The 112,141-nt window shown below is 66.4% G+C and carries 110 protein-coding genes, 1 tRNA gene and 1 pseudogene (2 of these 112 cut by a window edge); 42 read left to right on the forward strand and 70 right to left on the reverse strand.

The features are described 5' to 3' along the window. A protein-coding gene (locus BIU82_RS02400) for an aminopeptidase P family protein (RefSeq protein ID WP_070347829.1) crosses the window boundary here: on the forward strand, nt 1-941 show its 3' portion. It extends 631 nt beyond the left edge of the window; only the last 941 of its 1,572 coding nucleotides appear in the window; its start codon lies off the left edge, out of view; its stop codon occupies nt 939-941. Nucleotides 942-1,022: 81 nt separating this feature from the next. Here BIU82_RS02400 and BIU82_RS02405 read toward each other — a convergent pair whose 3' ends face one another. Beyond that, nucleotides 1,023-1,946: a general stress protein gene (locus BIU82_RS02405; protein ID WP_070347830.1), complete on the reverse strand. Its 924-nt coding sequence runs from the start codon at nt 1,944-1,946 to the stop codon at nt 1,023-1,025. 76 nt (nt 1,947-2,022) lie between these two features. On the opposite strand from BIU82_RS02405, the gene BIU82_RS02410 reads away from it, so the two are divergent. From BIU82_RS02410 to BIU82_RS02420, 3 genes are read left to right on the forward strand one after another with little or no spacing between them, the layout of a single operon-like run. Further along, nucleotides 2,023-3,306 carry a CBS domain-containing protein gene (locus tag BIU82_RS02410; RefSeq protein WP_070347831.1) on the forward strand — a complete coding sequence of 428 codons (1,284 nt, stop codon included), beginning with the start codon at nt 2,023-2,025 and terminating at the stop codon, nt 3,304-3,306. After that, complete coding sequence (locus BIU82_RS02415; RefSeq protein ID WP_070347832.1) at nt 3,287-3,988, forward strand: DUF1003 domain-containing protein; 702 nt, start codon at nt 3,287-3,289, stop codon at nt 3,986-3,988. Before BIU82_RS02410 ends, BIU82_RS02415 begins: the two co-directional genes overlap by 20 nt. A 4-nt stretch (nt 3,989-3,992) precedes the next feature. Next, complete coding sequence (locus BIU82_RS02420; protein ID WP_070347833.1) at nt 3,993-5,120, forward strand: Mrp/NBP35 family ATP-binding protein; 1,128 nt, start codon at nt 3,993-3,995, stop codon at nt 5,118-5,120. A gap of 31 nt (nt 5,121-5,151) precedes the next feature. Here BIU82_RS02420 and BIU82_RS02425 read toward each other — a convergent pair whose 3' ends face one another. Genes BIU82_RS02425 through sigE form a run of 3 tightly spaced genes read right to left on the reverse strand, consistent with a single transcriptional unit; the run spans nt 5,152 to nt 7,121 of the window. Next, the gene (locus BIU82_RS02425) at nt 5,152-5,541 is read right to left on the reverse strand and encodes a Sec-independent protein translocase TatB (protein WP_070347834.1); all 390 of its coding nucleotides are present in this window, start codon (nt 5,539-5,541) and stop codon (nt 5,152-5,154) included. Nucleotides 5,542-5,596: 55 nt separating this feature from the next. After that, complete coding sequence (locus BIU82_RS02430; RefSeq protein WP_070347835.1) at nt 5,597-6,475, reverse strand: hypothetical protein; 879 nt, start codon at nt 6,473-6,475, stop codon at nt 5,597-5,599. 7 nt (nt 6,476-6,482) lie between these two features. Continuing rightward, on the reverse strand, nt 6,483-7,121 hold the full coding sequence (gene sigE / locus BIU82_RS02435; RefSeq protein WP_070347836.1) for an RNA polymerase sigma factor SigE: 639 nt from the start codon (nt 7,119-7,121) through the stop codon (nt 6,483-6,485). Between the two features lie 165 nt (nt 7,122-7,286). Here sigE and BIU82_RS02440 point away from each other — a divergent pair, with 165 nt between their 5' ends. Continuing rightward, nucleotides 7,287-7,919, forward strand: coding sequence for an O-methyltransferase (locus BIU82_RS02440; protein WP_070347837.1), 633 nt, complete (start codon nt 7,287-7,289; stop codon nt 7,917-7,919). Between the two features lie 71 nt (nt 7,920-7,990). Here the strand turns inward: BIU82_RS02440 and BIU82_RS02445 are convergent, their stop codons facing one another. From BIU82_RS02445 to BIU82_RS02460, 4 genes are all read right to left on the reverse strand, one after another. Next, on the reverse strand, nt 7,991-8,158 hold the full coding sequence (locus BIU82_RS02445; RefSeq protein WP_009357720.1) for a DUF3117 domain-containing protein: 168 nt from the start codon (nt 8,156-8,158) through the stop codon (nt 7,991-7,993). A 228-nt stretch (nt 8,159-8,386) separates the two neighbouring features. Then, nucleotides 8,387-9,595, reverse strand: coding sequence for a hypothetical protein (locus BIU82_RS02450; RefSeq protein WP_070348003.1), 1,209 nt, complete (start codon nt 9,593-9,595; stop codon nt 8,387-8,389). 41 nt (nt 9,596-9,636) lie between these two features. Beyond that, nucleotides 9,637-9,972: a DivIVA domain-containing protein gene (locus BIU82_RS02455; protein WP_070347838.1), complete on the reverse strand. Its 336-nt coding sequence runs from the start codon at nt 9,970-9,972 to the stop codon at nt 9,637-9,639. Nucleotides 9,973-9,983: 11 nt separating this feature from the next. Further along, entirely contained in the window at nt 9,984-10,838 is an 855-nt protein-coding gene (locus tag BIU82_RS02460) for a TIGR00730 family Rossman fold protein (RefSeq protein ID WP_083292145.1), read from the reverse strand. A gap of 153 nt (nt 10,839-10,991) precedes the next feature. Here BIU82_RS02460 and BIU82_RS02465 point away from each other — a divergent pair, with 153 nt between their 5' ends. The 4 genes from BIU82_RS02465 to BIU82_RS02480 all read left to right on the forward strand — a co-directional run bounded on the left by BIU82_RS02465 (nt 10,992) and on the right by BIU82_RS02480 (nt 14,307). After that, nucleotides 10,992-11,747 carry an amino acid ABC transporter ATP-binding protein gene (locus BIU82_RS02465; protein ID WP_070347839.1) on the forward strand — a complete coding sequence of 252 codons (756 nt, stop codon included), beginning with the start codon at nt 10,992-10,994 and terminating at the stop codon, nt 11,745-11,747. A gap of 57 nt (nt 11,748-11,804) precedes the next feature. Continuing rightward, nucleotides 11,805-12,683: a glutamate ABC transporter substrate-binding protein gene (locus BIU82_RS02470; RefSeq protein WP_070347840.1), complete on the forward strand. Its 879-nt coding sequence runs from the start codon at nt 11,805-11,807 to the stop codon at nt 12,681-12,683. Between the two features lie 92 nt (nt 12,684-12,775). Continuing rightward, nucleotides 12,776-13,426, forward strand: coding sequence for an amino acid ABC transporter permease (locus BIU82_RS02475; protein WP_070347841.1), 651 nt, complete (start codon nt 12,776-12,778; stop codon nt 13,424-13,426). Continuing rightward, nucleotides 13,423-14,307 (forward strand): amino acid ABC transporter permease, encoded by an 885-nt coding sequence (locus tag BIU82_RS02480; protein WP_070347842.1) that lies wholly within the window; start codon nt 13,423-13,425, stop codon nt 14,305-14,307. The genes BIU82_RS02475 and BIU82_RS02480 overlap by 4 nt, the downstream gene beginning before the upstream one ends. 66 nt (nt 14,308-14,373) lie before the next feature. On the opposite strand, the gene dapE is transcribed toward BIU82_RS02480, so the two are convergent. After that, on the reverse strand, nt 14,374-15,495 hold the full coding sequence (gene dapE, locus BIU82_RS02485) for a succinyl-diaminopimelate desuccinylase (RefSeq protein WP_070347843.1): 1,122 nt from the start codon (nt 15,493-15,495) through the stop codon (nt 14,374-14,376). Nucleotides 15,496-15,580: 85 nt separating this feature from the next. Between dapE and dapD the strand changes: the two genes are divergently transcribed. Then, nucleotides 15,581-16,606, forward strand: coding sequence for a 2,3,4,5-tetrahydropyridine-2,6-dicarboxylate N-succinyltransferase (dapD, locus tag BIU82_RS02490; RefSeq protein ID WP_070347844.1), 1,026 nt, complete (start codon nt 15,581-15,583; stop codon nt 16,604-16,606). A gap of 9 nt (nt 16,607-16,615) precedes the next feature. Then, on the forward strand, nt 16,616-17,470 hold the full coding sequence (locus BIU82_RS02495) for a hypothetical protein (protein WP_070347845.1): 855 nt from the start codon (nt 16,616-16,618) through the stop codon (nt 17,468-17,470). Between the two features lie 30 nt (nt 17,471-17,500). Here the strand turns inward: BIU82_RS02495 and BIU82_RS02500 are convergent, their stop codons facing one another. The 5 genes from BIU82_RS02500 to fdxA all read right to left on the reverse strand — a co-directional run bounded on the left by BIU82_RS02500 (nt 17,501) and on the right by fdxA (nt 21,983). After that, nucleotides 17,501-18,112: a hypothetical protein gene (locus tag BIU82_RS02500; protein ID WP_070347846.1), complete on the reverse strand. Its 612-nt coding sequence runs from the start codon at nt 18,110-18,112 to the stop codon at nt 17,501-17,503. Nucleotides 18,113-18,193: 81 nt separating this feature from the next. Continuing rightward, complete coding sequence (locus tag BIU82_RS02505; RefSeq protein ID WP_070347847.1) at nt 18,194-18,802, reverse strand: TetR family transcriptional regulator C-terminal domain-containing protein; 609 nt, start codon at nt 18,800-18,802, stop codon at nt 18,194-18,196. 165 nt (nt 18,803-18,967) lie between these two features. Continuing rightward, the gene (locus BIU82_RS02510) at nt 18,968-20,251 is read right to left on the reverse strand and encodes a citrate synthase (RefSeq protein ID WP_070347848.1); all 1,284 of its coding nucleotides are present in this window, start codon (nt 20,249-20,251) and stop codon (nt 18,968-18,970) included. Between the two features lie 242 nt (nt 20,252-20,493). Then, the gene (gene dapC, locus BIU82_RS02515; protein ID WP_070347849.1) at nt 20,494-21,642 is read right to left on the reverse strand and encodes a succinyldiaminopimelate transaminase; all 1,149 of its coding nucleotides are present in this window, start codon (nt 21,640-21,642) and stop codon (nt 20,494-20,496) included. Between the two features lie 14 nt (nt 21,643-21,656). Further along, a complete protein-coding gene (fdxA, locus tag BIU82_RS02520) occupies nt 21,657-21,983 on the reverse strand; it encodes a ferredoxin (protein ID WP_018776555.1) in 327 nt (108 codons plus the stop codon). Nucleotides 21,984-22,180: 197 nt separating this feature from the next. Between fdxA and BIU82_RS02525 the strand changes: the two genes are divergently transcribed. Further along, entirely contained in the window at nt 22,181-22,363 is a 183-nt protein-coding gene (locus BIU82_RS02525; protein ID WP_253182647.1) for a hypothetical protein, read from the forward strand. Nucleotides 22,364-22,540: 177 nt separating this feature from the next. Here the strand turns inward: BIU82_RS02525 and BIU82_RS02530 are convergent, their stop codons facing one another. The 3 genes from BIU82_RS02530 to typA all read right to left on the reverse strand — a co-directional run bounded on the left by BIU82_RS02530 (nt 22,541) and on the right by typA (nt 25,896). Then, nucleotides 22,541-23,350, reverse strand: coding sequence for a type IV toxin-antitoxin system AbiEi family antitoxin domain-containing protein (locus BIU82_RS02530; protein WP_070347851.1), 810 nt, complete (start codon nt 23,348-23,350; stop codon nt 22,541-22,543). A 221-nt stretch (nt 23,351-23,571) separates the two neighbouring features. Next, nucleotides 23,572-23,907, reverse strand: coding sequence for a hypothetical protein (locus BIU82_RS02535; RefSeq protein ID WP_253182648.1), 336 nt, complete (start codon nt 23,905-23,907; stop codon nt 23,572-23,574). 72 nt (nt 23,908-23,979) lie between these two features. Beyond that, complete coding sequence (gene typA / locus BIU82_RS02540) at nt 23,980-25,896, reverse strand: translational GTPase TypA (RefSeq protein ID WP_070347853.1); 1,917 nt, start codon at nt 25,894-25,896, stop codon at nt 23,980-23,982. A gap of 339 nt (nt 25,897-26,235) precedes the next feature. Here typA and BIU82_RS02545 point away from each other — a divergent pair, with 339 nt between their 5' ends. Then, nucleotides 26,236-27,090 (forward strand): SGNH/GDSL hydrolase family protein, encoded by an 855-nt coding sequence (locus BIU82_RS02545; RefSeq protein WP_070347854.1) that lies wholly within the window; start codon nt 26,236-26,238, stop codon nt 27,088-27,090. Nucleotides 27,091-27,161: 71 nt separating this feature from the next. Here the strand turns inward: BIU82_RS02545 and BIU82_RS02550 are convergent, their stop codons facing one another. The 5 genes from BIU82_RS02550 to BIU82_RS02570 form a co-directional block, all read right to left on the reverse strand. After that, entirely contained in the window at nt 27,162-28,862 is a 1,701-nt protein-coding gene (locus BIU82_RS02550) for an ABC transporter ATP-binding protein (RefSeq protein ID WP_070347855.1), read from the reverse strand. 10 nt (nt 28,863-28,872) lie between these two features. After that, a complete protein-coding gene (locus tag BIU82_RS02555; RefSeq protein WP_070347856.1) occupies nt 28,873-29,811 on the reverse strand; it encodes an ABC transporter permease in 939 nt (312 codons plus the stop codon). After that, nucleotides 29,804-30,730, reverse strand: a complete 927-nt coding sequence (locus tag BIU82_RS02560) for an ABC transporter permease (protein ID WP_070347857.1) — start codon at nt 30,728-30,730, stop codon at nt 29,804-29,806. Before BIU82_RS02560 ends, BIU82_RS02555 begins: the two co-directional genes overlap by 8 nt. Before the next feature lie 121 nt (nt 30,731-30,851). Next, nucleotides 30,852-32,531, reverse strand: coding sequence for an ABC transporter substrate-binding protein (locus tag BIU82_RS02565; protein WP_070347858.1), 1,680 nt, complete (start codon nt 32,529-32,531; stop codon nt 30,852-30,854). Nucleotides 32,532-32,761: 230 nt separating this feature from the next. Further along, entirely contained in the window at nt 32,762-34,597 is a 1,836-nt protein-coding gene (locus BIU82_RS02570) for an ABC transporter ATP-binding protein (RefSeq protein WP_070347859.1), read from the reverse strand. Nucleotides 34,598-34,680: 83 nt separating this feature from the next. On the opposite strand from BIU82_RS02570, the gene BIU82_RS02575 reads away from it, so the two are divergent. Then, complete coding sequence (locus tag BIU82_RS02575; RefSeq protein WP_070347860.1) at nt 34,681-35,310, forward strand: PH domain-containing protein; 630 nt, start codon at nt 34,681-34,683, stop codon at nt 35,308-35,310. Between the two features lie 20 nt (nt 35,311-35,330). On the opposite strand, the gene BIU82_RS02580 is transcribed toward BIU82_RS02575, so the two are convergent. The 3 genes from BIU82_RS02580 to BIU82_RS02590 form a co-directional block, all read right to left on the reverse strand. Continuing rightward, nucleotides 35,331-36,395, reverse strand: a complete 1,065-nt coding sequence (locus BIU82_RS02580) for an ABC transporter permease (protein ID WP_070347861.1) — start codon at nt 36,393-36,395, stop codon at nt 35,331-35,333. Continuing rightward, complete coding sequence (locus BIU82_RS02585) at nt 36,392-37,933, reverse strand: ABC transporter permease (protein ID WP_070347862.1); 1,542 nt, start codon at nt 37,931-37,933, stop codon at nt 36,392-36,394. The genes BIU82_RS02580 and BIU82_RS02585 overlap by 4 nt, the downstream gene beginning before the upstream one ends. A 169-nt stretch (nt 37,934-38,102) precedes the next feature. Continuing rightward, nucleotides 38,103-39,881 carry an ABC transporter family substrate-binding protein gene (locus tag BIU82_RS02590; protein WP_070347863.1) on the reverse strand — a complete coding sequence of 593 codons (1,779 nt, stop codon included), beginning with the start codon at nt 39,879-39,881 and terminating at the stop codon, nt 38,103-38,105. A gap of 320 nt (nt 39,882-40,201) precedes the next feature. On the opposite strand from BIU82_RS02590, the gene BIU82_RS02595 reads away from it, so the two are divergent. Continuing rightward, the gene (locus tag BIU82_RS02595; protein WP_070347864.1) at nt 40,202-41,233 is read left to right on the forward strand and encodes a siderophore-interacting protein; all 1,032 of its coding nucleotides are present in this window, start codon (nt 40,202-40,204) and stop codon (nt 41,231-41,233) included. Nucleotides 41,234-41,240: 7 nt separating this feature from the next. Here BIU82_RS02595 and BIU82_RS02600 read toward each other — a convergent pair whose 3' ends face one another. Then, nucleotides 41,241-42,095 (reverse strand): carbohydrate kinase family protein, encoded by an 855-nt coding sequence (locus BIU82_RS02600; protein ID WP_070347865.1) that lies wholly within the window; start codon nt 42,093-42,095, stop codon nt 41,241-41,243. Between the two features lie 94 nt (nt 42,096-42,189). On the opposite strand from BIU82_RS02600, the gene BIU82_RS02605 reads away from it, so the two are divergent. Further along, complete coding sequence (locus tag BIU82_RS02605) at nt 42,190-43,371, forward strand: hypothetical protein (RefSeq protein ID WP_070347866.1); 1,182 nt, start codon at nt 42,190-42,192, stop codon at nt 43,369-43,371. 7 nt (nt 43,372-43,378) lie between these two features. Here BIU82_RS02605 and BIU82_RS02610 read toward each other — a convergent pair whose 3' ends face one another. Then, on the reverse strand, nt 43,379-45,148 hold the full coding sequence (locus tag BIU82_RS02610) for a GNAT family N-acetyltransferase (RefSeq protein ID WP_070347867.1): 1,770 nt from the start codon (nt 45,146-45,148) through the stop codon (nt 43,379-43,381). 79 nt (nt 45,149-45,227) lie between these two features. Here BIU82_RS02610 and BIU82_RS02615 point away from each other — a divergent pair, with 79 nt between their 5' ends. Together BIU82_RS02615 and arr are read left to right on the forward strand one after the other, a co-directional pair. Next, entirely contained in the window at nt 45,228-46,007 is a 780-nt protein-coding gene (locus tag BIU82_RS02615; protein ID WP_070347868.1) for an alpha/beta hydrolase, read from the forward strand. A 26-nt stretch (nt 46,008-46,033) separates the two neighbouring features. Continuing rightward, complete coding sequence (gene arr / locus BIU82_RS02620) at nt 46,034-46,444, forward strand: NAD(+)--rifampin ADP-ribosyltransferase (protein WP_070347869.1); 411 nt, start codon at nt 46,034-46,036, stop codon at nt 46,442-46,444. 90 nt (nt 46,445-46,534) lie between these two features. Here the strand turns inward: arr and ychF are convergent, their stop codons facing one another. Beyond that, nucleotides 46,535-47,620 (reverse strand): redox-regulated ATPase YchF, encoded by a 1,086-nt coding sequence (gene ychF / locus BIU82_RS02625; RefSeq protein WP_070348005.1) that lies wholly within the window; start codon nt 47,618-47,620, stop codon nt 46,535-46,537. A gap of 103 nt (nt 47,621-47,723) precedes the next feature. Here ychF and BIU82_RS02630 point away from each other — a divergent pair, with 103 nt between their 5' ends. Next, complete coding sequence (locus tag BIU82_RS02630) at nt 47,724-48,902, forward strand: DNA recombination protein RmuC (RefSeq protein WP_070348006.1); 1,179 nt, start codon at nt 47,724-47,726, stop codon at nt 48,900-48,902. 43 nt (nt 48,903-48,945) lie between these two features. On the opposite strand, the gene BIU82_RS02635 is transcribed toward BIU82_RS02630, so the two are convergent. Continuing rightward, a complete protein-coding gene (locus tag BIU82_RS02635; protein ID WP_070347870.1) occupies nt 48,946-50,031 on the reverse strand; it encodes a 4-hydroxy-3-methylbut-2-enyl diphosphate reductase in 1,086 nt (361 codons plus the stop codon). Further along, entirely contained in the window at nt 50,028-50,981 is a 954-nt protein-coding gene (locus BIU82_RS02640; RefSeq protein WP_070347871.1) for a hypothetical protein, read from the reverse strand. Before BIU82_RS02640 ends, BIU82_RS02635 begins: the two co-directional genes overlap by 4 nt. 177 nt (nt 50,982-51,158) lie before the next feature. Here BIU82_RS02640 and xseA point away from each other — a divergent pair, with 177 nt between their 5' ends. Further along, a complete protein-coding gene (gene xseA / locus BIU82_RS02645; RefSeq protein ID WP_070348007.1) occupies nt 51,159-52,523 on the forward strand; it encodes an exodeoxyribonuclease VII large subunit in 1,365 nt (454 codons plus the stop codon). A gap of 7 nt (nt 52,524-52,530) precedes the next feature. After that, nucleotides 52,531-52,803, forward strand: a complete 273-nt coding sequence (locus tag BIU82_RS02650; protein ID WP_070347872.1) for an exodeoxyribonuclease VII small subunit — start codon at nt 52,531-52,533, stop codon at nt 52,801-52,803. Between the two features lie 30 nt (nt 52,804-52,833). Here BIU82_RS02650 and BIU82_RS02655 read toward each other — a convergent pair whose 3' ends face one another. The 9 genes from BIU82_RS02655 to BIU82_RS02695 all read right to left on the reverse strand — a co-directional run bounded on the left by BIU82_RS02655 (nt 52,834) and on the right by BIU82_RS02695 (nt 62,416). After that, entirely contained in the window at nt 52,834-53,688 is an 855-nt protein-coding gene (locus BIU82_RS02655; RefSeq protein ID WP_070348008.1) for a polyphosphate kinase 2 family protein, read from the reverse strand. Nucleotides 53,689-53,754: 66 nt separating this feature from the next. Further along, on the reverse strand, nt 53,755-54,975 hold the full coding sequence (locus BIU82_RS02660) for a pyridoxal phosphate-dependent aminotransferase (RefSeq protein ID WP_070347873.1): 1,221 nt from the start codon (nt 54,973-54,975) through the stop codon (nt 53,755-53,757). A 72-nt stretch (nt 54,976-55,047) separates the two neighbouring features. Then, a complete protein-coding gene (locus tag BIU82_RS02665; protein ID WP_070347874.1) occupies nt 55,048-56,016 on the reverse strand; it encodes an ABC transporter substrate-binding protein in 969 nt (322 codons plus the stop codon). Then, a complete protein-coding gene (locus BIU82_RS02670) occupies nt 56,013-56,756 on the reverse strand; it encodes an ABC transporter permease (RefSeq protein WP_070347875.1) in 744 nt (247 codons plus the stop codon). Before BIU82_RS02670 ends, BIU82_RS02665 begins: the two co-directional genes overlap by 4 nt. Beyond that, entirely contained in the window at nt 56,756-57,457 is a 702-nt protein-coding gene (locus BIU82_RS02675) for an ABC transporter permease subunit (RefSeq protein ID WP_070347876.1), read from the reverse strand. The genes BIU82_RS02670 and BIU82_RS02675 overlap by 1 nt, the downstream gene beginning before the upstream one ends. Continuing rightward, nucleotides 57,457-58,542, reverse strand: coding sequence for an ATP-binding cassette domain-containing protein (locus BIU82_RS02680; protein ID WP_070347877.1), 1,086 nt, complete (start codon nt 58,540-58,542; stop codon nt 57,457-57,459). Before BIU82_RS02680 ends, BIU82_RS02675 begins: the two co-directional genes overlap by 1 nt. Nucleotides 58,543-58,665: 123 nt before the next feature. Further along, nucleotides 58,666-59,805, reverse strand: a complete 1,140-nt coding sequence (gene rsgA, locus BIU82_RS02685) for a ribosome small subunit-dependent GTPase A (RefSeq protein ID WP_253182649.1) — start codon at nt 59,803-59,805, stop codon at nt 58,666-58,668. A gap of 343 nt (nt 59,806-60,148) precedes the next feature. Then, entirely contained in the window at nt 60,149-60,601 is a 453-nt protein-coding gene (locus BIU82_RS02690; RefSeq protein WP_070347879.1) for an NUDIX hydrolase, read from the reverse strand. A gap of 21 nt (nt 60,602-60,622) precedes the next feature. Beyond that, a complete protein-coding gene (locus tag BIU82_RS02695) occupies nt 60,623-62,416 on the reverse strand; it encodes a beta-galactosidase family protein (RefSeq protein ID WP_070347880.1) in 1,794 nt (597 codons plus the stop codon). Nucleotides 62,417-62,466: 50 nt separating this feature from the next. Between BIU82_RS02695 and BIU82_RS02700 the strand changes: the two genes are divergently transcribed. Further along, a complete protein-coding gene (locus BIU82_RS02700) occupies nt 62,467-63,498 on the forward strand; it encodes a pirin family protein (RefSeq protein ID WP_070347881.1) in 1,032 nt (343 codons plus the stop codon). 70 nt (nt 63,499-63,568) lie between these two features. On the opposite strand, the gene BIU82_RS02705 is transcribed toward BIU82_RS02700, so the two are convergent. Next, nucleotides 63,569-64,483 carry a BadF/BadG/BcrA/BcrD ATPase family protein gene (locus tag BIU82_RS02705; protein ID WP_070347882.1) on the reverse strand — a complete coding sequence of 305 codons (915 nt, stop codon included), beginning with the start codon at nt 64,481-64,483 and terminating at the stop codon, nt 63,569-63,571. Nucleotides 64,484-64,522: 39 nt separating this feature from the next. Further along, nucleotides 64,523-65,686, reverse strand: coding sequence for a PLP-dependent aspartate aminotransferase family protein (locus BIU82_RS02710; protein WP_216098984.1), 1,164 nt, complete (start codon nt 65,684-65,686; stop codon nt 64,523-64,525). A gap of 147 nt (nt 65,687-65,833) precedes the next feature. Here BIU82_RS02710 and BIU82_RS02715 point away from each other — a divergent pair, with 147 nt between their 5' ends. Next, a complete protein-coding gene (locus tag BIU82_RS02715) occupies nt 65,834-66,337 on the forward strand; it encodes an Lrp/AsnC family transcriptional regulator (protein WP_070347883.1) in 504 nt (167 codons plus the stop codon). A 246-nt stretch (nt 66,338-66,583) separates the two neighbouring features. Here BIU82_RS02715 and BIU82_RS02725 read toward each other — a convergent pair whose 3' ends face one another. Further along, nucleotides 66,584-67,258 carry an ArsR family transcriptional regulator gene (locus BIU82_RS02725; protein WP_070347885.1) on the reverse strand — a complete coding sequence of 225 codons (675 nt, stop codon included), beginning with the start codon at nt 67,256-67,258 and terminating at the stop codon, nt 66,584-66,586. Between the two features lie 170 nt (nt 67,259-67,428). Further along, complete coding sequence (locus tag BIU82_RS02730) at nt 67,429-68,664, reverse strand: MFS transporter (RefSeq protein WP_070348010.1); 1,236 nt, start codon at nt 68,662-68,664, stop codon at nt 67,429-67,431. 173 nt (nt 68,665-68,837) lie between these two features. Here BIU82_RS02730 and BIU82_RS02735 point away from each other — a divergent pair, with 173 nt between their 5' ends. The 4 genes from BIU82_RS02735 to zapE are packed head-to-tail and all read left to right on the forward strand — an operon-like array spanning nt 68,838 to nt 71,997. Continuing rightward, nucleotides 68,838-69,362: an Lrp/AsnC family transcriptional regulator gene (locus BIU82_RS02735; protein WP_070347886.1), complete on the forward strand. Its 525-nt coding sequence runs from the start codon at nt 68,838-68,840 to the stop codon at nt 69,360-69,362. A gap of 10 nt (nt 69,363-69,372) precedes the next feature. Next, complete coding sequence (locus BIU82_RS02740; protein WP_070347887.1) at nt 69,373-69,798, forward strand: DUF1761 domain-containing protein; 426 nt, start codon at nt 69,373-69,375, stop codon at nt 69,796-69,798. A gap of 16 nt (nt 69,799-69,814) precedes the next feature. After that, the gene (gene corA, locus BIU82_RS02745; protein WP_070347888.1) at nt 69,815-70,810 is read left to right on the forward strand and encodes a magnesium/cobalt transporter CorA; all 996 of its coding nucleotides are present in this window, start codon (nt 69,815-69,817) and stop codon (nt 70,808-70,810) included. Then, nucleotides 70,807-71,997, forward strand: a complete 1,191-nt coding sequence (gene zapE / locus BIU82_RS02750) for a cell division protein ZapE (RefSeq protein ID WP_070347889.1) — start codon at nt 70,807-70,809, stop codon at nt 71,995-71,997. Before corA ends, zapE begins: the two co-directional genes overlap by 4 nt. A gap of 21 nt (nt 71,998-72,018) precedes the next feature. Here zapE and BIU82_RS02755 read toward each other — a convergent pair whose 3' ends face one another. From BIU82_RS02755 to galU, 8 genes are all read right to left on the reverse strand, one after another. Further along, the gene (locus tag BIU82_RS02755) at nt 72,019-72,546 is read right to left on the reverse strand and encodes a ferritin (protein WP_070347890.1); all 528 of its coding nucleotides are present in this window, start codon (nt 72,544-72,546) and stop codon (nt 72,019-72,021) included. A gap of 45 nt (nt 72,547-72,591) precedes the next feature. Then, on the reverse strand, nt 72,592-72,960 hold the full coding sequence (crcB, locus tag BIU82_RS02760; protein WP_070347891.1) for a fluoride efflux transporter CrcB: 369 nt from the start codon (nt 72,958-72,960) through the stop codon (nt 72,592-72,594). Continuing rightward, nucleotides 72,957-73,403, reverse strand: a complete 447-nt coding sequence (locus tag BIU82_RS02765; protein ID WP_070347892.1) for a CrcB family protein — start codon at nt 73,401-73,403, stop codon at nt 72,957-72,959. The genes crcB and BIU82_RS02765 overlap by 4 nt, the downstream gene beginning before the upstream one ends. Then, nucleotides 73,400-73,879: a universal stress protein gene (locus tag BIU82_RS02770; protein WP_070347893.1), complete on the reverse strand. Its 480-nt coding sequence runs from the start codon at nt 73,877-73,879 to the stop codon at nt 73,400-73,402. Before BIU82_RS02770 ends, BIU82_RS02765 begins: the two co-directional genes overlap by 4 nt. 93 nt (nt 73,880-73,972) lie before the next feature. Next, nucleotides 73,973-74,045: transfer RNA gene (locus BIU82_RS02775), tRNA-Ala, on the reverse strand. Between the two features lie 90 nt (nt 74,046-74,135). Further along, nucleotides 74,136-75,059: a hypothetical protein gene (locus BIU82_RS02780; protein ID WP_253182650.1), complete on the reverse strand. Its 924-nt coding sequence runs from the start codon at nt 75,057-75,059 to the stop codon at nt 74,136-74,138. Nucleotides 75,060-75,153: 94 nt separating this feature from the next. Continuing rightward, nucleotides 75,154-75,774 carry a GNAT family protein gene (locus BIU82_RS02785; protein ID WP_070347894.1) on the reverse strand — a complete coding sequence of 207 codons (621 nt, stop codon included), beginning with the start codon at nt 75,772-75,774 and terminating at the stop codon, nt 75,154-75,156. A gap of 6 nt (nt 75,775-75,780) precedes the next feature. Beyond that, nucleotides 75,781-76,686, reverse strand: coding sequence for a UTP--glucose-1-phosphate uridylyltransferase GalU (gene galU, locus BIU82_RS02790; RefSeq protein ID WP_070347895.1), 906 nt, complete (start codon nt 76,684-76,686; stop codon nt 75,781-75,783). A gap of 111 nt (nt 76,687-76,797) precedes the next feature. Between galU and BIU82_RS02795 the strand changes: the two genes are divergently transcribed. The 3 genes from BIU82_RS02795 (at nt 76,798) to BIU82_RS02805 (ending at nt 78,697) form a co-directional block, all read left to right on the forward strand. Then, nucleotides 76,798-77,436, forward strand: coding sequence for a 5-formyltetrahydrofolate cyclo-ligase (locus tag BIU82_RS02795; protein ID WP_070348012.1), 639 nt, complete (start codon nt 76,798-76,800; stop codon nt 77,434-77,436). Nucleotides 77,437-77,529: 93 nt separating this feature from the next. Then, the gene (locus BIU82_RS02800) at nt 77,530-77,805 is read left to right on the forward strand and encodes an FmdB family zinc ribbon protein (RefSeq protein ID WP_070347896.1); all 276 of its coding nucleotides are present in this window, start codon (nt 77,530-77,532) and stop codon (nt 77,803-77,805) included. A gap of 196 nt (nt 77,806-78,001) precedes the next feature. Continuing rightward, entirely contained in the window at nt 78,002-78,697 is a 696-nt protein-coding gene (locus BIU82_RS02805) for an RcpC/CpaB family pilus assembly protein (RefSeq protein ID WP_253182667.1), read from the forward strand. Nucleotides 78,698-78,744: 47 nt separating this feature from the next. Here the strand turns inward: BIU82_RS02805 and BIU82_RS02810 are convergent. The 7 genes and pseudogenes from BIU82_RS02810 to BIU82_RS02840 all read right to left on the reverse strand — a co-directional run bounded on the left by BIU82_RS02810 (nt 78,745) and on the right by BIU82_RS02840 (nt 89,842). Next, a pseudogene (locus tag BIU82_RS02810) lies at nt 78,745-83,055 on the reverse strand (DUF4011 domain-containing protein). Between the two features lie 141 nt (nt 83,056-83,196). Then, entirely contained in the window at nt 83,197-84,786 is a 1,590-nt protein-coding gene (gene guaA, locus BIU82_RS02815; protein WP_070347897.1) for a glutamine-hydrolyzing GMP synthase, read from the reverse strand. Between the two features lie 98 nt (nt 84,787-84,884). After that, nucleotides 84,885-85,394 (reverse strand): DUF3817 domain-containing protein, encoded by a 510-nt coding sequence (locus BIU82_RS02820; RefSeq protein ID WP_070347898.1) that lies wholly within the window; start codon nt 85,392-85,394, stop codon nt 84,885-84,887. Then, nucleotides 85,391-86,242, reverse strand: a complete 852-nt coding sequence (locus BIU82_RS02825; protein WP_070347899.1) for an SURF1 family protein — start codon at nt 86,240-86,242, stop codon at nt 85,391-85,393. The genes BIU82_RS02820 and BIU82_RS02825 overlap by 4 nt, the downstream gene beginning before the upstream one ends. 68 nt (nt 86,243-86,310) lie before the next feature. Next, nucleotides 86,311-86,799: a PTS sugar transporter subunit IIA gene (locus BIU82_RS02830; protein ID WP_070347900.1), complete on the reverse strand. Its 489-nt coding sequence runs from the start codon at nt 86,797-86,799 to the stop codon at nt 86,311-86,313. Between the two features lie 53 nt (nt 86,800-86,852). Beyond that, nucleotides 86,853-88,613: a glycerol-3-phosphate dehydrogenase/oxidase gene (locus BIU82_RS02835; protein WP_070347901.1), complete on the reverse strand. Its 1,761-nt coding sequence runs from the start codon at nt 88,611-88,613 to the stop codon at nt 86,853-86,855. A gap of 95 nt (nt 88,614-88,708) precedes the next feature. Beyond that, nucleotides 88,709-89,842 (reverse strand): GuaB3 family IMP dehydrogenase-related protein, encoded by a 1,134-nt coding sequence (locus BIU82_RS02840; RefSeq protein ID WP_070347902.1) that lies wholly within the window; start codon nt 89,840-89,842, stop codon nt 88,709-88,711. Between the two features lie 208 nt (nt 89,843-90,050). On the opposite strand from BIU82_RS02840, the gene BIU82_RS02845 reads away from it, so the two are divergent. After that, on the forward strand, nt 90,051-91,964 hold the full coding sequence (locus BIU82_RS02845; protein ID WP_070347903.1) for a S8 family serine peptidase: 1,914 nt from the start codon (nt 90,051-90,053) through the stop codon (nt 91,962-91,964). Between the two features lie 176 nt (nt 91,965-92,140). On the opposite strand, the gene guaB is transcribed toward BIU82_RS02845, so the two are convergent. After that, a complete protein-coding gene (gene guaB, locus BIU82_RS02850; protein WP_070347904.1) occupies nt 92,141-93,652 on the reverse strand; it encodes an IMP dehydrogenase in 1,512 nt (503 codons plus the stop codon). 192 nt (nt 93,653-93,844) lie between these two features. After that, nucleotides 93,845-95,947 (reverse strand): acyltransferase family protein, encoded by a 2,103-nt coding sequence (locus BIU82_RS02855; RefSeq protein ID WP_253182651.1) that lies wholly within the window; start codon nt 95,945-95,947, stop codon nt 93,845-93,847. A gap of 177 nt (nt 95,948-96,124) precedes the next feature. Here BIU82_RS02855 and BIU82_RS20290 point away from each other — a divergent pair, with 177 nt between their 5' ends. The 4 genes from BIU82_RS20290 (at nt 96,125) to BIU82_RS02870 (ending at nt 98,607) form a co-directional block, all read left to right on the forward strand. Further along, entirely contained in the window at nt 96,125-96,685 is a 561-nt protein-coding gene (locus BIU82_RS20290) for a hypothetical protein (protein WP_363968061.1), read from the forward strand. Continuing rightward, nucleotides 96,628-97,113 (forward strand): DUF389 domain-containing protein, encoded by a 486-nt coding sequence (locus BIU82_RS20295; RefSeq protein WP_363968064.1) that lies wholly within the window; start codon nt 96,628-96,630, stop codon nt 97,111-97,113. Before BIU82_RS20290 ends, BIU82_RS20295 begins: the two co-directional genes overlap by 58 nt. Nucleotides 97,114-97,222: 109 nt before the next feature. Then, complete coding sequence (locus tag BIU82_RS02865) at nt 97,223-97,603, forward strand: PadR family transcriptional regulator (protein WP_070347905.1); 381 nt, start codon at nt 97,223-97,225, stop codon at nt 97,601-97,603. Beyond that, nucleotides 97,600-98,607 (forward strand): hypothetical protein, encoded by a 1,008-nt coding sequence (locus BIU82_RS02870; protein ID WP_070347906.1) that lies wholly within the window; start codon nt 97,600-97,602, stop codon nt 98,605-98,607. Before BIU82_RS02865 ends, BIU82_RS02870 begins: the two co-directional genes overlap by 4 nt. A 54-nt stretch (nt 98,608-98,661) precedes the next feature. Here the strand turns inward: BIU82_RS02870 and groL are convergent, their stop codons facing one another. The 3 genes from groL to BIU82_RS02885 form a co-directional block, all read right to left on the reverse strand. Next, nucleotides 98,662-100,275: a chaperonin GroEL gene (gene groL / locus BIU82_RS02875; RefSeq protein WP_070347907.1), complete on the reverse strand. Its 1,614-nt coding sequence runs from the start codon at nt 100,273-100,275 to the stop codon at nt 98,662-98,664. A gap of 82 nt (nt 100,276-100,357) precedes the next feature. Continuing rightward, nucleotides 100,358-100,654 carry a co-chaperone GroES gene (gene groES, locus BIU82_RS02880; protein WP_070347908.1) on the reverse strand — a complete coding sequence of 99 codons (297 nt, stop codon included), beginning with the start codon at nt 100,652-100,654 and terminating at the stop codon, nt 100,358-100,360. Between the two features lie 188 nt (nt 100,655-100,842). After that, nucleotides 100,843-101,262: a hypothetical protein gene (locus tag BIU82_RS02885; RefSeq protein WP_253182652.1), complete on the reverse strand. Its 420-nt coding sequence runs from the start codon at nt 101,260-101,262 to the stop codon at nt 100,843-100,845. Between the two features lie 65 nt (nt 101,263-101,327). On the opposite strand from BIU82_RS02885, the gene BIU82_RS02890 reads away from it, so the two are divergent. Continuing rightward, complete coding sequence (locus tag BIU82_RS02890) at nt 101,328-102,566, forward strand: class I SAM-dependent methyltransferase (RefSeq protein ID WP_070347909.1); 1,239 nt, start codon at nt 101,328-101,330, stop codon at nt 102,564-102,566. Between the two features lie 18 nt (nt 102,567-102,584). On the opposite strand, the gene BIU82_RS02895 is transcribed toward BIU82_RS02890, so the two are convergent. The 3 genes from BIU82_RS02895 to BIU82_RS02905 all read right to left on the reverse strand — a co-directional run bounded on the left by BIU82_RS02895 (nt 102,585) and on the right by BIU82_RS02905 (nt 104,805). Next, nucleotides 102,585-103,403 (reverse strand): shikimate 5-dehydrogenase, encoded by an 819-nt coding sequence (locus tag BIU82_RS02895; RefSeq protein ID WP_074466395.1) that lies wholly within the window; start codon nt 103,401-103,403, stop codon nt 102,585-102,587. Between the two features lie 105 nt (nt 103,404-103,508). Then, complete coding sequence (gene ykgO / locus BIU82_RS02900; RefSeq protein WP_066211414.1) at nt 103,509-103,631, reverse strand: type B 50S ribosomal protein L36; 123 nt, start codon at nt 103,629-103,631, stop codon at nt 103,509-103,511. Nucleotides 103,632-103,671: 40 nt separating this feature from the next. Continuing rightward, a complete protein-coding gene (locus BIU82_RS02905) occupies nt 103,672-104,805 on the reverse strand; it encodes a GTP-binding protein (protein ID WP_070347910.1) in 1,134 nt (377 codons plus the stop codon). A gap of 182 nt (nt 104,806-104,987) precedes the next feature. Here BIU82_RS02905 and BIU82_RS02910 point away from each other — a divergent pair, with 182 nt between their 5' ends. The 6 genes from BIU82_RS02910 to BIU82_RS02935 all read left to right on the forward strand — a co-directional run bounded on the left by BIU82_RS02910 (nt 104,988) and on the right by BIU82_RS02935 (nt 109,464). Continuing rightward, on the forward strand, nt 104,988-106,130 hold the full coding sequence (locus BIU82_RS02910) for a glutamate--cysteine ligase (protein ID WP_070347911.1): 1,143 nt from the start codon (nt 104,988-104,990) through the stop codon (nt 106,128-106,130). Nucleotides 106,131-106,174: 44 nt separating this feature from the next. Continuing rightward, complete coding sequence (locus BIU82_RS02915) at nt 106,175-107,023, forward strand: VanW family protein (protein WP_070347912.1); 849 nt, start codon at nt 106,175-106,177, stop codon at nt 107,021-107,023. Nucleotides 107,024-107,199: 176 nt separating this feature from the next. Continuing rightward, on the forward strand, nt 107,200-107,550 hold the full coding sequence (locus BIU82_RS02920) for a PadR family transcriptional regulator (protein ID WP_070347913.1): 351 nt from the start codon (nt 107,200-107,202) through the stop codon (nt 107,548-107,550). Then, nucleotides 107,547-107,915: a DUF1048 domain-containing protein gene (locus BIU82_RS02925; RefSeq protein ID WP_070347914.1), complete on the forward strand. Its 369-nt coding sequence runs from the start codon at nt 107,547-107,549 to the stop codon at nt 107,913-107,915. Before BIU82_RS02920 ends, BIU82_RS02925 begins: the two co-directional genes overlap by 4 nt. Continuing rightward, complete coding sequence (locus BIU82_RS02930; RefSeq protein ID WP_070347915.1) at nt 107,912-108,703, forward strand: ATP-binding cassette domain-containing protein; 792 nt, start codon at nt 107,912-107,914, stop codon at nt 108,701-108,703. The genes BIU82_RS02925 and BIU82_RS02930 overlap by 4 nt, the downstream gene beginning before the upstream one ends. Beyond that, nucleotides 108,700-109,464: an ABC transporter permease gene (locus tag BIU82_RS02935; RefSeq protein WP_070347916.1), complete on the forward strand. Its 765-nt coding sequence runs from the start codon at nt 108,700-108,702 to the stop codon at nt 109,462-109,464. The genes BIU82_RS02930 and BIU82_RS02935 overlap by 4 nt, the downstream gene beginning before the upstream one ends. Nucleotides 109,465-109,467: 3 nt before the next feature. Here BIU82_RS02935 and tsaD read toward each other — a convergent pair whose 3' ends face one another. The 4 genes in view from tsaD to tsaE are tightly spaced (at most 59 nt apart) and all read right to left on the reverse strand, a layout consistent with a single transcriptional unit that may run on beyond the window. Next, complete coding sequence (gene tsaD, locus BIU82_RS02940) at nt 109,468-110,550, reverse strand: tRNA (adenosine(37)-N6)-threonylcarbamoyltransferase complex transferase subunit TsaD (RefSeq protein ID WP_070347917.1); 1,083 nt, start codon at nt 110,548-110,550, stop codon at nt 109,468-109,470. Next, a complete protein-coding gene (gene rimI, locus BIU82_RS02945) occupies nt 110,547-110,987 on the reverse strand; it encodes a ribosomal protein S18-alanine N-acetyltransferase (RefSeq protein ID WP_070348017.1) in 441 nt (146 codons plus the stop codon). Before rimI ends, tsaD begins: the two co-directional genes overlap by 4 nt. Nucleotides 110,988-111,046: 59 nt before the next feature. Further along, nucleotides 111,047-111,718, reverse strand: coding sequence for a tRNA (adenosine(37)-N6)-threonylcarbamoyltransferase complex dimerization subunit type 1 TsaB (gene tsaB / locus BIU82_RS02950; protein ID WP_070347918.1), 672 nt, complete (start codon nt 111,716-111,718; stop codon nt 111,047-111,049). Further along, nucleotides 111,718-112,141 carry the 3' portion of a tRNA (adenosine(37)-N6)-threonylcarbamoyltransferase complex ATPase subunit type 1 TsaE gene (gene tsaE / locus BIU82_RS02955; protein ID WP_253182653.1) on the reverse strand. It continues 203 nt past the right edge of the window, so only the last 424 of its 627 coding nucleotides appear in the window; its start codon lies beyond the right edge, outside the window; its stop codon occupies nt 111,718-111,720. Before tsaE ends, tsaB begins: the two co-directional genes overlap by 1 nt.

Genomic DNA, 112,141 nt, shown 5'->3' on the forward strand with positions numbered 1-112,141 from the left:
TGGACACCGCCCGCTACAACACGGCCAAGGACCCGGAAAACCTGGACCTCGCCGAACTCGATGCCCTGGACGAGCAGCTCAGCGAAGCCCTCTCCGAGCTGCGCCTGCTCAAGGACGAGTGGGAAATCGAACAAATGAAGATCGCGGTCGCCGCCACCGTGGAAGGTTTCGCCGACGTCGTCCGCGCCCTGCCGCGCGCCCTCACCCACGAGCGTGGCGAACGCGTCGTGGAGGGTGCCTTCTTTGCCCGTGCCCGCGAGGAAGGCAACGAACTCGGCTACGACACCATCGCCGCCGCCGGCAACAACGCCACCGTGCTGCACTGGACCCGCAACAACGGCAAGGTCAACGCCGGTGAGCTGCTGCTCCTGGACGCCGGCGTGGAGGCCGAGTCCCTCTACACCGCGGACGTCACCCGCACCATCCCGGCCAACGGCACGTTCTCGGACGTGCAGCGCGAGGTCTACGAGGCCGTGCTGGACGCCGCCGACGCCGGTTTCGCCGCTGCCCGGCCGGGCGCGAAGTTCCGCGACATCCACGCCGCCGCCACCAAGGTACTGGCCGAGCGCCTTGCCGAGTGGGGCCTGCTGCCGGTCTCGGTCGAGGAAGCCATCAGCCCCGAGGGCCAGCAGCACCGCCGCTGGATGCCGCACGGCACCAGCCACCACCTGGGCCTGGACGTCCACGACTGCGCCCAGGCCAAGCGCGAACTGTACCTGGACGGCATCCTCACCGAAGGCATGGTCTTCACCATCGAGCCCGGCCTCTACTTCAAGAACGAGGACCTCGCCATTCCGGCCGAATACCGCGGCATCGGTGTGCGGATCGAGGACGACATCCTCATGACCGCCGACGGCCCCGTCAACCTGAGCGCCGCCCTGCCGCGCAAGGCGGACGACGTCGAGGCCTGGATGGCCGGCATCTACCAGGACGCCGAGTAACCAGCGCACGCATAAAGGAGGCGGTCACCGGAATTCCGGTGACCGCCTCCTTGGCGTTTGGGCGTGAATGCCCGACGGCGGCTACTGCACCTTGGGTGCGCCGCCATCCTCTGCGTCGTGCCCGCCGTCGCCGTGGTCCGGTTTGTCCGTTTCGGCAGGGCCGGCCGGCTGTGCCGGGTTGATCGGCTGCGTCGGGCTGATCGGCTGCGCTGGGGCGGCCTGCGCCTGGTCCACGCGGATGCCGTACTGCGGACGGCCGTCCGGCAGGTCCGGATAATGGGATGGCGCGGGGGCCGGAGCCTGCTGGGAAGGAGCAGCCTGGGGCTGCTGGGAAGGAGCTACGCCCTGCTCAGCACCCTGCTGCGTGCGCTGGCCGTAGGGATCCTGCCAGCCGGCCGGGCGTTCCGGCCCCTGCTGGTAGGGAGGCTGGTACGGCTGCTGGTAAGGCGGCGTCGGCTGCTGCGGGTGCTGGCCCTGCTGGTTGTATGGCTGCGGCGCGCCGGCGGCCTGGGCCGGGTTCATCGGCAGTTGGTGCAGCAGGCGGCGGGCTTCCTGCGCGGCTTCGTAGGCCACGATCACGTCGTAGTTGCTGGCAACGACTTGGCTGGTGGAGGTGAAGTCCCGCTTGCCGCGCTGCATGGCGTAGGTGACGATTCCGAACAGCATGAAGAACGCCGCACCCATCAGCACCGAGGTGATGATGGAGAACGCTCCGCCGGTGGGCGAGAAGAAGGACAGCATGACACCCACGAACAGGCCGAACCACATGCCGCTCAAGGCCCCGGACAGTGCCACCCGCGGGTAGCTCAGGCGCCCGGTGACCCGCTCAACCATTTTCAGCTCGTTGCCCACGATCGAGACAAGCTGCACGGGGAACTGCTGGTCCGCCAGGTAGTCCACCGCCTTCTGGGCATCAAGATACGAGGTGTAGGAGCCCACGGTGTCGCCTTGGGGGACGCTGCGGGATTCCTCCGTTGCCTTGGGTGCGCCGAAAATGTTTGCCATAGCCCCATTCTGTCCCATGCACATGTGCGTCGGCTGAAATTCAGCTAAAAGAGAGCAGACTCGGTAGCCTGTAGAGATGAGCACACAACCTTCCCGCGTCTTTGTCGCGCGCCTGCTCGGCCTCGACGTTTTCGACCCCTTGGGCGATCGTCTTGGCCGGCTGCGCGACGTCGTCGTGCTCTCGCGCGGAACCCGCGGAGCCCCCCACGTGGTGGGCATCGTCGTCGAGGTTCCTGGGAAGAAGCGCGTCTTCGTCCCGATGACCCGCATCACCTCGATCGACCAGACCCAGATCATCTGCACGGGCCTCGTCAACCTGCGCCGCTTCGAACAGCGAGGCGCCGAAACCCTGGTGGTTGCCGAAATGTTCGACCGCCGCGTCACGCTAGCCGACGGCAGCGGCGACGCCACCATCGAGGACATCGCCATGGACCAGCACCGCTCCAAGGACTGGTTCGTCAGCAAGCTCTTCGTGCGCCGCGGGCACTCGCTCTCCCCGCTCAGCCGGCTGCGCCGCAACGAAACCATGATCATCGACTGGGCGGACGCCCAGCAGGGCGCACGCACCGAGCCGCAGGCCGCCACCCAGTTCGTGGCCACCCACGAAGACCTCAAGCCGGCCGACTTCGCCGAAGCCCTCCAGGAAATGAGCGACAAGCGCCGCCTCGAGGTGGCCAGCGAACTCCAGGATGAGCGCCTGGCCGATGTCCTCCAGGAGCTCCCGGAAGACGACCAGGTGGAAATCCTCTCCGCCCTCGACGTCGAACGCGCCGCCGACGTCCTGGAAGAGATGGACCCGGACGACGCCGCCGACCTCCTGGCCGAGCTCCCCTCCGCCCAGGCGGAAGAGCTGCTCCAGCTCATGGAACCTGACGAAGCCGAGGACGTCCGCCGCCTGCTCGAATACGACGAAGACACCGCCGGCGGCCTCATGACCCCCGTGCCGGTGATCCTTCCCCCGGAAGCCACCGTCGCCGAGGCACTGGCGCACGTACGCCGCGAGGAGCTCTCCCCCGCGCTGGCCTCCGCGATCTTCATTACCCGCCCGCCGCTGGAGACGCCCACGGGCCGCTTCCTCGGCGTCGTGCACATCCAGCAGTTGCTGCGCTTCCCGCCGCCGGAACCGCTCGGCAACCTGGTGGACAAGAACCTGGAGCCCCTGTCGGACCACGCGCACATCAGCGAAGTCGCCAGGACCCTGGCCACCTATGACCTCAATTCCCTTCCGGTCGTTGACGACGCCGGCCGCCTCGTGGGGGCGGTGACTGTTGATGACGTGCTGGATCACCTGTTGCCTGATGACTGGCGCGCCCATGAGGATGACGCCCCCGTAAAGAAGCTTGGAGGCCGGATTGGCTGACAACACACCGCCCAAGCCCGGCACGCGCAGCAGCAAGCTGCCCTCGTTCGGCGGACTCGACACTCCGCTGAGCGGCCGCAAACGGATCTTCCCCAAGCTCTCCCCCAACCCGGACGCCTTCGGCAACGCCACCGAAGGCTTCGCCCGGTTCATGGGCACGCCGCAGTTCCTGGTCTACATGACCATCTTCTGTGTGGCCTGGCTGGGCTGGAACAGCTTCGCGCCCAAGGAGTGGCAGTTCGACTCCCAGGACCTCGGCTTCACCCTGCTGACCCTGATGCTCTCCCTGCAGGCCTCCTACGCGGCTCCGCTGCTGCTGCTTGCCCAGAACCGGCAGGATGACCGGGACCGTGTCTCGCTGCAGCAGGACCGCCAGCAGGCGGCACGCAACCTTGCGGACACCGAATACCTGACCCGCGAGCTGGCGTCCCTGCGCATCACGCTGCGGGAAGTCGCCACCCGCGACTACGTCCGCGCCGAGCTGCGCTCCATGCTGGAAGACCTCCTCGAAGCGCAGGAGGAACTGCGCGCGAACGACGCCTCGGACAACGGCGACGGCGAAACCCCGCGTGAGAAGGTCAAGGAGAAACTCAAGGAAAAGCGGGACAAGCAGCGCAATCCGCGCACCCAGCAGATCCCCAAGGTCCGCCCTCCGCAGAACCAGCCCGAAAGCCGCAACTGAACGTATGAGCTCCCCATCACCAGAGGCGCTCGACGCCGCCCTGGCCACCGTCATCGACCCCGAACTGCGCCGCCCCATCACCGAACTCGGCATGGTCGATTCCGTCTCCGCGGACTCCGCGGGGACCGTCCACGTCGCGGTGCTGCTGACGATCGCAGGCTGCCCCTTGCGGGACACCATCACGGCCGACGCCACCGCTGCCCTCTCAAGGGTGCCCGGCGTCACCGGCGTCGAGGTTGAGCTCAAGGTCATGGACCAGGCCCAGCGCGACGCCCTCAAGGAACGGCTGCGCGGCCCTGGCGGCCAGCGCGGCATTCCGTTCAACCAGCCGGGTTCCCTCACCAAGGTCTATGCCGTGGCCAGCGGCAAGGGCGGGGTCGGCAAGTCCTCCGTCACCGTCAACCTCGCCTGTGCGCTGGCGGAGCGCGGCCTGCGCGTGGGCATCGTTGACGCGGACGTCCATGGCTTCTCCGTGCCCGCTCTCATGGGCATCACGCAGCCGCCCACCCGCGTTGACGACATGATCCTGCCCCCGGTGGCGTACGGCGTGAAGGTGATCTCGATCGGCATGTTCGTCGAGGGCAACAAGCCCGTGGCCTGGCGTGGCCCCATGCTGCACCGGGCCCTCGAACAGTTCCTCACGGACGTCTACTTCGGGGATCTCGATGTCCTCTTCCTCGACCTCCCGCCCGGCACCGGGGATATCGCGATCTCGGTCGCGCAGCTGTTGCCCGGCGCGGAGATCCTGGTGGTCACCACCCCGCAGGCAGCAGCAGCGGAAGTCGCCGAACGTGCCGGCACCATAGCCGCGCAAACGGGCCAGAAGGTGGCCGGCGTGGTGGAGAACATGTCGTTCCTGGAAATGCCCGACGGCGGCAGGATGGAACTGTTCGGAAGCGGCGGCGGCGAGCTGCTCGCCAAGCGGCTGGGCGCCGTCGTCAGCAGCGACGTTCCGTTGCTGGGACAGATCCCGCTGGACATCAGGCTCCGCGAAGGCGGGGACGCCGGCCGCCCGGTGGTGCTGGCGGCTCCGGAAACGGCAGCAGCACAGGCGCTGCAGGGCATCGCGGGCAGGATCCTCGCAAAGCCGCGCGGGCTGGCGGGCATGCCGCTGGGAATCCAGCCCCGCTGACCGGGCTGCCCCGGCAGCCGGCTACGTCCGCTTAGGTGGCTTCGCTGTCGAAGGGGGCGACTTCGCCCTCCTCCAGGCGTTCCACCACGCGGGCGGGCGGCGGAGCAGGGGCCTCGACGGCCGCGGTTGCCACGGCGGCCGGGGCGCCGGCACTGACGGCCTTCGTGTCGTCGTCGAGCAGTGCTTCCTTGATGATGCGCCGTGGATCGTACTGGCGGGGATCGTACTTCTTCCAGTCGACATCGTCGATGTCGATGCCCACTTCTTCCTTGATCTGTTCGCGCGCACCGGAGGCCATCCGGCGGACTTCCTTGACCAGGTTCGCCAGTTTCTGGGTGTATTCGGGCAAACGGCTGGGGCCGATCACAAGCACACCGATGATCAGCAGGAGCAGGAACTCCGGGCCATTGATTCCAAACACGCTTCGAAGATTACCTTGTCCGTTGCCCTGTCTTGAAACCGGCCCGGATGGCCGCTCAGAATCCTGCCAGGTTCGCCAGGCTGCGCAGTCCGCGGCGGATGCGGTCCTGCCAATTGCCGGCTGTTTCCTCGGCGGCGGGAAGCAGGGAATCGCCGGCCGCCATGAGCTCCGGAACGGCGTCGTCAGCGCGTTCGGCAGGCAGGTCGGAGGCATAGCTCAGCCGGGCCACGGACGAACGGTACACGGCCTGCCAGCGGGTTCCCTGGCTGACGGAGAGCCATGCCCCGGACGTGGCGTCCCCGGGAAGGTGCTGTTCCACCAGGGTGGCGTGGTGGGTGCCGTCGCTCAGTTCCAGTTCCACGGCCGGGTTCCCGTCCTGCATGGTGGCCCGGGCGGAAACCACGCGGAAGCCCATGCCGGAGAGTTCCGGGCAGGCCCAGCCTTTGTTGCGGAGTTCTTCGAGTTGCGCGGCACTCAGTATTACGCCGTCCGGGTCCGCTGCTGCCCTGCTGTCCACGGAGAGCGCACTTTCAAAGGGCGCGCCGGCCAGGCTCCGCACGTCGCGCCCTGAGCCGGCTGCGGCGGGCTCCGGCTCGCCTCCGACGACGTATGCGGCAGCAGCCAAGGCACCGGCACTGACAAGCAGGCCTCCGGCGGCAATTCCGGTGGTGCGCAGGACCATCGCGGCGCGGCCACGGCTCGCGGTTTCCACGCCGAAGTCGCTGGATTCGGCAATGCTTCGCGTTTGCGCGATCAGCCGCGCGGTGAGTTCCTGGCTGGCCTCGGGCACGCTTGCCTTCCGCAGCCGCTCCAGGTACTGCCGTTCGCGCAGCACCTCCGCCTGGCAGTCCGCGCAATGCTTGAGGTGTTCCGGCGTCCGCTTATGCCGCAGGCCGCGGCCCAGCGCAGCCTGCCGCCCGTTCAGCAAACCCATGGCAACCTCAATGCAGGCCGGCGATCCGGGGCATCTTGAGCCGTGGCGTGCGGGCCTTGGCGGGGCGGGGATCCCGGTGGGCAAGCTTCTCGCGCAGCATGGTCCGCCCGCGGTGGATACGGGAACGCACGGTGCCGAGCTTGACGCCAAGCGCTTCGGCGACCTCGTCGTAAGAGAGGCCTTCCAGATCGCAAAGCACGACGGCGGCCCGGAAGTCCGGCGGCAGTTCTTCCAGCGCGCGCTGGACGTCGAGGTCCAGGTTGTTCAGCTCAAAGCTCTGTTCCGGGCCGGGTTCCTGGCCGGGAAGCCGGGATTCGGCGTCTTCTGCCAAGGCGTCGAAGCGGATCCGGCTCTTGCGGCGCGCCTGGTCGAGGAAAAGGTTGGTGGTGATCCGGTGGAGCCAGCCGTCCAGGGTTCCCGGCTTGAAGTTCTCCAAGGAACGGAACACGCGGACGAAGACCTCCTGGGTGAGGTCCTCGGCGTCGAACTTGTTTCCGGTCAACCTGTAGGCAAGGCGGAATACCTTGGCGGAGTGGTTCTCGACCACTTCTTCCCAACTGGGCGTGACCCATTCGGTGGTCGTCTGAGCTGCGCCCGTGGCGTCCACGGTTGTTGCACGGGATGGCGCAGCAAGTGATGCCGGCATCGTCCGCTCCCCTCGCACCCTTTTCATCACCCGGTGCTATGGTGCCGCCATCTCCTGGATGGCCGGACACATATCATCGCAGGATTGTCTGGGAGTTTCCTGACCGCCCTCGGCTGTAGGCTTGGATGGACATTCCCCCTCCTTTGCCCGGAAAGCGAACCCTCCATGAGCGCCGACAAGTCAAGCAGCTGGTCCTATGCGGAAGATTTTCCTGCCGAGGACGAGGTGTTGCTTCGCGCCCGGGAACGCTCCTTCGAGCTCGGCGTCACGGCGGTGAGTGCCGGCGTCGGCGCGATGCTCACGGTGCTCGCTGCGGCGTCGAAGGCACAGACCGTGGTGGAAGTGGGTTCAGGCGCCGGCGTTTCGGGTGTCTGCCTGCTGCGGGGCTTGGGTCCGCAGGGCGTCCTGACGACGATCGACACGGACGTCGAACACCTCAAGGCGGCCCGTGAAGCATTCCTTGAGTCCGGAAGCCCGGCGAACCGCACCCGCACCATTTCCGGCCGCGCCGCGGATGTCCTTCCGCGCCTGACCGACTCCGCCTATGACCTGGTGTTCATCGACGCCGACAAGCCGAACTTCCCGGTCTACGTGGAGCAGGCCGTGCGCCTCCTCAAGCGCGGCGGCACCCTGGTGGTCAATGACGCCCTGGACAAGGACCGCGTCTCCAATCCGGCCGCCCGGGAAGCTACCACGGTCACCCTCCGCCAGATCGGCAAGGCGATCCGCGACGACGACCGGCTCGCCGCGGCGATGCTGCCCACCGGCGACGGCCTGCTGGTCGCGGTGAAGAAATAGCCGCCTCAACAGAACATCGCTTAAACGAAACAGGGCCCCGGCGTCTTCCGCCGGGGCCCTTTCTGCAAAAACTACTCGGTAACGCCGACCAGGCATTCCTTGAGGTTCGCCGCTTCCGCTGCGTTGAGCTCGACAACAAGCCGTCCTCCGCCTTCGAGCGGCACACGCATGATCAGGCTGCGGCCTTCTTTGGTTACTTCCATAGGGCCGTCGCCTGTACGTGGTTTCATAGCCGCCATTAGGAAAATCCCCTCCAGTTGTCCCAAATCTGCCAGTCCGGCCGGACTGGCTCCGCGCGGCAAGTGCAGCTTCGGCAGCCACGGCTTCGGGGCCGTCGTCGCCGGGTGCCCGGAGGCACTCCTGACCTTGCTTGAGTCCATTATCCCGTAATTACCCGCGCGTAGCTAATCGATGTATTTACTGGGAGTACCGCGGGAACTGGGCAAACACCGGGAAGCGAAGCGAAATCAGGGTGGATAGTCGCCGCCGCCGGGCAGCTGCGCCCAGGCCCACAGCCATACGATCCAGACGATCTGCAGCAGCAGGAACATCACCACGACCGTTCCCCGGTACGCCCGGGAACGCGAGAGCAAAGCAGCACCGAGGGCCAGCGGAAAAAGCGGAAGCAACATCCGGAAGGTGCTGGTCTGCGGGTGCAGGAACACGAGCAGGTAACCCATGTAGCAGGCGCACCAAAGGCGAAGCTCGGTGCCCAACAAGCGCACCGGCGGGGACATCAGCATGAGCGCGAAGAGTGCTGCGAAAACAAACGGAGCGAGCACTCCCAGCACCGGGCCGAAGAGCATTTGCCCGGTATCGAACCACGGCTTGAAGGGCACCAGGTCATGGCCGCGCCACGCCGTTTCGGTGCGGGTGTAGGCGCGGATGTCACCGGTCCGGGCCCATGCCAGCAGCGGCCAGGCCAACGCAGAGGCGGCACTCACCACGACGAGCGCAGCGAGGGACGCCAGCTCCTTTTTGCCAAGGAGCCGGCCGTAGGGCCCCGGCCGGCGGGCACTCCCGAACCGGCGCCAGCACTGGTAGACGAGGAACAGCCCCACCATCGCGGCGAAGGGCACACCGGTCGGCCGCGAGAAGCACATGAGCACGACCACCGGCATCGCAGCCAGGTATCTTCGGCGCACCACCAGCAACAATGCCGTCGCAAGGAGCAACAGGTTGAGCGGCTCCGCGTACGGTACTTGGAGGACGGCTGACACCGGGAAGGTCGAAAAGAACACGACGCCCCAGAGCGAGGCAGTCCTGCCGGCGAACTCCCTGAAGAGCAGGAAAACAACCAGCGCGGCGCCGAGGCCGGACAGCATGGCGACGACCGTCAGGGCCGGGAGGATTCCCATGCCGGTCAGCACGGACAGGCCGCGGCCCAGCGCAGGAAACAAAGCGTAGAAGGCCCAGGTGTTCTCGGCCACCGAACCGTCCGCGTTGAGCGGAAGCACCGAAGGGTAGCCGCTTTCGGCTGCCCGCTCATACCAGCGGCCGTCCCAGATGCTGATGAAGTCCCAGTAGCCCGGCGCGGGCGGGAACCACGGATTGACGCCTTGATGGAGTGCCGCGGCCATGAAGATGCAGGCGCTGACGATCCGCGCGGCCACGTAGATCAGTGAAACCTGGACCCACCAGGGCCATCGTGCCGCGCGGCGCGGCAGCTCATTCAGGAGCCCGCGTCCGCCGGCCGGGTCTGTGCGTACGGGGTGGCTCACCCTTCGGTGCCCTCATCGCGTGTACCGGCGGTCTCAAGGCTGCGCTTCAACCCCGCGATCTCGGTATCCTTGGCCGCAAGCTGGTCCCTCAGTTCATCGAGGACCTGGTCCACCTGGTCCATCCGGTATCCGCGCAAGGACAACGCAAAGCGGACGTTGTCGACGTCGGACGGAGCCGCTTGCTCCGGCAGCAGCACCGGCGGCAGGTTCGGCACTGTTTCGTCCAGCCCGACGGCGGACCCGCCGCCGCGCGAGAGGCCGACGGCGAGCAGGGCTGCCGCGCCGACCACCACTACCGCCAGGAACACCAGGAAAAAGCTCACACCCCCCATCGTGCCAGACCTTACTCCGGGCGCTGCTCGCCGTTGCCGGAGGGCTGCCGGGGAATGCCATGGAGTACGCGGTGGACAGCATCCGCGGGGTCGTCCACCAACTGGATGAGGTCGAGGTCCTTCTCGGAAACCATGCCTTCCTTGACCAGGGTTTCCTTGATCCACTCGATCATCGGACGCCAGAAATCCACTCCCAGCAGCACGATCGGGAAGGATGTCACCTTGCGGGTCTGCACCAGGACCATGGCTTCGAACAATTCGTCGAGCGTCCCCAGGCCGCCGGGAAGCACGATGAAGCCCTGGGCGTACTTCACGAACATGGTCTTGCGGGCGAAGAAGTACCGGAAGTTGATACCCAGGTCCACCCAGCGGTTCAGGCCCTGCTCAAAGGGCAGCTCGATGCCGAGGCCTACCGAAACGCCGTTGCCTTCGACCGCGCCCTTGTTGGCGGCTTCCATGGAGCCGGGACCACCGCCCGTAATTACGGCGACGCCCGCTTCGGCGAGATGGCGCCCCACCTGGACGCCCATTTCATAGAAAGCGCTGCCGGGCTTGGTCCGGGCGGAGCCGAACACGCTGACCGCGGGTCCGAGCTCGGCGAGCGCACCGAAACCTTCGACGAATTCGCTCTGGATGCGCAGGACACGCCAGGGGTCGGTATGGATGAACTGGTCAGGGCCCCGGGTATCCAGCAACCTCTGGTCGGACATCGGTGCGGCGGCCTGTTTGCGGCGCAGCTCCAAGGGGCCTTTGTGCTTGGCCGGCGCCTCGGCAACGTAGGCGGGAGCCGGAACGACGGCCCCGGTGCTGCCATTGGCATCGGGGTCCGGCAGCGGCGTTTGTCCTGAAGGCTGGCTGGTGCTCATTGACCTAGGCTAGTACGTCTTCCGGCCCCGCAAGTCCCGGCAGGACCGGGGTGTTGCGGCAGCCCGCCGGGCGAGGTATCTGTTCAGTCACGATCTACGGAAAGTTGCTGTGAGCTGGATCATCTTTGGACATTTCTTCGCTAGATTCGTCCTATGACTACTCAAGCGTCCGGCGATGCGCTCGTCTCTCTGAACGGCGTCAACAAGCACTACGGCCAGCTGCACGTCCTCAAAGACATCAACCTCCAGGTCCGCAAGGGCGAAGTGGTGGTGGTCATCGGACCGTCGGGGTCGGGCAAGTCAACCTTGTGCCGCACCATCAACCGCCTCGAAACAATCGACACCGGCGAAATTTCGATTGACGGCAAACGCCTCCCCGAAGAAGGAAAGCATCTCGCGGAACTGCGTGCCGACGTCGGGATGGTCTTCCAGTCCTTCAACCTCTTCGCGCACAAGACCATCCTGGAGAACGTCACGCTCGGCCCCATCAAGGTCAAGGGAGTGAACAAGGCCGAGGCGGACAAGGAGGCCATGAAGCTGCTCGAACGCGTCGGCGTCGGGCACCAGGCGCCCAAGCTGCCGGCACAGCTTTCCGGCGGCCAGCAACAGCGCGTTGCCATCGCACGCGCGCTGGCGATGAAGCCCAAGGTGATGCTCTTCGACGAGCCCACTTCGGCACTTGACCCCGAAATGATCAACGAGGTCCTCGACGTCATGATCCAACTGGCCAAGGAAGGCATGACCATGATCGTGGTGACCCACGAGATGGGCTTCGCCCGCAAGGCTGCCGACCGCGTGGTGTTCATGGCCGACGGCCAGATCGTCGAAGACGCCGAACCCGAGGAATTCTTCACCAACCCGCAAAGCAGCCGGGCCAAGGATTTCCTCTCCAAGCTGCTGACCCACTGAGTCCGTTCCACATTCGTACCCTGGCCACATCCCCGGCCGCCCACTGAAAGGAATGTCATGAAGTCTCTGATCACCCGGAGGAAATCCCTTCTGGTCGCCGCAGGTGCGGCCCTCGCCCTGACCCTGAGCGCCTGTGGCGGCGGCAGCGGCACCAACCCTGCTCCCGTGGACAAGCCCAGCTTCGCGGCCGGCAGCACCATGGAGAAGCTGAGCAAGGCCGGCAGCATCAAGATCGGTACCAAGTACGACCAGCCGCTCTTCGGCCAGGTGGGCCTGGACGGCAAGCCGGTCGGTTTCGACGTCGAAATCGGCAAGCTGATCGCGGCCAAGCTGGGCATCCCGGCAGACAAGATCGAATGGTCCGAGACCGTCTCCGCCAACCGCGAACCGTTCATCGAGCAGGGCAAGGTGGACATCGTCATCGCCACCTACACGATCAATGACAAGCGCAAGAAGGTTGTCAGCTTCGCCGGCCCGTACTACGAAGCCGGCCAGGCGCTGATGGTCAACAAGGACAACACCACCATCACCAAGCCGGAGGACGTCAAGGGCAAGAAGGTCTGCTCCGTGACCGGCTCTACCCCGGCTGCGACCATCGTCGAGAAGTACGGTGCGGTCCTGGTTCCCGCGGCCACCTACTCGGCCTGTCTGGAGCCCCTGCGCAACAAGCAGGTTGAAGCTGTCACCACGGACAACGTCATCCTGGCCGGCTTCGTGGACAAGGAACCGGACGCTTTCAAGCTCGCCTCCGACCAGACCTTCACCAAGGAGCCCTACGGCATCGGCCTGAAGAAGGATGACACCGAGTTCCGTAACTGGATCAACGACCAGCTCGAGGCGTTCGCCAAGGACGGCAGCTACAAGAAGGCATGGGAAGACACCGCAGGTTCGGTCATCAAGACCGCTCCTGAGCTCCCGGCCATCGACCGTTACTAGCTGATGACTGCGGTGCCCGCGGCCTGGCCTCCAGGTCCCGCGGGCACCGCAGCCCGTATTCCTACTGTCAACGCCCAGAGCCGAAGGATCCTATGGACGTCATCATCGAAAACCTCCCGCTGTATTGGGACGGGCTTCTGCGTACCCTTTTCCTCTCAGCGGTCTCCGGGATCATCGCGCTGTTCGTTGGAACCCTGCTTGCCGCCGCCAGGGTCTCCCCCGTGGCAGCCCTCCGCGGTTTCAGCACCGTGTACGTGGAGGTCCTCCGGAACACCCCGCTGACCATCGCCTTCTTCTTCGCCGCGGTCGTCCTTCCCCGCCTCGGAGTCCGGTTCGAACAGTTCGAAGTGGCCGCGATCATCGCGCTCAGCGCGTACACCGCGGCGTTTGTGGCCGAGGCAGTCCGTTCCGGCGTCAACAGTGTCCCGCTCGGCCAAGCGGAGGCGGCACGCAGCATCGGCATGAAGTTCGGCCAGGTCCTCACCCTGATCATCCTGCCCCAAGCGCTCCGGACGGTGATTCCGCCGTTGATCAACATCCTGATCGCACTCGTCAAGAACTCTTCCGTGGCCGGTGCCTTCTTTGTCCTCGAACTGTTCGGCTACGGCCGCCAGATGGCCAATGCGAACGGTGACCAGGTCATGGCCGTGCTCCTGGGCGTGGCGTTCTTCTATCTGCTCCTTACCGTTCCGCTCGGAATCCTTGCCAGCACGGTGGAGCGAAAGGTGGCGATTGCCCGATGACCTCCGTTCTCTACGACGTCCCGGGCCCCAAGGCCCGCCGCGTTTCGCTGATCGGTTCGATTATCGGAACCGTCCTGATCCTTGGCCTGGCAGCCTGGATCATCATGACCCTCGCGCAGCAAGGCATCTTCGAAGGGCGCCGCTGGGCGATTTTCACCCGCGGCGACGTCTGGACGCTCCTCGGGAACGGCATCATCGCCACCCTCAGCGCGGCAGCCATCGCCGCCGTCATCGCGTTCCCGCTCGGCCTGATGCTGTGCCTGCTCCGGATCTCCCTGGTGGACTGGATCAGGATTCCAACCCGGGTGGTCCTGGAGTTCCTGCGCGGCATGCCCGTGGTCCTGATGATGCTGTTCGTGCTGCTGGTGTTCGCCACGAACTCATTTATCGCCGTGGTTGCCGGCCTGGTGCTGTACAACGCCGCCATCTTTGCGGAGATCATCCGTGCCGGCATCCAGTCCCTGCCCAAGGGCCAGCGGGAGGCCGGTTTGGCTATCGGCCTGACCAGCTTCCAATCGCGCTTGCTGATTGAACTCCCGCAGGCGGTCCGGCGCATGATGCCGTCCTTGGTGGCCCAGTTGGTGGTGCTCCTGAAGGACACCTCGCTCGGCTACATCGTGGCCTACGGCGAGCTCCTCCGCTCCGTCCAGGTCATGGCTGACTTCCTGGGAAGCGCGTTCCTGTTCCCCGTCTTCTTCGTGGCAGCAGGCATCTACATCGCCATCAACCTCTGCGTATCGCGGTTGGCGATCTGGATTGAGCGCCGCGGTTCCAAGAAGGCAGCCGGCGGCGTTGCGCCGGCGGCCATCCGTACGGGCCTCGAGCCCGGAGGAAACGATCCGGTTGCCAAGGACAGCGTCCCGGGCCCGGAGCAAAAGTAGCGTCACGATTAAGAGCAGAAAGGTCCGCAGCCATCCGGCTGCGGACCTTTCTGTTGGAACGAGCGCCTAGTCAGCCAGCCACAGCCGCAGCGCGCGGAAGCACTCACGGATGGCATCGGCGTCGACGTGTTCGTTGTCCTTGTGCGCCAGCAGCGCATCCCCGGGGCCGAAGTTCACCGCCGGGACGCCGAGCTCGCTGAAGCGCGCGACGTCGGTCCAACCGTATTTGGGCTTGGGCTCGGCACCGACGGCGGCAACGAAGGAGGCGGCGGCCGGGTGGTTCAGTCCCGGCCGCGCCCCGGCTGCAGCATCGGTGCGGGCGACGTCGAAGCCAGCCAGGAGCTCACGGACGTGGGCCTCGGCCTGTTCGACGTTCTTGTCCGGCGCGAAGCGGTAATTGATTTCCACCACGCAACGGTCCGGGATGACATTCCCGGCCGTGCCGCCGTGGATCTTCACCGCGTTCAAGCTCTCGCGATAGTCCAGGCCGTCCACATTGATCGTCTGCGGTTCGTAAGCCGCCAGGCGGGCCAGGATGGGCGCGGCGTCGTGGATGGCGTTGTGGCCCATCCAGGCGCGGGCGGAGTGCGCTGCCTCCCCCACCGTGGTGGCTTCGAAGCGCATGGTGCCGTTGCACCCGCCTTCCACCGTGCCGTTGGTGGGTTCCAGCAGGATCGCGAAGTCGCCGTGCAGCAGCTCGGGGTAGTTCCGCACCAGCCGGCCAAGGCCGCTCTTCTCGGCCTCGACTTCCTCATGATCGTAGAACACGAAAGTGACGTCCTTGGCCGGCTCCGCACCGCCGTCGAACATGGTTGCGGCTAGCGCCAGCTGCACCGCGACGCCGCCCTTCATGTCGGTGGCGCCGCGTCCGTACAGGACACCGCTGCCCGGGACTCCGGACACCCAGGTGGACGGGACCGTGCCGCGGGCGCCTTCGGTGACGGGCAGCGGAACGGTGTCCAGGTGCCCGGCGAGGATGACACGCTCGGGACGGCCAAGGTTGGTACGGGCCACGATCGCGTCGCCATCGCGGACGATCTCCAAGCCGGGGATCGCGCGGAGGCCATTCTCCACGGCGTCGGCCAGGGCGGTTTCATTTCCGGACACACTGTTGATGTCCATGATCGCGGCGGTGAGCAGGGCGACGTCTTGTCGCAGGTCAAGAACGGGAACGGATTCAACGGTCACCCGTCCACTGTATCCCGGCGAAATACGACCTTCCGGGACTCTTCACGGTTTCTAGGGTGTCAGTCCCGCTCGATACACTTTCCCCATGACTGAAACCGCCGCGACTGCCGTTCCTGACAACACTTCCGCTGACGACCGCTCCGCCTACGGCTTCGGTCTGGCCACGATCGCCACCAACGCTTCCGGCGAAGCCACGGTGCTGGACGCCTGGTTCCCGGCACCCTCGCTCGGCGTGGCCGCAGAGTCCCTCCGCTCGGTCGAGAACGCCGACGAATCCCTGACCGCCCTCGCCGCCGAAGGTGACGACGAGGCACGCGGCACCCAGCAGAAGGTGGTCTTCGCGCAGATCAACCTGGACGAAGCTCCCGCAGACACCGTGGACGCCTACCTGCGCCTGCACCTGCTTTCCCACCGTCTGGTCAAACCGAACAGCATCAACCTGGACGGCATTTTCGGCAAGCTCCCCAACGTCGTGTGGACCAACTTCGGCCCTGCCGCCGTCGAAGGCTTCGAACTGACCCGTGCGCGCCTGCGCAAGCGCGGCCCGGTCACCGTATACGGCATCGACAAGTTCCCGCGCATGGTGGACTACGTTGTTCCCTCCGGTGTACGCATCGCCGACGCCGACCGCGTCCGCCTGGGCGCGCACCTCGCAGAAGGCACCACCGTGATGCACGAAGGCTTCGTGAACTTCAACGCCGGCACGCTGGGCACCTCCATGGTGGAAGGCCGCATCTCCGCGGGCGTGGTGGCCGGCAACGGCACCGACGTCGGCGGTGGCGCCTCGATCATGGGCACCCTGTCCGGCGGCGGCAAGGAGCGGATCGCACTGGGCGAACGCGTCCTGCTCGGCGCCAACTCCGGCGTGGGCATCAGCATCGGCGACGACTCCGTGGTCGAAGCCGGCCTCTACGTCACCGCGGGCACCCGCGTCCGCGTTCCGGGTCCGAAGGACGAAAACGGCGAGGACACCTCCAGCATCGTCAAGGCCGTGGAACTCTCCGGCATGCCGAACCTGCTGTTCCGCCGCAACTCCACCACCGGTGAAGTGGAGGTGCTTCCCCGCAAGGGCCAGACCGTGGAACTCAACGAAGCCCTCCACGCCAACTGACCGGACCGGATGCGCCGCCTCCGACGCACCCTCACCCTGCTGCTGGCACTGGCCCTCGCGGCAGGCGCGGTCTATGCAGTAACAACGGTCCTGCAGCGCTCCGAGACCCTGGTCACGGAGCGCTGCACCGCCGTCGTCGGCACTGCCTCCTTTGAACTGGCAACCGACCAGGCCGCCAACGCGGCCCTCATCACCTCCGTTGCCGTCCGCCGCGGGCTGCCGCCGCGTGCCGCCACCATCGCCCTCGCTACGGCCATGCAGGAATCCCGTCTCCGGAACATCGACTACGGGGACCAGGCCGGCCCGGATTCCCGAGGGCTGTTCCAGCAGCGGCCCTCCCAAGGCTGGGGAACCGAAGCCCAGGTGATGGACCCCGTGTACGCGAGCAACGCCTTCTACGACGGCCTGGTGAAGGTTCCCGGCTACCAGTCGATGGAAATCACCGAAGCCGCGCAGACCGTGCAGCGCTCAGCTTTTCCCCGCGCCTACGCCCAGCATGAGGCCATGGGGCGTGCCTTCGCGTCCTCGCTCACCGGCCAGTCCTCGGCGGCGCTGGACTGCACCCTGCGGAGCGCGGACGCCGCCGGCGATCCGGCCACGGTGGTGGATGCAATGACGACGGCGTTCGGCCCCGTTGCCGCTAAGAGCCAGGGACGCACGGTGCTGATCGATTCAGGAGCGTACTCCACCGGTGCGGCCGCCTGGGCCCTCGCCCAATGGGCAGTGGCGAACGCCAAGACGCTCTCCGTCACGCAGGTCCAGCTGGACGGGCACACCTGGAACAGGGACGATCACAAAGGCTGGCAGGAGTCCGCAGCGCCGGCAGGAACGCTCAGCATCACGGTGTCTGCCCCGCGCAGCTGAGCCGCCGCACGCCCGGTCCCCGTGCAAACGTCAGGCGAGCATCTCCACAACGGGCTGGACATAGCTCCGGAAGATTTCCGGCTGAGACAAGAGGCGCTGGCTCATGATCATCTTGTCCGGCTCCAGATACCAGGCTCGGGGCTCGTTCAGCGGAAGCTCGATGATGCTCAGTTGGAAGTCCCGGGGGCCGCGCCCCACCTCGAGGAGCCGGTCCTCCACCAGGTCCCCGAGCATCAAGGTGGCGCCGCTTGCCTCCCGTTCGGCTTCTATTTCCTGGTATTCCTCGACCCGTTCACGCGCCCAGTCCAAGGCTGAACCATAATGCGCCTGGAGCACGCGTTGAAGGGCGGGCGAATTCGAGAATGCCGCGAAATCCGGCGGGGAGAGCTCCGTGGCAGGTTCCGGGTACGCCTTGAGCAGCTGTTGCCACCAGGCCTCCCATTCGGTCTTGAGCGCGCCGATGCCGCCGACTTCCGCGGTCAGGTGGCTGTGATCCGAGTGCCTGACCTTCGGGGTGGCATGGGACAGGGTGGGCGTTCCCGCGCCGTCCAGTCCTGCGACATCCCTCAGATACAAGGCAATAAGAAGCGGGGATGAGGTGTCCATGGTGATCCGCCATCCCTGACCGCCTGTGTCATGCATCCGAACGCCTCCCTTGGCCGGTGCCTGTCCAGACTTACAGTTTATTCCTGTTGGCTCCCGAGGTTAACGGCCGGTTTTTACTCAGGCGGCGAGGCCCGCGAGGTGTGCCTCCAGCACATCGCGGCACATCTGTGCGGTCATCCATTCGGGCTGGAGGAGGGCGTGCATGCACAGGCCGTCCAGCGCGGCCAGGAGGCGTTCCGCCTCCGTGACCAGGATGTCCTGCTGTGCGCTGCCGGGCAGCAACAGCATGATCAATTGCCCGACGACGGCGGCCACCGCGCGGTGGCTCCGCGCGGCTTCCGGCGCGTATACGGCTTTGATCCGGGCGGCCGTGCGGAAGGCCAGCCAGACGCAGACGTCCACGGCACGCTCCTCGTCCAGGGGCAGCAGCTGGCCGAGAAGTGCGAGCACGGCTTCGTGGTGGGCGTCGCTGCCGGGTTCTTCAGCCTGGACGGATTCAAGCGCGGCTTCCAGGCGGCCTGCGATCCGGTCGATGACCACGGAAAACGAGTGGACCAGCAGTTCGTCACTGCTGGCGAAATAGTGGCGTACCGAGCCGACGGCCAGTCCCGCTTCATCGGCTACCTCGCGCAGGGAGGCACGTTCCAATCCATCGGAAGCGATGATCCTGAAGACGGCGTCGACAACGTCCTGTCGCCGCGCGGCGGCGTCTACGATTTTTGGCACATGCCTTTTTAGCACGATCGTGCTTCAATCGTCGGCAGGCGTGCCTTGGTGGCACCGGTGTGTGGCCAAGGAAACAGCAGCACTGTCCCCGGCAGGTACAACCCTGCCACACGCAAACGGCCGCCCAACCTCGAAAGGTGGGCGGCCGCCGTCGTACTGGCCCGGCTAGAGAGCCGGGTAGTTGCGCTCCGGTTCCCCGGTGTAGAGCTGCCGCGGACGGCCGATCTTCGTGGCGGGGTCGGTGATCATTTCGCGCCACTGGGCGATCCAGCCGGGGAGGCGGCCGATCGCGAACAGCACGGTGAACATCTTCTCCGGGAAGCCCATGGCCTTGTAGATCAGGCCGGTGTAGAAGTCGACGTTCGGGTAGAGCTTGCGCTGGATGAAGTAGTCGTCAGCCAGGGCCTTCTCTTCAAGACGGAGTGCGATGTCCAGCAGTTCGTCGTTGCCGCCGAGCTTGCCGAGGATCTCGTGGGCGGTGGCCTTGATGATCTTCGCGCGGGGATCGTAGTTCTTGTAGACGCGGTGTCCGAAGCCCATGAGGCGGACGCCGTCTTCCTTGTTCTTGACCTTCTCCATGTAGTCCTCGGGCTTGATGCCGTCGGCCTGGATCTGGCGGAGCATCTTCAGCACGGCCTCGTTGGCGCCACCGTGGGCCGGGCCGAAGAGGGCGTTGATGCCCGCGGACACCGAAGCGAAGAGGTTGGCGTTGGCCGAACCCACCAGGCGGACGGTGGAGGTGGAGCAGTTCTGCTCGTGGTCCGCGTGGAGGATGAGGAGCAGGTCGAGCGCCTTGACGATGATCGGATCGAGCTCGTACTGCTCGGCCGGAAGACCGAAGGAGAGGCGCAGGAAGTTCTCCACGAGGTTCATGGAGTTGTCCGGGTACAGCATGGGCTGGCCGATGGACTTCTTGTGGGCGTAAGCCGCGATGACCGGGAGCTTTGCCATGAGGCGGATGGTGGAAACTTCCACGTGCTCGGGGTTGAACGGGTCCAGGGAGTCCTGGTAGAAGGTCGACAGCGCGGAGACAGCCGAGGACAGCACCGGCATGGGGTGCGCGTCGCGCGGGAAGCCGCCGAAGAAGCCCTTGAGATCCTCGTGGAGCAGGGTGTGGCGGCGGATCTTCTGGTCGAACTCTTCCAGCTCTGTGGGGCTGGGCAGGTTGCCGTAAATGAGCAGGTAGGAGACTTCCAGGAAGCTGGAGTGCTCCGCGAGCTGCTCGATCGGGTAACCGCGGTAGCGCAGGATTCCGGCATCGCCGTCGATGTACGTGATCGCCGACATCGTTGCCGCCGTGTTCATGAAGCCGGGGTCGTAAGTGACGGCGCCTGTCTGCTTCAGCAGCTTGGAAACGTCGTAGCCCTCGTTCCCTTCAACGACCTTGATCCGCGGGAGTTCAAGTTCGCCGCCGGCGTGGCGCAAGGTAGCGCTGGTGGTCTCAGTCATGGAGTCCCCTTCATGAGGCTCTTGGCCTCCGTAGAAAGCTTGATCCAACCAACTTCCGGTGGCGCCCGCCGGGCGCATCCTGCCGGTTGTAGTCCGGTCGATTGGACTGCTTTCCTCGGAAAGCCACCATCAATAGTCAGTTATAAGCTACCCCCAGCACCCGGGAGGAACTAATCCGGGAAGCCCGGTTACCCTCCCGGAGGCGGCAAATGTGCCGCAGCTCACACCTTCCGGGGCTGGCGTCAGGCCTGCCCGCGCAGGCGCTCCACTGCGGCATCGATCCGCTCGTCGGACCCCGTCAGGGCCACACGGATGAAGCCGTTTCCGGCGTCGCCGTAGAAGACTCCGGGCCCGACGACGATGCCGAGTTCAGCGAAGCGCTGCACGGTGTCCCAAGTGGCTTCCCCGGCGGTTGCCCAGAGGTAGAGGCCTGCCTTTGATTCGTGGATCTTGAGGCCGAAGTCCTGCAGGGCCGGCAGGAGCCGTTCACGGCGGGAGCGGTAAAGGTCCTTCTGCGCGAAGACGTGGTCCGCATCGCCCAGTGCCACACGCATCGCTTCCTGGATCGGATACGGCACAATCATCCCGGCGTGCTTGCGGCTGTTGACCAGGTTCGCCACGATGGCGGAGTCGCCGGCGACGAACGCCGCCCGGTAACCGGCGAGGTTGGACTGCTTGCTCAGGGAGTACACACTGAGCAGTCCGTCGTTGGAGCCTCCGCTGACCCGGGGGTCCAGGATGCTTGGCACGGCCTCTCCGCCGCGCTGGGCATCCCATTCGCCCCAGCCAAGCTCGGCGTAGCATTCGTCGGACGCCACCACGGCGCCCGCCTGGCGGGCCTGCTCAACGATCGCCTTGAGGGAAGCGACGTCGCGAACGCTGCCAGTGGGATTGCCCGGCGAATTGACCCAGACAAGCCGCACCTTGGCGCGGGTCGCGGCGTCGAGCTCATCGAGGTCGTCGGCAGCCACAGCGGTGGCCCCGGCCAGGGTGGCACCGATGTCGTAGGTGGGGTACGCGACCGTGGGGCGCACCACGACGTCCCCGGGGCGCAGGCCCAGCAGGAACGGCAGCCAGGCCACGAGTTCCTTGGACCCGACCGTCGGCATGATGTCCCTGGGATCAAGGCCGGGAACACCGCGTCGGGAGGCGAACCAGTCGGACACAGCCTGCCGGAGGGGCTCGGTGCCATGGACCGTCGGGTAGCCGTGGGCGTCCGATGCCGCCGACAAGGCGTCCCGGATCAGGGCCGGCGTCGGGTCGACCGGCGTTCCGATGGAGAGGTTGACGACTCCCCCGGGATGCTCGGAAGCCTTGGCGAGGTACGGTGCCATGGCTTCCCACGGGTAATCGGGCAGGTCAAGGCCGAAGGACGGCGCCGCGGAGATCAAGGGTGCAACCGTTCCTAGTGGTCCTGGTTCTGCGGGGGCAGGGCAGCGATGAAGGGGTGGTCCTTGCCGGTGTTGCCGATCTTGGCGGCACCACCCGGCGAGCCGAGGTCGTCGAAGAACTCGACGTTGGCCTTGTAGTAGTCGGCCCACTCTTCCGGGGTGTCGTCTTCGTAGTAGATGGCTTCCACCGGGCACACGGGTTCGCAGGCGCCGCAGTCAACGCATTCGTCGGGGTGGATGTAGAGGGACCGCTCGCCTTCGTAGATGCAGTCAACCGGGCATTCCTCAATACATGCCTTGTCCTTGACGTCCACACACGGCTGCGCGATTACGTAAGTCACGTCCCTTGCCTCTCCAGAGTTGCTCCGGGCCGCTGCCCGGATGGTGCGTCCGGCCATAATGCGCCGGATCCGTTGAATTCTGAGCTTATTATCCAACAGCCCGAACGCACGAACCTAGCCACGCGTCCTACTATGAACTGGTGAACTTGCCGCGTCCCCAGGATTTCCTTTCGAATACCGCCGAAGGAACCCGGGTAGTGGTGCGCTACAGAATCGACGGCGGGTTCACCGACGCCCTCGGCTACCTGGTCTCCGCTTCCGCCGGTTCCTGCACCATCCGCACCCGGCAGTCCGACGTCGAGATCCCCTTGGAGCTGGTGGTCACGGCGAAGGCCGTTCCGCCCCCACCGCCGCGGCGGAGTGCGCGTTCAGTCTCCTAAACGGACATGTCCACCGCCCGGCACGACAGTTGGACATAACAGGAATATGTTCCTTCCTTGTCCCGGCTGCGGCGCATATCCGTCTATGGAGGATGCGCCGTGGCAGCACATGTCCGTTGGCAGAAGCCAGCAGTGGACATGTCCCAACAGGTAATGGACATACAGGTGCCCGACGACTCAAGCCGCCTGATCCAGCGAGCGAAGAGTTTCACGAACCAAGGCCACGAACTCTGCTGGCCTGAACTTCACCAACGAATAACTCACGACCAAGGTTGGAACTCCCAGCCTTGTGGTGACATTCCAGCGCCGCCGATCTTCTTCAAAGCTGGCTTTGTCCATGTGGAATTCTGCGCCGTCGGCCTCGATCCCCAGACGCCCGTCAACCATGAGATCGATATGCCCCATGCCGGGAATGCTTACCTGGGATTCAACGTGAAACCCCGCCAGGCGGAGGTGGTACCGGGCCAAGCATTCAAGCAGTGACTGAGAATGGGGCACCACTTGGCCGAGAACCGCCCGTTCGCGGGCATCGTTTCGCCCACCGAGCCGTGCCCTGACGGCGGACATGGATACCCTTTTCAACGCAATGGCCGATTCGGCAATCGCCAGCGCCTCCAATTCGGGAAGGCAGCGTAAGGCCAGGACCACGGAGTCAAGCAGCGTCGGCGGTGACGCCGTTCTATGGCAATGGAACCCCGGGTACTTCCGGCTGTGTGGAACGGCAACGTGTGGTTCCACCGGCCTCCGCACGATCCAGAGCCCGGCAAGCTCAGCAGCAGATACGCACGCGGGCTCGGCTGGGAGCGAGCGGATGGCGCGCAACGTGGGATCGGCGCCGTCGAGGGCGTAAACGCCGCGCGCAATCCTGGACAGTTGGCCCCGGGACAAAGCGTTCCGGAGTTGGAGATTCGAGACTCCGGCTGCCGCGAGATGCTTCGCACGGACTACGCCACCGTAACCGGACATCACGTCACTGATATTCACCATGGAGCCATGCTTTCGGCCCGGAGGAGGAGCGAAAAGAGCTGAGTTCCCGTATGTGGAAAAGGACATGTACCCAGTCCCGGGTAGTAGACGGACATGTCCATTCCTGAAGAAGCTGGCGCAAGGAGCATGTCCGACTGGAGTATCAAAGGATGCACATATGAGTGATATGTCCATCGTTAGAGCTCAGGGCTGGACATGTGCGGCAAGGAACAGGCGCCAGCTCAGTTCCGCCGCGCGAAGCCCCTGCACACCACCAGCATCACGAGGGTCACAACAGCAATGCCGTACACCCAGACATTCCCCGGCACATCGCCCAGGATCAGCTGTTTCCCTGGCCCGGCCGCGGCGAGCAGTCCCACCAGCACGTAACAGCCGATGCCGGCCACCGCCGTCGGAATCAAGGAACGGTAGCGTCCCGCCAACAACAGCTGAAGGGCCGCGAGCAGCAGGAGGGCGGCCGGCGGCCCCCAATGGAGTTCGACGCCGGCCAGCGCCAGGTACTGCCGGTGCAGGGCCGTGCCGGCCACCGCCGCGAAAACGGCAGCAAAAAGGGCCACCGGAAGTCCTGCGGCAATGCCGCGGAACCCTCCGGTGGCCCTCTTATGCACTATCCCAGCCAGCTAAGCCGATTAGGCCTTGGCACGGGCGCGTGCTGCCTTGGCGCGCTCGTTGGCGTCCAGGATGACCTTGCGGATGCGGATGTCCTCGGGGGTAATCTCCACGCATTCGTCCTCGCGGGCGAATTCGAGGGACTCCTCGAGCGTCAGCTCACGCGGCGGGGTCAGGTTTTCGAAGGAGTCAGCCGTGGAAGAGCGCATGTTGGTGAGCTTCTTTTCCTTGGTGATGTTGACGTCCATGTCGTCGGCGCGGGAGTTCTCGCCCACGATCATGCCCTCGTACACCTCGGCGGTGGGCTTGACGAAGAAGGAACCGCGTTCCTGCAGGTTGATCATGGCGAACGGGGTGACCACGCCTGCACGGTCGGCCACCATGGAACCGTTGGTGCGGTATTCGATCGGACCGGCCCACGGCTCGTAGCCCTCGGAGATGGAAGCCGCGATGCCGGCGCCACGGGTTTCCGTAAGGAACTTGGTGCGGAAGCCGATCAGGCCACGGGCAGGGACGATGAACTCCATGCGGACCCAGCCGGTGCCGTGGTTGGCCATGTTGGTCATGCGGCCCTTGCGTGCGGCCATCAGCTGGGTGACGGCGCCGAGGAACTCTTCGGGGACGTCGATGGTCATGTGCTCCATGGGCTCGTGGATCTTGCCGTCGATGGTCTTGGTGACCACCTGCGGCTTGCCCACGGTGAGCTCGAAGCCTTCGCGGCGCATCTGCTCCACGAGGATCGCGAGGGCCAGTTCACCACGGCCCTGGACTTCCCAGGCGTCCGGGCGCTCGGTGGGGAGCACGCGGATAGAGACGTTACCGATCAGCTCCTTGTCCAGGCGGTCCTTCACCTGGCGGGCCGTGACCTTGGCGCCCTTGACCTTGCCGGCGAGCGGCGAGGTGTTGATACCGATGGTCATGGAGATGGCGGGGTCGTCAACCGTGATGAGCGGCAGCGGCTGCGGGTTTTCGACGTCGGTGAGGGTTTCACCGATGGTGATGTCTTCGATGCCGGCGACGGCGACGATCTCGCCGGGGCCTGCGGATTCGGCAGGAACGCGCTCCAGCGCCTTCGTGGCGAGGAGTTCGGTGATCTTGACGGTCTTGAGTTCACCGTTCTGGCGGGCCCAGGCAACCTGCTGGCCCTTGCGCAGGGTGCCGTTGTAGATGCGGAGCAGGGCGAGGCGGCCGAGGAACGGGGAAGCGTCCAGGTTGGTCACGTGGGCCTGCAGCACGCCTTCAGGATCATACTTCGGAGCCGGGATGTGCTCGATGATCGTCTTGAAGAGCGGCTCGAGGTCCTCGTTGTCCGGAGCGGAGCCGTCGGCCGGCTGCTCGAGGGAAGCGCGGCCGACCTTGGCGGCGGCGTACACCACGGGAACTTCCAGGACCTTGTCCAGGTCCAGGTCCGGAACTTCGTCAGCGAGGTCGGAGGCGAGGCCCAGGAGGAGGTCCATGGACTCGTGGACGACCTCGTCGATGCGGGCGTCGGGGCGGTCGGTCTTGTTGACCAGCAGGATGACGGGCAGGTGCGCGGCGAGGGCCTTGCGGAGCACGAAGCGGGTCTGCGGGAGCGGACCTTCGGAGGAGTCCACGAGCAGCACGACGCCGTCAACCATGGACAGGCCGCGCTCCACCTCGCCACCGAAGTCGGCGTGGCCGGGGGTGTCGATCACGTTGATGGTGATGGTTTCGCCGTTGGAAGACGGACCGTTGTAGGCAACGGTGGTGTTCTTGGCGAGGATGGTGATGCCCTTTTCACGTTCCAGGTCGCCGGAGTCCATGACCCGGTCCTCAACCTCGCCGTGCGATGCGAAGGAGTTGGTCTGCTTGAGCATGGCATCGACCAGGGTGGTCTTGCCGTGGTCAACGTGGGCCACGATCGCTACGTTGCGGAGGTCGCTGCGCGACGCAGTGCGGGTGGTGGTTTCAGACATGCGTTATGGCTCGATTCAGTGGTGAAGTCAGCTGTGGTATCGCGCCATATCCAAAGCGGATCGCACGACGGATCAGACCCTTTGCACAGGGCACCTCCCTAGATTCTAGATGCTGCGGCAATGGTTGGCCTAACGGCAGCGGCCCGCGCGGGCTAAAAGTGTCCGCCATCACAGCGGCGCCTGTCGCCCCGGGAACCCGCCCCGGGAAGCCGCGCCGGAAGCTGCCCCGGAACCCGCGCGCCAAGTTGTTGCAGAACAGAAATGTCCAGTCCCTGTTCATCCGGGATCCCAATGCTTCAGCATTGCAATGAAGTTCGCAGCAATCATCAGGAGTCCCTTATGCGAAAGCCCCGCGCGCGCAAGCGTCATGCGGTACTGCTCGGCTCCGCTTCCGTGCTCGCTTTCGCCCTCGCCTGCACGGGCTGTGCCCAAGCTTCCGGAGGGAGCGCTCCGGCTACTGTAAAACGGAGCTCCGTTCCCGGCGCAGCGTCGGGCCAGGCGGTTGCGGCTCCGAGCCCGGCTGCAGGCCTGGACCGCGGCCCGGCCACGGGCGCCGGCAACGCCGTACGCCGCAACGCCAGCACCGGCCGCGACGAAGTGGTTCTCCCCGACATCCGCCATACCGCGCTACTGATCGGCGATTCACAGTCGGAGCCGGAGGGGTCCTGGCCCCGCAGCGCCCTCGCCGCGCTGGGCTACACCGTGTTCTATGCAGGCAAGAGCGGCACAGGCTTCGTCGCCGGGAATGGCACCACAGGCAATTACATCGACGCCCTGCAGAACGGCGACTGGTTGCTCCCCCATGGTTCACCGCCGCTGATCGTGGTGCAGGGCGGCGGCAACGACGTCCGGGTCGGTGCGGAGGACACCTCGATCGCCACGAACGCGCTCCGCCTGATCGACGAACTCCGCAGCCGCTACCCCGGCAGCCGGCTCGTCATGATCGGCACCCTCGCGCGCGGCCAGGGGCACGGCGGCGGACGCCGCACCGAGGTTGACGCCCTCCTCGGCGGGATCGCAGCCAGTGCCGATATCCCATTCATCAGCGCAGGCGACTGGCTCAGCCGCTACGGCGTGGAAAGGGACCTCGTGGACGGCATCCACCTGGCCGCACCCGGCCACCGCAAGCTGTCCTCGGTCCTCGCCCGCCGTTTGTCCGAACTCGGGCTGGCCGCCGAGGGCTCCGAATCCTGACTTTCGCTTAATGCACGACGGCGGCCTTCCGCGTTCAGGCGGAAGGCCGCCGTCGTGATTTATCCAGGCAGCTATGCCACCGCCGGAGGGAGCATGAGGCTCGCCCCCGGGATCGCGTTCAGCAGGGCCATGGTGTACTCCTGCTGCGGCGCCTCGAAGACGTCGTCTGTGGTGCCGGTTTCCACCAGCTTGCCCTTCTCCATGACGCACACATGGTCTGCGATCTGCCGGACCACGGCGAGGTCGTGCGTGATGAAGAGGTAGGTCAGCCCCAGCCGTCCCTGCAGCTCGGTCAGGAGGTTCAGCACCTGTGCCTGGACCAGCACATCCAGCGCGGAGACTGCTTCGTCACAGATGATGACCTCCGGGTCCAAGGCCAGGGCCCGCGCGATGGCGACGCGCTGGCGTTGGCCGCCGGAGAGTTCGTTCGGGTAGCGCTGCATGGTGCTCTGCGGCAGGGCCACTTGTTCAAGCAGCTCCCGGACCTTTTTCTCGCGGCTGGCGGCGTTGCCGATCTTGTGGATCCGCAGCGGCTCCTCGATGGTGCGGTAGATGTTGTACATCGGGTCGAGCGAACCGTAGGGGTCCTGGAAGATCGGCTGCACACGGCGCCGGAACGTGAACAGTTCCCTGCCCTTCAGGCCTGCGGTATCGACGCCGTCGAAAATGATCTGCCCCTCCGTGGGGGCCTCCAACTGCAGGACCATCTTCGCCACCGTGGACTTGCCGGATCCTGACTCGCCGACGATCGCCGTCGTGGTTCCGCGCCTCACGCTGAAGCTGACGTCATCCACGGCCGCGAAGTCGCTGGACTTGCCCAGGCCCTGCCGCAGCTTGTAGATCTTGCGCAGGTTCCGGACCTGCAGGACCTCGTCCCGGGACGTCCCCTCGGCAGCGGGCGCGAGCAGGTCTTCTGCCTCCACGCCTTGTTCCTTGGCCGACTGGATGCGGCGCGACGCCAGGGACGGCGCGGACTCCACGAGCCGCCGGGTGTATGGATGCTGCGGGTTCTGCAGCAACTCCAGGGACGGACCGGCCTCCACGACATTGCCCTGGTACATGACCACTACCTTGTCCGCGCGCTCGGCAGCGAGGCCGAGGTCGTGGGTGATGAGCAGCACCGAAGTGCCCAGTTCCGTGGTCATCTTGTCCAGGTGGTCCAGGATCTTGCGCTGCACCGTGACGTCCAGGGCGGACGTGGGTTCGTCGGCGATCAGCAGCTTGGGTGAGCAGCTCAGGCCGATCGCGATCAACGCGCGCTGGCGCATGCCGCCGGAAAACTCATGCGGGTACTGCCGGGCGCGGCGGTGCGCATCCGGCAAGCCTGCCTCCGCGAGGACGCGCGCGACGTCGTCGGGCCCGTCCGGGCGGCCGTTCGCCTTGAGTGTCTCCCGCACCTGGTAGCCGATCTTCCACACCGGGTTGAGGTTGGACATCGGGTCCTGCGGGACCATGCCGATGTGGCTGCCGCGCAGCTCGATCATGCGCTTTTCGGACGCATGGGCGATGTCCTCACCGTCGAGCAGGATCTGCCCGCCTGTCACCCGGCCGTTGCCGGGCAACAAGCCGATGGCGGCGAGCGCCGTCGTCGACTTTCCGGAACCGGACTCCCCCACGATGGCGACCGTTTCGCCCGGCATGATGCTCAGGTGGGCGTTCTTGACAGCCTTGAACTCGCCCGCACTGGTGGTGAAGGTGATGGCGAGGTCCTTGATTTCGAGGATCGGCCGGTCTTTTGCCGTTCCTGCTTCGTCGATTCTGACGGTATTCATCATCGCCTCCTCAGCGCTGGCGGCTCTTGGGATCAAGAGCATCGCGGACGGCGTCGCCGAGCATGATGAAGCTCAGGACGGTGATGGACAGGGCGCCTGCCGGGTAGAGCAGGATCGACGGGGTGGTGCGGATCGAGGCGTTCGCGGAGGAAATGTCATTGCCCCAGGACATGACGCCCGGGGGCAGGCCGATGCCCAGGAAGGACAAGGTTGCTTCCGCCACGATGAACACACCGAGTTCAAGGGTGGCCAGCACGATCACCGGGGCGAGGGCGTTCGGCAGCACGTGGCGCACCAAGGCACCGAAGCGCGAGACCCCCAGCGAACGCGCAGCCGTCACGAAATCGGCATTGCGCACCTCGATGACCGCACCGCGGGTAATACGGGCCATCTGCGGCCAGGCCAGCATGGAAATCACGAACACCACTGTCCAGACGCTCTTGTTCTCGCGGAACAGCGGAAGCTGTGTGATGACCAGCGCGCCCAGGATCAGCGGCAGCGCGAAGAAGATGTCACCCAGGCGGGCGAGTACCGCATCCAGCCAGCCGCCGTAATAGCCGGCGAGCGCACCGAGGGTCACACCGATCACCAACACGCAGATGACGGAGAGGACGCCCACTGCGAGCGAGGCCTGGGTTCCGTGGATGACCCGGGCGAACACATCGCACCCCTGGAGGGTGAACCCGAAGGGGTGGCCGGGCCTCGGCCCTGCTTCGGAGTTGGAGAGCTGGCAACTGCCCGGATCAACGCTGGTGAACACGCCGGGGAAAAAGGCGACGAACAGCAGGAAGAGGATCATCAGCGAAGAGACGATGAACAGCGGTCGACGGCGGAGCTTGCGCCACGCGTCCGCCCACAGGCTCAGGGGTGCCTGGTCAGTCTTGAGGGAGTCCGTGGCCTGGAGCGGCGTTTCCTCGACGGGAGCCACGAAGTGGTTGTTGTTACTCATAGCGAATCCTCGGGTCGAGCCAGGCGTACAGGAGGTCAACCAGCAGGTTGGCCACGACGAAGACCAGGACCAGCACGCTTACGATGGCAACCACCGTGGGGCCTTCGCCGCGTTGCACTGCCTGGAAAAGCTTGTTGCCGACGCCCGGGACGTTGAAGATGCCTTCCGTGACGATCGCACCGCCCATGAGCCCGCCGAGGTTGGCACCAAGATAGGTGACGACCGGAATCATTGAGTTGCGGAGGATATGGGCCAGCACCACGCGCGGACGGGACAGGCCCTTTGCGGTGGCGGTTCGGACATAGTCCGCATTCATGTTCTCGATGACGGAGGTCCGCGTCAGCCGCAGCACGTAGGCGAAAGACACCAGGCCCAGCACGACGGCGGGGAGGATCAGGTTCCCCCAGTCGGCGTTGGCGCCCACCGTGGGCTTGGCCCAGCCGAGCTGCACGCCGAAGATCAACTGGAAGACGAAACCGAGGACGAAGGTGGGCACGGCGATCACCACGAGGGAGGCCACCAGGACGGTGGAGTCGAAAAGCTTTCCCTTGCGCAGGCCGGCGAAGACGCCGAAGAGCACGCCGAACACGGCCTGGATGATGAGCGCTTCGATCGCGAGCATCGCCGTGACCGGGAAGATCCGGGCGAGGGTTGCGGCAATGGGCTGCTGGGTGAAGTCGACGCCGAGGTTGAAGGTGAAGAGGTTCTTCAGGAAGAGGCCGTACTGGACCCAGAACGGCTGATCCAGGTTGTACTGGCTGCGCAGTGCGTCGATGACGCTTTGCGGCGGCTGGCGTTCGCCGAAGAGTGCCGCGATGGGGTCCCCGGGGAGCGCGAAGACCATGTAGTAGACGAGGAGGGTGGTTCCCAGGAAGACGGGAATCACCTGGAGGAGCCGACGGATGATGTACCGGATCACGGTGCGCCCCTCCTTCCGATGCGATGGAGTTTCATGGAGATGCCTTCCTGCGCAACAAGCGGACGGGGGCCCGGCTCATGGCCGGACCCCCGCGCCTGAGGGCAAGTTCAGATGCCTGGGGTTACTTGGCCTCGATGTTGTAGTAGAGGATGCCGCCGTTCCAGCCGGTCTCGGCCTTCACCACGTTGTTGCTCCACACGATCGGGGTTGCCCTGTACCACAGGGGCAGTCCGGGCAGGTCCTGGAACAGGATCTCCTGGGCCTTGTTGAACTTGGCGTTGGCTTCCTCCGGAGTCTTGGCAGCCAGGCCCTCCTTGAGCAGCTTGTCGAACTCGGGGTTCGTGTACTTCTCGTAGTTGGAGGAGGCACCGGTTGCCCAGACGGGTCCGAGGAAGTTGTAGAGCGACGGGTAGTCGCCCTGCCAGCCGGCGCGGGTCAGGCCGGGAAGGTTCTGGGCCTTGCGCAGGTTGAGGACCTCCGCGAACTTCGCGAAGGGCTGGATTTCGGCGTTGATGCCGAGGTTGTTCTTGAAACCGTTGGCCACGGCTTCAATCCACTCCTTGTTGCCGCCATCCGTGTTGGATGCGATCTGCAGCGGCTTGGAGTTGTCGTAGGGCTTGATCTTTTCGGCCTGGGCCCACAGATCCTTGGCCTTGGCCGGGTCGAACGCCAGGACTTCGTTGCCCGGGATCGAGTCGGTGTAGCCGTCCAGGACAGGTGCGGTGAAGTCCTTGGCCGGGGTGCGGGTGCCGTTGTAGATGACCTTGGTGATCTCTTCGCGGTTGATCGCGTAGGAAAGGGCCTGGCGGCGGAGCTTTCCGGCTTCGCCCTGGAAGTTCGGGTTGTAGCCCGGGATGTTCAGGGTGGAGTTGTTGGCGCTCGGCTTGGTGGCATTGCGGTCCGGGAAGTCCGTGGTGTAGGTCTTCAGCGCGTTCGGCGGCACGACGTCGGTGACGTCCAGGTTGTCACCTTGCAGGTCCGTGTAGGCCGGACCCGGGTCCGTGTAGAACTTGAAGGTCACGCCGCCGTTCTTGGGCGTGCGGGGACCGTTGTAGTCAGGGTTCTTGACCAGCGAGATGGACTGGTCATGGACCCAGGCGCCGGTTTCCTTGGCCATCTTGTACGGGCCGTTGCCCACCGGGTTCTCGCCGAACTTCTTCGGGTCCTTCAGCGCCTCGGAGGGAAGCGGATAGAAGGCCGAGTAGCCAAGGCGCAGCGACCAGTCCGCCTCAGGCTGGCTCAGCTTGACCGTGAGGGTGGAGTCGTCCTTGGCCACCAGGCCGGACATGGTCTGCGCCTTCGGAGCCGGGGTGCTGGTGGTCTTGCCGTCGGCGCCCTTGGTTTCCTTGACGGCGCTGACATCGGCGTAGCCCTCGATCGATTCGAAGAAGAAGCCGTTGTTCTGGAGGTTGGTGCTCAGGGCGGCGAAGTTCCAGGAGTCGACAAACGTCTTGGCGGTGATCGCCTCGCCGTTGGTGAACTTGGCGCCGGACTTGACCTTGATGGTCCAGTTCTGGGAATCCGCGGTCTCGATCGATTCGGCCAGGGCGTTGACCGGCTTGCCGTCAGGACCGTAAGCACGGAGCCCTTCAAACAGCAGTTCGACCACGCGGCCGCCATACACCTCGTTGGTGTTTGCCGGGAGCAGCGGGTTCTGGGGTTCGTTGCTGTACGCGGTGATGACCTTGTTGGGGTCCGCGCCGGCCTGGCCGCCGCCCCCGCCGCTGCCGCCGCAACCGGTCACGGCGAGTGCGACGATCGCCGCGATGCCGAGAGCTTTGGAAGTGCGCGTGAAACGCATTCCGCCTCCTATGAGTAGTGGAGTTGATGAAAATGGGAGGTGATGATCTCCCGGGGGCCGCACCCGCTCATTTACTGTGATGCGAACCACATGCACGTGTAAGCCTAATCACATTGGGTCCAAAATGTGGAATTGACTTGCGAAACCTTTACCGTTCTGCAACTTCGGTATTAACAACAAAGCGCCCCTGCAGCCCGGAAGGCTGCAGGGGCGCTTGCTCGTCCCTGTGGTTATTCGATGCCGGCCGCCATGAGCTGGGCACGCAGTTCGCGGCGTTCGCGCTGCTTTTCGGGATCCGGAAGCGGCACGGCGGCGAGCAGCCGCTGAGTGTAGGGTTCCTGCGGGTTGCGCAGGATCTGGTCCCGTGTTCCCTGTTCCACAATCCGGCCCCGCTGCATTACGCAGATGCGGTCGGCCAGGACATCCACCACCGCGAGGTCGTGCGTCACGAACAGGCAGGCAAAACCAAGCTCCCGCTGCAGGTTCTGGAAGAGTTCCAGGACCTTGGCCTGCACCGATACGTCGAGTGCCGACGTCGGCTCATCGGCCACCATCAGCTTCGGCTGCAGGGACAGTGCCCGGGCGATGCCCACGCGCTGCTTCTGGCCGCCGGATAGCTCGTGCGGGTAGCGGTTGCGGTAGCCGCGGGGCAGTTCCACCTGGTCGAGGAGCTTCTCGATCCGGTTCTGCAGCTCCGCCCCCTTGGCGACGCCGGCCAGGAACATCGGCTCGCCGATGCTTTCTCCGATGGGCAGCCGCGGGTTCAGGGACGACGACGGGTCCTGGAATACCATGCCGATGTCCCGGCGGAGTTTGTGCAGCTGCTTGCCGTTGCGCTTGGCGGCCGAGATGTCCTGGCCGACCACGCGCATGGTGCCTGCCGCAACGGGAAGAAGTCCGACGGCGGCCCGGCCGATGGTGGTCTTGCCGGAGCCCGATTCCCCCACCAGGCCCAGCACCTCGCCGGGGTGGATCACCAGGTTGGCGCCCTCCACGGCACGGAAAGCCGGGACGCGGCCCTGCTTGGGATACTCGATGGCGACATCCGTGAGCTCCAGGACCGGCTCGCCCTTGGGCTTGGCGGCTTCCTCGGCAGCAGCCTTGAGTGCTTCCTGGTTTTCGCGTTCGCGCCGCGCCAGCTCATCAGGGTCCACCGATTCGAGCTCCGTGTGCGTTGCGGCTGCCAACGCCGCGGTGACGTCAACATCGCCGCTGTCAGCGCCCTGGCCGAGGTGCGGCACGGCCGCCAGCAGGGCCTGGGTGTACTCATGCTGCGGGTTGCTGAAGATCTGCTGCGCGGTGCCGGTTTCCACGATCACGCCCTTGCGCATGACGGCGATGCGGTCCGCGAGGTCGGCCACCACGCCCATGTCGTGCGTGATCAGGATGATGGCGCTGTCCAGCTTGTTCCGCAGATGCCGCATGAGGTCCAGGATTTCGGCCTGGACCGTCACGTCGAGTGCCGTGGTTGGCTCGTCGGCAATGAGCAGTTTCGGATCACAGGACAGCGATTGGGCGATCATGGCGCGCTGCCGCTGGCCACCGGAAAGCTGGTGCGGATAGGACTTGAAAGCCTTCTCAGGGTCCGGGAGCTCCACGAGGTCCAGCATGTGCAAGGCACGTTTTTTCGCCTCGTCCGGCGAGATCTCGTTGTGCAGCCGGAGCGTTTCCACGATCTGCGCGCCCACGGTGTAGACCGGGTTGAGTGCGGTCATGGGTTCCTGGAAGATCACCGCCACGTCCTTGCCACGCACCTCGCGGATCCGGGTGGCGTCCGGACCGATCAGCTCCTTGCCGGAGAGCTTCACGCTGCCACGGACCCTGCTGTTGCTGGGCAGCAGGCCGAGCAATGCCATGGAGCTTGCGCTCTTGCCCGAGCCGGACTCGCCGACGATTGCCAGGACCTCGCCGGCCCGCACCTCATAGTTCAGGCCGATGGCGGCCGGAACCCACTTCTTTTCGACGCCGAAGTCGACGCTGAGGTCCCGGACCTCCAGGACCGGGGTCCCGGGAGCGGTCTTGTCCGATTCTGTTTCCAAGGGGATTGCCCCGGAGTTGTCAGTCATTGTTCTGGGTCTTTCCTTCCAGCCGGGACAGTGCGCCGCAGCGTGATTAGTGCAGCGGCCCGGAATCCTGAATCATTGGGGGCATGAGCCGAGAGTCCCATGCCGGAAACGCCGAAATCTTCACAGCCCGCAGCAGCCGGGTATTCGCCGGAATCTGCTGGGCGACGGCGGCCATCGGCGTCGGCGTGACGCTCGCCTCCGCGGGGCCTGCCGGCCTGCCCGGCACGGCTCCCCTGCTGTTCATCGCGTACATGGGCTGGCTGCTCTTCTGGCGACCCGCCGTCGTCGTACGCGACAGCGGGGTGACGCTGGAGAATCCCTACCGCACCATCACGGTCCCGTGGGAGGCGCTCGCTACGGTGGACACCCGCTACGCACTGACCCTGGTCACCCCGCGTGGCAAGTACGCGGCGTGGGCCGCACCCGCTCCCGGCATCTGGGGCGGACGCAATGCCCGCCCCGAACACCTGAAGGGGCTGCCCGGCGGCAGCTATGGTCCCGGCCAGTCCGTTCGCCCGGGCGATCTCCGCAACACCGATTCCGGTGCGGCCGCGCTCATGGTCCGTTCCCGTTGGGAGCAGCTGGTGGAGACGGGCCGGATCGAAGCCGGACGGGCCGCCGAAACCCCGGTGGCTGTGGCGTTCGCCTGGCAGCACATCGCGCTCACCGTGGCCTTGGCGGCCGCGGGCTGCTGGGCGGTTTTCGCTCTGTAGGATCACTGCGCTTTTCAGGATCACTGTGCCGTCTCGCTCGAATGGCGGGTGGTTTCCTGGGCCTTCTTCGCGCGGAATTTCTTCTGCCGCGGATCGAAGGCGTCACGGAGGCCGTCGCCGATGAAGTTGATGCTCAGGCAGATCGCCACGATGAACAGGCCCGGGAACCAGAACAGCCACGGACGGGTGGAGAACGCTTCCTGGTTCTGCGAAATCAGCAGGCCCAAGGAGGTATCCGGCGACTTCACGCCGACGCCCAGGTAGCTGAGCGCCGTTTCGAGCAGGATCGCGGCGGACATCGTCAGGGTCACGTTGACGATCAGGACGCCGACGGCGTTGGGCAGGATGTGCTTGAAGATGATCCGGGCGTTGCTGGCACCGGAGATGCGGGCGGCATCCACGAACTCGCGTTCGCGCAGCGTGAGGAACTCGCCGCGGACCAGGCGGGCCAGGCCCACCCAGCTGACGAGGCCCAGGAAAATGCCCAGGACAACGACGCCGTTGCTCGCCGCGAAGGCGGAGAACCAGCCATCCGCATCCCGGCGGCTCGCCATCTGCGCCACCACCGCAGCAAGCAGCAATACCGGAATGATGATGATGACGTCGGTGAGGCGCATGAGGATGGCCTCGACCCAGCCGCGGAAGTATCCGGCCAGGCCGCCGACCACAGCGCCGATCAGGCCGGCAATGGCTCCGATGATGACCATGATGATGATGGACTGCTGGGCGCCGCGCATCGTCATCGCGAACAGGTCGCGGCCCACGCGGTCCTGTCCGAAGGGGTGCTCGCCCCAGGCCAAGGGCCACAAGGATGCGGAGGGAACGCCGTCGTTGACCAGTGGCGTGATCTGTTCGTGGTTGTACTTCCACCAGCCCGGAATCCCGGCGAAGCCCACCGAAGTGAAGGCCACGATGAAAATCAGGGCGAAGGCGGCAAGGCCCACAAGGGCTCCGGTGTGGCCAAAGAAGCGTTTGCGGACAATCTGCCCTTGGCTGAGTCCTTGGAATTCGGGCTCCGTGCCCGGAACGGTTTCGTGCTGGGCCTGCTGGGCCAGGATGACTTCCTCTTGGGTTGGCTGGCTCATGCTTTGATCCTTACGCGCGGGTCGAGTGCGGAGTACGCGAGGTCCGCAATCAGGTTGAACACCATGGCCGTGACGGCGACACAGAGGAAGACGCCCATCACGGGGTTGGGGTCGACATGGGTGATGCCGTCCAGGAACAGGAAGCCCATTCCCCGCACCGAGAACACTGTCTCGGTGATGACGGCGCCGCCGATGAGCGCGCCGATGTCGAAGGCCACAATGGTGGCCAGCGGAATGAGCGCGTTGCGGAAGGCGTGTCCCATGACCACGGACCGTTCCGACAGGCCCTTGGCACGGGCGGTGCGGATGTAGTCCATGTTCATGATTTCCAACATTGAGGAGCGCGTGAACCGGGTGTAGCTGGCCAAGGAAACAAGGATCAAGGCAATGGTCGGCAGGATCAGGTGCGTGAAGGTGTCAATGCTCAGGATCCAGTAATCGCCCTGCAGGTTGGGGGTGCCGGCGCCGATGGTTGCGATGGGCCGGCCGCGCACGCGGCTGTTGCTGACGTATGCCGGCCATGCCTGCATGAAACGGTCCAGCGCCACCAGCCCGCCCATCAGGAACGCGGTGATGCCCGCTGCGCGCATCGACTGGCCGCGGTCGTAACCGCCCATGAGGTAGCCGACTCCGACGCCGATCAGCACCGTGGCGACCGCCAGCAGGAAGATCATCAGGCCGGTGGCCTGGTCAAGAAGCGGCTGCACGGCGAAGTACGCGATCAGCCCCAGGCCGACAACGATCAGGGACGATTGCAGTGCCTTGCGGTTTTTCAGGCCCGAGACCAGCGTGGTCACCGCGAATGCCATGCCTACGCCGGCAATTCCAATGACCACCGGGCCGAGGCCGGGGTTCTTGAACCAAAGAGTGGCAGAGAAGTAGATCATCACGGCGGTGACCGCTACGAACACGGCACCACCGGAAATGAGGCGCCGTTTGATCCCGCCACCGGCAGCGACGGCCACCACGATGCCGAGCACGGCTGCCGTGCCCAAGGAAACAGGAAGCGGTATGACGGGGTTCCGCAGGAAGTTGTTGAAGCCGATGGCCCCGAATTCCTTCAGCAACACGGCCACCCAGAAGATGGGCAGCGAGAAGAAGAGGAAGGCCATGAAGGTGACGCCGTAGTCCAGCGCACTGTACTGGCGCAGGGCGGTGACGACGCCCAAGGTGATGCCGATCAGGATGGCGAGGACGGTTGCGCCGGTGACCAGGGTCAGGGTCTGGACCAGGGCAATGCCCAGCGCCTCGGTGATGGGCTGGCCTGTGATGCTCTTGCCGAGGTCACAGGTACCGGCGAAGGGGACGAGGCATTGGGCTGCCCCTCCCAGCCATTTGAAGTAGCGCAGCGGTGCGGGGGTATCCAAATCGAGCAACTGGCTGCGCGCATCCATGAGTTGCTGCCTGTTCGGGGCATTGCTTGCACGGAGATCTTCCAGCGGATCGCCTGACGACGCTGTCAGGAGATACACCAGGAACGATGCTCCGAGAAGAATAAGGGCGGCGGTTGCCAATCGCCTGACGACATAGCTCAGCATTTTGTGTACGAACCTCGATATCCGGCCCGGGGTTGCCCCTGGCCTGGTGCAGTCCCCGGTTCACCTGTTTGTGGTGGTGCCGCCGGTGCGCTGCTGTGCTTGGCAGAAGGCGCCGGGACCATGGTTCCCGGTCCCGGCGCCTTCTGCATATGGATTCCTAAGGAAGGGCCTACTTACGTGCCCAATCCCATACGTTCCACCAGACACCGGTCTGGTTCGGCATGGCAGTCACACCGGTGATGGCATCGGAGTATGCCTTCACGTCGGGAGACTGGAACAGGGGCAGACCGTAGCTGGATGCCCAGATCTTCTGGTCGATCTTGATCTGGAGCTCGTCCTGCTTTGCCTTGTCCGTGGAAACGATCAGTTCGTCCATCAGCTTGTCGGCCTCGGGGTCCGAGAAACCGTTGAAGTTGGAGCCCGCGCCGGTCTTGAAGATCTGCGGGGTACCGGTCACGCCGACGCCCGAGTTGATCCAGCCGAAGATGGTGGCGTCGTAGCTGCCGTTGCCGAGGGCGTCGGACCAGTCAGCCTTGCCGAGGCCGCCGTCAACGATCTTGAAGCCGGCCTTGGTGGCGGATTCGCGGATCAGCGAGAAGGCGTCAACACGGTTCGGGTTGTCCTTGTTGTACATGATGCGGATGGTCGGAGTCTTGCCGGCAAGGAGCTGCTTGGCCTTGTCGATGTTGACTTCCTGGTACTCGGAAGAACCGTTGTTCTTGACCGATTCGGCGTATGCAGCCTGCGCCGGAACGAAGAGCTGCGAATCCAGCGGGGTTGCCTCGGGATCGATCTTCTTGACGATCTTGTCCACGATGTCCTTGCGCGGAACGGAGAGCATGAACGCCGTGCGGACATCCTTGTCGGCGAAAGGTCCGGAGTAGTTCAGGTCGAGGTGGTCGTAGGACAGCTGCTTGCCCTGCAGCAGTTCAACGCCTTCGAGGGCCTTGATCTGTTCGACCGTGTCGGCGGAAGCCTGCGGGTTGATGATGTCGACTTCGCCGTTCTTCAGGGCCTGAACCTGCGCGGGAGCGCCACCGATGATGCGGACCACGATTTCGTCGATGTGCGGCGTGGGGCCCCAGTTGTAGTCCTTGTTCCGGACGAGGGTCAGCGACTGCTCGGGAACGATGGCCTTCACGATGAAGGGGCCGTTGGACAGGTACATCGACGGATCGGACGGGAGCGTCTTGGTGTCAAAGCCCGTGCTCCAGAAATCGGCGACCTTCTTCAGCTGGGCGTTGACCGGCTTCGGAGCGTCCGGATCGCCGCGCTTGACGCTCTTGAAGAGGTCGACCAGCGCCTGGGCGTCCTTCAGGCCGGCTTTCTGGGCGAGGACGTGGGCCGGGATATCGATGCCGCCGTTGCCGGCGAAGCCAAGAGCCAGTTCCCAGTCGGCGAACGGCTTGGAGTACTTCAGGGTGATGCTGCGGTTGTCATCCCCGATTTCCGGGAAGTCCGTCAGGTTCAGCCCGGAGGTGTCTGCGGCAGTGAGGAAGTAGGTGGTACCGGTCTTCTTCTCCGCGTTTGCGTCGTCGTAGTACGCGGAACCGGATGCCCAGGTCAGGAGGAGGTCGGCAGCGCTGACCGGTGTACCGTCAGACCACTTGACGCCCTCGTTGATGGTGTATTTGACCGTCAACGGGTTGTCCGAAACCTTTTCGATCTTGCCGAACTTCTCATTCCTGACGATGTTCATCTTGTCGTCGATGTAGATGAAGTTCGAGTGGGTGGCGTACCCGATGTGACCGTTGACGTCGGAGTTGCCGTCCGCCGTTCCGGAGTTGAAGCTGCTGAAACCGTTGGTCTCTGCGACGCCGATGGTTCCGCCTTCTTGAGCCCCGCCCGATGTCGGGCTGGGGCTGCCGGTGTTACCGGCGCAGGCGCTAAGTGCGAGCGTGGCGATTGCCAAGACACCCACGGCTTTCGAAATACGTCCGAAACGCATTCCGCCTCCTCGTTATTAGTGTGGAAAGCCGGCGTTGTTGACCCCGGCGGACGGTCCAAAGCACAGAGATCAGCTGTGTCCCGTCTCACATGCTCAGTAGCCTAGTCTTCGGTGCGGGGCTTTGGAATGAAAGAACCCTCTCAGAACCCGATGGTTATCGAACTGCAACAGTTGCTTCATTTCTGGTTCACCCGGGCCAACACTTCGACATACGCGGTCACGCTTGGCACAGAAGTTAAGGCAAGCCTTGCCTCAGCTCCAGCTACACTGATACGACTGGTGGGAATACGCATCAGTTTTCTTACGTAATTAGGGAATCAGTGAGCCTCAGCATCGAAGTCCCCACGCGAGCCGCAACCCGCGAGCGTTCGCGGTTTGCCCAGGACCGCCCCTTCGAGCTCACTGTCACCCGGTTTGCCCAGCTCTCCCCGCACATGCGGCGGATCACCTTCACCGGTCCCCGGATCAAGGAACTCGCCACCGACAGCGGCGCCACCTGGGACATGCGGATCAAGCTCTTCTTCCCTGCCGCAGGCTGCAGCCTCCCTTCCGCTGAGTCGCTCACCAGCCACCCCTCCGGGTCCTGGCGGGAGGCCTGGCTCTCGGTGCCGGAAACCGAGCGCGCCGAACAGCGCAGCTACACAGTCCGCCATGCGCGTTTGGACGGCGAACACCCGGAAATCGATGTCGATTTCGTCCTGCACCCTGGCGGTCCCCAGGGGCCGGCAGCCCGCTGGGCGCAGGAGATCCAGGCTGGCGACCCCGCCCTGATGATCGGTCCAGGCAGCAACCCTGCCGGGCAAGCAGGACGAATCGAATTTTCCCCGGGCCCGGCCCGCCACATCCTCCTGGCCGGTGATGAAACAGCGCTTCCCGCGATCGCCGGAATCCTCCGGGACCTGCCGGCCGGCGCCACCGTCGACGCCATGGTGGAGGTACCGTCGACGGCGGATGTCCAGCAACTCTCCGGCCCACCGGGGGCGCGGATCACCTGGCTCCCCCGTGACGGCAAGCCGCACGGCGAACCGCTCCGGGACGCGGTCAGCCGCGCCGTGCCGGAACCGTGGTGCGCTCCGGGACCGAACGTCGTCGAGCGCGTCCTGGCGGCGGGAGAACCGCTGGAAGCCGGCCCCGCCCGGGAAATCCTGTGGGACACCCCGCAGTACCGCCGCCTGTACAGCGACGCGCTGCCGGAGACTCCGGACGAGACCGGCGCCTCCTTCTACGCATGGGTGGCCGGCGAATCGGGCATGGTTGCCGGCATCCGCCGCTACCTTGTGCGTGAGTGCGGGCTCAACCGCGAGCAGGTGGCTTTCATGGGCTATTGGAAGCGGAACGCACCGCAGCGCTGATTCGGCGTTAGCGCCCCAGTACCGGGTGCAGGTGCTCGCTCTCAATGGCGACCCGGGCCTGGTCCGCTGCCGCTTTGAGCGCGTCATGGACCGGAGTCCCGCGCAGAGCGGCGGCCAGGAAACCCGCCATGAACGCGTCACCGGCCCCGTTCGTGTCAACGACTTTGGCAGGCACCGCGGCAACTTCGTGGCGGGTGCCGTCGGCTTCCAACGCAATGGCACCTTCCGCCCCACGGGTGCACACGGCCAGGCGCGGGCCGCGGTCGATGCAGGAACGCATGAGCATCCAGGGGTCTTCTGCGCGGTCATCGTTCATGAACACCGCGTCCGCCGCGCGCACGAACGGCTCATGGAAGGCCGACGCACCGTCGTAGTCGTGCAGGTCGATCCACAGCGGCGCGTGCGCCGCTGGCAGTTCCTCGAGGACACGCAGGCCCAGTTCGCTGAGGTCGATCACGGCCGCATCTGCCCCGGTAGCGGCTGCCACGGCAGCCTCCACAGCTTCGGCGGCCGGCGTGGAAGGAACCGAGACATATAAGGAAACCCGGCCGCCGTCGTCGGTCATGAGGTTGACGTGCCGCTCCGTCTGTTCGCTGGCGACCGCTTCGACCCTGATCCCGCCGGCGATGAGGGCAGTACGGAGGCGCGCGCCGTCGTCGTCGTTTCCGAGCGGTGTCCACAGCTGGACATCGGCCCCGAGATCCGCCAGGTGGAGCGCCTTGCCCGCGGATGTCCCGCCGATGGTGTGCCACGCGCGGCGGGCGAACTGCATGTGCGGAACGGGCTCAGGAAGATGGTCGAGGACAATCAGGTGGTTCCACGCGGCAGGACCGCAGACGACTACGCGGGGAGATTCAGGCATGGTCCCATCCAACACCGCCGAGGCGGGCCCGGCGCTGAGTGACACCCCGAAGCTCATGCCAGGCGGAGCGCGGTGCATCCGTGAGAATAGCGCCATGGAACGTTGGAAGACCCACACGTTGTTGCCGGCGGTACTGGCGACCCTTGGCCGTCCCGAAGACGATCCCGCGGTCCGGCGCCTGGCGGAGGATTTCGGCGGAGCCCCGGCGGTCCGCGACCAAGAGGTCGGGGAACCTGTCCGCCATGTCCGGCGGCTCCTGTTTTCCTCAGGCGGCGAGATCGTGCTGCACGACGGCGCCGTCGCGGCTGTGCTGCTGGGGTTCGCTCCTGCTCCGGACGCTTCCCGCGGCCTGGACCTCGCGGAGTGGATCAGCGGAGTCACCAACGAGGCGACGCTCGATGAGCTCGCCTCGGCGCTGGGGCTCAAGGTCCACTTTTCCGGGATGAGCTCCCCGTATTTCGAGCTCGACGGCGGATACGCCCGGCTGAGCTTCAAGGACGGCCGCGGCTGGAACGAGCCCGGACGCCTGATGCGTGTGACCGTCACCGCGGCGAAGCCGGGTCTGGCGTGCCATCCCGAGGATGACGACTGTCCGTCGTGCAGCGGATTGCTGGTGCGGAACAGCGCCGGCGTGGATGTCGACGCCACCGTGACCGCGTTGCAGGCAGCCCTTGAAGCGGGTGTCCTCACGGAAGACGCCCGCTGGGTAAAGCTCGCCGATCTGCGCCCGATCCACGCCTCCGGACTCATGGAACGCGCCGAAAGCCAGCTGACGTGCCGGGAGTGCCGGCGCATCATGTGCTTCACGCTGTATCGGGACGCCCCGCCGACCTTCGGATACTACGTGTTGAACGACGCCATGCGGCGCCCCATGGACCTGATCCCGCCCGTCGAACAGTGGGCCGACGCCGAACGGCTGGCCCGGGAGCGCGACGCAATGCACTATCTGGACCACCGGCCGGGAGGCTGGTTCCTGGTCGGGCAACGGGACGAGCTTTATCTGGACGCCAGATACTCCTACAGCGCGGTCATCGATGATTCCGCCCTGATCCGCCTGGATGAATCTGAACGCAAGGCTTACGACGACGGCGGCCATGGTTACCTGTCTGAGCTGGCTGAACGCATCCACAACAGCGGGCCGTACCAGAAGGAGTCGCCCTACTACGCCAGGGACCTGTACCGGGGCGCCGACGGCAAGAAGTACCGCAGCATGGTGGCCGCCGCGATCGTCAACCACACCTGGCTGGCGGAGCAGCGGCGCAAGGCTGCGGAATGACGCCGGGCTAGATGCTCCGTTTCAGGCCAACGTGGGCGGATTCGTATCCAAGGCGGCTGTAAAAGGCCCGGGCCCGGTTGCGTGCTTCATCGGTAGTCACCTGCGCCAAGCGGGCTCCGCGCGCACGCCCGAAATCGTGCGCCCATTCAAGCATGGCGGTCCCCAGGCCGTGTGACCGCTCCGACGCCGCAACCCGCAACCCTTCGATCTGCAGTCTCGACGAACCGCCCCGGGACAAGCCCGGGATGACCGTCAGCTGCATCGTGGCGACAATGCGGTCCGCGCCGTTGCGGACCACCCCGAGGAAGTTGGAACTGTCGCGGACCACCATGCTGTACGCGGCCTCGTACCGTTCGAGCTCCTCGCTTTCGCGCTCGGGGCCGAACTCGTCATCCGAGAGCAGCGCTGCGATGGCTCCAACGTCGTCGCGGCCCGCCCGTTCCAGCCTGAAAGTCCGGCCGGCCACCCGCAGCAAGCCCCGGACAGAAGACCGCGCGTCTGCCTGCAGGCGGGCAACCAGCCGGTCAAGCCATCCCCCGACGCTGGCCCGGGCCTCGAGGGTGTCCGGATAGCGGCACCTCAAATGCAGTCCGGACTCGTCCAGGATGAACCAGAGCATGACGCCGTCAGTATCAATTGACGCGCTCACGTACTGCGCGTCGAGTCCGACGGAGTCGATCCGCACCGGCAAGCGGCGCAGGTCCAGCCAGGAAATCGCGAACATCCCGGGGGCCACGGGCGGCATGCCGCCCCATGGAGCCAGGACATCAGCCAAGGGCCAGGAACCAAGCCGTACCGCTTCCTTCACTGCAGCCGCTGCGGCGAGGGGTTCCGCAACAGCCGATTCAAGGACCGAATTGGTGATGAACCAGCCGACCGAATCATGCCAGTCATCGTCAAAGCGGCTGTGCACGGGAAAGACGGCGCGAAGCGGCTTGCCCGCCAGCTCGCGGGTCACGGCAGTCATCGCCACAACGGCCAGCGAGAGGGTGGAAACACCCTCGCTGCGGGCTTGCGCTGCAAAGGCGGCGCCGTCGTCGAGATCGAAAACATCGCGCACCTCCACCCGCTCGCGCAGTGGTTCCGGAGCGCCGAGGGGCAGGGGAAACCGCGGCATGACGCCGCCGCTGTCCTCGATGATGTCCGCCCAGCGGTCGCGTACATGGTCCGGTGCCGCATCCCGGTCAAGTAACGCCTGTGTGTGGTCCACGAACGCCGGTACTTGCCCGGGCAGCACCGGGCCGCCTGTCCGGTCCGCATCGAGGGCCGACAGCAGGTCACGTGCGATCACCAGCATCGACCACATGTCCACATGGACGTGGTCTGCCGCGACGACGACAGTGAGTCCGGCGGCGGTTTCCAGGACGCACAGGCGGTGTGAAGGCTGCGCGTACGGTGAGCAGGCGGCGTCGAGAATGCCCCGCACGGCGTCGTTGACGGCCTGGCCCGGCGCTATCTCATGCTCGACCCAGGTGCCGGGAGCGATCAGGATCTCCCGGAGCTCCGGTTCACCGTCAGCTCCGGGCATGAAAGCCGTCCGCAGGGTGCCGTGGCGGTTGATGACAGCCAGCCAGGCATCGGCGATCAACTCAAGGCGCGTTGGTGTCGGCAAGCGGAAGGACAACGCCATCCAAGAGCCCGGCCGCTCACCTGCGCCCACATGGATACGCTGGTCAAAGGACACCGGCAGCCGACGCCCGGTGACGGAGGCCTTGACGTCGTAGCCCCATAGCCGTCCGAACGGTAAGCGAAGGTGGGTGACGTTGGTCAGCCGCATGGCAGCATCCTATAGTCGCGGATAGTCTGAAGGCTCAATGCGGCCCTTGATGACGCCGCCTCACGAGACGAGGAGCCTGATGCCTACTTTCGAGGTTTCCGGGGCCGAACTCGCGGTCGCTTTGAGCGACGAAGGCGGACATCCCGTGGTCCAGCTGCATGGGCTCACCTCCAGCCGCGCCCGGGACCGGGTCCTCAACCTGGACCTGGGCCGGGGGCTCAGCGGAACCCGGCTGCTCCGCTACGACGCCCGCGGCCATGGCCGGTCCACGGGGCGGAAGGTCCCCGCGGACTATCAGTGGCAGAACCTGGCCGACGACCTCCTGAAACTGCTCGATTCCTGGTTCCCCGGAGAGGCGGTCCACGGAGTCGGACCCTCCATGGGCGCCGGCACGCTGCTGCACGCCGCTTCCCGCGAACCGGGCCGCTTCGCAGGACTCACACTCATGGTGCCGCCCACAGCATGGGAAACCCGGGCAGCGCAGGCCGGACACTACGAGGCTGCCGCGGCCCTCATCGAATCCGCCGGCGTCGAGGCCTTCCTCGCATCCACTCGAGGGGCAACGCCGCCGCCGGCCACTGTCGGTGCTCCGGAGACGGTGCCCGACGTCGCCGACGCCATCCTGCCGTCCTTGTTCCGCGGCGCAGCGCTCAGCGACCTTCCTGCCCCGGAAGCGCTCGCCCGGATCGATGTCCCGACGACGGTCCTCGCCTGGGTGGATGACCCCGGCCATCCGTTGTCGACCGCTGAGTCCCTCGCCGCGCTGCTCCCCCAAGCAACCCTGACGGTCGCGCACACACCCGACGATCTCCAGACGTGGCCGGGGATCCTGAGCCGGGATGTCGCCCGACGGCACTGAGGAGTGGCACTCAGTATGCTGAAGCGATGAACGAAGTGCTGGACGAAGGCCCCTTCTTCCACGGTACGAAGGCCGACCTCAAAGCCGGAGACCTCCTCACACCCGGCTTCCGGTCGAATTACCGGCCGGAAATCGTCATGAACCATATCTACTTCACCGCCCTGCGCGACGGCGCGGGACTCGCTGCCGAGCTGGCCGCCGGCGACGGCGCCCCGCGGGTATACCGCGTTGAGCCCCTTGGCGAGTTCGAGAACGATCCGAACGTCACCGACAAGAAATTCCCCGGGAATCCCACACGCTCCTACCGCAGCCGCGAAGCGCTCCGCGTCGTCGAAGAAGTCTACGACTGGGCCCGGCTTTCGCCGGAGGCGCTCCAGCAGTGGCGCGAACGGCTGGCCGCCATCCGGGCTGACGAACGGGGCGAAATCATCAACTGACGTCAGCCCCGGGCGCCTTGGCCGGGCAGACGCAGAAACGCCCGCGATGCGCAAAGCATCCCGGGCGTTTCCTGAAGCAGCCGGACGGACCTAGACGTTGAAGCGGAACTCCACCACGTCGCCGTCGGCCATCACGTATTCCTTGCCTTCAATACGGACCTTGCCGCGGGACTTCGCCTCGGCCATGGAACCGGCTTCGACCAGGTCATCGAAGGAAACCACCTCGGCCTTGATGAAGCCACGCTGGAAATCACTGTGGATCACGCCGGCAGCCTGCGGAGCGGTATCGCCCTGGTTGATGGTCCAGGCGCGGGCTTCCTTGGGACCGGCGGTCAGGTAGGTCTGCAGGCCCAGGGTGTGGAAGCCGACGCGGGCCAGCTGGTCCAGGCCGGACTCTTCCTGGCCGTTCATCTCCAGCATTTCGCGGGCTTCCTCTTCGGACAGTTCCACGAGGTCGGCCTCGAGCTTGGCGTCCAGGAAGATGCAGTCCGCCGGTGCAACCATGGCGCGCAGCTCTTCCTGCTTCTCCGGGCTGCCGAGGATGCCTTCGTCGGCGTTGAAGACGTAGATGAACGGCTTGGCGGTGAGGAGGCTGAGTTCCTTGAGGTGCTCGAGCTCGAGTTTGTCGCTCTTGATCGAGGAGAAGATGGTGTCGCCGCGTTCGAGGACCACCTTGGCAGCCTCGATGGCCGCGAGTTCAGCAGCCTCGCGTTTCTTCATCTTGACTTCTTTTTCGATCCGCGGGATCGCCTTTTCGATCGTCTGCAGATCGGCCAGGATCAGCTCGGTGTTGATGGTCTCCATGTCCGAGCCCGGATCCACCTTGCCATCGACGTGCACCACGTCCGGGTCGTCGAAGACCCGGATGACCTGGGCGATCGCCTGGGCTTCGCGGATGTTGGCCAGGAACTGGTTGCCCAGGCCTTCACCCTCGGAGGCACCCTTGACGATGCCCGCGATGTCCACGAAGGACACGGTTGCCGGCAGGAGCCGCTGCGAGCCGAAGATATCGGCGAGCTTCTGCAGCCGGGGATCGGGCAGGCTCACGACGCCGACGTTCGGTTCGATCGTTGCGAACGGGTAGTTCGCCGCGAGGACCTGGTTTCGGGTCAGTGCGTTGAAGAGGGTTGATTTGCCGACGTTGGGCAGTCCGACGATGCCAATAGTAAGAGCCACGAGGATTGATTCTACCTGTTGGCGGGCAGCGTTTGCGCGGCGCTTCGGCCACATGGAAGTGCCGGTGGCCAAAAATGTCAGGGCCATCTGCGATGGTGGGGACATGGATGGATTTGTGGTCTTGTTGGCGTTGTTCATGCTTTTGCTCGGGGCGGCTCTTGGCCTGGCGGGGGGCTTCGTCGTCTTCCGGCGGCGCAGCGCCGCCTTGGAGGCGGACTTCGACGGCGTCTCCGCCCGTTTGGCGGAGGTTTCCGCCAATTACGCAGCCGCCGACGCCGAACGGAACCTCTTGCGGGCACAGAACCGCGAGCTCGGGGCGGCCCGGTCGGAGGACGGCAGTGTGCTGCGTGCCCTGGCGCCGGTGGCCGAAAAACTGTCCGCCGTCCAGAAGCAGGTGTCCCTCCTGGAAAGGGACCGCCTCGAACAGTACGGACAGCTCGCGCAGCAGCTGCAGGAAGCGCGGCTCTCGGACGAACAGCTCCTGCGTTCAACACACGCACTGGCCTCCGCGCTGCGCTCCAACAGCGCCAGGGGCCAGTGGGGCGAAGTGCAGCTGCGGCGCATCGTGGAGGCTGCGGGCATGCTCCGGCACGTCGACTTCCAGGAACAGGTCCACGCCGTATCCGGGGATTCGCAACTGCGGCCGGACCTCGTGGTGCAGCTCCCGGGCGGCAAGCAGCTGGTGGTCGACGCGAAGGTCCCGCTCGCGGCTTACCTGGCCGCGCAGGAAGCCGCTTCGTCCGGGGAATTGTTGGCCGCGCACGCCAAGGCCCTGAAAGCCCACGTGGACGCGCTCAGCTCCAAAAAGTACTGGGACATCCCCGGGAACTCCCCCGAGGTGGTTGTCTGCTTCCTGCCCGCGGAATCCATCCTCGCAGCGGCGCTCGAAGCCGACCCGGCATTGCTGGACCACGCGTTGTCCCGCAACGTGGTGCTCGCCTCGCCCGGCACGCTCCTGGCCGTGCTCAAATCCGTGGCCTTCACCTGGCGGCAGGATGTCCTCACGGACAACGCGAAGCAGTTGTTCGAGCTGGCCCAGCAGCTGTACGACCGCATGGGCACCCTGGGTGAGAATGTCGGACGCCTGGGCAGCTCCCTGAAAACCTCCGTGGACCGCTACAACGCATTGGTCGGCACGCTGGAAGCCCGGGTGCTGCCGACCGCCCGGAAGCTCAACGCCATGGATACGGACGGCTTGACGGCACCTGCCGCCGTCGAGGTTGTGCCGCGGGCCCTGGCCGCACCGGAGCTGCGGGAGGAGGGCGGGGAGTCCGCGGCCTGAGCTGTGGAACGCCTGGACCGTGGAACGCCCGGAGGTGGAAATCCTAGGAGTTGGGGCGCGTCCCGCGTCCGCCCAGGGCGCGGGACACATCGCCGGCGGCCTTGAGCGTGGCACGGAGTTCCTTGGGCAGCGAGAAGAGCAGGTCTTCTTCGGCGGTCACCACTTCTTCCACCGCACCGTAGCCGTATTCGGCGAGGAGCCGGAGGACGTCCTGCACCAGGACCTCGGGGACGGACGCACCGGAGGTGACACCGACTGTGGCCACACCCTCGAACCAGGCTTCATCCACCTCGTTGGCGAAGTCCACACGGTACGACGCCTTCGCACCGTATTCGAGGGCAACTTCCACAAGGCGGACGGAGTTCGAGGAGTTGGCTGAGCCCACCACGATCACCAGGTCTGCCTGCGGGGCAATCTTCTTGATGGCCACCTGCCGGTTGGTGGTGGCGTAGCAGATGTCGTCGCTGGGCGGATCCTGCAGCGTGGGGAACCGTTCCTTGAGCAGGCGCACAGTTTCCATGGTCTCGTCCACGCTGAGGGTGGTCTGGGACAGCCAGATGGTCTTCTCGGGGTTCCGGACGGTGACCTTGTCCACCTCGTGCGGGCCGTTGATGATCTGGATGTGGTCCGGGGCTTCCCCTGCGGTGCCTTCGACTTCTTCGTGTCCGTCGTGCCCGATCAGCAGGATGTCGTAGTCCTCCTTGGCGAAGCGCACGGCTTCGCGGTGGACCTTGGTGACCAGCGGGCAGGTGGCATCGATGGTGCGCAGGCCGCGGTCTTCCGCGGACTGTACAACGGCGGGCGATACACCGTGGGCGGAGAAAATCACCAGCGCGCCCTCGGGGACCTCGTCCGTCTCATCGACGAAGATGGCGCCCTTCTCCTCCAGCGAGGTGACCACGTGGACGTTGTGGACGATCTGCTTGCGGACGTATACAGGCGGCCCGTAATGCTCGAGCGCCTTCTCCACTGCGATCACCGCGCGGTCGACGCCGGCGCAGTAGCCGCGCGGGGCCGCCAGCAGTACGCGCTTCGGTCCCGTTACGGGGGCAGCAGCCAGCACTTCTTCCGGGGACCTCCGACGGCGCGGGATGGTTGGCATCGGGACGGAAACTGCGGAGCTGCTCATCCCTCCATGCTACCGGGAGCGGAAGCAGCGCCGGGCCGCCGGGGAGCCCGGCGGGCACGGCGCCGCTGCCACAGGATGAGGCCGGGGACTCCGGCCAGGAACATGACGGCGCCAAGGAACGCCAGCGGGTCCGTCCAAGCGGCCAGGCTCGCAACGGAAACGTCGGTGAGGTCGTGGACAAACAACGAAGCCATGGTGCTGTCGCTAAGCCGTGTTCCCACAAAACCGCCGAACAGTGTCGCCCCTGCTTTCACCAGTCCTGCCAGCCCGAAAAGGCCAAGGCCGGTCCACAACAGGACGAGGGAACGCCGCCGCGCCGCCAGCAGCGCCAGCGCCAAGGACATCGCGGCCCCGATTGCGGCCGGCAGCCAGAGCGGGGCGTACGCTGCAATCCGGTCCACCATCTGGCGTTGGGCCAGCCCGCCGACCCCGACGACGGCGGTATCGGGGACATCCAATTGGATACCTGTGGCCGCGCCCAATTTGTCGCCGAGCAGACGCACGAACGGCCCCAGGTCAAGCACCAGCGATGACTCCGCAATTGCAGCGCCGGTACCGCCCGACGCGTTCCCGGCCCCGGATCCCTCGGAGCTTGGAGCAGGGCGTGGCCCGGCTGCGTCCTCCGCGAAGTTCAGGCGATGGCTCCGGCGGATGGTCTCGTTCCAGGCCTGCGGGTACTCCGGCCACGTGCTCATGCGCTGTGCCGCGTCCTGGAGGAGGGATGCGCCCAGTTCTTCGGCAGGTGCCGGCAGGTCCAAGGACGCTTCCAGGTTGCTGACGGCGATGCCGGCCAGGCTCGCTTGGAACACCGGGTCCTTCCCGAGTTGACCGGCCAGCTGGACGAAACCGTCTTCCCGGACGATGTTCCGCTCCGTCCAAGCAGCAGGGACGGCAAATGCGGTCAGGAGGAGGGTAAGTATCACTGCCAGCGCAGAGACGAAGGTACGCAAGGGGAATCCTCGGGTCGGGACCAAATGCCATCCTACGGGTACTGGCTGGGAGCCGGCTCGGGACCGGGGCCTGGCCTTCGGGTCCCATGAATGTCAGGGCCTCCTGCGAGGCTATGGATAGAGTTGAAAGGCGCGGGGACCTCCTCCCCCGCATTCATCGGAACACGGGACGGAACCATGCAGGCAGACGGCGGCAGCCTCAACGGCCAGGAAACTGACGGCCAGGCCGTGCCCTCCACCCTGCCCGCCACGGCAGCCGACACCAGCCCGGACCACCCTTGGCCGCTGCATCTGCTGTCCCGCAAGCTGAAGGCCCACATTGAGCGCGCGCCCGCCGTGTGGATCGAGGCGCAGCTCATCGAACTCAACCGCCGCGGCGGCAGTGCCTTCGCCACGCTCCGGGATACCGACGCAGAGATCTCCCTTCCGGCGTCGCTCTGGTCCAACGTCCTTGACCGGCAGAAGACGCCATTGGAACGCGGCTCTCGCGTCGTGGCGCTGGTGAAGCCTGAGTTCTGGATGAAGACCGGGCGGCTGAACATGTCCGTGCGGGATATCCGCCCGGTGGGCCTCGGCGATCTGCTGGCCCGGATTGAACGGCTGCGCCAGGCCCTGGCCGCGGAAGGACTCTTCGCCGATTCCCGGAAGAAGGCCCTGCCGCTGCTCCCCCACCGGATCGGCCTCATCACGGGCCGGGATTCCGACGCGAAGAAGGACGTGCTGCGCAACGCCGCCCTGCGCTGGCCCGCCGTCGAGTTTGATGTCCGCGAAGTGGCCGTGCAGGGGAACACTGCCGTCAGCCAGGTGATCGCCGCGCTCCGGCAGCTCGACGCCGATCCCCATGTGGACGTGATCGTGATCGCCCGCGGCGGAGGCGCTTTGGAAGACCTGCTGCCCTTCAGCAACGAAGACCTCATCCGTGCCGTCTCGGCAGCGGAGACCCCCGTGGTCAGTGCCATCGGGCACGAAGCGGACCGGCCGATCCTCGACGACGTGGCGGACCTGCGCGCCTCCACTCCCACCGACGCTGCGAAGCGCATTGTTCCGGACGTCTCCGAAGAACTGGCGAAAGTCCGACTGGCCCGCGAGCACCTGAACCGCTGCATCGCCAGGTTGGTGGACCGGGAGAGCGACCGCCTGCATGCCCTGCGTTCCCGGCCCGTCATGGCGTCACCGGAGGTGATGGTGACGGCCAGGGAGGACGACATCACCCGCCTGCGTAAGCATGCGCACACCGCGGTGAGTTCCGCCGTCGTCCGGGCGCTGGACCAGGTCCACCACCTCAAGGCACGGGTCCGTGCGCTGTCGCCGCAGAAAACCCTGGACCGTGGCTATGCCGTGGTGCAGCTCGCCGACCGGGACGGTGCCGGCCACGAGGTTGTCCGCAGCCCGGAGCAGGTATCCCACGGCACGGCACTGACAGTGCGGGTCGCGGAAGGCCGCTTCGCCGCAGTCGCCGACGGCAGCACGCGGGCCGAAGGCGGCACCGTCCAATCCGGAACCATCAGACCCGGAACCATCGAAGCACCCGCACCAGAGTGAGGATCCCATGAGCACCGAGAACCACTCCCCCGCCAACGGCACAGACACTGCCGCGACAGCCGACACCCTGGGCTACGAAGAGGCGCGCGAACAGCTCGCCGCCGTCGTCGCGCGCTTGGAAGCCGGAGGGGCAAGCCTGGAAGAGTCCCTGGCCCTGTGGGAGCGCGGGGAAGCATTGGCCAAACAATGCGAAGAGTGGCTGGAAGGCGCGCGCCGGAGGCTCGCCGCGGCCAAGGAAGGCAACGGCGAGGCATCCAACGGCGGCCAGCCGAACGGCTAGGAGGCCCCGGCCTTCAGGAAGCTTCGGTACCTAGGAGGCTTCGGCGCGTTCCCGCTCCGCGGCGACGTCGAACGTAGCCTTGGGCCAGTCGAGGTCAAGCCCTTCGAGGGCCGCAATCAGCAGTCCCTGGACCGCGATCCGGGCGTACCACTTGCGGTTCGCCGGGACCACGTGCCAGGGCGCCACCGCCGTTGACGTATTGTCGAAGACCTTCTGGAAGGCGTCCATGTACTTGTCCCAGTGGGCACGCTCCTCAAGGTCACCAGGGCTGTACTTCCAGTGCTTCGACGGATCGTCCAGGCGGGCGAGGAGCCGTTCCTTCTGCTCATCGCGGCTGATGTGGAGCATCACCTTGACGATCACGGTGCCCTGTTCCGCGAGCCGGGCTTCAAAGTCGTTGATCGCGGCATAGCGGCGTTCAAGCTCTGCCTCGTCAGCCCAGCCGTGGACACGGTGGATCAGTACGTCTTCGTAGTGCGAGCGGTCGAAGACCCCCACCATCCCGGCACCGGGTACAGCTTGTTCGATCCGCCAGAGGAAGTCGTGCGCCTTCTCTTCGTCGCTGGGCGCCTTGAAGGCGGTGAGGTGCACGCCCTGCGGGTCCATGGCACCCACCACATGGCTGACGATGCCGCCCTTGCCGGCCGTGTCCATGGCCTGCAGGATCAGCAGCACACGCTTGGAACTGCCGAATTTGCCTTCGGCGAAGAGCATCTCCTGCAGTTCCGAGAGCCGGCTGTCCTGCTCGGCGAGCAGCGCCGCGCCGTCGGCCTTGGCCCCTGGATATCCGGGCGTGGACTCCGGGTCCACTGAGGACAGCTGGAATCCCTGGGCGATCGCCAAGGTCTCCGACGGGCTCTGTTCGAATCCGAGTACGGCGGTCATTGCCATCCCCCTTGCGCTCATGCCGCCGGCGGGCGGCGCATCCAGCCAGGCTGTTTGGGCTACAGGCTAGTTGCCCGGGTAGCGCCCAAGGAAGTCCGCCATGCGGCCGATCGCTTCCTCGATGTCCTTGACGTTGGGCAAGGTGACCATGCGGAAGTGGTCCGGGCGAACCCAGTTGAAGGCGCGGCCGTGGGAGACCAGGATCTTCTGTTCTTTGAGCAGGTCCAGGACGAACTTCTCGTCGTCGCGGATGTGGTAGACCTCGGGATCCAGCTTGGGGAACAGGTACAGGGCACCCTTCGCTTGCTGGGTGCTGACGCCCGGGATGGCGTTGAGCAGTTCGTAGGCCTTGTTGCGCTGTTCGAGCAGCCGGCCGCCGGGCAGGATGAGGTCGTTGATGCTCTGGTAGCCGCCGAGCGCCGTCTGGATGGCGTGCTGGGCCGGCACGTTGGCACACAGGCGCATGTTGGCCAGCAGGTTGATGCCTTCGAGGTAGTCGGCAGCTTCCTTCTTGGGCCCGGAAATGGCCATCCAGCCGGCCCGGTAACCGCACACCCGGTACGCCTTGGACAGGCCGCTGAAGGTGAGGCACAGGACGTCATCGCCCGTGATGCCCGCAAGGTTCACGTGGACGGCGTCGTCGTACAGGATCTTTTCGTAGATCTCGTCGGCGAAGAGCACCAGGCCGTGCTTCTCGGCGAGGGCAACGATCCGCCGGAGGGTCTCCTCGGGGTAGACGGCGCCGGTGGGGTTGTTCGGGTTGATGACCACGATGCCCTTGGTGCGGGGCGTGATCTTGGATTCGAGATCGTCCAGGTCCGGCTGCCAGCCCGAGTCCTCGTCGCAGAGGTAGTGCACGGGGCGGCCTCCCGCCAGGGACACCGACGCGGTCCACAGGGGGTAGTCGGGCGACGGAATGAGGACTTCATCGCCGTCCTCGAGCAGCGCCATGAGGGACATGGTGATGAGTTCGCTGACGCCGTTGCCGAGGTAGATGTCGTCAACGTGGATGTTCTGGATGCCGCGGGTCTGGTAGTACTGCGAGACAGCCGTGCGGGCGGAGAAGATGCCGCGGGAGTCGCTGTAGCCTTGGGCATTCGGCAGGTGGCGGATCATGTCCACCAGGATCGCGTCCGGCGCTTCAAAGCCAAACGGTGCCGGGTTTCCGATGTTCAGTTTGAGGATGCGGTGCCCCTCTGCCTCCATCTGCTGGGCGGCCTGAAGAATCGGTCCACGGATGTCGTAAAGGACATTATGAAGCTTGGTGGACTGCTTGAATTCTGCCATTGAACAAATATGCCACACGGGCCATGCGCTTCCCGTGCGACGTCCATCACACGGGAAGCGCGGCGGCGCGGGCTACTTGGCGAGGCCCTTTTCCTTCAGCCAGTCCGCAGCGGCGTCCTTCGGGTTCTGCTTCTGCTCGCCGCTGACCGCACGGTTCAGCTTGATGAGGTCCTCGGTGGTGAGCACCTTGGACACGGCGTTGAGGGCATCGCGGGCCTTGTCCGTCATCTTGGCCTCGTTGTAGAGCGGCAGCACCTGCTGGGCCTTGAAGTTGTTCTTCGGGTCCTCCAGCACTACCAGGTCGTTGTCCTCGATGGACGGCGTGGTGGTGTAGATATCCGCTACCTGGACCTCGTCGGAAAGGAGGGCCTGGAGCGTCAGGTTGCCGCCGCCGTCGCTGAACGGCTTCAGGCCCTTGAGCTCGCAGCCGTAGTTGGCCTTCAGGCCCGGGAAGCCGTAGGCACGGGTTTCGAAGGTGGCCGGGGCGCCCATGGTGAGGTCCTTGCAGACCTTGGCGAGGTCCGCGATCGACTTCAGCTGGTACTTCTCGGCAGTGGCCTTCGTGACCACCATGGCGTCCTTGTTCTCGGCCTTGGCTGCCTCCAGGACACCCAGGCCTTCGGGCAGCTTGCCCGGGAGCGCCTTGTAGACGTCATCCGCGGAGACCTCAGGCGCGTTCGCGTCCACGTGCGAGAGCAGGTTGCCGGAATAGTCCGGGGCGATGTCGATCGAGCCGTCCTGTACGGCCTTGAAATAGATCTCGCGGGAACCGATGTTCAGTTTGGTGCTGGCCGTGACGCCGGCGGCATTGAGCGCGCCGGCGTAGATTTCGGCGATGACCTGGCTTTCCGGGAAGTCCGCCGAGCCGACCACCAGCGGCGCCCCGCCACCACCACCGCCGGTGGGCGCGCTGGAGCTCGGGCTGGACAGCGGGCTTCCGCCGCAGGCGCTCAGCGCGAGGGCAAGCCCGACGCCGGCGGCCAGGCCCGCGAGTCCGCGGCGGCTGAGTGCCCGGCCCTGTGAGTCGGTGCTGTTCTTCATGGGGTTCCTCCTTGAAGGGCGGTTCCGGCCGGTGCCGGCTCCGCGAGATCGTCGGCGGACCTGCGGCCGCCGCGGGAATCGGTGGACAGCCCCGGCGAGAGGATCATTCTCTGCACGGCGGCCAGGACAAGATCGACGGCGATAGCCAGCGCCGCGATGAGCAGTGACCCGCCAAGCATCCGCGGGAAGTCCTGGAGGACCAGGCCATCAAAAAGGTAGCGCCCCAGCCCGCCGAGGGGAAGGTAGGCGACCACCGACACCGTGGCGATGACCTGCAGCACCGCGGTCCGGACTCCGCCGGCGAGGACCGGCAGGCCGTTGGGCAGCTCCACGCGGAACAGAATCTGCAGTTCTGTCATTCCCATGGCGCGGGCGCCATCCACCACAGTACGGTCCACACTGGAAATGCCCGCATAACTGCCGGCCAGCAGCGGCGGAACGGTCAGGATCACCAGGGCCCATACGGGCGGCATGAGCCCGCTGCCGGCCAGGAGCGCGAAGAGGACCAGCAGGCCCAGCGTGGGCAGGGCCCGCAGGGCGCCGGCGACGGCCACCGCAACCACCCGGCCACGGCCGGTGTGGCCGATGAAGAACCCCACGGGCACGGCAATGGCTGCCGCGATGAGGAGCACGAGCGCCGAGTACTGCAGATGCTCGAGCAGCCGCGTGGGTATGCCCCCGCTGCCGCTCCAATTGGCCGGGGCGGCAAGCCAGGCGAAGGTGTCGGCGAAGACGTTCATCAGCCCGCCCCCTCATGGACTTTGGTCTCCGCCATCGCGGCAGCGGACAGTCCCGCGGTGGGTTTGGCGGCCGCACGGGTCCACGGCGTCAGGAGCCGCTCCAACAGGACGAGAACACCGTCCATGAGGAGCGCCAGCACCAGGATTCCGATGATGCCCACCACCACCTCGGTGATGAACGTCCGCTGCAGCCCGTCGGTGAAGAGGAGGCCGAGGTTGCCGACGCCCAGCAGCGCCGCAACGCTGACCAGGGAGATGTTGCTGACGGAGACCACGCGCAGGCCGGCGAACAGCACCGGCAATGACAGCGGAATGTCGATCCGGAGGAAGCGCGCGGCCGGAGTGAAGCCCATTGCCGTGGCCGCGAGGCGCATGTCCTCGTCCACGGAATCGAAGGCATCCATGGCGGCGCGGACCAGGAGGGCCACGGCATAGATGGTCAAAGCCACTACCACGTTCAGCGGGTCCAGGATCCTGGTGCCCAGAACGGGCGGCAGGATGATGAACAGCGCAAGGGACGGGATGGTGTAGAGGAGCGAGCTACCCGTGGCCACGACGGTCCTCAGGCCGCGGTTCCCCCGGGCGAGCTGCGCCAGGGGCACCGAGATCAACAGGCCAAGGACCATTGGCACCACGGCCAGGACGAAATGCTGCCCGGCCAGGCCGAACACCATTCCGCTGTTGGCGAGGAACCATTCCATCAGGCCGGCTCCTCGCGCAGGCGCCGGTTCTCCTCGATCAGCTCCAGGACCTCGGTCGCCTTGACAACGCCGGCGAACCGGCCGTCGTCGTCCACTGCCACGCCGAGCCCCGACGGCGAGGACAGGGCGGCATCGAGGGCGCGCCGGAGGCTCTCTCCGGGGCGGAACAGCGAGCCGCCGGGAACCGGGGTGCCTCCATCCCGCGGCGGGATCCAGCCCTCGGGGCGGGAGGCGTCGTCGAGCAGGAGGGACCATTCGCTGCTGCCCGCGGCGGCCTCCACCGCGGTGACGGTCTTGACCGGGTGCAGGCGGACGGATTCGGCGGGGCTGAAGGAAAGCCGGCGGAAGCCGCGGTCCCGGCCGACGAAAGACGCCACGAAATCGTTGGCCGGCGCACGCAGGATGTCCTCGGGTGCGGCGTACTGGGCCAGCTTCCCGCCCACCGCGAACACCGCCACCTTGTCCCCCAGCACCGTTGCTTCGTCGATGTCATGGGTGACGAAGACGATGGTCTTGGCCAGCTCCCGCTGCAGCCGCAGGAGTTCCTGTTGCAGTTCGCCGCGGACCACGGGATCGACGGCGCTGAACGGTTCGTCCATGAGCAGCACGGGGGGATCGGCGGCGAGCGCCCGGGCCACCCCAACGCGCTGCTGCTGCCCTCCGGACAACTGGGACGGGTACCGCCGGCCGAGCGCGGAGGCCAGCCCGACGACGTCGAGCAGTTCCTCCGCGCGCCGGCGGGCGGCTGCCTTGGGAACGCCGTTCAGTCGCGGCACGGTAGCGATGTTGTCCAGTACGGTGCGGTGCGGCAGGAGCCCGGCCGATTGCATGACGTAGCCCATGGACCGGCGCAGCCGGGCCGCCGGTTCCGTGGAAACATCCTTGCCCGCCACCGTGATGGTTCCGGACGTGGGCTCCACCATGCGGTTGATCATGCGCAGCGAGGTGGTCTTGCCACAGCCTGACGGCCCCACGAAGACCGTGATGGCGCCTTTGTCGATGGACATGCTCAAGTTGTCCACGGCAGGCTGGCCGCCCTGATACCGCTTGGTGACGCTCTGGAACTCAATCATGGCTTCGGCCATTTCCGGGCTAACCTCGCTGTCGGCGGATCGGTGGAGCGGCGTTCAGGACGATGTTCCCTCAGCCTAGCCACCCCCTCTGACAAAGTCAGCCGCGGCACGGCGGCCGTAAGGGATCGGCAAGATTCAGCCGTTCTTCCGGTTCCGGCCCCTGCCGCGCAGCTCACCTCCTTCGTGGCGGTACCGTTCCGCGGCGCGCTGGCTCAGCCCGGCGCGCACGATGTTCTGGTGCCATTCGCGCTGGTAGGCACGGCGGGCTGCGGCGTCCTGTTTCCGGGCAAGCGCCGCCAGCTCGTTCTGCAGCTTGCGGTAGCTCTCCCAGTGCCGCAGCTCCACGCTGCCGTCCGCGAGCGCGGCCTGCACGGCACAGCCGGGTTCGCGGTCATGCGCGCAGTCCGCGAAGCGGCATTGGCCGAAGAGTTCCTCCAGGTCGGCGAACATATCCTGCAAACCGTTGTCCGCGTCGAAGAGCCCGAATCCGCGGACCCCCGGCGTGTCCATGAGCACCGCACCGCCCGGCAAGGGCACAAGTTCGCGGGAGGTGGTGGTGTGCCTGCCCTTGCCGTCCACGGCACGCACGGCCCCGGTTTCCTGGGCCTCGCGGCCCACCAATGCGTTGATCAGGCTCGACTTCCCGGCCCCCGACGGGCCGAGCAGCACCACGGTGCCGCCCGGCGGCAGGTGCCGCATGAGTTCATCGAGCCCGTCGCCGTGTTCGGCGGACGTGGTGACCACCTCCACGCCCGCAGCGTGCAGCATGACCTGCCCGACGACGTCGTCCGCGATGTTCGCGAGGTCCGCTTTGGTGATGATCACCAGCGGGGTGGCGCCGGAATCCCAGGCCGCAACGAGCGTGCGTTCGAGGCGGTTGGCTGTGAGCGGACGGTCGATGGGAACCACCACGCCCACGACGTCGATGTTGGCACCGAGGATCTGTTCCTCGATGGACGATTCCAGAGCCCGCTTGCGCCCCAGGGAGGTGCGCCGCGGCAGGACCTCGACGACGGCGGGTTCCCCGGCGCGGTTGTGGCCGAGCCAGACCCAGTCCCCGGTGACCGGAGGCTGGCCGTGGCTGGGATACGGCAGGTGGCTCAGCCCGTCACGACCGGCGACCAGGACGCGGTTGCGGTCGAGCCGCACCACCCGGCCAGCCTGCTCGTCTCCGCGGACTTCGTCGTGGGCAGTGGGTGGATGGGCGCGGAAGTATTCCGCGATGCGGGCCGTGAATCCATAATCGGACGGCCCGTCAAAGATGGTGTCTTTCAATACAGGCGCCTGTGCGGAGCCATAAGAAGTTGTCAATGTCTTGCCTCTTGGTGAGGCCCGGCCGCCGCTGCGGTGTGGAATGGAACTGCGTTGTGAAAACGGGTCAGCGCGTGGCGGAAGCCGGGGCAGGAAGGATGATGTGCTGCGTGCGCGGCGTTGCGACGACGGCAAGGGCGCGCGGGAATTCGGCAATCATGGTTCCACCTCCTCGGCATTGGGCCGGCAGATCTCCTGTGGAGTCCCAGGGAGCCGGCAACTCCTTCAGCGTAGCCACAGCGGGGTTGCTTGGCCAGTACATCCGGACGGAAATTTCAACCGTCCGGATATTCACCGTCCGGATTTTTCAGCCGAGCCGGCCGTTGAGCGGCCGTTCGCGGTAGAGGCGCAGGGCAACGTCCACCAGGGACACGCGGACCAGGCCCGGAACGTCCTCCAACGGTACCCACGCCGCGTGGGTGGTGCTGCCGTCCACTTCGTGGGTCAGTTCGCCGCCGGTGATGCTGGCTTCGAAGACCATCCGCAGTGCCTGGAAGGGCCGGTCTTCGCCGTCCAGCCGGGCTTCACCGGGCCAGTAGCCAACGTCCGTTCCTAGCATGGCGCCGATCTCGGCTTCGTAGCCCGTTTCCTCCATGATTTCGCGGCGGCAACCGTCCACCGGATGCTCTCCGAGGTCGAGGCCGCCGCCGGGCAGCGTCCAGCCTTCCTTCCCGTTTTCCTTCCAGTAGGCCAGGAGGATGGCGCCGTCCCGGACGATGACTCCGTAGGCGGCAGGGCGGGTGTCGAAACGCATGCTCATGAAGGACAGCCTAGGCCAGCCCTACGGCAGGACGGCGGCCTCGATCACCGAGGTGTCCGGGACGCCGAGACCGGCGCGTTCGCGGAGTTCGACGGCGGTGCCGGGCTTGTCGAGTTCGAGCACCTTGACGGTGTTGCGGCCGGGCCGGAGCAGCGGGGCGGGAACGTAGAGCGTGCGCTGCGGCCCGGCTTCCCAGTACCGGCCCAGCAGGAAGCCGTTGATCCACACGAAGCCCTTGCCGGAGTCCGGGAGCGCCAGGTAGCTGTCGGCCGGCTCTGCGACGTCGAACTCCGCGCCCGGGAGCTTCTCCAGTTCCGTCTCTCCCCACTCGGCGGGCGACACCGGGGTCTGGGTCCAGTGGAAGGTGTAGCGCTGGTTGACCAGGACGCCGTCCAGGATGCCCTTTCCCTGTCCGATGAGGGGGCCGTAGTTGATGCGGCCCAGGTTCTCCACGAGGATCTCAAGGCGCACGGCCTCTCCGGTTCCGGTGACGGTCAGTCCTTCGGCACCGGTGGCGTCGTCGAGGATTCCCACGAAGGCCCCGTCCACCCAGACGTGGGCACGGTCATGCAGGCCGGTGATCCTGAGCTTCGCTTCGGACGGCGCGTCGCTGCGGCCTGGGAGGACCGCCTCGGCGGAGTACAGCACCAGCCCGGAGTCCAGGCCGAGTTCTTCGAAGGACAGGGGTTTGACGCTGCGTACGGGAGTTCCGGCGTCGCGAAGGAGGGCCCGGATCTCCGGTGCGGGGCCCAAGGGCAGCGTGGCTGCAGGGAGCACGGGCGATTCGGCCAGCAGTTCCGGATCCAGGGGCGGTGCGGCGATCCCTTGGGCCCGGAAGAACTCCGCGCGCAGGGCATGGAACTTCTCCGTCAGCGCACCGTTTTCGGCGATCGGCGCGTCCGAGTCATAGCTGGTGACGGTCGGCTGGATGCGGGTGCCGTCATGGTTGGCGCCGGAACCCAGGCCGAAGTTGCTGCCGCCGTGGGCCATGTAGATGCAGACGGAACCGTCCAGGTCCAGGATCTTGCGGACTTCGGCGGCGGCCTCGGCGGCGCTGCGCACGTGGTGTTCTTCGCCCCAGTGGTCGAACCAGCCGCCCCAGAACTCGACGTTGAAGAAGGGTTCGCCGGGCCGGCGGCGCTGCCATGTGGCCACGGCTTCGTCGCCGCGGCTGCCGAGGGTGGCCGTCGCCCACGTCCCCTCGATGGCGCCGCCGTCGAGGAAGTAGTCCGTGCCGCCGTCGGCCGTGAACAGCAGCTCGCTGATCCCGCGCTCTTCCAAGGCCCGGCGGTTCCAGCGGATGTAGTCGTGGTCGTCGCCGTAGCTGCCGTATTCGTTTTCGATCTGCACGGCCACCACGGGACCTCCCTTGCAGGCCTGCCGTGCGGCGATGATGGGCATGAGGTGGTCGAACCATTCTTCGATGGCGGCGGTGAAGACCGGGTCAAGGCAGCGCAGGCCGATGCCTGGCGTGCCGGTGAGCCAGGCCGGGAAGCCGCCGTTGTCCCATTCGGCGCAGATGTAGGGGCCGGGGCGGACGATGACGTCCAGCCCTTCTTCGGCGGCGAGGTCGATGAAGCGGCCCAGGTCCCGCCAGCCGCTGAAATCCGGGGCCTCGGCACGGCGGGGCTGGTGGAAGTTCCACGCCACATAGGTATCCACCGTGTTGGCGCCCATGGCCTTGAGCCGGCGCAGCCTGTCCTGCCAGTGGTCCGGGTGCACCCGGAAGTAGTGGATGGCTCCGGCGAGGATGCGATAGCGTTCCCCCGAGCGGTAAAGGACGGCGTCGCGGTAGCTCAAAACGGCGTTGTTCACGAAAAACAGAATAGTACATTTCCTCACAAATCAGCACATGGAGTTGTCTCGTGACCAACTTGGAAACGGCCCCGGCCCAAGAACTGTGCCCCGCCGGGCACCCCGGCCAGGGACCGTGCGTCCAGTTGTGGCCCGCGCGCGAAGTACCGCTGGGCGGGGTCCGCGCCATGAATGTTTTCCGCACCCTGCCCCAGCGCGGCCTGCCGACCGTCGGCGCTTGGTGCTTCCTGGACAGCTTCGGTCCGGACCGGGTGGCCATGAGCGTGCTGCCGCATCCCCACACCGGGCTGCAGACCGTCACCTGGCCGCTGGAAGGCGAAGTCCGGCACCGCGACAGCGTGGGCAGTGACGTCGTTGTCCGCCCTGGCCAGCTGAACATCATGACGGCGGGCCGCGGCATTTCGCATTCCGAGTTCGCGGTCCTGCCGCAGCCGTCCGCCGGCGGCGAGGTGGAAATTCCGCTGTCCCGCGGCCTGCAGCTCTGGGTGGCGCTGCCCGATGCCGAACGGCACCGTGCGCCGTCGTTCGAGCAGGTGGTGGACCTGCCGCTCGCTCACGGGGACGGGTACACGGCCCGGGTGCTGGTCGGCGAATTCTCGGGCCAGCGCTCCCCCGCCACGATGTTCAGCCCGATTGTCGGCGCCGAAATCACCGCCACCGGAGAGATCGGATTCCCCTTGGATCCCTCCTTCGAACACGCCATCCTGGTGCTCGACGGCTCCCTCACCATCGACGGACAAGCCGTGGACGCCGGGCCGCTCGCCTACCTGGGGTCCGGCCGGGACGCGCTGACGGTCACCGCCGCTCCGGACACCCGTTTCATGGTGCTCGGTGGCGAGCCCTTCGAAGAGGACATCCTCATGTGGTGGAACTTCGTGGGCCGCACGCACGAGGAAATCGTCGAAGCCCGCGAGGACTGGGAAGCGCAGGCGGCCTTGGCCGACGCCGAAACGCGCACTGCCCGCTTCGGCCTGGTGGACGGCCACGGGCCCGACGCCGGCGCGGAGGCCGGGCGCATCCCGGCGCCTCCGCTCCCCGGGGTCCGCCTCAAGCCCCGGACGCGCGGCGGCTCGCCCGAGTAGCGGTCTCCCGGATTAACGCCCGACGGCGGCTGCTCCCTTAAGGGAAGCGGCCGCCGTCGTACGTCTGTCCTTAGTCGCAGCCGGCCTCGGCGAGGATCCGCGGCACCCCGAACACCGGGTCCTGGTCGAGGACCCGTACATCAGTGATGCCGTGCGCCGCGAGTCCGGCCCGGAAGGCCGACTGGAGGCCCTCCACGTTCATGCCCAGCCCGCCGCCGAGGATCACGGGACCGTCGAGTCCGAGCTGGCGCACGGCCTGGGCGGCGAGTTCGGCGAGGTCGCGGCCGGCCTGCTCGAGGAGTTGGCGGCTGGCATCCAGCCCGGCGTCCGCGGTCTGCACGACGGCGGCGGCCTGTTGGGCCCAGTAGCGGCGGTCGGTGTCGTCCGAATGGAAGTGGGCGATGAGTTTGTTGGGGTCGTCAAGCCCGCAGGAGTCCAGCAACGCTACGGTCAGCGCGTCCGGTTCCAGCCCCTTGTTCATGCGGCGGAGGCTGTGGCGGACCGCCTCGCGGCCGAGCCAGTAGCCGCTGCCCTCGTCGCCGAGCAGGTAGCCCCAGCCGCCCGCGCGCGCCTCCTCCCCCGCGGCATTCTTTCCCCAGGCGGCGGAGCCGGTACCGGCGATGACCGCGACGCCCGTGTCCGTGCGGCCGGCGGCGAGCAGCAGTCGGGAATCGTGCACCACGGAAACCTCGGCCCCGGGCACATGCGGTTCAATCAGGGTTGCGAGCGCCCGGGCGTCGTCGTCGGTGTCGATGCCGCCGGCGCCGGCCAGGACACGGGCCACGTTCCCGCCGCCGATCTTGCCGAACAGTTCGGCGAGGTTGGCCGCCGCGGCGTCGCGGCTGACGTTCTGGACGTTCGCGCTCCCGGCGGTTTCATCGAGCACGGCAACGCCGTCTTCGAAGCGCACGCCGCGGGTCTTGGTACCTCCGATATCCAGGCCGATAACGGTTCCGGCAACCACGGGGTTCTCAGGTTTTTCCACGGGAACAGCGTATCCCCGCCGCTTCGGGCCTCGGTATCGTCAGCGCGTGGATTCGATGGCCTGAAGGAGGTCCGCGATGAGGTCAGCCGGATCTTCGAGCCCGATGGACAGGCGCAGCATCCGCGCGTGCGGCTTGGCCTCAGGAGCCACGGGGCGGTGGGTCAGGCCGGCGGGATGCTGGATGAGGGTGTCGATCCCGCCCAGCGAAACGGCGTGGGTCATGAGCCTGACGGCACCGGGGATCCGCTCGGCGTGTTCGGCCGAGGAGACGTCGAAGGCAAGAAGTGAACCCGGGCCGGACATTTGCGTCCCCACCAGTCCGTGCGGATCGCATTCGGGCAGGCCCGGGTAGTAGACCTCGCTGACCAGCTCGTGGCCGGCGAGCGCGGAGGCCACCTTGTGGGCGTGGTCCTGCTGGGCGCGGACACGCACGGGCAAGGTGGCCAGGCCGCGGTGCAGCAGGTAGGCAGGCCACGGAGTGAGGATGCCTCCCGTCACGGCACGCACCCGGCGCAGGCGCGCCGCCCACTCCGGACCGGTGGCGACCACGCCACCCATGGCGTCGCCGTGGCCGCCCAGGAACTTCGTGGCGCTGTGCAAGACCATCGCGGCGCCGTGCTTGAGCGGTTGCTGGAGGACGGGGGTGGCGAAGGTGTTGTCCACCAGGACCGGGATGTCCCCGGCGTCGGCGGTGAGTCGTTTCAGGTCGACGAGTTCAAGGCTGGGGTTCGCCGGAGTTTCAACCACCACCAGCGCAGTGTCCGGGCGGATGGCCCCGTGCACTTCTTCAGGCCGGGCGAAGGTGGTTTCGGTTCCGAGGAGCCCGCTGGCCAGGACGTGGTCGGTGCCGCCGTACAGCGGACGGACGGCGACGACGTGCCGTTTTCCCTCACTTGCCGCCGCCAGCAAGACGGCACTGAGTGCCGCCATGCCGGTAGCGAAGGCGACAGCCTGCGGGGCGGACTCAAGCGCGGCCACGCCTTCTTCGAACCGGGCCACCGTCGGGTTCCACAGCCGCTGGTAGACGGTGCTGTCTCCCTCCCGGGGCACGCCCCCGCCGGCCATTTGCTCATAGGCCAGTCCGCCGTCGTGCACCGAAGGAAGCGGTGCGGTGGTGGAGAGGTCGATCGGTACCGAATGCAGCCCCTGCTCGGTGAGGCCGGCACGGCCGGCGTGGACTGCGAGGGTGTCGATGGTGGTCACGGTGCTCCCTTGAATTATTCGCCGTTGAACTATTCGATAATGAACGGCGCCAGTATCTGGCAATAATTCGGAAGTTCACAGAGTCAATGAATGGATTGATTGAAATCTGCCGATTATGATGAACTCATTGCATCTCCAGGAGGATCCGTGAGTACAGCCCCGAAGAATGTTCGGCCCATCGGCACCGGCGAGCCGCTGGATGCCATCGATGAACGGATCCTGGCCGCCTTGGTGGAGGATGCACGCATCTCCAACAAACAGCTGGCGGAAATGGTGGGCATTGCCCCGTCCACGGCCCTGATGCGCACCCGGGCTTTGTCCGAACGCGGCATCATTGAAGGCTTCGAGGCGGTGCTGAGCCTGCCCGCCATCGGCCGCTCGGTGCAGGCTCTCATCGCCGTCCGGCTGCGCGCCCACGACCGCGACCAGATCGACCGCTTCACGTCGCGGGTGCCGGCCCTGCCCGCGGTCATTTCAACGTTCCACACCTCCGGTTCGGTGGACTACCTGCTGCACATCGCCGTCGCGAACACCGACGAGCTGCGCGACTGGGTGTTGGACAACCTCGCCACGGACCCCGTCGTGGGCCACACCGAGACAACTCTCGTCTTCGAGCACATCCAGGGCAACCACGGGCCGCTGCCTGCCTGACGTCGGCCCGCGCCCCGAAGAACTATGCCCGCGGCTCGAGGCCCGAGTGTGCGGCGCTGACGGCATCTGCCCGCCGGTCACCGAGATGTTCCCGCCGTGCGAGCGCCGCGTTCCGCAGCAACACACTGTCCGCCGGAATGAAGCGGCGCTTTTCCGACCAGGATACGAGCCTGGTTCCAAGACCGGCCGCGGCCGACTCGATGATGGACGGCCTGCGGTACATACCGCACGGGGCTGCGACTGAACTCACGGCTTCTTCCCTTCACTGCTTTGTGGTTGGGTGCTTTTCGCGTTGCCTGAGGGCTTCCTGGCTTCGCCGGCCGAGGCCGGGACCCCGAGAATCGGGAACGCGTTGAAGTGGATCTGGACCGGACGGGCTCCGTCCTCCTCCGGTTCGCTGCGGATTTCCTCCAACAGCTTGTGGCCCAGCGCCTCCATGGCGTGGGCGTAGCGGGCCAACTGATCCGCCGACATCCTGGCGTTGATGGTGCTGACCGTAGCCACCTGCAGCCAGTCGGCGTCCAGGACGTCGACGCCGTGCTCCATGAAATCGGCGAGCACGGTTTGCCTGTTGCGTTCAAACTCCCTGCTGACCAGGCGGGACGCCTCCTGCGTGGCGGGCGATGTGGCCAGTTCGGGTGACGTGATCTGGATGGCACCCGGCGGACGTTCCCACCAGCGCTCCCGGGCTGTCCCTTTGCCTTCCACTTCCCGGACGAAATCGAACTTGGCCAGCTGCCGCAGATGGTAGCTGGTAGCGCCGCTGGACTCACCCAGCAGGTCCGCGAGCCCGCACGCCGTCTGGGCGCCGTAGCGGGAAAGCATCTCGAGGATCTGGACGCGCAAGGGGTGCGCCAGCGCCTTAAGCGACGCCGTATCGACTTTGCGGAGCGGAAAATCCGGCTCACGGACTGTGACCATGGCTCAAGAATAAGATTGCAAAGAAATCTTTGCAATGGTTTCTTTGCAAATAATTCTTTGCATTGTTGCGACACGTACGGGCGCAGCCTTCGCCCTTATCGTCGCGCGGCAGTCACGGGGGCGCAGCGACACCGGGTTTCTCTGCGCACGCGCGGATCAGGCGCAGCCACCTAAGCCCGCCTGACACTCCGCAGCGACAGCAGGGCAAGAACCAAGGCGGCCGTCCCGCAGATCACGGCGAAGCCCGTGACCGCCGTTTCCAGTCCAAGCGCCGAGGAAGCCAGGCCAAGGCCGATTACAGGCACGGCACTGCCGAGGTAGGTGATGACGTACACCGTGCTGATGACCTGGGCGTGCCGGGCCGGTTCAGCCTTCGTTGCAAGCTCGTTGAACACCAGGCGGAACGCACTCCCCTGCCCGACGCCGGCGGCCACGCTGGCCAGGAGCAGCAGCACCGGGCTGTGCCACGCGGCGGCCGCTGCCATCAGGATCACAGAGACACCGAGCACTGACAGTCCGGCGGGCAGGAGGAACCGCCCGCGCAGCGGAAACAGCTGACTCAGCGCGGAAGCGCCCAGCGTCAGGCCGGCAATCAGGCCCATGACGGGCCGCGATTCCGTACCCACCAGGGCCGAAAAATAGCCCGGGCCCAGGGAAAGGCAGAAACCGAAGACGGCGAAGCTGAGGAAGCCCACCGACGCCGCCAGGGCAAAGGCCCCCTTCGCCTCCTGTGCCACCGAGGGCCGGCGCGGAGCGAGCACGGAGTACGGACGCGGACCGGCTGCGGGCCGGATGGCCGGCCGGGCATCAAGCAGCCAAAGCGGCACGAGCAGCAGGAGCAGCAGCACGCAATGGACCAGGAAAGGCGTGGTGGCAGGACCGGGAAGCAGGGAGAGCAGCCCGCCGATGAACGGACCTGCGGCCACACCGCCGGACGACGCCAGAAGCGTAAAGCGGGAGGCCCACTCGGGGCGCGAAGGCAGCAGCTCGCGCAGCGCCGCGGAACTGGCACCCGTGGCAAGGCCGACGGCGATGCCTTGCAGTGCGCGGCCGGCGCAGAGCATCCACAGGCTCCCGGCGCCGGCGAAGACCAAGCTGCCGGCAATCCCCAGCACCACGGCGAGGACCAAGGCAGCCCGGCGCCCGATATGGTCCGACCAGTGCCCCGCCAGCATCAGCACCGCAACGAGGGCAAGCACGTAGCTGGCGAACGCTATCGTGACGCCGAGCGAGCCGAGGCCAAGTTGCGCCTGCAGCAAGGGATACAGCGGCGTGGCCAGGTTCGCACCGAGCAGCAGGATGAACATCACGACGCCGGCCAGCACCAGGCGCGTGGTGGTGGAGGCGTTCCAGCCGCGCCGGACAGCGGTGGCCGGGCGCATGCGGAGTTCACTGAACACAGTCATGGTGGTGCCTTTGCCTTGGCGGACGCGCGACGGCTGCCTTGTGGGCGCGCCCGCCACCGTCCGGATGTGGATGGCAACAGAATGCAGCATTCCTGCGATACGACTCAGCTTTCAGTGAGACAATTGAGCAAAATACTCAATAGTTCTCCACCACGCTGCGCCGGAGTGATGATTTGAACAATCTGGACCCCACCGACCTCAAGATCCTGCTCGAACTGCTCCGCGATCCCCGGATCCAGATCGGCGAACTCAGCGATGCCCTCGGCATCGCCCGCAACACCGCCCAAAGCCGGCTGCGCCGCCTGCTGCGCTCGGGCGTACTGAACGACGGCGGCCGCGAGGTGGACCTCGAAAAGCTGGGGTACGACGTCGTCGGCTTCGTCACGCTTGAGGTGAGCCACCGGGAACTGGACGGAGTGGTGGGCGCCTTGCGCCTGATCCCGCAGATCCTGGAGGTGCACGAAATCTCCGGCCGCGGCGACCTCCTCTGCCGCGTGGTGGCCACCGACACGCACAGCCTGCAATCCGCGTTGCGGGCCATCCTGAAGGTCAAAGGTGTGATCCGCAGCGAGACCGTCCTGGCCCTGCACACCCACCTCGCCTACCGCAGCGCGCCCCTGATCGAGCGGCTTGCCGGCGCCCCGGCCACCGCGCAGGCAAAGCCCCGTTCCCGGGCGGCTGCCAGCCACGCCGACTAGGATGCCGCCCATGGAATGGCTGTCACAGATCCTGCACATCAACTGGCTCGCCGTGCTCCTGGCGTTTGTTTCAAGCATGGTGATCGGCTTCGTCTGGTACATGCCGGCGGTCTTCGGCCAGCGGTGGATGGCCGCGATCGCCCGGACGGAAAAGGAGCTGAAAGCGCTCGACGGCGGTGCTGCGATCTGGGTGCCGATGATGGTGGCCGCGGCGGCAAGCAGCGTCCTGCTGGCCATGGTGGCGGGGGCACTGGAACTGGACACTCCGCTGGAGGCGGGCCTGTTCGGCTTCGTCGCGGGGCTGGTTTTCCGGGCCGGCGGACACGTGATCCACAATGGTTTCGCGGGAAGGGCCACGGCGGTCACGCTGATTGATTCGGGCCATGACATCCTTGCCTTGACGGTTGCCGGACTCATCATTGGAGCCCTCCCCTAGGGCGGAAGGAACGCCCATGACCATCATCGACAACGCCATCTATGTGGACGGCGTCCGCACTGCCACACCACCCAACCTGGAACAGTCCTTCGAGATGCTCTCCGAACACGGGGGCATGGCGTGGATCGGGCTCTACCGTCCCTCTGAAGGTGAAATGGCGGCGGTGGCCGATGAGTTCAACCTGCACCAACTGGCCGTGGAGGATGCCATCCAGGCCCACCAGCGCCCCAAGCTGGAACGCTACGACGACACCTTGTTCACGGTGCTCCGCCCCGCGCGCTACCTGGACGAGAGCGAAACCGTCGAGTTCGGCGAGCTGCATGTGTTCACGGGCAAGAACTTCGTGGTCACCATCCGCCAGGCCGAGACCGCCGGGGTGGCACAGGTGCGGCGCCGGCTCGAGAGCCAGCCGGCGCTCATGGCCTGCGGCCCGGAGGCCGTACTCTACGCGCTGCTGGACCAGGTGGTGGACGACTACGCACCCGTGGTGGCCGGGCTCGAGAACGACATCGACGAAATCGAAGACCAGCTTTTCGGCGGCGACACCACCGTCTCCCGCAGGATCTACGAACTCGCCCGCGAAGTCATCCAGTTCCAGCGGGCCATCAATCCCCTGCCGGACATGATTTCGCTGCTGCGCGGCGGTTTCGCCAAGTACGGCGTGGACATCGAACTCCAACGCAACCTGCGCGACGTCGAGGACCACGTGGAGCACCTCATCTCCAAGGTGCAGGGCTTCCGGGAACTGCTCCAGAACGCCCTCACGCTTGACGGCACCCTCACCACCAACCGGCAGAACGAGGCCAGCGCGGCGCAGAACGAGCAGGTGAAGAAGATTTCCTCCTGGGCCGCCATCCTGTTCGCACCGTCCTTCGTTGCCGGCGTGTACGGGATGAACTTCGACTTCATGCCGGAACTGCACTGGCCGTTGGGTTACCCGATGGCCATCCTGATGATGATCGGCTCGGCGTTCCTGATGTACGCCATCTTCAAGCGCAAAGGCTGGCTGTGAACTCGGCCTCCCCCCAGGCCGTGCTGCTGGCGGGGATCGAAGCCGACGCCGCCTCCGCGGGCTTCACCCTCGAAGCCAGCCAGGCAGCAGCGGCACGCCGGCTCAGCGAACTGGGCGCCGCCGTCGGGCGCTCCGGAGAGGCGGCCTCCCGCCGTTTTCCCGCCCGATTCCTGCGCCGGAAGCCGCCCCGCAGCGTGTACCTGCACGGCCCGGTGGGCCGCGGCAAAAGCTGGGTGATGGACAGCTTCTACCGGCAGATCCCCGGCCGCAAGCGGCGCGTGCATTTCCATGACTTCTTCCGCGGCCTGCACAGCGGAGTGCACCTGGCCGCGGCGTCGGCTCCCGGCGCGGACGGCACCGCCATCCAGCGGGCCGTCGACTCCTTGCTGTCGGACATCGACGTGCTGTGCTTCGACGAATTCCATGTGCACGACGTCGGCGACGGCATGTTCATCGCACGCCTGCTCCGAAGCGCCGCCGAGCGCCGGCTTCCCTTGGTCGTCACCTCGAACTACCCGCCGGACCAGCTCCTGCCGAACCCGCTCTGGCACGAGCATTTCATCCCGACCATCGAGGTCATCAAGGAGATGATGGACATCGTGGAGATCAATGGAAGCACCGATTTCCGGCGCCATCCCGCAGGCCAGGACGCGGGGGCGGCTCCCAAGGAAGGTTTCCGCCGCGGCCGCGTGATCATCCCCGGAACGCCGCGCCAGCTTGGCGCCTTCGGGCTGTTCCCGCCGCCACCTTCGGAGCAGCGCACCCTGAAGCCCACCACGCAGCCGCTGCGCGTCAAGGCCGCCGGGGATGTGTTGTGGGCGGACTTCGCGGAACTGTGCGGCGGCTTGATGTCGACGGCGGACTACCTGCTGCTGGCGGCCGAGTACCCGGTGTGGGTGGTGGACGGCGTCCCCGATCCTTCGCGCGAATCCCCGGCGGTGTCCGCCGCGGCGTGGCAGCGCTTCAGCAACGCGGTGGATGTCCTGTACGACGAGGACGTGACGCTGTTCCTGATTGGCCGCGGTCCGCTGGATTGGGACGCGGCCGCTTCGTCCGGGCGGAACACCCTGCCGGTGGACATGGCGAGGATCGCCAGCCGTTTGTCACTGCTGGGCCGGGTGGATGGCGGAACCGGAAACCCCGACGACGGCGGAACCGCGGGTTCCGAAGAAACCCGCGGCTCCTGAGCTGCTTTCGGTACGGTCCGGCTAGATTGCCCCTCCGGCAGTAGGCGGAGCGCTGGCGTCGTGGCCGCCGTCGCCCAGTTGTTCGCGGGCCACGTAGTTTTCGATGTCGAAGAGATTGTCCGCGCGCTCGGCGATGTTCAACAGCGTGGTCATGGAGGCGACTTCCTCCACCTGTTCCTTCAGGAACCACAGCATGAACTGTTCACCGAGGGCATCGCCCTGTTCCCGGGCAGCGCGGAAAAGTGCCTCGATGTTTTCCGTGACCTGCTTCTCCTGGGCAAGGGCCAGGGCGATGGGCTCGCGGACGTCCTTGAAGTCGTTGCGGACTTCCGGGATGCCGGGAATGGACACCGGGAGGTCCCGGTCCAGCATGTACTGGACCATCATCATGGCGTGGTTCCGTTCCTCCAGCGATTGCCGGTAGAAATGCGCCGCAAGCTGCGGCAAGTCTTCGCCGTCAAAATAGACCGCCACGGCGATGTACTGCTGGGACGCGGCAAATTCGTTGCCGATCTGTTCGGACAGGAGCTCATGGAATGTCTTGGCCATGGGACCGATCCTAGCCCGCAGCCGCACCGCCCCACTAGGGCCGTGTCAGGCCAGTCCTGCCAGCGCCAGTCCCGCCGCCGCAGCCGCCGCGCCTGCCACCATGGTGCCGAGGGCATTGAACAAGGCAAGCCCGGCCCGCCCGGACTGCAGCAGGCGGGCCGTCTCCACGCTGGCCGTGCTGAAGGTGGTGTAGCCGCCCAGGAAGCCTGTGCCCAGAACGAGTTGAAGCTGCGGCGCGGCATGGTTCCGGAGCACCAGGCCGGCCAGCAGGCCAAGCAACAGGGAACCCGAGACGTTGATGAGGATGGTTCCCCAAGGCAGGGCCGTGCGGAAGCGGGTCCGGACCAGGCCGTCCACCAGGAACCGTGCCGCGGCCCCTGCTCCTCCTGCGAGGGCCATCAGGAATACAGTCACCGGGCACCGTCCTTGGTGTCCGCAGCTTGCGGGGCGCGCTCCGTCCGGCGGCCGGCCGCCAGGATCCCGAGGAACGTTGCCACGGTGCCACCGAGGAGCGACGCCGCAAGGTAACCGAAGCCGTCAGCCTGGCGGCCGGCGTCGAACAGTTGGACAGCCTCCAGGCTGAAGGTGCTGTACGTGGTGAAGGCGCCGAGGAAGCCCGTCCCGGCGGTGAGCCGGAGCAGGCGGCGGCGTCCGGCGTCGGGCCCCCTCCTGGCGAGGCCCTCCAGGAGCCAGCCGAGCGCGAAGGCACCCGAAAGGTTCACCAACAAGGTCGGGAGCGGCCAGTGCCCCGGAGCGGGAAGAACAAGGCCAAGCCCGTAACGCGCCAAGGTGCCGAACACGCCGCCCGCGGCCACAAGCGCAAGGTATTGCGGGTACAGGTGCAGCGGACGGCTCATGTGCTTGGGTCCGCCGTCGGGCCCGTTTTGCCGCCAGGGACGATGATCACCGGCGGCCCTCCATGACGTGCGAGCCGCTCCCCCAGCGAACCGCCGGCAAGGTTTTCGAGATACCGGCCAAGGCCGTGTTCCCTGCTGCCCACGACTATCACGGAGGCGCCGGCGTCCTGGGCATAGCGGAGCAGCTCGTGGACGGGATCGCCGGCCAGGACGGTGAAAGACCACTCGACGCCGGTGCCTTGCAGCCGCGCGGCAATCCGGTCCCGGAAGCCGTCGGCCAGGCCCGCCGCGGCATCGTCCACGCCATCCGGATCGATGGGCCGGCGTGCGTCTTCCAGGCTGGGGTCTACGTAAGCCAGGAGCAAGCGCGAGCCGCTGCCCCGGGCAAGCTCCGCTGCGTGCCGGATGATTGCGGCTGGCTGCCCGGGAACGACGCCGGCGAGGACGGGGCCGGGTGCAGGCAGTGCTTCGGTCATGCTGCCCTCCCGGATCGGTATTTTGCGGTTACGACGATCTTAAAGAAAAAAGCTCCCCGCGCCGCGTTGCTGCGACGTGGGGAGCTTCATCCGTGGAGCTAAGGAGATTCGAACTCCTGACCTCTTCGATGCGAACGAAGCGCTCTACCAACTGAGCTATAGCCCCTGGTTGGCGGTCCGGTTCCCCGGCCCGCGCCAGTGCATCCTACGCTACAAACTATCCGGCGCTTTTGCCAAACCGCAGCGTAGGGACATTTCAGGCACGCCGGCGCTGCAGGACGTCGTCGAGGTTGCCCAGCGCATTGTGCTTGACGGCGCCGGCCTGGGCGCGGCCGAACGGCGTCTGTGCCGCCGGCAGCGCAGGAGCGGCGCCGGCGTTCTTCAGGATCGGCTTGCCGACGGGCTTCGGTTCTGCGGGGAGATCCAAGGGCTCAGGCGCGGGGCGGCTTGCCTTGGCGGCTTCCACGTACACGGGCTTGGGGACCTCCACCGGCTGCCAGCTGCCGCCGCGCCCGGGGGCAGCGGTGTCGCCGGCGGCTTCGGCCACCTTCAAGGCGGCTTCCCGGAGTTCGACGGCGGTAAGGCGGGGCGCCTCACGGCCGTGGTCTTCGGCGTCGAACACCGCAGTGGCGCGTGGCTCCGCCGGAGCGGTCGCCGCGGGCTCAGGCCGGGCAGGTGCCATGGCGGAACGGAAAGCTGCCTCCATCCTGGCGCGGCGGTCACGCACGGCGAGGCGGCGCAGCACCAGGACAGCACCGGCGGCACCGAACAAGGAAAACACCGGAATCCAGGAAGGCACCAGCGAGAACAGGCGCAGGGCACCGGTCACGACGGCGGTCAGCAGGAGGACCAGCCCGGCCAGGGCCAGGGCGCAGCGGCCGTATCTGAGCTTGAACGCCGGTTCCCGTACGGCAGCGTCCCGGTGGCCGGCCGCGCCGGTTCCGGTGCCCTGTGCGGGTGCGGTGCTCTGCATCGTCTCCATCGCTTTCTCCTGCTGGACCGCAGCGGCAGCCGTCACGGCGTAAAGCCGGGGCTCCGCAGTGGCCTCGTCGTCCATCGGAACCCCCGCAGCGGGAACAAGTTGCCGCCGTCGGTTCCGCAGTACGTATGGAGCAACCCAGACAATCCACAGCGCGACAGTGACAACCAGGATCACTGAGCTGCTGAGGGGGAAGTCCACACTCAAAACCGTAGAAGGAAATAGCAGGTCACAGCCGCATTAGGCGCGGTGTGTCGCCCTGCTTGCGTCAAATGAATGGACTATGTGCCGCGCATCAGCCCTGGCGGCTGCGCAGCCAGTTCCCGAGCAGGCCCTCCGGGACCTCCTCCGAGGTCAGCGCGAAGCTGCGGTGGTCCGCCCAACTGCCATTGATGTGCAGGTAGCGTTCGCGGTACCCCTCGTCCCGGAACCCGAGTTTCTCGACCACCCTCAGGCTCGGCAGGTTTTCGGGCCGGATGTTGATTTCCATGCGGTGCAGGCCCAGCTGCTTGAAGCAGTGGTCCGTAGCCATCGCGACGGCGGTGGGTGCGATCCCGCGTCCCGCCCGGGCCTGGTCCACCCAGTATCCGAGCGTGGCCATCATCGCCGAGCCCCAGATGATGGACGATACCGTCAGCTGCCCCACGATCCGGGGCTCCCGGTAACCGGGAGTCCGCTCGGTGATGATGAACGGCAGTGCCGTCGCCTGGCGGGCCTGGGCGTTCAAGGACGCGACCATCTGGCGGTAATTCGGAAGCGCACCTCCGGGCGCCGGATTGGACGCTTCCCAGGGTGCCAGCCATTCACTGTTGCGGGACCGGACTTCCATCCATTCGTTCTTGTCCCGGTAACGGATGGGGCGGAGCAGCAGGTCGCCGCACTCCAAGGTCACCGGCCAGATGGCCGAACCCCACACGGGAGGTTACTTATCGAGCCGGGAGGCGAATCCCGGAAGCCAGTCGCGGATGCCCGGGCCGAGGTCTTCGCTGTCGCAAGCCAGTTCGACACAGGCCTTCAGGTAGCTCAGCTTGTCGCCGGTGTCGTAGCGGCGGCCGCGGAACACGACGCCGTACACGCCGCTGCCCTCGCCGTCGCCTTCCGCCAGCACCTGGAGGGCGTCGGTCAGCTGGATCTCGCCGCCGCGGCCCGGTTCGGTCTTCTCCAGCACCTCGAACACGGAGGGGTGCAGGACGTAACGGCCGATCACTGCAAGGTTGGAGGGAGCTTCGTCGGCGGCGGGCTTTTCCACGAGGCCCTTGACGCGGACAAAGCCGTCTTCGCCGTACGGTTCGACGTCGGCGCAGCCATAGGCGCTGATCTGGGAGGGCTCCACCTCGATCAACGCGACGACGGATCCGCCGGTGCGCTGCTGGAGGTCGATCATGTCGCTGAGGAGCGTGTCCTGGGCGTTGATGAGGTCGTCGCCGAGGAGCACGGCGAAGGGTTCGTCGCCAACATGCTGCTTGGCACGCAGTACCGCGTGGCCAAGGCCCTTGGGATCGCCCTGGCGGACATAGTGGATGTCGCCGAGGTTGCTTGCGGCCTGGATGGACTCGAGCTTCGCGGTGTCACCCTTGGCTTCGAGCGTTGCTTCCAGGGCGGGCACCCGGTCGAAGTGGTCTTCGAGGGCACGCTTGTTGCGCCCGGTGATCATCAGGACGTCATTGAGCCCGACGTTCACCGCCTCTTCCACGACGTACTGGATGGCCGGTTTGTCGACAACCGGCAGCATTTCCTTGGGCATCGCCTTGGTGGCGGGCAGGAACCTGGTGCCGAGCCCGGCAACGGGGATGACGGCCTTGCGGACAGTGCTGTTATTGGAAGTCACCGCTCTAATCTAACGGACCGCGCCGCTCAATGGGCAAAATCCTCCATCTGCCGGTGCGCCATAATCAGTGCCAGGAACCGGCGCACTGCGCCGAGACAGGAAGTGAAGTTCATGACTGTGAAGGATGACATCCGGGCCGCGCACCGCGCCCGCCGGAAGGCCATGGATCCGGCCGCACTCGACGCTGCCGGGGAGGGCATCGCCCGGCACGGCATGGTTTGGGCAGCGGCCCTGCCCGGCACGGATCCGAAGACTTTTGCGGTCTACCTCGGTGTCGGCAAGGAACCGCCCACCCTGCCCCTGATTAAAGCCTTGCATGGCGCCGGCCACCGTGTCCTGCTGCCCGTCTGCGAGGACGACCGGCAGTTGAGCTGGGTCTTGTGGACCCCGGCAACGGCGTTCCACCGGTCCCGCTTCGCACCGATCGACGAGCCCGACGGCGAACGGCTGGACAGCTCGGTCGTCGCCTCGGCGGACGGCATCTTCCTCCCGGCCACTGCGGTTGACGGCAGCGGGAGCCGGATCGGCCAGGGCGGCGGATACTACGACCGCCTCCTGGAGCGGCTGGATGGCGAGGGCACCCGTCCGCCGTCGATCGCCGTCGTCTTCTCCGAAGAGGTGCTGCCCGCCGGAACCATTCCTGCCGAGTCATTCGATCAGCCGGTTCCTGCTGCGCTGACGCCCGACGGGGAAGTCCGCTTCTCGGTGACCGGCGTTACAGAGGCTGGCGAACCGGGTAGCCGTCAATGATAGAATTGGCACTCAGGCCCTGAGACTGCTAAGGAACCAGCGTAGTTCCGCAGGCGGACAGGACCTGAAGTTTGTCCCTGAGGAGGATCACCAGTGCCCACTTACGCGTACGCCTGCAAGGACTGCGGCCATGCCTTTGACATCGTCCAGGCTTTCTCGGACAGCTCGCTGACCGAATGCCCGGAGTGCCAGGGTTCCCTCCGCAAGAAGTTCAACAGCGTCGGCGTGGTTTTCAAGGGTTCGGGCTTCTACCGCACCGACTCCCGCGATTCCAAGGGCAGCACGGTTTCGGCCGCGCCTTCCGCGCCGGCGGCTCCTGCTGCGCCTGCGCCCGCTGCACCAGCGCCCGCCACCGCGGCTGCCGGCTAAGACCCGCTTTTCCCGCATACCTGCACCGGGTTTTATCCACACAGCGGGTTTGTCCACATAGCCTGGGCGGGGCGTTCTCCTGTCGGAATCGGCTGGCTAGCGTGGCTTCATGCCAGCCGAACGAAAAGCCAGTTTCCTCCGTCGGAGCACCGTCAGGCCCTCTCCCAAGTCCGGCGGCCGCACACCTTCGCGGGCCATGCCCGCCACCCGCTCGCTTTATGCACGGGCGGGGGCCTGGCTGCACCGCAACCGCCGGCTGACAGTGGCCCTGCTGCTGTGCCTCGCCGCCGGAATCGCGGTACATCAACTGACCCCGGCTTCCGAGCATAAAGTGCAGGTCCTCGCCGCAGCACGCGACCTTCCGGCGGGGCTGGTCCCCGCCAAGGCCGATCTGGTCCCCCGCGAAGTTCCTCCGGACTTGGTGCCGGCAGGTGCCCTGATGTCTTCCCAGCAAGTCGAGGGACGCCAGTTGGCTGCGCCGTTGACCGCCGGACAGATACCCACCGATGCCCAGCTCCTCGGCCCCGGACTGCTGACCGGTGCACCGGCAGGTACAGCTGCCGTCCCCGTCCGGCTCGCAGATCCCTCGTCCATCCAGCTGGTCTCCGCCGGGCAGCGGGTCAATATCGTGCTCACGGCCTCGGACGGCCTGGGCGGCGGCGCGGGAAAACCTGAGACACTCGCCGCAGCCGTGCCCGTTCTGTGGACCTCAGCGCAGGGCGGCAAGGCAGGCGACTGGCTCGGCACGCCGGAGACTGATGGCCTTATGGTGGTCGCCGCCAGCCCGGGCCAGGCCGAAAAGCTCGCCGGGGCATCAACCCGCGGCAAGCTCTTCTTTGTGCTGGTGCCGGCACCGGCAACGGAGCAAGCGCTGCCTGGAACCGCGCCATGACCCTCAAGGAGCTTTCCGGACCGGTGGCCCGTTCCCGGCGCGGAACTTCAGCCCCAGTGCGGCGGGCGCTGTTCCTTCAGCCAGGCATCGTGGTCGTAGCCGTCGCGGTCGCCCCAGCTGCGGGGATCGTCCTCCGAGGCCACCTTGGGCAGGACGCCGCCCGCACGGGAACTGCCGGACGAAGGCTTCTTCCGGGGCGCCTTGGCATCGGACTTGGATGCGCCGGTTTTCGCTTCACCCTTGCGTTCTCCCACGCCTTCGGGCTGCCCGCCGGCGTCGTCGGGGGCCACGCCCGAATGGGTGTTCTTGCCTGCTTCGTCGCGGTGCTGGCCGGTATCCATGGCGCCCTACTCCGATTCCTGTTTCGCGGCCGGAGCCTGCTGCACGTCCTGCACCGCGCCGGTGCCCGCATCCTCGGCATCCGCTTCCTCGACGCCCTCCGCGGGTGCCGTGGCTTCCACGTGACCGGCTGCCGGTTCTCCTGCGAGATCCTGCCCGCCGCCCCTGCTGGCCGGAGCCGACAAGTCGTCAGCGTGAAGGTCGAGGAAACCCTGTTCAGCATCCTGGTACGGCTTGTGTACCGGCTTTTCCAGGCCAAGGTAGGCGCCGATGCGGTCGGCGCAGGAGGAGGGATCCGTGAAGACCTCGATCGTCCACAAGGACATGTAGCGCCATCCCAGGCGCTCGAGGAGCTGCGGCCGGAGACGGCTGCGTTCCCGGACGCTCATGCGCCGGTACCGCTCCGTCCCATCGGATTCGATGGCCACAGGGGTAGGAAGCTCGCTGTCGTCCCGGCCGATGGTGTGCACCGGATCGGCGGCAGCAGCGATGTCCAGGGCGCCGTCATAGTGGTGCCATACCCTGGCGCCGCGGGCGCGCAGGCGCTCGCCAAGGTCGGCGACGAGCGGATCTTCCCCGAGCGCGCGTTCGCTCGCGGCAGCCCGGATCGCCGGCGTGCCAAGGCTCGAGTTGCCCGAGAGCTCCCGGTCCAGCAATTCATAGAAGTCCACTGCCCCATGGGACAGCCGGTCCAAATCAAGGTCTTCCGGGCGGAAGCAGCTCAGCACGTGCAACGACCGCCGCGAACGGGTCATGGCCAGGGCAAACTTGTTCCGCCCGCCTTCCACCGAAAGCGGTCCGAAGCTATGGAGGGCCCTGCCATGGGGAGTGCGGCCGTACCCGAGCGAGAAGATCACGTGGTCCCGGACCAGTCCTTGGGCGCGTTCAAGATCGACCACGCGGAAGGACTCCGGCCCGCCGGCGAAGAATCCGGCGAGCAGCGGGTAGTTCGGCAGCTGGAGGCGGATTGCTTCGCCGATCCGGGCCGCGTGGCGCAAGCTGGCCGTCACCACAGCCAAGGAGGTCCGCGGGCGCAGGCTGGCATGCTCGAATACCAGGTCCACCACACGGTTGACCTCGGCGGCGACGGACTCCACCCCTTCGTGGTCCGAACTCGGAAGCCCCGTCCCGTCCGGGATGTACTCCACCAGGACGGAGCGGTCCAGGCCCGTGACCGACTGGCCGTCGGGCAGCCGGCGCAGGCCGCCGTCGTAATGGTTCTTGCTCAACTGCAGGACCAGGTCCTCGTCCACCGCACGGTAGATCCAGTTCAACTGCCAGGTAGGCAGCACGGCGGCGAGGGCGCTGAAGGCGCTCTCCACGGTTTCCTGGCCGTTGGTCCCCGGCATGCGGGGCTCGACGGCGACGCTGAAGCTGCGGGCGTTCCCGGTCTTCGGATCGCCAAAGGCAATGACCTGCTTGGCACGTGCGATTGCCGGAAGCGCCGCCTGCAGCGAGGTGGACGCAGCGTCCAGGATGACGACGGCGTCAAAGGACTGCTCTGCGGGCAGCAACCCGGTCAGCAGGTGCGGGCTAAGGGACCAGACCGGGACGAGGAGCGGCACAAGGTCCGGTGCCTGGGCACTCAGGGCCGGCAGCGTGATGCGGCCGTCCTTGATGAGGTTCTTGAGAAGCTCTGCCTGGCGCGGCTGTTCAGCAATACCCGCGCGCCACCGCTCGGCCAGTTGCCAGCGCAGGCGGGCGGCACCACTGGCCACATGGGCGTGATCGGCCAGGCGGTATTCGGCCTCGAGCTTCCGCAGGGACTCGCCGTCGGACATCGCCAGGTAGTCGTCGCCGCTGATCATCGCTTCCAGGGCGGACTGCCACCAGGCCAGGTCCAGCTCGGCGGCGACGGAGCCGGCAGGGACTTCCCGCTCGGCGAGGTCGGCCAGCAGCTCACCGAGTCCGTGCTCGCGCATTTCCTCGATGAGGAGCGTACGCTCCGGAAGGGTCTCCAGGGTTTCGGTATCGGCAACGAGGGATTCGAGCCGCGCCATGAGCTGCTCATAGGGAGTCTCATGGAGCTTGCCGCCGTCGCGCGTGTGCTTCAGGCAAGCTCCGAGGCGGCTGAGCTCGCGGTCCAGTTCGCGGTATTCGCTTCCGAGTTCGGCCAGGCCCGAAGGTACCGCAGGGTGGCGCTGGCTCGTGGCATAGTCCGCCCACAAGGTGCGCTGTTCCTGCACCAGGACCAGCGAGCTGTGGAGGTCTGCGATGTGCACGCCGGGCCTGACATACTCCTTGGCCACCCGGCGCAGGCGCGAACGCTGCATGGACGGCATCTCGATCCCGCGCTCACGCCGCCACGCGGAGGAAGCCGTGGCCGAGATGAGGTCGTGGACCGGGCGGTCGAAAATATCCGGGGTGAACTTATCCAGGCTCTCGCGGACCGCCATGAGCAGTTCGAGCTGGGCGCCCCATTCGGCGAAGGTCGTGCCGAGCCTGATTTCCGAGTGCCCCGCGAGTTCCACCATGCGTTCGCGGAGAACGGGCAGTTGCGTGTGGGCGGCACGGGCCAGTTCCTGGGCTTCCTCGGTTTCCTTCCGGGTCACCAGGCGGGCTCCATACCAGGGGCTGCTGACCGCAGCCTTGCTGAAGCTGCCCAGCTCGGCGGCCCGGCGCAGCCGGCCGGCCAGCTCCTCACGGTCCTTGATGTTGTCCAGGACGCTGCGCTTGAGCCGGACAGTGGTGGACGGCGCAGGCTGGATCGCCGTCAGCTCGGCGAGCGACTGCATGGCCTGGTAGGGCGAGCAGCCCCACCGTTCACGGACGTTGTGCAGGGATGCGACGTGGTCCATGAGGGCGTGCCGGTGTTCCACCAGCGTCTTGTGGAGGTTGGCCAGCTGCGGTTCAAGGGACTTCTCGTTGCGGATGATCGCGCTGACGAGCTGCGTCTTGAGCTGCTGGGCGGAGACCCCGTTCCCCGGACGGAACAGCAGGGTGTCCAGGCCCAGGGATTCCATTCCGGAGGCGAGGGCGTTGAGACTGGTGCGCCGCTCCCCTACGACGAGGACGGACTTGCCTTCGGCAACCAGGGCACCGATGGTGTTGATCGCCGTCTGGGTCTGGCCGCTGCCCGGCGGCGTGCTGACCACCAGGGAGTCCCCGGCACGGGCGGCATCCACCACGTACTGCTGGTCGGTATCGGCGTCGACCAGGAGCAGTTCCTCGGCAGGATCGCGATCGTCCAGCCCCGGGAAACGCCCGGCCTGGATCGGCGCGGGTTCGACGTCCCCGCCGTTGGCCTTCTCAACAAGCGAGGCCACAACAGCGTTGCCCTGGTTGATCCAGGGGTCGTCGAGGTTGCCGGAAAGGTCTGCGAGGGTGGTCACCAGCAGGTTCGGCGACACCTCCGCCCCGTGGATCGGTTTGACGAGGGTTCCGATCCGGTCCAGAACCGGCAGCGGGTCCAAGCGGGCCGTGCTGTAGGCCATGCGCCCCACGGCATTGGCGTCGAACACGATCCCGTGGACGGTCTTCAAGTGCCGGACCAACGCGGGGTTGATGGTGGCCTGCTCGGTGAGCTGGAGTTCGTAATCGTCTTCGCCCGGGCGGGCGGTCAGCGAAATGCCCGCGAGCATCACCGGCGCGGAGACCCGCTGCGGCTTGCCGCCCACGGCGGAGGTCCAGACGACGGTGCCACAGGCAAGATAGCCTGCGTCAACACCGCGGTCATTGGAAAGCTCGAAGATCTTGGAGCGAAGGTTGCGTGCGGCCCGTGCTGCCACCAGGTACTGCTGGCGGTCCCTGATCAGGGTGGAGAGCCTCGTCCGGCGCCCGGCGAGGAGCTGGGCGAGACCGGAGGGGTGGCCGCTGCTGAGGTCGATCGATCCTTCAGGCGTCTTAACGAAGCGCAGCATGGTGTCCGCGCCCGTCACCGATTTCAGCCCGGAGAGCCATTTCCTGAGCTCTGCGGAGCTCTCTTCCTGGCTTTGACCTACAGACACCGCTGCCTTCTTTTCTGTGCTGGCTTGAGACGATTTTGTGCCATCTCGAGACGACTTGGACCAAATCGGCATACTTTCGAGGGTAGCCGGAAACGGCCGGACCTGACGTCCCGCAACACTGGCCACCGGCCAAATTCCCCGCGATTTCGCAGTCTTTGCGGCCGGGAAAGCCAAATGGCCGGCCTCTGTTGAAGAGGCCGGCCATTCAAGACTTTATTCCCACTCGATGGTTCCCGGCGGCTTGCTGGTCACGTCGAGCACAACGCGGTTGACACCGTCCACCTCATTGGTGATGCGGTTCGAAATACGGGCCAGGAGCTCGTACGGCAGGCGCGACCAGTCGGCGGTCATGGCGTCCTCGGAGGACACCGGACGCAGCACGATCGGGTGGCCGTAGGTGCGGCCGTCGCCCTGGACGCCCACGCTGCGGACGTCCGCCAGCAGCACGACCGGCATCTGCCACACCTCGTTGTCGAGGCCGGCAGCGGTCAGTTCAGCGCGGGCGATGGCGTCGGCCTTGCGGAGCAGGTCAAGGCGTTCCTTGGTGACTTCGCCGACGATGCGGATGCCGAGGCCGGGGCCCGGGAAGGGCTGGCGGCCGACGATTTCCTGGGGCAGGCCGAGCTGGGCGCCGACGGCGCGGACCTCGTCCTTGAACAGGGCGCGGAGCGGCTCGACCAGTTCGAACTGCAGGTCCTCGGGCAGGCCGCCGACATTGTGGTGGCTCTTGATGTTCGCTGCGCCTTCGCCGCCGCCGGATTCGACGACGTCCGGGTACAAGGTGCCCTGGACGAGGAACTTGATGCTCTCGCCTTCGGACGCTGCCTGGGCGATGATGGCGCGCTCGGCTTCTTCGAAAGCGCGGATGAATTCGCGGCCGATGATCTTGCGCTTGGTCTCGGGGTCGCTGACGCCGGCCAGGGCGTTGAGGAAGCGCTCCTGTTCGTTGGCGACGTAGAGGTTCACGCCGGTTGCGGCAACGAAGTCGCGCTCCACCTGTTCGGCTTCGCCTTCGCGCAGCAGGCCGTGGTCCACGAACACACAGGTGAGCTGATCGCCCACCGCGCGCTGCACCAGTGCGGCGGCCACGGCGGAGTCAACGCCGCCGGAAAGGCCACAGATGACCTTGGAATCGCCGATCTGCCGGCGGATGCGTTCCACCTGCTCCTCGACGATGTTGCCGGTGGTCCAGTTGGGCTCCAGCTTGGCGCCCTTGAAGAGGAAGTTTTCCAGCACCTGCTGGCCGTACGCGGAGTGCTTGACCTCGGGGTGCCACTGCACACCGTAGAGGCACTTTTCCTCGTTGGCGAAGGCAGCGACGGGGGCGCCGGCGGTGGTGGCGAGGACTTCGAAGCCTTCCGGGGCCTCGTGCACGGAGTCGCCGTGGCTCATCCAGGTGTTCTGGGATTCCGGCATGCCTTCGAGGATGGAGCGCGCGGCACCGACGGTGGTGGCCTCCGTGGCTCCGTATTCCCGCAGGCCGGTCTGGGCTACCTTGCCACCCAGGGCGTTGGCCATGGCCTGGAAGCCGTAGCAGATGCCGAAGACCGGAACACCGGCTTCGAACAAGTCGGCTCCGACGCTGGGAGCACCCTCGGCGTACACGCTGGAGGGGCCGCCGGAAAGGATGATCGCTGCCGGGTTCTTGGCCAGGAGCTGCTCGGTGGTGAAGGTGTGCGGAACGATTTCCGAATACACGTTTGCTTCACGGACGCGGCGGGCAATCAGCTGCGCGTACTGGGCACCGTAATCAACAACCAGCACCGGCTTCTGGGAAGTCTGGGGCGCGGTGGGAGTAGTCACCAGAACAGCCTACTTTGCCGGGCCGCCCCGGTGCATCTCCGGAACGGCCCCGGCACCGCAAAACCGGCCGGACGTCGGGAATCTCACATGGAGGGAGCTCAGTAGCGTTTGGAAGCCTGCGGGTTGGCGGCCAGTTCGGCCTCGACCTCGGCGTGGAACTTCTTCTCGACGATGAAGGACATCAGCGGCACCACGCCGCCCAGGGCCAGCAGGACGAACTTGGTGAAAGGCCAGCGCATGAGTGACCAGAGGCGGAAGTTGGAGATCAGGTAGACCACGTACATCCAGCCGTGGACGATCAGCACGGTCACGGACAGGTTGACGCCGCCGATCACGCCCTTGGGCTCCGAACCGGCCAGGCCGAAGCCGAAGGGCTGCCCGGTCAGTGCGTTGGTGCCGCCGGCGTAGAGGGAGACGCCGAAACCGTAGCGGGCGATCAGTTCAACGCACAGCAGCAGGAGCATGATGCCGGTCAGGTACGCCATCACCTTGTAGAACTTCAGCGCGGAGCGGATCTGCGCCTCGGTCCCGCCGAAGCGGCGCTTCTTCGCGGCGGGCCGTGGGGCGCCGGAAGATTCGGAGGGGACTGCCGGTTTGGGATCGATCATGGCTGCACCTTTTGTTCTGGATCGCGCTGTTCGGAATCATTTGCTGCTGGCGTTGTATCGCCCGGGAGGTCGTCGTCCGGAATCTCTTCTTCAAGTTCGCGGCGGTAGTCGTCTGCCACCAGGCGCCACCAGATGTAGAGCGCGAAGCCGGCGAAGACCACCCATTCCACCGAGTAGAAGAGGTTCAGCCAGTTGATTTGCTGGGCCGGCGGCTGTGCCGGAATGTCGAGCGCCACCATGTCCGCAGGCATGTCGACCGCTTTCCCGCCGACGCTCTCCGAGCTGGCGGCGACGAACCCCGGGTAGCTGGACACTTCCCAGCGGTTGATGAGTTCGGCGACCGATACCGCGGACGCGCGCCCCGCACCGGCGTCGACGTTTGGCAGCGGCGCTTCAGAGGGAAGCAGCCGTCCGGTCAGCGCAATGGTGCCCGACGGCGGCGGGCCGGCGTGGCCGGGCTCGGCCACCCAGGCGCGGGCTACCGGGATCCAGGTCTTCGCGGAGGCACCGGCACCGCGGAGGGCGGGAGCGCCGTCGACGGCGAACGCCGAGACGACCCAATAGCCTTTCCTGCCGTCGTTGAGGCGGTCTGCGACCAGGACCTGTTTGGCGGGATCGTAGCTGCCGCTCGCGGTAACCATCTGGTCGGCGACAGAGCCGGGGAAGAACGTGCCGGGCTGCAGCACGCTGGTCAACGGCCGCGGATCCTCAATCTGCGGAGCGACCGGAACCTCGCTCTGGGTGGATCGTCCGAACTGCCATTGGCTCAGCAGGACGAACACCCCGGAGAGCAGGAGCGCAAAGACGAGCCCTGCGATCCAGCGGGGTTTCAGGGCGGTTTTCAACACCCCTTAACCGTACTTCGTCAGCCTGTAGAACAACTAAACGGGCCCCGCTCCGAGGGCTGCGCGGCCCGTTAGTGGTCGAAGAACACCAGGCTGGAGTTGATCAGTTCGGCGATGACCTCGGGATCGTGGGCACGGCGCAGGGATTCACGGAAAGACTCCTTGGAGAGCGAGCGGGCCAGGGTGGCCAGCACCTCCAAGTGGTCGGAGAAGGAACTGGGCGGGGTGGCGATCAGCAGCACCAAGGTGGCGGGGCCGTCCGCCGCTCCGAAGTCGAGGGAATGCCCGAACTTGGTGACGCCCACGGCGATGGAAATCCGGGACACGAATTCGCTGCGGGCGTGCGGCAGCCCGATGCCGCCGGGCAGGCCCGTAGCCATTTGGTGCTCGCGGGCATTGACCTGGCGGAGGAAACCTTCGAGGTCCGTAATACGGCCGTGGGCGTGAAGGCGCTCGGCCAGCTGTGCGGCGGCTTCGCCCTTGTCCGCAGCTTCCATTTCCAGGATGACCAGGTCCGGTGTGGTCAGGTCCGCGTCATACCGGTCCAGTGTTTCCGCCAAAGTGGGTCCCTTCAGTGTTCGCTTCCCCGGGCACGGCCGGCCCGGCGCCGGATTCAGCGCAGGGGAACGATGTCATCCACCCCCATGCGGGCAGCGTCCGCGGATTCGTCGTCGGGCTGTTGCTGGCTGAGCCGTTCCGCTTCGACGCGGGCAAGGTAGTGCTTGATTTCGCTGTCCCGCTGCGTGTCGCTCCAGCCGAGGATTTCTCCCATCAGCTTAGCGACTACCGGCACCGCGGACACTCCCCTGTCCCACGCTTCGATCGAAATGCGCGTGCGGCGGGTCAGGACATCGTGTACGTGCCTGGCCCCTTCGTGGGTGGTGGCATAGACGACCTCGGCGGCCAGGTAGTCGTCGGCGCCGGGCAGCGGCTCGGCGAGTTCGGGCATTTCCTTGATCAGCGCCAGGACATCCGCGGCCATGGAGCCGTACCTGTTGAGCAGGTGCTCCACCCGGGCGACGTGCACGCCGGCTTCCTCGGCCAGGCGGGCACGGCGGTTCCAGGCTGCCTTGAAACCTTCTGCCCCGAGCAGCGGAATGGTCTCGGTGCAGCTGGCGGGAACGCGTTCGTCCATGGCCCGGGTGGCTTCGTCCACGGCGTCCTTGGCCATGACCCGGTACGTGGTGAACTTTCCGCCGGCCACCACCACCAGGCCCGGAACGGGGTGGGCCACCACGTGTTCGCGGGACAGCTTGGCGGTGGAGTCGCTCTCGCCGGCCAGCAAGGGCCGCAAGCCCGCGTACACACCTTCGACGTCTTCCCGGGTGAGGGGCCGCTTCAGCACCTTGTTGACGTGTTCCAGGACGTAGTCGATGTCCTTCGACGACGCTGCCGGATGGGCCTTGTCCAGCTTCCAGTCGGTGTCCGTAGTGCCGATGATCCAGTGCCGTCCCCAAGGGATCACGAAGAGCACGGACTTTTCGGTGCGCAGGATCAGGCCCACCGTGGACTGGAAACGGTCCCTCGGCACCACCAGGTGGATGCCCTTGGACGCCCGCACCTTCAACTGGCCGCGGTCCGTCACCATGGCCTGTGTTTCGTCGGTCCACACACCGGTGGCGTTGACCACCTGCTTGGCCCGGATCTCGAAGGTGCTGCCGTCTTCCTGGTTTTCCACCTTCGCCCCGACCACCCGTTCGCCCTCGCGCAGGAAGGAGACCACGCGCATGCGGTTCACGGCGTGCGCACCGTAGCGGGCCGCCGTCCTGACGACGTTGACCACCAGGCGGGCGTCGTCCACCTGGGCGTCGTAGTAGCGGATGGAGCCGACGAAGGCATCGTTCTTCAGGCTCGGGGCCGCACGCAGGGTGCCCCGGCGGAAGAAGTGCTTGTGCCGCGGTACGCCGCGGCTATGTCCCGAAGTGAGGCCGAGGGTGTCGTAGAGGAAAATGCCCGCCCCGACATAGGGCCGTTCCCAGAAGCGGCGCGTGAGCGGGTACAGGAACGGTACGGGGCGGACCAGATGCGGGGCGATCTGCTGGATCAGCAGGCCCCGTTCCTGCAGCGCTTCCTGGACCAGGGCGAAGTCGAGCATCTCAAGGTAGCGCAGCCCGCCATGGATCAGCTTGGACGAGCGGGACGAGGTGCCGGACGCCCAGTCACGGGCCTCCACGATGCCGACGGAGAGGCCCCGCGTAACAGCGTCCAGGGCCGCACCCGCGCCGACCACGCCTCCGCCGACGATCAGGATGTCCAGCTCGTTGCCGGCCTCGGCCGTGCGCTTGAGCACCTCGATCGATTCGGCCCTTGCCTGCGGACTCAGCGCACCGTCCGGTGCGTTGAATGCCTGCGAACCACCTGCTGCCCTGCCCATTGGACGCCTCCAATCGCGCGTTCACCCGTCGGTTCACCCCAGACTACTTGCTGAGTCCGGGCTTGGGCAGGCTTTGGGGCAGGGCCGCGGCGGTGCTAGCCGAGGTAGGGAGAGACCACGACGTCGACCCGCTGGAATTCCTTCAGGTCCGAGTAGCCGGTGGTCGCCATGGAGCGGCGGAGCGCGCCGATGAGGTTCGAGGTGCCGTTGGTGTGGTGGCCCGGGCCGAAGAGCACTTCCTCGAGCGGGCCGACGGTGCCGACGTTGACGCGGTCGCCGCGCGGCAGTTCGAGGTGGTGGGCTTCCTGGCCCCAGTGCCAGCCCTTGCCGGGTGCTTCCTCGGCGCGGGCCAGGGCGGAACCGAGCATGACGGCGTCGGCGCCCATGGCGATGGCCTTGACGATGTCGCCGGAGGAGCCCATGCCGCCGTCGGCGATGACGTGCACGTAGCGGCCGCCGGATTCGTCGAGGTAGTCGCGGCGGGCGGCGGCGACGTCGGAGATCGCCGAAGCGAGCGGCGAGTGGATGCCGAGCGCGCGGCGGGTGGTGGTGGTCGCACCGCCGCCGAAGCCGACGAGCACGCCGGCCGCGCCGGTGCGCATGAGGTGCAGGGCCGGGGTGTAGCCGGCGGCGCCGCCCACGATCACCGGAACGTCGAGTTCGTAGATGAACTTCTTGAGGTTGAGCGGCTCGTGGTTCTTGGAGACGTGCTCGGCCGAGACGGTGGTGCCGCGGATGACGAAGATGTCGACGCCGGCGGCCAGCACGGTCTTGTAGTGCTCCTGGGTGCGCTGCGGTGTCAGGGAGCCTGCGACCGTGACGCCGGATGCCCGGATTTCCGCGAGGCGGCTGGTGATGAGCTCGGGCTGGATGGGCGCCTGGTACAGCTCCTGCATGCGCCGGGTGACCGCGGGGCTCGCGGTTTCGTCAGCGAGCGCGGCGATTTCGTCAAGGACGGACTGCGGGTCCTCGTAACGGGTCCACAGGCCTTCGAGGTCCAGCACGCCGAGGCCGCCCAGCTTGCCGAGGGCAATGGCCGTTTCCGGCGACATGGCCGAGTCCATGGGGGCCGCGATCACGGGCATGTCGAACTTGTAGGCGTCAATCTGCCAGGAGACTGAGACGTCCTTGGGGTCGCGGGTCCTGCGGTTGGGGACGATCGCAATGTCGTCCAGGGAGTAGGCACGACGCCCACGCTTGCCACGGCCAATCTCAATCTCGTAAGTCACGGGCTCTACTTTACTGGACCCCCTCCACGGAACCGATTCGGCCGTCACGCGGCCAATTCGACGCATGAAGTAAAGACTTCACAAAATGTGAAAGAACTCTTTACAAATCTCGAAATGTACCAATAGATTTCTCTCGGTTGCGGAAACCCTCCGCGCCGACTCCACTTTCATCCGCCGGGACCACACGTGCCCGGAGACAGGAATCCCCATGGAGAAATCCCTTTCCAGCCGCCGCAAATACAGCGGCCTGGCCCTCTCGGCCGCCGTGCTGGCCGGCCTGATGTCCTTTGGGACCGCCCCTGCCGGCGCCACCACCCCGGCCGCCGGCAACGATGCCGGCGCCGCCGCGGTGCAGAGCCTGCTGCAGGGCGAACGCCATTCGCAGTTCATCGTCCAGTACAAGGCCGGCGCGCAGGGCGCAACGGCAAACGCCCGGGCCAAGGCCTGGGGGAATGCCGCGAAGAAGCTCGGCATCACGCCCCGTGAAGTACGCTCGCTCGCCACCGGCGCCACCTTGGTCTCGACGTCCAAGGCGTTGGATGCGCAGCAGTCCAAGACCTTCATGGCTGAACTCGCGGCGTCCGGCGCCGTCGAGTACGTCGAACCGGATGTCCGGATGCGTGCCACCCTGACTCCGAACGACCCCCGCTACGGCGAGCAGTGGGACTTCACCGGCACCAACGGCATGCGGATCCCGGGTGCCTGGAACAGCTCCACCGGCACCGGCTCGGTGGTGGCCGTCATCGATACCGGCATCACCGCCCACCCGGACCTCGACGCCAACATCCTCCCCGGCTACGACTTCATTTCCAGCTCCGCGGACGCCCGCGACGGCAACGGCCGTGACTCCAATCCACAGGACCAGGGCGACTGGTACACCAGCGGTGAATGCGGCGACTCCAGCAGCTCCAACTCCTCCTGGCACGGCACCCACGTTGCCGGCACCGTCGCCGCCGTCACGGGCAACGCCACCGGCGTAGCCGGCGTCGCACCCGACGCCAAGGTGGTTCCGGTCCGTGTCCTCGGCAAATGCGGCGGCATGCTCTCCGACATCGCGGACGCCATCATTTGGTCCTCCGGCGGAACGGTCTCCGGAATCCCCGCCAACGCCAACCCGGCCGACGTGATCAACATGAGCCTCGGCGGCGGCGGCACCTGCGCGAGCACCTACCAGAACGCGATCAACAGCGCCGTCAGCCGCGGCACCGCCGTCGTGGTGGCGGCAGGCAACGAAGGCACCAACGCCTCGAGCTCCCAGCCGGCCAACTGCAGCAACGTGGTGACCGTAGCGGCCAGCAACAACAGCGGCGGCCTGTCCTACTACTCCAACTACGGCTCCGTCGTCGACATCACCGCTCCCGGCGGCGACACCCGCCAGAGCGGCGGCGGCATCCTCTCCACGCTGAACTCCGGCACCACCACCCCGGCCTCCGCGAGCTACGCCTGGTACCAGGGCACCTCCATGGCTACCCCGCACGTCGCGGGCCTCGTGGCCCTCATGAAGACCGCCAACCCGGCGCTCACCCCGGCCCAGGTCGAGTCCACCCTGAAGCAGGGCACCCGCCCCATGCCCGCGGGCTGCAGCCTGGGCTGCGGCGCCGGCCTTTCCGACGCCACCGCCACCCTGGCCCTGCTGGGCGGAGGCGGCACCACTCCCCCGCCGGCCACCGGCAACGTCCTGCTGAACCCGGGCTTCGAATCCGGCTCCGCGTCCTGGACCTCCAACAAGACCGACACCTTCGAAACGGGCAGCTCCGCCCGCACCGGAACCGGCTTTGCAGCACTGAACGGCTGGGGCCAGAGCAGCTCCTACACCCTCGACCAGAAGGTGACCGTGCCCACCGGCACCGGCGCCGGAACGCTGTCCTTCTTCCTGCGCATCCTCAGCGACGAAGGAACCACCACGGCCTACGACACCCTCAAGGTCCAGGTGATCGACGGCAGCACCACCACCACGCTCGCCACCTACTCCAACAAGGAAAAGGGCAGCAGCTACGTCCAGCGCACTGTTGACCTCTCCGCCTACAAGGGCAAGACCGTGACCCTGCGGTTCCTGGGCGCCGAGGATTACTCCTACGCCACCACCTTCCAGATCGACGACACCTCGGTGACCGTCTCCTGATAAGGGCTTAAAGAACGACGGCGGTGTTCCCACCCTGGGTGGGAACACCGCCGTCGCGCGTTGTCACTAAGTGCGTTGCCGGTGGTTGAGCTTGTCTCCGGTGGTTGAGCTTGTCGAAACCCGGTTTCGACAAGCTCAACCACCAAGCTCAACCGACAAGCTCAACCACCGACGAATCAGCGGGAGCCGTAGTTCGGCGCCTCGACCGTCATCTGGATGTCGTGCGGGTGGCTCTCCTTGAGGCCGGCCGCGGTGATGCGGACGAACTTGCCGCGGGCCTTCAGTTCGGGGATGGTCGGCGCGCCGGTGTAAAACATGGTCTGGCGCAGGCCGCCCACCAGCTGGTAGGCCACGGAGGACAGCGGGCCGCGGTAGGCCACGCGGCCTTCGATGCCTTCGGGGATGAGCTTGTCGTCGCCGGAGACGTCCGCCTGGAAGTAACGGTCCTTGGAGTAGGAGGTGTTCTTGCCGCGGGACTGCATGGCACCCAGCGAACCCATGCCGCGGTAGGACTTGTACTGCTTGCCGTTGACGAAGATGAGGTCGCCCGGGGACTCGTCGCAGCCGGCCAGGAGGGAACCGAGCATCACGGTGTCAGCGCCGGCAACCAGGGCCTTGCCGATGTCGCCGGAGTACTGCAGGCCGCCGTCGGCGATCAGCGGAACGCCGGCCGGGATGGCGGCCTTGGCGGATTCGTAGATGGCGGTGATCTGCGGAACGCCGACGCCGGCGACGACGCGGGTGGTGCAGATGGAGCCCGGGCCGACGCCCACCTTGATGCCGTCGGCACCGGCGTCGATGAGGGCCTGGGCACCTTCGCGGGTGGCGGCCTGGCCACCGATGATGTCGACGTGCGCGGCGGACTTCTCGGCCTTCAGGCGGGCGATCATGTCCAGCACGCCCTGCGAGTGGCCGTTGGCGGTGTCCACGAAGAGGGCGTCCACGCCGGCGTCGATCAGGGTCATGGCGCGTTCCCAGCCGTCGCCGAAGAAGCCGATGGCCGCGCCGACGCGCAGGCGGCCTTCCTCGTCCTTGGTGGCCAGGGGGTACTGCTCGGCCTTGGTGAAGTCCTTCGTGGTGATGAGGCCCTGCAGGCGGCCCTGCTCGTCCACGAGCGGGAGCTTTTCGATCTTGTTCTTGGCCAGCAGGTCCGAGGCTTCTTCGCGGCTGATGCCCACACGGCCGGTGACCAGCGGCATCTTGGTCATGACTTCGCTGACCAGGCGGGAGGGGTACTCGCTCTCCGGCACGAAGCGGGTGTCGCGGTTGGTGATGATGCCCAGCAGGCGGTTGTCGGCGTCGACGACCGGCAGGCCGGACACCCGGTAGCGGGCGCAGAGCTGGTCCAGTTCCTGCAGCGTGGCTTCGGGGCCGATGACCAGCGGGTTGGTGATCATGCCGGACTCGGAACGCTTGACGCGGTCCACGTGGTCGGCCTGGTCTGCGATGGAAAGGTTCCGGTGGATGACACCGAGGCCGCCCTGGCGCGCCATGGCGATGGCCATGCGGGACTCGGTGACGGTGTCCATGGCGGCCGAGAGCAGCGGCGTCTGGACCGTGATGCGCTTGGAAATGCGCGAGGAAGTGTCCGCGTCGGACGGGATGACGTTCGTGTGGCCCGGCAGCAGCAGGACGTCGTCGTACGTCAGGCCTACAAAGCCGAAGGGATCGTGTTCGGGCTGGGTCATGAGTGCGCCTCTTACCGTGTTTCGTGGGGTCTAAAGGGTAGGGGTTGCAACAGATGACCAACCCGTCATTACGGGACTGGCCTGTGCAGGTGTTGAGTAAATATTAGAACCTTGGGCACGATCCCCATATTCCACGGCGGCAATGTGAGCAAGCGCACCCGGCCGGCCGCCGCCGTCGGGCATTTTCCCCGCCTATTTCCACTTGGTGGCGGACAGCAGGCGCCGCTCGAACATGGGGATCATGGTCTCCACATAGGTGCGGGTCAGGTGGTTTTCGTCCTTGTACACGTACACGTTTCCGACCACCGCGGGGCAGACGCCGTCGGCGCAGATGAAGTCGCTCATGTCCATGAGGTAGAGACCTTTGACCTTGCCGCGGTAGTCGTCCAACGGCGAGGACGCCGCCAGCGACTTCTCCAGCGGAGTGTTGCAATCCGGGGAGTCCGGACCCTTCTTCTGCACGCATTCGGGCATGTTGATGGCGAAGCGCGGATTGTCCCGGATGCCCACCACATCGATCCCGGCGTCAGCGAACGGCTTGATGCCTTCGAGGTAGCCGGGGACTTCCGTTTCGAACGGAGCCTCAATGTGCGTCAGGGTGGCCACCGTAAACACGGCATCGGGCTTGTGTTCCATGACGTAGGCCGCGCTTGCCTTGTTGAACTCATTGCAGTCCTGGCTGCGTTCCGGGGATTCGGCACCGAAACGGCAGTTGCCCTTGAAGAGGGTGACGATCTCCCAGCCGTGCTTCTTGGCGATGGGACCGAGCGCCGCCATGTACTGCTGGGCATGTGAATCGCCCAGCGCCACGATGTGCTTCACGGGCTTGGACGGCGGGCTGATCTGGAGGCAGCCCTGGAGGAGGGGATCGTCGGAGACGTTGTTGCCGGTGCACAGTCCGTCCACGTGCGCCCATTCGTCGTCCATGGCGGAGGGGCCGGGAATGATCCGCGCTTCCGGAGTGGGCTTGCCTGCGTTCTCGGGCGTGAGGGCCGCGGCGCCCGGGGTCAGTTCCTTCGGCTGGGCAGCGATCGCGGCGTTTTCCGCGGCGATCATGCCCTGCCAGGCGCTCAGCGGAACCGCGAGCAGGGTGCCGCAGGCGGCAATCACGACGGCGGTGCGCCAGGTCCGCAGTTCCGGCCACTTCCAGCCGCGCAGTGGAGCTTCCACGTAACGGCTGGTCCCGATGGCCAGCAGCAGCGACACGGCGAGGATGCCGAGGCCGAGCCAGAGATCCGGCGCGGTCAGGCCGGTAGCCAGGAGCGTGAAAACGAGCAGCGGCCAGTGCCAGAGGTAGAGAGCGTAGGAGTGGCCGCCCAGCCAGACCAGCGGCTTGGAGCCGAGGATCCGGTCCGCACCGAAGCGGCTGCCGCTCTGGCCGGCCACGATCATCGCGGCAGCGGCCAGGGTGGGCCACAGGGCAACGAAGCCAGGGAAAGAGCGGTCCACGGTCAGCAGCAGCCCGCAGCTGAGCATGGCGGCGAGGCCGGTCCAGCCGAGGACGATCCGCAGCCAGCGGCGCGGCTTCAGGTACGGCAGGGCGAGCGCCAGAAGCGAGCCCAGGGCGAATTCCCAGAGCCGGGCCCGGGTATCGAAGTAGGCGTAAGCCTGGTTGCTGGCGGTCTGCTCGATCGAGTACGCCAGGGAGACGGCAAACACCACGGCGAAGACGGCCGTGAGCATGCTGCGGTGGCCCAGGCGGCTCCAGCGGGGCACCCGGCGCAGCAACGGCACCGCCACGCCCACGGCGGCGAAGGCCAGCGGCCAGAGAATGAAGACCTGCCCTTGGATGGAGAGGGACCAGAAGTGCTGCAACGGGCTCGCGCCGGAATGGTTTTGCGCGTAGTAGTCCACGGCGGCATCGGCCAGTTGCCAGTTCTGGCGGTAGAAGAGGGTGGCCCAGGCTTCGTCCAGCAGGCCGCCCCAGCGGCTCTGCGGGACCAGGATCCACATCCCGGCGAGCACCGCGAGGATCACGACGACGACGGCCGGCAGCAGCCGCTTGAAGACATGCAGCCAGTGGCCCAGGAGGTTCAGGCGGCGCCCGCTTTCCAGTTTCCTGGTGAAGGACAGCGTAAGGAAGAAGGCGGAGATAAGGAGGAAGATGTCGACGCCGCCGGACACCCGGCCCAGCCAGATGTGGTAGCTGGCGACCATGAGGACAGCCAGCGCGCGGAGCCCCTGGACCTCGGGGCGGAAGTTACCCTTTGCCCCGGCAGCGTCCTGCTTCGCGGTGCCCGGCTGGATGTTGCCCGGTGAAGCGGCAGCCTTGGGCGCCATGTTTCCCAACGTCATGACCAGTGCGGATTCCTCAACATTCGTAAACTCTGACCACCCATGTTACCAATCCGTTACCTTGACGGGCGAATCGGAAGCAGGCTGAGTACTGTGGCGGGCGACACAGACCGGCGGTTCCGTCGCCGCGAACTAGGCTGGGCGCAGCGGGTAAACCACCGACGGCAGGGGGCCGGGATGATCGTCCAACTTCGCATCTGCGTTCCGGCGGAGCTGTCCGACGCCGTCGTGGAACGCTGCCTCGAGCACGCCGGCAGCGCGGAGACGGCCCTCGACAAGGGCTCGTCCCTGGTTCCACCCGGCGACGTCATCACCGTGCAGCTCGCCCGGGAATCCGTGGAAACCCTCATGGAAGAACTCCATGCCTTGAAGGTTCCGGAACTGGGGTCCATCGCAGCCAGCACTCCGGAACTGGTGCTGTCCGAACGCGCCGACCAGGCGGCGAAGGAGGTACCCGGCGAAGGCTCCGATGCGGTGATCTGGGACGAAGTGTCCCGCCAGACCGGCGAGGACTCGCGCCTGACCTGGAGCTACCTTGCCTTCCTGGTGATCGCGACGCAGCTGGCCGGAATCGGCATCGTCACCAATTCGGCCATCGCGATCGTCGGAGCCATGGTGGTCGGTCCGGAGTTCGGGCCGCTGGCGGCACTCGCACTGGGGTTGGTGGAACGGAATGGGCCATGGTCCGGGCCGCGGCGCTTGCCCTGGCCGTCGGATTCCCTGCCGCGATGCTGGTGACGGCAGCCGCCGCCTGGATCTCGATCCCGATCGGCCTGTTCCCGCGGGACGTCCTGGACCATGGCCAAGCCGTGGAGTTCATCTACCACCCCGGCCCGTATTCATTGATCGTGGCCGCGCTGGCCGGCGCCGTCGGCATGCTGTCGATGATCAACCGGCGGTCTTCCGCGCTGATCGGCGTCTTCATCTCGGTGACAACGGTCCCGGCCGCGGGATACATCGCCGTGGCGCTGGTGCTGGGCGAGGGCAGCAAGGCCGCGGGCTCCGCCGTGCAGTTGGTGCTCAACCTGCTCGGCATCGTGCTTGCCGCAGCCGCGGTGCTCCTGTTCTTCAAGGTCACGCAGCGCCGGTATGAGGCGAAGCGCCTCCTCAGCAAAGCCCCCGCGCCCCGCCGGAAACCGGGCGCTCCGCGGCCGCACCGCCACTGACTCTTACCTCTCCGAACGGAATCTTCCGGCGAGTCGTACTTCACGGTGCACACTATTGCGCATTGCATAGTAGTGTCTGCTGCATAGCAAGCAAGCGACTGGAGAAACCATGGATTCGACGCAACTTCTCAAAGGGGTCCTGGACGTGGCGGTGCTGGCCGTGCTGAACCGGGAGGACGGATACGGGTACGACGTCGTCCGGCGGCTCCGCGCGGCCGGTTTGGAAGACGTCGGGGACGCCTCGGTCTACGGCACCTTGCGCCGCCTGTACGCCAACGGCGCCCTGACCAGCTACGTGGTGCCCTCGGAAGGCGGCCCGCACCGCAAGTACTACGGCATCAACGAGCACGGCAAGTCCGTGCTCAGCATCCAAAGCAAGGGCTGGCAGGACTTCGCCCGCAGCATGGACCGGCTGCTGTCCGATGCCCCGCTCCCCGCCACCAACCTTCCGGCCGCCGCCGGCAGCAACACCTTGGAGGACAAGAAATGACCAGCTCACAGACCGTTCCGGCCATGGTCGCTGCGTACGCGGAATCTGTGCGCCGCGAACTGGACGACCTCGCAGCAGCCGACGTCGATGACCTCACCGAAGGCCTCGAAGCCGACCTCATGGAGCAGTTCCAGGAATCCGGCGCGGTTCCGGCGCTCTCCCCCATGGCCTATGCCGCCGAACTCCGCAGTTCCGCCGGCCTGCCCGAACGCAACGCGTCCGGAGCTGCCAACAAGGGACCGGGACTTCGGGACAGCTTCCGGAAGGCTGGTGTTGATTTCCTGGCGCGTGTCCGGGCCAATCCGGCGTCCAACGCCGTGCTCGAGTTCTTCATTAAGCTGCGACCGGTGTGGTGGCTGCTGCGGGCGTGGGCGATCTTCCAGATTGTCGTCATTCCGTTCAACGGAAAATCCTTCGCATATGTCCCCCGAGGCTTTGCCGCGTGGGCGTTCTTGCTGCTGCTTACAGTCCTCAGCGTCCATTGGGGAAGCCGCCCCAAGCCCCAGCGCGCTTGGTTGCGGCGGACCCTTTGGACAGCCAACGCGCTAAGCGTCGCCCTCATCATCATGATCCTGCCAGGCACTGCGTTTCATCTGCTGACGACGCCCAACAACCCGCCCAGCGACTACAACTCCGGTTACATCCCGCCACTGAGCGTGAACGGCGCAAGCGTCGAGCACGTCTTCGTGTACGACAAGGACGGACACCTCCTCCGGGATGTCCGCTTCTACGACCAGGACGGTCATCCGCTGGACATGCCGTTGCCGGACGGCCTCACCGCCCCGGACCAGCTTCCGGCCGATCTGGCTCCCGGCGAACCCTTCGAGCCGCACCCGGATCCTTACAACCAGGCAGTCCCAAGTACCCAGGCGACCGCCGGCTCCCCGACCCCGAGCCCCACCGCGACGGAAAGCGGCAGCCCGGCACCGTCGTCGTCGGCTGCTCCCACGGCCTCGACCCCGGCAGGCAAGGCGAGCCCGGTCCCGACCGTAAGCGGCAAGTAGACAGCAAAAGGCCCGGCCCCCGCGAGGGGAACCGGGCCTTTTCACGCGGAAACGCTAGTGGCTGTGGCCTGCGTGCGCATCCTCTTCCTCGGCCGGCTTCTCGGCAACCAGGGTCTCGGTGGTGAGAACCAGGGCTGCGATGGAAGCGGCGTTGCGGAGTGCGGAGCGGGTGACCTTGACGGGGTCGATCACGCCGGCGGCGATCAGGTCCTCATACTCACCGGACTTCGCGTTGAAGCCGTGGTTCTCGGCCTGCTCGGACACCTTGGCAACAACGACGTAGCCGTCGAAGCCGGCGTTCTGGGCGATCCAGCGCAGCGGCTGGGTCAGGGCGCGGCGGACGATGCCGACGGCAGCTGCCGCGTCGCCTTCCAGGGCCTTGACGGCGGAGTCCTCGTCCAGTGCCTTGAGGGCGTGGATGAGGGCGGAGCCGCCGCCGGACACGATGCCTTCTTCAAGGGCGGCACGCGTGGAGGACACGGCGTCCTCGATGCGGTGCTTCTTTTCCTTGAGTTCGACCTCGGTGGCTGCGCCGACCTTGATGACGCCGATGCCGCCGGCCAGCTTGGCCAGGCGTTCCTGCAGCTTCTCGCGGTCCCAGTCGGAATCGGTGCGGGCGAGCTCGGCGCGCAGCTGGGCTACGCGGCCGGCGACGTCCTCGGCAGAACCGGCACCGTCAACAATGGTGGTGTTGTCCTTGGTGACGGTGATGCGGCGGGCGGTACCGAGGACTTCGAGGCCCACCTGGTCCAGGCTCAGGCCAAGCTCCGGGGAGACAACCTGGGCGCCGGTGAGGGTAGCGATGTCCTGCAGCATGGCCTTGCGGCGGTCGCCGAAGCCGGGAGCCTTGACCGCCACGACATTCAGGGTGCCGCGGATGCGGTTCACGATGAGGGTGGACAGGGCCTCGCCGTCGATGTCTTCGGCGATGATGAAGAGCGGCTTGGCGGCCTGCAGGGCCTTCTCCAGCAGCGGCAGGAATTCCTGCAGCGAGGAGATCTTGCCCTGGTTGATCAGGATGAGGGCGTCCTCCAGGACGGCTTCCTGGCGCTCTGCGTCGGTGACGAAGTACGGGGACAGGTAGCCCTTGTCGAACTGCATGCCCTCGGTGAGGACCAGTTCGGTCTGGGTGGTGGAGGATTCCTCGATGGTGATGACGCCGTCCTTGCCGACCTTGCCGAAGGCCTCGGCCAGGAGCTCGCCGACCTCTTCGCTCTGGGCGGAGATGGCGGCGACGTTGGCCACCTGGGTGCCTTCGACTTCGCGGGCGTTCTCCAGCAGGCGGGCGGCAACGGCCTCGACCGCAACCTCGATGCCACGCTTGATCTCACCCGGAGCGGCGCCGGCGGCTACGTTGCGCAGGCCTTCCTTGACGAGGGCCTGGGCCAGCACGGTGGCGGTGGTGGTGCCGTCACCGGCGACATCGTTGGTCTTGGTGGCGACTTCCTTGGCCAGCTGGGCGCCAAGGTTCTCGTAGGGGTCGTCCAGTTCGACTTCGCGGGCGATGGTCACGCCGTCGTTGGTGATGGTGGGGGCGCCCCACTTCTTGTCGAGCACGACGTTGCGGCCGCGCGGGCCAAGGGTCACCTTGACAGTGTTGGCGAGCTTGTCGATGCCGGCTTCGAGCGAGCGGCGGGCAGCGTCATTGAACGCAAGCTGCTTTGCCATGGTTGTGTCCTTTCAAGACGGAAAACCCGCACCGCGGGCGGCCGGAGAATCCGGTCCGGCCTGCGGTGCGGGGTCCAGGGAGTTACTTGACGACGATCGCGAGGACGTCGCGGGCGGACAGCACGAGGTACTCGGAGCCACCGGTCTTGACTTCGGTTCCGCCGTACTTGGAGTAGATGACGACGTCGCCGACTGCGACGTCGACCGGCACGCGGTTGCCGTTGTCATCGAAGCGGCCGGGGCCTACTGCGACAACTTCGCCTTCCTGCGGCTTTTCCTGGGCGGAGTCCGGGATGACCAGGCCGGAAGCGGTGGTCTGCTCGGCTTCGAGCGGGCGGACAACGATGCGATCCTCGAGAGGCTTAATGGAGACCGACACTCGGATCTCTCCTTTACGTGAGGTAGTACGTGGACTATCAAACCAGGGGTGCCGTAGCGGGCTTGCCGTCGTCGCGGTGCCGGCAAGTGCCTTCGGCGTGATTAGCACCCTCCATGGGAGAGTGCTAATCAGACTCTATGCAAGCGTTAGCACTCGGTCAAGGTGAGTGCCAGCGTTTCGTCCCGTGGCTAACGGCCGGCCAGGTCCTCGAAGTCCACGTCCTCGCCATTGTCCTCCTCGTCGTCCGGCACCGCGCTCCGGTTCAGGTAGAGCAAAACGCCGCCGGCAATGGCGGAAGCGGCGGACACCAGCAGGACAATAAGCGCCCCGATCCGGACCCCGGAATAGCTTTCGCGGATGTCCCGGGCTTCATCGGTGGCGTCCTGGACACTCTTGCCGGTCATCGAATAGGTGGCGGCGTTGAAGGAATCGAGGAAGAAGACGATCACCAGGAGCGCGACACATACGACGGCGACGGCGGCACCGGCGATGGCGGCGGGCTTCGCGTACGGGGCAAGGCGGGCTGCGAAACCGCCGGCCGGCCGCGGTGTGCCGCCCGGCGCGTTGGGGGTCGGGCTGTCGGGCTGGCGGCTGGTGCTGTCTTCCATGCACTCAACCCTATCGGCAGGGAACCGGCGGCGCCTGTGCGCCACCGGGAAGTAGGCTGGATGGCATGCCCAGCAGCCACCAGGACCACATTGCCCCCTTGCTGACCACCGAAGGCTGGGAGCTTCTCGCTTCGCTGGGCCCGTACAGCGAGAGCGATTCACTGACCTTGAATTCGAGCCTCCGCAAGGCCGGCCACTCCCCCGAGCTGGTGTCCGCCGTCCTCACCCAGTCCCGGCTGCGGACCAAGGCGGAGGCAAAGTTCGGGGAGTTCGCCCGGCAGATGCTCTTCACCCAGGCAGGCCTGGAACAAGCCACCCGCCTGGCCGTGGCCGCCCGCCACGCGGCACGCTTCGCCTCCGCCGGCACCCGCCATGTGGCGGACCTGGGCTGCGGACTGGGCGCCGACTCCATGGCCTTGGCTTCGCTGGACATCCCGGTCACCGCCGTTGAACTCGACGAAACCACCGCGGCCTGCGCCACCATCAACCTCATGCCGTTCCCGCACGCCTCCGTGGTGCACTCGGATGCCACCTCCGTTCCCTTGGACGGGATCGACGGCGTGTGGCTGGATCCCGCGCGCCGCACTACCTCCACCTCGGGCACCACCCGGATCTGGGACCCCGAGGAGTTCTCGCCGCCGCTGTCCTTCGTGGAGTCCCTGGCGGCGTCCGGCAAATCCGTGGGCGTCAAGATGGGCCCGGGCCTGCCCCACGAGCTGGTTCCAACGGGCTGCGAAGCGCAATGGGTGTCCGTGGCCGGAGACGTCACCGAGGTGACACTCTGGTTCAACAAGGTGGCCCGTCCGGGCATCCGGCGCGCTGCCCTGCTGCTCGGTCCACGGGGCGCCGCAGAGATCACCAGCTCCAAAGATTTCGACGGCGGGCCGGTGCCCGAAGTGGGACCGGTGGAGGGCTACCTCTACGAACCGGACGGTGCGGTGATCCGCGCGGGCCTGGTGGCCGACGTCGCGCTCCAGCTGGGCGGGCACCTGCTGGACGAACACATCGCCTACATCTGCGCCCCGGAATTGGTGGACACGCCCTTTGCCCGCGCCTACAAGGTACTGGACACCATGCCGCTGAATGTGAAGGCACTCAAGGCCTGGGTGAAGGCGCACGGCATCACCAGCCTCGAAATCAAGAAGCGCGGCGTGTCGATGACACCGGAAGAACTCAGGAAGCAGCTGCTTCCGGGTACCTCGAAGCCGAAGTCCGGCGCGAAAGGCAAGGCGGGCAAGGCCGCCACGCTAGTCCTGACGCGGATCGGCGACGAGCGGGTCGCCGTCGTCGTCGAAGCAGCCTGACAGCCGGGCCAGCGGCCCCTACTGCTCCCGCACGAAAGCTTCCGCCGCGGACACCTGCGCCGCGGTGGGCGTAATGCCGGTGTAGAGGACGAACTGTTCGAGGGCCTGGATGGTGGCGACCTCGGCGCCGCTGATCACGGTCTTGTCGGCAGCGCGGCCCGCCTTGATGAGCGGGGTCTCGGCGGGAAGCGCGACGACGTCGAACACCACCTTCGCTGCCTCGATGGCCGTTTCCGGGAAGGACAGGGCGTCCGCTTCGGGACCGCCGGCCATGCCGATCGGCGTGATGTTGACGATGACGTCCGCCGTGCTGTCTCCAGGCTCGGCCTGCCAACCGAAGCCGTACAGGCCGGCGAGCGCGCGGCCGGCTTCTTCGTTGCGGGCCGCGATGGTGACCTTGGTGAAGCCGGCGTCCCGGAAGGCAGCGGCGGTGGCCTTGGCCATGCCGCCGGCGCCGCGCAGGAGGACGGTGGCGTCCGGGCTGATGCTGTTGCGCTCGATCAGCTGCGCAATGGCGGTGTAGTCGGTGTTGTAGGCGGTCAGCACGCCGGAGTCGTTCACGATCGTGTTGACGGAGTCGATGGCCGAGGCGGAGGCGTCCATCTTGTCCACGAGGGCGATGACGTCTTCCTTGTACGGCATGGAAACGGCGCAGCCGCGGATGCCGAGCCCGCGCACACCGGCGATCGCGTCACGCAGGTCCGTAGGCGCGAAAGCCTTGTAGATCCAGTTGAGCCCCAGTTCCTCGTAGAGGAAGTTGTGGAACCGCGTCCCGTTGTTGCTCGGCCGCGCCGAGAGCGAGATGCAGAGGGTCATGTCCTTGTTGAGGATCGGCATGGTGTGGCTTCCTTTGGCTGGCAGGGACTCTCAGCCAAGCTTAGGCGTTTGCCCAAACGGCCGGTGCCCCATCCCCGGTGCACCGGCCGCCCCCAACGGTCCGCTTCAGCCCTGGCGGGCCTTGAAGCGCGGGTTCTTCTTGTTGATGACGAAGGTCTTTCCGCGGCGCCGCACCACCTGGGCGCCCGGGATCTTCTTGAGTGCGCGCAGGGAATTCCTGACTTTCATGGTTCTCCTTTGTTTTCGTGCTGCTTGTTCCGGTGTCTGGTTACAGGGTTGCTTCGAGCTCGAACGGGTCCTCCAGCGCGCTGAAGTCCCGCTGCATTTCCTCTTCGGAAAGCGCACAGCCGTCCAGCAGTTCGCGGATTTCCGCGGCGTCCACGTCCTCGCCGCGGCCGGTGACGGCCAGGACTGTGCCACGGTCCCCGAAGCGCGGATGCCAGCTCAGGGCGGCATCGACGTCGAGGTTTCCCGCGGCGCCTGCGCCATCCTGCTCGGCGATCCACTGCCCGGTGCTCTCGAGCCACACCCGCGGCCCGATGCCCTGGACGGCGATCCGGGTCCGCGCCGCAGAGGCGATCCACAGGCGGCCGCGCATCCAATGCGAACCGGCCGCGAGCTGCGGGAGCGCATCGCGGAAGCGGCCCGGATGCAGCGGCCGTTCCACCTTGTGCAGGACCGTACGGAAGCAGCCGGTTTCGCATTCCAGCGGGACGCGGACGGAACCCAGCCGGGTGCGGGCGGCGGCTTCCCGGCCGTCATAACAGCCGGGGCGGAAACTGTCCGCGCGTCCGACGACGGCGGCGTGCGGCGCGAGCTGCGCCAGGAGTTCGGTGCCCTGCCGCCACGGCTCGCCGTCCTCGCGCGCCTCGCCATCAATGCCCGCGCCGAGGCCGGAATGCAGCATGACGGTATCCGCGTGCGCGAGCTCGCCGACGAGGAATTCACCGCTGGTGCGTTCATCTTCGGGCATGGCGGTGAATCCGGATTCGTACAGGGTGTGTTTGTCCCAGATGTGGTCTTCCAGGTCTGCGGGGTCGATCGCCAGGACGGCGTTGTCGACGACGGCGGCCGGGCCCAGCCCGCGCTTGAGCTCGGTAACGGCCATATCCACGGACACTCCGGGTGGCAGGGCTAGCGCGGCGTGTTCATAGCCAAGACCGGCCAGCCGGTCCACGGTGGGGACGACGTCGAGCCGGACCGTGCAGCTGAGGCAGCCGTGCTCCAGCACAGTTTCGGCCTGTTCGAGCAGTTGCCCGCCGCGGAAGATCCTGCGAAGGACCAAAGAGCCGTCGAGGAGGTCGTGGAAAACGACAACTGAGTCTGAATGCCCCCGGTCGAGCCGGCCGGCCGCGGCTTCCCGGCACCGGCTGTCCAGGGAACTGACAACGGAAAGATGCATTGCTCCAATGTATCTGCAAATCATTCTCATTAGCAAAATGGCAAGGCCTGCAGCCCGGGTCGTTTTGCGTCACGTCGCGGCTGCTGCGACAGGGAATCCGCGGGCTGCAATAGACTGAGGGAATCCGCTGAGGGCCCCACGGCGGGCGTTGCCCAGGGACCAGCTACTACGAGGGGACCTTCGTGCAGATTGATTTCGCTTCATCCAGGCAATCGACCCTGGGAGTGGAATGGGAGCTCGCGCTCGTCAATGCGCGCACCGGCGAACTGGTCTCGGTTGCCAATGAAGTCCTCCGCGGCGTAGCGGCACAGCATCCCGAACTGAACGAAGACGACGAACACCCGCACATCAAGCGCGAACTCCTGCTGAACACCGTGGAACTGGTAACCGGAGTGTGCACGACGGTGCGCGACGCCAAGGACGACCTCGCCCGCTCACTGAAGGCCGTCCGCGAAGTCACCGATCCCATGGGCGTGGAACTCTTCTGCGCAGGCAGCCACCCTTTCAGCCCGCCGCAGCTGCAGCCCGTCACGGACAAAGAGCGCTACGCCAAGCTGATTGACCGCACCCAGTGGTGGGGGCGCCAGATGGTCATTTACGGAGTGCACGTCCACGTGGGCCTGAACCACCGCAACAAGGCACTTCCGGTGATGAACGCCTTGCTCAACTACATGCCGCATTTCCAGGCATTGTCCGCTTCCAGCCCCTACTGGGGCGGCGAGGACACCGGCTACGCCTCCCAGCGCGCGCTCATGTTCCAGCAGCTCCCCACCGCCGGCCTGCCTTTCACCTTCAACTCGTGGGGCCAGTACGAAGACTACGTCCAGGACATGTTCACCACGGGAGTGATCGACGCCGGCAGCGAGATCCGCTGGGACATCCGGCCCGTGCCGGCCCTGGGCACCATCGAGATGCGCGTGTGCGACGGCCTGGCCACCCTCGAAGAAGTCGGCGCCATCGCCGCGCTCACGCAGTGCCTCGTGGAGGAGGCGTCCCAGCAGCTGGACGCCGGCTGGGCCATCCCCACCATGCCGCGCTGGTTCCTCAAGGAGAACAAGTGGCGGGCTGCCCGCTACGGCATGGACGCCATCATCATCCTGGATGCCCACGGCAACGAACAGCTGGTCACCGACCACCTCAAAGAGACCCTGGAACGGCTTGCCCCCGTGGCGGAAAAGCTGGGCTGCGAAGAGGAGCTGGCCGACGTCGCGAACATCATCGCGCGCGGGGCCGGATACCAGCGCCAGCGCCGCATTGCCGACGAACACGACGGCGACCTGCAGGCGGTAGTGTTGGACCTCGTCCAGCAGATGCGGGCGGGCTAAGCCGCCCGCGCCGCACGGCGAAAAATTTACATATTGGGGGAAATGTGGAGCGCAGGCTCTTCTGTGAAATCTCACCGTTCACGTACTGGATTTCGGTCCGCAAGATGATCCTTGCCCGCAAGGTCCGGGACTTGCTGGCCGGGACCGCGTTCGCCCGCCAGCGGGACGGAGCGGCGCTGCCTGAGGTGGTGTACCGGCACAACTCGCTGATCCGGCGGAAGCTCGGAAACGTGGACCTGCACCTGCAGGAGAACAAGGCCGTCAGCCTGGGCATCGCTGCTCCGCTGGTGAACGGCGTCGTGATCCGGCCCGGAGAGACCTTTTCCTTCTGGCAATTGGTGGGCCGCTGCACTTCCGCCAAGGGGTACCGCGTGGGCCTCACCATCAACAACGGCCGGGCGGAATCGGGAGTTGGCGGCGGGCTCTGCCAATTCACCAACTTGCTGCACTGGATGGTCCTGCACAGTGAACTCACCATCGTGGAGCACCACCACCATGGCGAACTGGACCTCTTCCCAGACTTCAACCGGCAGATCCCCTTCGGAACCGGCACGTCGATCGTGTACAACTACCTGGACTACCGGATCCGCAACGACACAGACCAGAACTTCCAGTTCCTGGTGCACACCAAAGACGAGCACCTGTGCGGCGAACTGCGCGCGGAACGGCCTTCGGCCCTGAAGTTCCATATCCGCGAAGAGGATGCCTACTTCTACGAATCCGGCGACGAGGTGTACCGCCACAACAGGATCGTCCGACTGACCCGGGACAAGCGCACCGGCAATGTCATTGACACCCGGGAAATCCTCGAAAACAACGCCCTGGTGGCATACGACCGCACCCTGATCACTGCGGAGATCCGGGCCGACTCCCGCGCCGCGGTCGGCATCTGAGGCCATCCAAGCAGGCCCTGGCGCTACGGAAATCCCCGTAGCGCCAGGGCTTTTTCCATGCCCGAAAGTTTTCCTGCGGGGCTATTGCACCCCCATTACTTAGCGCTACTATGTACCAGTAGTCAGTAACACTTAGTACTAGTAGTCAGTCATACCAAGTAGTTAGGAGGTGGCCCATGGGCAAGCAAATGACGGAGATGCTCAAGGGCACGCTCGAAGGCATCGTCCTGGCCCTGTTGACCGGGAAACCGGCCTACGGCTACGAGATCACCACCTTGCTCCGTGACCAGGGGTTCGCCGATATCGCCGAAGGCACCGTGTACGCGTTGCTGGTGCGGATCGAGCAGAAGGGCCTGGTGGACGTCGAGAAGCGTCCCTCCGAAAAGGGGCCACCGCGCAAGGTGTATTCGCTCAACCAGCAAGGAACACAGGAACTCGCGGAGTTCTGGAACACCTGGAGCTTCCTCGCCGAACGCATCGAGAAGCTTCACAACAACAGCCACAGCACAGGAGAAAAACAACCATGACCGCCAAATGGATCGAAGCACTGACCGGACCGCTCGAGCAGAAGAAGCAGTACAAGCAGGCAAAGGCCCGCCTGGACGCCCTGCCCGAGCCCTACCGCACCGCTGCAGAAGGCTTCAACAGGTACTTCATGTACTACGGCGGAGTCACCGACGGCGACACGATCGTCCAGATGTTCTCCGACCTCGCCGACCTGTGGGAACGCGCCGCCGTGGACGGCACTCCCGTTGCCGGCATTGTGGGCGATGACCCGGTGGAATTCGCCGAAACCTTCGCCCAGTCGTACGGCGGCAAGCGCTGGATCGACAAGGAACGCGCCCGCCTCATCGCCGCCGTCGAGGACGCCAAGAGAAAGGAAAAGCCATGACCGCCACAGCCATCCGCGTGGAGGGAATCGAAAAGTCCTACAAGGACCTCCAGGTCCTCCGCGGCGTCGGCTTCGAAGTCGCGCGGGGCAGCATCTTCGCCCTGCTCGGTTCGAACGGGGCCGGCAAGACCACGCTGGTGCGAATCCTCTCGACGCTGCTGAAAGCGGACGGCGGGACCGCCACGGTGCAGGGTTTCGACGTCGCGTCCGAACCCGGCCAGGTCCGCGATGCCATCAGCCTGACCGGGCAGTTCGCCGCGGTGGACGAAGTGCTCACCGGCCGGGAAAACCTGGTGCTGGTGGCGAAGCTGCGGCACCGGAAGGATCCGGGCGCGGTGGCCGATGAACTGCTGGAACGCTTTTCGCTCACCGATGCGGGCGGCCGCAAAGCCTCCGAATACTCGGGCGGCATGCGGCGCAGGCTCGACATCGCGATGAGCCTGGTGGGCGATCCCTCGGTGATCTTCCTCGACGAACCGACCACGGGCCTGGACCCGCAGGCGCGGATCGACGTCTGGCAGACCGTGAAAGAACTCGCCGGCAACGGCACCACGGTGCTGCTCACCACGCAGTACCTCGACGAGGCCGAACAGCTCGCAGAGCGCATCGCGATCCTGCACAAAGGCACCATCATCCAGAACGGCACCCTCGACGAACTGAAACGGCTGCTGCCGCCGGCCGAGGTCGAGTACATCGAAAAGCAGCCGTCCCTCGAGGACGTCTTCCTGGCACTCACCGGCGAGGCGGCTGAAGAACAAGAACAGGAACAGAAGGAGGCATCACGATGAGCACCCACGTCCTTGCCGATACCGGCGTCCTCACCGGGCGGTCCCTGCGGCACATCCTCCGCAGCCCGGATACCATCATCACCACCGCGGTGACCCCCGTGGCCCTGATGCTGCTGTTCGTCTACGTCCTGGGCGGGGCGATCAGCACCGGCTCCAGCGGTTCCTATATCAACTACATGCTGCCCGGCATCCTGCTGATCACCATCGCCTCCGGGATCGCGTACACCGCTTACCGGCTGTTCCTGGACATGCAGGGCGGCATCTTCGAACGGTTCCAGTCCATGCCGATCGCGCGGTCCAGCGTGCTGTGGGCACATGTGCTCACCTCTCTGGTGGCCAACCTCGTCTCCGTGGCGGTGGTGATCGGCGTGGCGCTCCTCATGGGCTTCCGCACCGGCGCCTCGGTGGGGGCCTGGCTCGCGGTCACCGGCATCCTGGCGCTCTTCACCCTCGCCCTGACCTGGCTGGCCGTGATCGCAGGGCTCTCCGCGAAGACCGTGGACGGCGCCAGTGCGTTCAGCTACCCGCTGATCTTCCTGCCGTTCATCAGCTCGGCCTTCGTCCCGACCGGTACCATGCCCGGCCCCGTGGCCTGGTTCGCCGAACACCAGCCGGTCACCTCGATCGTGAACTCCATCCGCGCGCTGTTCGCGCAGGAAGCGGTGGGCAACGATCTGTGGATCGCCTTGGCCTGGTGCGTGGGCCTGCTGGCCCTGGCATACGCCTTCGCGATGGCCGCGTACCGGCGCAAGATCAGCTAAGTCCTAGACGGACACCGTGGTGACCGGCAGCGAGGAATCCGGAGCAAAAGCCACACCGCTCGGCCCGATCCCGGCCATCACCAACTGCGCACCGAGTGCGGCTACCATGGCGCCGTTGTCGGTGCACAGTTGCAACGGCGGCACATGCAGCGTGATCCCGGCGGACCGGCAGCGCTGTCCGGTCAGTTCGCGCAGCCGCGAGTTCGCCGCCACTCCCCCGCCCAGCAGCAGTTCGGTGATGCCGTTCTCCTTGCAGGCCAGCACGGCCTTCGAGGTGATGATGTCCACCACAGCTTCCTGGAAGGCGGCGGCAATGTCCGCCACCGGAGCCTCCTCGCCGCGCGCCTCGAACTGTTCCACACAGCGCGCGACGGCGGTCTTGAGTCCGCTGAACGACCAGTCGTAGCGGTGCGGGCCGGGTTCTTCGGCGGTGCCCATGTATTTCGGCTGGCTGAGTCCGCGCGGGAAGCGGATCGCCTTGGGGTTGCCGGTGCGGGCGATCCTGTCGATGGCGGGGCCGCCCGGGTAGCCGAGGCCCAGCAGCCTGGCGACCTTGTCGTACGCTTCGCCGGCGGCGTCATCGATCGTGGAACCCAGAAGTTCGACGTCGTCCGTGATGCTGCGGATCCGCAGGATCTCGGTGTGGCCGCCGGACACCAGCAGGGCACCCAGATTCTCAGGCAGGCGGTTTTCGGACATGTCCAGCAGGCCGACGCCGACATGCGCCACGAGGTGGTTGATGGCGTAGAGCGGTTTCCCGGTGGCGACGGCGAGCGCCTTGGCGGCGCAGACGCCCACCATGAGCGCGCCGGCCAGTCCCGGGCCGGAGGTCACGGCGATCGCGTCGATCTCGTCCAGCGTGACGCCGGCCGTGTGCAGCGACTCCTGGAGGGTGGGCACGAAAGCGTCGAGGTGTGCGCGGGAGGCGATCTCCGGGATCACTCCACCGAAGCGGACGTGCTCGTCCATCGACGAGGACACCGTATTGCTCAGCAGGGTGGTGCCGCGGACGATGCCCACGCCGGTCTCATCGCAGGAAGATTCGATGCCGAGGATGAGTGGTTCGCCGGCAGGTGCAGGATTCACGCTGTAGTTCCTTCTGTGAGCGGCAGCCTCATGATGAGGGCGTCCGTGCCGTCGCGGTAGTAGCGCGGACGGATGTGGATTTGTTCGAAGCCGAAGCGCAGGTAGAGCTGCTGGGCGCGGGGGTTGTCGGCGCGGACTTCCAGGAGGACATCATCGGCGCCGCGGCGGCGGGCTTCGGCGATCAGTTCGGCGAGCACGGCCGAGCCGATGCCTCGGCCTTCGAATTCGGGGACGACGGCGATCGTCTGCACATCCGCGATCGGCTGCACGCACATCAGCCCGGCGTAGGCCACGATGACGCCGTCGGCCTCGGCCACCACGTAGCGGCGGGTTTCGGGCTGGGAGAGCTCGTCGACGAACATCTGCAGCGGCCAGGCGTCCATCGGGAAAAGGCGGCGTTCCAGCTGCTCGACGGCGGCAAGGTCGCCGTCGTTCATGTCCCGCAGCACCACGCCCTCCGGCAGCCGGACGGACGGCAGGAAATCCTCCGGGGCGCTCACAGTGCACGCTTCCTGGGGCCGGGCACCTGCGCGTCGGATTCGCGCAGGTAGAGCGGGGTGGAATCCGGCAGTTCCCGGCCGGCGGACAGCAACGCCAGGGCGAACTGGCCCAGGGACGCGGCGCTCGGCTGGGTGTCGCTGAAGTCCTCGTCGGCCTTGACGACATCCGCGTAGATCCCGGCGCCGGCACCGTAGACAGGCAGCTCCGGCAGTTCCGAGGCAAAGCCGACGTGCGGGCCGTCCACGAGTTCCGGGAGCTGCCCTTCGCGCAGGGTATAGCGGGCCCAGTAGACCTCTTTGCGGCGGGCGTCCGTGGCCACCAGGAATTCAGCGGGTGCGCCGGTGGATTCGGCCACTTCGAGGGCGATGGCGTCCAGGCTCATGAGCCCGCGCAGCGGCTTGTTCCACGCGAAGGCCAGGGTGCGGGCGGTGGCGATGCCGGAGCGGAGCCCGGTGAACGGCCCGGGCCCGACGCCGGTGACGATCAGGTCGATGTCCTCGCCGCGGACTCCGGCGCCGTCGAGCAGCTGTTGAATGCCGGGGGCCAGGACCTCCGCGTGGCTCTTGGTGTCCTCGGTGGCGAAGGAATCCACCACGCTTTCCATGGCGTCGTCCGAAATAAGGGCGGCACTCGCCACGGCCGAGGTATCGATGGCCAGGATCAGCATCAGTTGTTTTCCTCCGTAACGGCGGATTCGCGGGCGGCAGTCAGGACCTCGGGCATGGCTTCCCAGCGGGGGCCGAAGCCGCGGAACACGATGGTGCGGGGTTCGTCGTCCTCGTCGGTGTCGAAATCCAGGACTGCGTCCCCACCCGCGGCAGGGGCCGCACCGGTAGCCGTGCCACCAACCGCACGGTGGAGTTCGACGTCGAGGCGGCTTTCGGCCAGGTGCTCCACGCGGCCCCGGCCCCACTCCACCACCGTCACGGACGAGTCCATGGTGTTTTCGAGGTCGATGTCGTCGATTTCGGCGGCCGATTCCAACCGGTAGGCGTCCACATGGACCAGGTCCGGGCCGCCCGGCCGCGGACCGTCGGGCAGGTTCGGGTGGATCCGCACCAGCACGAAGGTGGGCGAAATGACTCCGGCC

The organism is Arthrobacter sp. SW1 (assembly GCF_001766675.1).
Classification (GTDB): Bacteria; Actinomycetota; Actinomycetes; order Actinomycetales; family Micrococcaceae; genus Arthrobacter.

Coding starts and splice junctions, on each gene's coding strand:
- BIU82_RS02405 (WP_070347830.1), bottom strand. CDS start 1,946: ATGGCAAACATTTTCGGCGCACCCAAGGCAACGGAGGAATCCCGCAGC.
- BIU82_RS02410 (WP_070347831.1), top strand. CDS start 2,023: ATGAGCACACAACCTTCCCGCGTCTTTGTCGCGCGCCTGCTCGGCCTC.
- BIU82_RS02420 (WP_070347833.1), top strand. CDS start 3,993: ATGAGCTCCCCATCACCAGAGGCGCTCGACGCCGCCCTGGCCACCGTC.
- BIU82_RS02430 (WP_070347835.1), bottom strand. CDS start 6,475: ATGGGTTTGCTGAACGGGCGGCAGGCTGCGCTGGGCCGCGGCCTGCGG.
- sigE (WP_070347836.1), bottom strand. CDS start 7,121: ATGCCGGCATCACTTGCTGCGCCATCCCGTGCAACAACCGTGGACGCC.
- BIU82_RS02440 (WP_070347837.1), top strand. CDS start 7,287: ATGAGCGCCGACAAGTCAAGCAGCTGGTCCTATGCGGAAGATTTTCCT.
- BIU82_RS02445 (WP_009357720.1), bottom strand. CDS start 8,158: ATGGCGGCTATGAAACCACGTACAGGCGACGGCCCTATGGAAGTAACC.
- BIU82_RS02455 (WP_070347838.1), bottom strand. CDS start 9,972: ATGGGGGGTGTGAGCTTTTTCCTGGTGTTCCTGGCGGTAGTGGTGGTC.
- BIU82_RS02460 (WP_083292145.1), bottom strand. CDS start 10,838: ATGAGCACCAGCCAGCCTTCAGGACAAACGCCGCTGCCGGACCCCGAT.
- BIU82_RS02465 (WP_070347839.1), top strand. CDS start 10,992: ATGACTACTCAAGCGTCCGGCGATGCGCTCGTCTCTCTGAACGGCGTC.
- BIU82_RS02470 (WP_070347840.1), top strand. CDS start 11,805: ATGAAGTCTCTGATCACCCGGAGGAAATCCCTTCTGGTCGCCGCAGGT.
- BIU82_RS02475 (WP_070347841.1), top strand. CDS start 12,776: ATGGACGTCATCATCGAAAACCTCCCGCTGTATTGGGACGGGCTTCTG.
- BIU82_RS02480 (WP_070347842.1), top strand. CDS start 13,423: ATGACCTCCGTTCTCTACGACGTCCCGGGCCCCAAGGCCCGCCGCGTT.
- dapD (WP_070347844.1), top strand. CDS start 15,581: ATGACTGAAACCGCCGCGACTGCCGTTCCTGACAACACTTCCGCTGAC.
- BIU82_RS02495 (WP_070347845.1), top strand. CDS start 16,616: ATGCGCCGCCTCCGACGCACCCTCACCCTGCTGCTGGCACTGGCCCTC.
- BIU82_RS02500 (WP_070347846.1), bottom strand. CDS start 18,112: ATGCATGACACAGGCGGTCAGGGATGGCGGATCACCATGGACACCTCA.
- BIU82_RS02510 (WP_070347848.1), bottom strand. CDS start 20,251: ATGACTGAGACCACCAGCGCTACCTTGCGCCACGCCGGCGGCGAACTT.
- BIU82_RS02530 (WP_070347851.1), bottom strand. CDS start 23,350: ATGGTGAATATCAGTGACGTGATGTCCGGTTACGGTGGCGTAGTCCGT.
- typA (WP_070347853.1), bottom strand. CDS start 25,896: ATGTCTGAAACCACCACCCGCACTGCGTCGCGCAGCGACCTCCGCAAC.
- BIU82_RS02545 (WP_070347854.1), top strand. CDS start 26,236: ATGCGAAAGCCCCGCGCGCGCAAGCGTCATGCGGTACTGCTCGGCTCC.
- BIU82_RS02550 (WP_070347855.1), bottom strand. CDS start 28,862: ATGAATACCGTCAGAATCGACGAAGCAGGAACGGCAAAAGACCGGCCG.
- BIU82_RS02555 (WP_070347856.1), bottom strand. CDS start 29,811: ATGAGTAACAACAACCACTTCGTGGCTCCCGTCGAGGAAACGCCGCTC.
- BIU82_RS02565 (WP_070347858.1), bottom strand. CDS start 32,531: ATGCGTTTCACGCGCACTTCCAAAGCTCTCGGCATCGCGGCGATCGTC.
- BIU82_RS02570 (WP_070347859.1), bottom strand. CDS start 34,597: ATGACTGACAACTCCGGGGCAATCCCCTTGGAAACAGAATCGGACAAG.
- BIU82_RS02575 (WP_070347860.1), top strand. CDS start 34,681: ATGAGCCGAGAGTCCCATGCCGGAAACGCCGAAATCTTCACAGCCCGC.
- BIU82_RS02580 (WP_070347861.1), bottom strand. CDS start 36,395: ATGAGCCAGCCAACCCAAGAGGAAGTCATCCTGGCCCAGCAGGCCCAG.
- BIU82_RS02585 (WP_070347862.1), bottom strand. CDS start 37,933: ATGCTGAGCTATGTCGTCAGGCGATTGGCAACCGCCGCCCTTATTCTT.
- BIU82_RS02590 (WP_070347863.1), bottom strand. CDS start 39,881: ATGCGTTTCGGACGTATTTCGAAAGCCGTGGGTGTCTTGGCAATCGCC.
- BIU82_RS02600 (WP_070347865.1), bottom strand. CDS start 42,095: ATGCCTGAATCTCCCCGCGTAGTCGTCTGCGGTCCTGCCGCGTGGAAC.
- BIU82_RS02605 (WP_070347866.1), top strand. CDS start 42,190: ATGGAACGTTGGAAGACCCACACGTTGTTGCCGGCGGTACTGGCGACC.
- BIU82_RS02610 (WP_070347867.1), bottom strand. CDS start 45,148: ATGCGGCTGACCAACGTCACCCACCTTCGCTTACCGTTCGGACGGCTA.
- BIU82_RS02615 (WP_070347868.1), top strand. CDS start 45,228: ATGCCTACTTTCGAGGTTTCCGGGGCCGAACTCGCGGTCGCTTTGAGC.
- arr (WP_070347869.1), top strand. CDS start 46,034: ATGAACGAAGTGCTGGACGAAGGCCCCTTCTTCCACGGTACGAAGGCC.
- BIU82_RS02630 (WP_070348006.1), top strand. CDS start 47,724: ATGGATGGATTTGTGGTCTTGTTGGCGTTGTTCATGCTTTTGCTCGGG.
- BIU82_RS02635 (WP_070347870.1), bottom strand. CDS start 50,031: ATGAGCAGCTCCGCAGTTTCCGTCCCGATGCCAACCATCCCGCGCCGT.
- xseA (WP_070348007.1), top strand. CDS start 51,159: ATGCAGGCAGACGGCGGCAGCCTCAACGGCCAGGAAACTGACGGCCAG.
- BIU82_RS02650 (WP_070347872.1), top strand. CDS start 52,531: ATGAGCACCGAGAACCACTCCCCCGCCAACGGCACAGACACTGCCGCG.
- BIU82_RS02655 (WP_070348008.1), bottom strand. CDS start 53,688: ATGACCGCCGTACTCGGATTCGAACAGAGCCCGTCGGAGACCTTGGCG.
- BIU82_RS02660 (WP_070347873.1), bottom strand. CDS start 54,975: ATGGCAGAATTCAAGCAGTCCACCAAGCTTCATAATGTCCTTTACGAC.
- BIU82_RS02665 (WP_070347874.1), bottom strand. CDS start 56,016: ATGAAGAACAGCACCGACTCACAGGGCCGGGCACTCAGCCGCCGCGGA.
- BIU82_RS02670 (WP_070347875.1), bottom strand. CDS start 56,756: ATGAACGTCTTCGCCGACACCTTCGCCTGGCTTGCCGCCCCGGCCAAT.
- BIU82_RS02675 (WP_070347876.1), bottom strand. CDS start 57,457: ATGGAATGGTTCCTCGCCAACAGCGGAATGGTGTTCGGCCTGGCCGGG.
- BIU82_RS02680 (WP_070347877.1), bottom strand. CDS start 58,542: ATGGCCGAAGCCATGATTGAGTTCCAGAGCGTCACCAAGCGGTATCAG.
- BIU82_RS02690 (WP_070347879.1), bottom strand. CDS start 60,601: ATGAGCATGCGTTTCGACACCCGCCCTGCCGCCTACGGAGTCATCGTC.
- BIU82_RS02725 (WP_070347885.1), bottom strand. CDS start 67,258: ATGGTCACAGTCCGTGAGCCGGATTTTCCGCTCCGCAAAGTCGATACG.
- BIU82_RS02730 (WP_070348010.1), bottom strand. CDS start 68,664: ATGACTGTGTTCAGTGAACTCCGCATGCGCCCGGCCACCGCTGTCCGG.
- BIU82_RS02740 (WP_070347887.1), top strand. CDS start 69,373: ATGGAATGGCTGTCACAGATCCTGCACATCAACTGGCTCGCCGTGCTC.
- corA (WP_070347888.1), top strand. CDS start 69,815: ATGACCATCATCGACAACGCCATCTATGTGGACGGCGTCCGCACTGCC.
- BIU82_RS02755 (WP_070347890.1), bottom strand. CDS start 72,546: ATGGCCAAGACATTCCATGAGCTCCTGTCCGAACAGATCGGCAACGAA.
- BIU82_RS02765 (WP_070347892.1), bottom strand. CDS start 73,403: ATGAGCCGTCCGCTGCACCTGTACCCGCAATACCTTGCGCTTGTGGCC.
- BIU82_RS02770 (WP_070347893.1), bottom strand. CDS start 73,879: ATGACCGAAGCACTGCCTGCACCCGGCCCCGTCCTCGCCGGCGTCGTT.
- BIU82_RS02795 (WP_070348012.1), top strand. CDS start 76,798: ATGACTGTGAAGGATGACATCCGGGCCGCGCACCGCGCCCGCCGGAAG.
- BIU82_RS02805 (WP_253182667.1), top strand. CDS start 78,002: ATGCCCGCCACCCGCTCGCTTTATGCACGGGCGGGGGCCTGGCTGCAC.
- BIU82_RS02820 (WP_070347898.1), bottom strand. CDS start 85,394: ATGATCGATCCCAAACCGGCAGTCCCCTCCGAATCTTCCGGCGCCCCA.
- BIU82_RS02835 (WP_070347901.1), bottom strand. CDS start 88,613: ATGGGCAGGGCAGCAGGTGGTTCGCAGGCATTCAACGCACCGGACGGT.
- BIU82_RS02845 (WP_070347903.1), top strand. CDS start 90,051: ATGGAGAAATCCCTTTCCAGCCGCCGCAAATACAGCGGCCTGGCCCTC.
- guaB (WP_070347904.1), bottom strand. CDS start 93,652: ATGACCCAGCCCGAACACGATCCCTTCGGCTTTGTAGGCCTGACGTAC.
- BIU82_RS02855 (WP_253182651.1), bottom strand. CDS start 95,947: ATGACGTTGGGAAACATGGCGCCCAAGGCTGCCGCTTCACCGGGCAAC.
- BIU82_RS20290 (WP_363968061.1), top strand. CDS start 96,125: ATGATCGTCCAACTTCGCATCTGCGTTCCGGCGGAGCTGTCCGACGCC.
- BIU82_RS20295 (WP_363968064.1), top strand. CDS start 96,628: ATGGTCCGGGCCGCGGCGCTTGCCCTGGCCGTCGGATTCCCTGCCGCG.
- BIU82_RS02865 (WP_070347905.1), top strand. CDS start 97,223: ATGGATTCGACGCAACTTCTCAAAGGGGTCCTGGACGTGGCGGTGCTG.
- BIU82_RS02870 (WP_070347906.1), top strand. CDS start 97,600: ATGACCAGCTCACAGACCGTTCCGGCCATGGTCGCTGCGTACGCGGAA.
- groL (WP_070347907.1), bottom strand. CDS start 100,275: ATGGCAAAGCAGCTTGCGTTCAATGACGCTGCCCGCCGCTCGCTCGAA.
- BIU82_RS02885 (WP_253182652.1), bottom strand. CDS start 101,262: ATGGAAGACAGCACCAGCCGCCAGCCCGACAGCCCGACCCCCAACGCG.
- BIU82_RS02890 (WP_070347909.1), top strand. CDS start 101,328: ATGCCCAGCAGCCACCAGGACCACATTGCCCCCTTGCTGACCACCGAA.
- BIU82_RS02895 (WP_074466395.1), bottom strand. CDS start 103,403: ATGCCGATCCTCAACAAGGACATGACCCTCTGCATCTCGCTCTCGGCG.
- ykgO (WP_066211414.1), bottom strand. CDS start 103,631: ATGAAAGTCAGGAATTCCCTGCGCGCACTCAAGAAGATCCCGGGCGCC.
- BIU82_RS02905 (WP_070347910.1), bottom strand. CDS start 104,805: ATGCATCTTTCCGTTGTCAGTTCCCTGGACAGCCGGTGCCGGGAAGCC.
- BIU82_RS02920 (WP_070347913.1), top strand. CDS start 107,200: ATGGGCAAGCAAATGACGGAGATGCTCAAGGGCACGCTCGAAGGCATC.
- BIU82_RS02925 (WP_070347914.1), top strand. CDS start 107,547: ATGACCGCCAAATGGATCGAAGCACTGACCGGACCGCTCGAGCAGAAG.
- BIU82_RS02930 (WP_070347915.1), top strand. CDS start 107,912: ATGACCGCCACAGCCATCCGCGTGGAGGGAATCGAAAAGTCCTACAAG.
- BIU82_RS02935 (WP_070347916.1), top strand. CDS start 108,700: ATGAGCACCCACGTCCTTGCCGATACCGGCGTCCTCACCGGGCGGTCC.
- rimI (WP_070348017.1), bottom strand. CDS start 110,987: ATGAACGACGGCGACCTTGCCGCCGTCGAGCAGCTGGAACGCCGCCTT.
- tsaB (WP_070347918.1), bottom strand. CDS start 111,718: ATGCTGATCCTGGCCATCGATACCTCGGCCGTGGCGAGTGCCGCCCTT.